Raw genomic sequence first — 115,106 nt, forward strand, 5'->3', positions numbered from 1 at the left:
AAGCCTCGCCCCGACTTGTTAAGCCTCGCAACCCCGAACCATCTTGCCACCCGACAATCCGTTGGGAAGGGGGATGCGAATCCCGCCGGAACCACAGGCATGCCGGCCCGGATGGCCCCGCACCAGGTTGCCAAACCGGAGGGCCGGCCTTACCAACCCGGCTGGTATCCTCGACCCGCCGGAGCCTCGCCGCCGATGCCCAGACTTGTCCTTCACATCGGGATGTCCAAGACCGGCTCGACCTCGATCGAGACGACCTTCGACGCCTCGCGCCCGATCCTGGAACGGCACGGCATCGACTATCTGGATATGGGCCAGAACCATTCGCGCCTGATGACGGTGGTCGCCACCAACAAGGTCGAGCCGCTCAAGGGCGACGTGACGCGCATCCTCGGCATCGAGCGGCGCGACACCAACTACGACGCCGCCACCGTCATCGCGGCGGTGCGCGAACGCCTGCAGAGCCCGCGCGCGCCGACCGTGGTGATCAGCGGCCAGGGCCTGTTCCGCTACGGGCGCGAGAAATGCGCCGCGCTCAGGGATTTCGTCCGCCCGCATTTCGACGAGGTCCGCGTCGTCGCCTATCTGCGCGATCCGACCAGCTGGGCGTCCAGCCGCGCCCAGGAACTGATGAAGCGCGGCATCACCCAGGACCAGCTCGCCCGGGAACTCGAGGAGCGGCCGGCCGACGCGCAGCTGCTGCCGCACTACCGCGCCAGCGCCGAGGCGTATTGCGAGGCCTTCGGCCGGGAGAATGTCGACCTGCGTCTGTTCGACCGAAAGGTCTTCGTCAACGGCGACCTGCTGGCCGACTTCTGTGCCGCGATCGGCGCCGAGCCGGGGCTGGCCGAGGCCCTGCACGGCAGCTTCAGCAATCGCGGCGCGCCGACCGAGGCCCTGCTTCTCCTGCAGGCCCATTACGACATCGTCGAGGACCGCCTGCGCGCCGCCGAGGGCGCCCCGCCACGCGCAGCCGCACCGAGCCTCGATGCGCTGACCGAGGCGGCCGAGCGCTACCGGCATCCCAGCAGCAGTTTTCCGATCCGTCAGGCGATCCGCAACATCCGCGGTACCAGATGGTCCCTGCCGAAGCCGATGCTGGATACCATCTGGCGTCATTCGATGGACGACATCGAATGGCTTCGGCGGCATCTCGGCCAGCCGGATCTGTTCGCCGCGGCCTATCCGCCCGCGGAGGCGCCCGCCCCGGCCTGGTCGACCGAGACCCTGCAGGACCTCGCCCGCGCGCTCGAAGAGGCGCTCGGCGATGTGATGGTGCCGGAAAACCGCCGCACCCGCATCCCCGCCCCGCTGCGCGGCGCCCAGAAATACTGGCACCGCGTGAAGCGGCTGTTCCGCCGTTCGGGGCCCCGCCGCGGCTGACCCGCCGGCCGCCGGCGTGAGGGAATCCAGGCCGGTGCAGCGACGCCTGCGCGGCGGGATCACCCCTGGATTCCCATCGCCGCAGCGCCGGGATCGGCGCCGCCTCCGCCGCTGGATCCCGCCTCCCGCTGCGACGCCTGCGCCTCCGGATCGCCGCCGCCGCGCCTGGCCCGCCACCCCTCAAAACGACCCGGGTAGCCCGATCCGCCCGCATTTCCAGGCGCTTGCAGTTTTCCACCGGGGAAGCCGGATTAGGTGTTGCACAGCCCGAAGGGTGTCGCTATACGGATGCCCACCGCAGACGGGCCGGCCGCCAAGGCCACACCGAAACGGCGGGCGCGTAGCTCAGTTGGTAGAGCAGCTGACTCTTAATCAGCGGGTCACAGGTTCGATCCCTGTCGCGCCCACCACCTCCCTCTCGAAGATTTCTAGTATCTTTCAGGCACCTCCGACCCGTCACCGAACGCGGGTGGCGGCGATCGGGAATTCGGTTGGGCGACTTGCGCGCCGTTGGTTTCGCTTCCGGCTTCAGAATTGCGATCTCGGCGCGGGCCGCCAACTGGTCCAGGGCGCGGACGTGCAGGCTCCCTTTCCACCGTCTTCAGGCGCCGACCCGGAATGACGGCGCTCTCCGCGGCCGTGCATGGGGGCGCGCCAAACCGGTCACCGCAATGGCCGCGAGCTTTGAGACTGCGGATCCCCATTACGATGCCGTTTCCGGCCCGTCGCGTCATGGGTCGATCGCTGCGGTCGCGGGGCGAAGATGGGGTTGCGTGTTCGTGTCCGACACCTCGGGTTTTGTCGTGTCGAGAGCCCGGGTCCATCCACCTCCCAAGGCCTTGGCGAGGGCGATGTGGTCGGTGGCGATGGCGACGCGGCTCTGGATGAGCGCATCTTCGGCCGAGTAAAGCGAGCGCTCCGCGTCGAGCACGCCCAGAAAGCTCGAACTGCCGCTTTGATAGAGAGTTCGCGACAGGGTTGCGGCGCGCCTGTACTGGTTCGCGGCTTCCGCGAGGCTGCGCGAGCGGCTGCGCTCCTTGGCCAGCGAGACAAGCGCATTCTCGACATCTTCGAGCGCCGTGAGGACGCTCTGGCGCCAAGCGATGAAATACTGATCGCGAACCGCAGCGGCTTCGTCGCGTGCGGCGACCAGCCGGCCGCCCTCGAAGATCGGGATCGTTACCGACGGCCCCCACGACCAGGCGATGGTCGAGGCCTTGCCGAGATCGCCGACGCGAGTGGCCGATGTCGAGACCGACCCGGTGAGACCGACGCTGGGATAGAGCGCGGCTTCGGCGGCGCCGACCTTCGCCGTATACTGAGCGAGGCGTCGTTCCGCGGCGCGGATGTCGGGACGGTTGGCGAGCACGTCGGCAGGAATGCCGGAAGGCAGGCCGCGACGGGGCGACGGGATCGGTCCGCCCTTCGCCATGGCCCCGATCAGCGTGCCCGGCTCCCGACCGGTCAGGATCGCCAGGCGATGGACGGCCTGGGACAGCGAGGACTCAAGTCCGGGAATGTTGGCCTCGGTGCTCGCCGCCTGCGCCGTGGCCTTCGAACTGTCGACGGCGGATGCCGACCCGATGTCGAACTTGGTGCGGGTCAGCGCCGCCGTCTCCCGCTGGGATTTGGCGGTGCGGCGCGCGAGGGCGATGCGCGCCTGGTAGCCGCGCGCTTCGACATAGGTCGACGCGACATCGCCGACCAAGGTGAGCAGGGTCGAATCGAGATCGTTTCGGGCCGCTTCGACATTGGCGCTCGCCGCCTCGACGGTACGGGCTTCCGCGCCGAAGAGGTCGATCTCCCAACTGGCGTCGAAACCGGCCTGGAAGAGGTTCGATACGGGGGTGATGGCGCCTACGCTCGATGTGGTCGTCGTCTGCTGGCGGGTCGCCGAAGCGGTTTCCTCGACCGTCGGCAGGAGACCGCCGATCGCCTCCCGACGCAGGGCTCGGGCGGCGCGGATCTTCGCCTTGGCGGAAGCGACATCGAGATTGCCGTCCACCGCCTGCGCCATCAGCCGGTCGAGCAGGGGATCGTGCAGGTCGCGCCACCATTCCGCCAGTGCGGGCGGTGTTGCGGTCGTCTGGTCGGTCGCCCGATGCCAACGGGCGGGCAGGTCCGCCGCCGGAGGGCCGGCATAGTCGGGACCGACGGCACATCCGCCGAGGACCAGTACGGCGACGAGACAGCTGGCGTATGCGATGCCGGTCCACCGGGCCCGGGAACCGCCAGCCCCCGCGGTGAGCGGCCGTTCGCAACCAGGGCTTCGGCGTTGGGCTGCCCCCCGTATGTGCGGTTGGGGCCCAACGGGCAGTGGAACGGTTGCCGCCTGGACCCTGCCCGTCATGCGCGCACGGGATGCCCTTGGGCACTGAGTGCCGCCCGGCGGAACGGGGTCCGCGTGACGGTAGCAGGGCCGCCCGAGCCTGGCAGGATCTCCGTTGATCGTCATGATTTCAATCTCGCGCGAGGGCGGCGACCGGATCGAGCCGCGCCGCGCCATGGGCGGGCAGCCAACCGAAGACGACGCCGATCAGGGTGGAACAGCCGAAGGCGGCCAGGATGGTCGTTGCGGAATAGACGAAGACGAAGGTCGACCCGAGAAGGGCGAAGACGAAGCCGGCCGCCAAGGCGACCGCCACGCCGAGCACGCCGCCGATGAGGCAGACCAGGACCGCCTCGGTCAGAAACTGGCGCAGGATGTCGGAGCGCCGGGCTCCGACCGCCATGCGCACCCCGATCTCCTTCACCCGTTCCGACACCGACACAAGCATGATGTTCATCACCCCGATGCCGCCGACCACCAGCGAGATGACCGCAATGGCGGCGATCAGCAGGGCGAGCGTCGTCGTGGTGGCCGTAATGGTCTGGCGGATGTCGTCGGTATTGAGGACGAAGAAGTCCTTGGTGCCGTGACGGCGGATCAGGAATGCGGTGGCGGCCTGTTCGGCCAGGGTGGTGTCGACGGTGTCGGCGACGCGCAGCAGGATCGAGCGCAAAGAGGTGTCGCCCAGGAAACGCACCTGCACGGTTGTGTAGGCCAGGAAGACGGAGAGATTGCCGCTGGCGCCGAAACCCTGTTGCTTCTGGGTGACGCCGATTATCGTGCACGGCACCTTGCCGACCAGGATCACCTTGCCGATCGGGCTTTCGCTCGGGTCGGGAAACAGCGTCTTGGCGCTGTTCTCGTCGATCACGATTTCCTGCGACATGGCTCGGGCGGCGCCGGCGTCGAAGAAGCGGCCGGTCTTCAGCTTCGTCGCCTTGACCTCGAAATAGTCGGGGCCGACGCCGTTGACCTGCGCGCTGGCCTCGATCGCACCATAGCGCAGGGTGGAGGAGGTCGAGACCGTGGGGGTGACGCCGGCGACCCAGGTCTCGCGGGCGAGCGCCTCCGCGTCGGCGAGGACCAGGGTCTTGATACGGGCCGAACGCACGTCGCCGAAGTCCTTGCCCGGGAAGATCTCCAACGTATTGGTGCCGAGGCTCGAGATGTTGGACAGGACCTTCTGGCGCGAGCCTTCGCCGAGCGCCACCATGGCCACCACCGACGAGATGCCGATGACGATGCCGAGCATGGTGAGAAACGTGCGCATGCGATGGGCCAGCATGGCGAGTATCGCCATGTGGAACGATTCCTCGAAGCGGGCGACGAAGGCGCGCAGGCGCCCGACACTCGGCGGGGTCGGTCCCGGCCCGGTCCCGAGGCTGGCGCCGGCCGGGCCGTCCTCGCCGCTCTCGGCCGGATTTGGTTCGTCGGAGACGATGCGGCCGTCCGAAATCACCACGATGCGGCGCGCGCGCCGGGCCACTTGGGCGTCGTGGGTGACGAGGATCACCGTGTGGCCCTCGGCATTGAGCTCGGCGAGAATCTTCAAGACCTCCTCGCCGGAGCGGCGATCGAGCGCGCCGGTCGGCTCGTCGGCGAGGACCACGTCGGCGCCGTTCATCAGGGCGCGGGCGATCGAGACGCGCTGCTGCTGGCCGCCGGAAAGCTGTCCGGGGCGATGGGCGATACGGTCGGCAAGGCCGAGGCGGGTGAGCAGGGCGGCGGCGCGCTCCTGCCGCACGGCGCCGGGGGTGCCGGCATAGATGGCGGGAATCTCCGTGTTTCCGACCGCGGAAAGTTCCGAGAGCAGGTGATAGCGCTGGAAGATGAAGCCGAAGTGCTCGCGTCTGAGTTCGGCGAGTTCGTCCGGGTCGAGTTCGGCGGTGGAGCGGCCCTTGAAGCGGTATGCGCCGCTCGAGGGGCGGTCGAGGCAGCCGAGGATGTTCATCAGGGTCGACTTGCCGGAACCCGAGGCGCCCATGATGGCCACGAACTCGCCGGCGCGCACGTCGAGATCGATGTCGGCGAGCACAGCGACGGTGCCCTCGCCGGCCGGGTATTCCCGACCGACGCCATGCAGCGAAATCATCGGCTCGTCGCGCATGTCACAGCCCTCCGGGCGGGCCGGGCATCGACGACGCCTTGGCCTCGGCCGAACGGCGGCCGACGACGACCCTTTCGCCGGCCCTGAGCCCGGAGCGGATCTCTGCGCGGACCTTGTCGTCGAGACCGACCTCGACCCTGCGCCGTTCGGTCGTCCCGCCGGCGCCGATCACCTCGACGGTGCGCTCCGATCCCACACGTGCCGAAGAGAGCGCTGCGGTGGGCACCGTGACGACGCCCTTGGCCTCGCCGAGGATCACCTTGACCTGGGCGGTCATGTAGGTGCGCAGCACGCCGTCCGGATTGGGCACGTCGAAGCGGCCGTAATAGTAGATTGCCGATGAACTGGACGACGAGGACGAGGAGGAACTGGACGCGGTCGAGGTGGTCGACGAGGTGATCTGGCTGTCGGAGCGCAGGGTGTCGGGGGCGGGATCGAGCGATTCGAGCTTCGCCTCCCAGCGGCGGTCGAAGTCGCCCAGAATGGAGAAGACCACCGGCTGACCGAGCCGGACCTTGGGCGCGTCGGCCTCGGAAATCTCGGCGCGCACCGTCATGCGATCGATGCGGCCGAGAACCACGATGGTCGGCGCCGACTGCACGGCGTTAACGGTCTGGCCCTCCTGGGTGACCACCAGCAGCACGGTGCCGTCGATCGGGGCCACGATGCGCGTATAGCCGAGATCGACCCGGGCGGTGTCGACCTTGACCTCGGCCTGGGCGATCTGGGCGGTGAGGGAATCGATCTGGGCGCGGGTGGTGGCCACCGTCGCGCGGGCGCTTTCGAGGGCGTCCTTCGAACTCGCCTGCTTGGCATAGGTGGCTGTCTCGCGTTCGAGCACCGCCTCGGCATAGACGAGGCTCGCCTCCTTCTGGCGCTTCTGGGCGCGCACGTCGGCAAGCGCGGCCTCGGCGCTCTTGAGGTCGTTCTCCTGGGTGACGCTGTCGATGGTGGCGACGAGGTCGCCGGCCTTCACGGTGTCGCCGATCGCCACCTTCATCGCCGTGATGCGACCCGACACCTGGGCGCCGACGGCCACCAGACGCACCGGCCGCAGCGTGCCCGTCGCCTGCACGGTCTGCTGCAGATCGGCGACGGTCGCTTCGGCGACAAGGAGGTCGGCGAGCGGATCGCGCGCGCCGACGCCGCGCCACCACCACAGGCCTGCGAGGAGACCGGCGACGCCGAGGCCGGCGATCAGCGTACGGATCGTGGGGGTCATGCGGGAGCTCCTGGACGGACTTGGGGCGAGAGGAACGGGCCTCCCGGCCCCCCATCCTGTCGGGGCCGCCGGCGCAGCTCACGCCACGGCCGGAAGTCGGTTTGCGAACATCGTTTGCACACTCCATCCCCTGAAGGTTTCGGTCGATCGGGGCGAGACCCCCAAACCGAGAGCCAGCAGGACGAAACGAGACTGGCATATTTGGATACGCCATCGTATCTTTATTCCTGGAATTGGCGGCACCGTCAAGCTCGCACGGGCACGGCAGGGGTCGCGGACGAGCCGATGGCGGGCGAAGGCGGGAGAAGCGAGCGCTGTGGTGGAGAAGCGACAACGCGGGCGGCCCAAGGTGTCGCCTGATGCCGAGCAGCGGGACCGTATCGTCGACATCGGGCGCGGCGTCTTCCTCGAACGCGGCTACGGACGGTCCACGATGGACGAGGTGGCTGCCCGCGGGTGCGTCTCGAAAAAGACGCTCTACCGCTTCTTCGCCAACAAGCTGGAGCTTTTCGCTGCCGTGGTCGAGGCCCATCGCCATTCGATGCTGGCCTTTCCGGACGATCTCGACGCGTGCGACGTCGAGGCGGCGCTACGGGTGATCGTTCGCCTCGACATCGACGCCGATCAGGACCGGGAACGCCACGCACTGCTCGAAATGGCCTTCTTCGAGGCCGCGGCCCATCCCGAGCTGCACGAGGTGATCTTTGTCCATGGAGCGGAGCGGTCGCGGCGCGATCTGACAGAACGCCTGCAGCAGTGGGCGGCGGCGGGCAAACTCGTGCTCGACGACGCCGGTCTTGCCGCGGGCATTCTCATGGACATGGTCTTCGGCTCCGGCCGCCGGCCGCCGCGACCCGGCGAACCGGAAGATCCGGAAGCGCGGCGCCGGCGCCTGAAAGCCTGCATTGCCGTGTTCCTGCGCGGCACCATGCCGCGCCAAGGCCTGCCCGCCGCCCCCCTCCAGGACGAACGGCGGCCGGCGCCCCGGTGAACCGTCCCGCCGCGGATCCGACGGGGTCGTCAACGCCCGGGAATGCGCGGCCGTCATCGCCAAGACGGCGGACCGGTTTTCGCCCGGGACGCGGGGACGCGCGATGTGGTCGCATTCTCGCCGATGCGTTCGCAGCCTGGAAGCGGGAGCAACCCGATTCCGTCGCCCGCCGTCGCTAGACTTGGCAATTTCGGAGCCACAACACGACCCGATCGCAACGAGCGAACAACAACCAATGAGCGACAAAGCCGTCAAATCGGATTGATCGTACCCGAAAGCTTTTTGCCTCCGGTACCTGCCGCTCCGGGTCATTTCAGATCGTCATGGACAAATCCTGGGCGCACGCACTGGAGCAAACGAAAGACCGCTCACACTCCGTACAGCAGTATCATCGGTAAGATATCTGTCATATCGACTGATGGGGAAACATCAATAATACTTCAAGATCGGAATGAGCTTCCGTATTGTCACGCCCGAGCCTGGGCTCAAGCTTAAGCATTCGGCCGACGACAATTTGCAGACATTCCCTGCTTTCCCAAGGAACCCACTCCGACCGGCCGCGTTCTTCCGTCTCCAAACCATCAAGACGGGAGATCATCATGGGGCGCGGCATTCTTTTGTGGCTCATCGGGGTTCCGATTCCGATCATCCTGCTCCTGTTCCTGTTCATGCGATAGGGGCCGGACATGCAGGGAACACTGAACACGATCCCGCAGGGCGCGGCGGACTCGCGCACTTCGGGAACCAGTTGGGGTGCCATCATCGCGGGCGCCGTGGCGGCTGCGGCGATATCGGTCGTGCTGACCCTGATCGGCACAGGACTGGGCCTGACCATGGTCTCGCCCTGGTCCGGTGAGGGCGTCGGCCTGACCACCCTGGCGGTCTCGACCGTCATCTGGCTGATCATCGTCCAATGGGCCTCGGCGGGCGTCGGCGGCTATCTGACCGGCCGACTGCGCACCCGATGGGCGGCGCTGCACACCGACGAGGTCTTCTTCCGCGACACCGCGCATGGCTTCATGGCCTGGGCGCTGGCGACGCTGCTGGTCGTCGGCATGCTCGGCTCCGGCCTGGCCGGCGTCCTCTCGGGCGGCGCCAGGGTGGCGGCGGGTCTCGCCTCCGGTGCCGTGGCGGGTGCGTCCGCCGGAGCTGCGGCCAATGTCGGCCCCGGAACCGCGTCCGTCGCCACGTCCTATTTCGTCGACACCCTGTTCCGCCCGAGCGATCCGGCGCGGCTGTCGGGCCCTGAGGCCGATGGCGCCGGGGCGGCCGCCGCACAGGCGACGCGAATCCTCGTCACCGGCGCGACCGGCGACATCCGCCCGGAAGACCGGACCTACCTGGCCCAGTTGGTCGCCGCCCGCACCGGACTGAACGAGGCCGACGCCAAAACCCGCGTCGACGCCGTTCTGGCCCGCGTCGAGGAGGCCAAGGTCAGGGCCCGGCAGGCGGCCGATTCGGCCCGCAAGGCCAGCGCCGCCCTCGCCTTCACCACCGCGCTCGCTCTCATGATCGGCGCCTTCATCGCCAGCGTGGCGGCCGCCCTTGGCGCACGGTTGCGCGACGATGACGACGCCACGCTCGCCACCGTCGGCGGGCACCGGCCGGCGCTGGCCTGACCGAACGGCCCGGCCCCGGCCTGCCGGGTTCGGGCACCCGATCCCGAAACCATCTCCCCCCAGCAAACCGGAGGACACCATCATGGTCTCCAAGACCCTCGACGATCTCTTTTTGGACACCCTCAAGGACATCTACTACGCCGAACGCAAGATCCTGAAGGCACTGCCGAAGATGGCGCGCGGCGCGGTTTCGCCGGAACTCAAGGCGGCCTTCGAGAAGCATCGCGACGAGACCCAGGGCCAGATCGAGCGGCTGCAGCAGATCTTCGAACTGCTCAGCAAACGCGCGGTCGGCAAGACCTGTGCGGCGATCGAAGGCATCCTCGATGAGGGTGAGGACATCCTGGAGGAGTACAAGGGCTCGCCCGCCCTCGACGCTGGCCTGATCTCGTCCGCCCAGGCGGTCGAGCACTACGAGATGACCCGCTATGGCACCCTGCATCGCTGGGCGCAGGACCTCGGCATGTCCGAGGCGGCGAAGCTCCTCGCCGAGACGCTCGAGGAGGAAAAGTCGACCGACAAGGCCCTGACCGGACTGGCGGACGCTTCCGCCAACGCCAAGGCGAAGGCGAAGAAGGCCGCCGCCTGATCTACGGACGGCTGGAGGCGTGACGGTCGGCGGCGAGCCCGTCGGTTCGATCACACGCCTCCGCCGTCGAAGCGGGACCGAATGCCTCCGATCCGGAAGAGGATCGGCGCCGTGGCGACGTCTGCCGACGCCGCCACGGCGTTCGATTGTCCGACGCATATTGGTCGCCGCCAAGCCGGCCGCAGACCCTGCTCGCAACCGAGCGGCGCGTTGCCCCGACGGGTCGGCACGGCAGCTTCGACGCCGCCCGCCGCAGGGCGACCGTCTGCTCGAAAGCCCCGGCGGGACCGGTTCGGATATTCCATTATCCCTCTGAGATATATTGCTTTTTGAATTTCCAGAAACAAATCGGAGTACCGAATTCAGATGCGGCGATTTGCCGCATATCGGGCACCCGACGCCGCGCGACGCGTGCGGCTCGGCGTAATCCCTTCGGCGTACAGGACAATCTTTGATCGTTGGGGCTGCCCCAGTCGCCCGGCCCGCTCGATCCCGGCATGGCCGGCCCAACATGGCGGTAGCGCCGACGCCGGCAAGAGCCCAATCGGTAACCGACCTTCCCTTACGATCCCTCGCAAGACCGACCCGACAGCCGCCCTGTCGAAGAGCGCGCCTCCCGGCGGTCGGCGGCCGCCGATCGCGCCCCGCGCCGGACACCGGGAACACCGTGGGGCGGAAACGACTGGGACGATGTCTTCGAGACCAAGCCCAAGAACAGGACGAACGCACATGACGGCATCCTCGACACAGTTCCCGCAGTCCGGATCTGCTGCCGGACCGACCCGCGGGCGGGTCCCGATCGCGGGGAGCCGGCGCGACCTGCTGAAGGGCGCCTGCGCGGTCGCCGCTGGCCTGTCGTGGGTCGGGGCGGCTCGCGCCGACGGCACCACCAAGGCCAAGGGCCTCATCGACGCCACGGCCCGTGTGACGGCCGCCCGCCTCGACGCCATGGTGGCCGAGGCCTTCCCGCACTTTAATCGGCCCGTCATCCTGCCCGCGTTCGACGCTCGCCGTCACGGCGCCCGCTACGATGTCGACCTGCACCGCCTCGTGACCACGACGACCGTTCCGGAGACCGGCGAGACGGTCAAGATCAGCGGGCTTCTGGCCTTGCCGGTCGGCGTCACCGGGCCATTGCCGGTGGTGTCATGGCAGCACGGCACCATTCTGTCGTTCGATCAGGTTCCGTCCAACATGGTCCTGCTGGCCGATCCGGCGTATCGGATGAGCGACGAGAAGGATTCTCTGGAAACGCTGTTCAACATCCAGCGCTTCGCCGCCCAGGGCTATGCGGTGATCGCCGCCGACTATCTCGGCAAGGGTCCCTTCAGGGCCGGGCGGGGCGAGGCCTATGCGGTCAAGGATGCGACCGTGCGCACCTGCCTGGACATCCTGGAGACCGGCCTCGAAGCGATGAAGTCGCTGAAGGCGGAGCCCGGCCGGCTGTTCCTGAACGGCTGGTCGCAGGGCGCCCTCAATACGCAGTGGCTGCACCAGGACCTGCGCCGTCAGTCGCGCTCCATCACGGCCTCGGCCGTGCAGAGCCCATTCAACGATCTGACCGAATCCTGGCGCTACTGGGCCGGCGCCCAGACCTTTCCGCCGCTCGAGGGCGCCAAGGACTATCCGGCTGCCCCAAACTGGATCTCGCTCTGCATGATAATCGCGCTGGGCAGCTATCAACAGTATTATGGTCTCGATGGACTGATCAAAAGCGCCACAAGGCCCGAATTCCACGATCTCGCGCTCAAATACTGGGCCGACTATGCCTTGGACTTCGATCGATCCAAACCGTTCCCCAGCGGCGAGACCCTGCTCGTACCCGGTTTCTTCGACCGCTTCACGGATGATCGCAACAGCGCCTTCCTGAGGCAGATCGGGCTCAACATCGCCAACGTCCAACGCTACGATGCGCCGATCCGCTTCTACTACGGGCTGGCCGACGAGGCGATCCGGCCGGCCATGTCGCGCCGGGCGCTAGCCGCCGGCGGCCGGTTTGCCAGCGGGGCTGCGGTCGCGGGCGCCAGCCATCGCGGCACATTCCTGGCCTCGCTCTACGGCGACGGGTCGACGCTCGATGGTCAGGAAAATGTCGTCGACTGGTTCACGAGCCTGAACAAATAGCCGCGAAGGCCCCGTCGCTTCTGAATCCGGCCGCGCTCGATCCAAACGGGATCCGAGCGCGGCCGGAATTCGCTTCGCGGACCCCGAACCGCCTGCCACCCCGGTTCCACCGCCCGGATGACGAAGGGCAGCCGAAAGAATGCAGGCCCGGCGACCGAGACGGTCGGGGCCTGCACGGAACGATCATGTGAAGCCGGATGGATCGGTCTACTTGTAGGTAACGGCCCGGTTCGTGTCGTCCGTCCACATCCGCCGCATGCCCGCCAAGGTCGCTTCGTCGGACTCGCCGATCAAACGCGGCTCGAAATGTCCCCCGACCGGAACGAAAGCCTCCGGGTGCAGGAGATAGAGCGATGCGCTCTGGTCCCACAGCAGGGAGAGGCCGCCCGGTCCGCCGGCTTCCTTGGCGACCTTGACCGGATCCCAGGTGTCGCGCTTGCCCAGGAGTGCTGCCTTCAGGGTGCCCGGCAGGCCGGCATCCTTCAAACCCTCGACCATGGCCAGCGAGGGTTCGTAGCGCACCGGCTTGTTGCGCGGCACGTCGACCCAGATGCCCTTGTAGGACTTGATCTGCCGCGTCGCCAATTCACAGGCCGGCATATCGTATTCACAGTTGAACGAGAAGTTTCCAGGTCGTTGCGCCGGGTCCCCGATCGGCTTGCCCATGCTGACGACATGGGAGATCTTGTTCGACAGCGCCGGGCTATACTTGGCGAACGACGAGTAGCTGCCGATCATCACGAAATCGATCGTCTTGCAGGACGCCGTCGCGGCAACCAGAGCCTCCACGAAATCCGGCTTCGTGGCGGCGACCGGCGGGGCGACGGCGAGGAAATTGTTCGCCCGGTTCATGGCATTGCGGAAATACTGCAGCCAGGGCCAGGTCTTGGCGATGTCGGCCGGGTCGCGATCGCTGTTCGCCCCCGCGATCACCGGAATGGCGCGTTGTCCCGGCTCCGCGATGAGGCGCGCCAGGGCCGCCGCGCCCGCCTCCGCCCGCGTATAGCCCTCGGAGGTGATGATCGCCGCTACGTGGCGATTTCCGATCACGATCGGGATCGCCATCATGTCGTCGATATCGAAATCCGTATCGATCACCGTGCATTGCGCCCGCGGCGTCACATCATTGTCGACCTGCTGCGCAATCTGCGACTCCGGCTGGCACGCCGCCAGCAGCGTCGCGACCAGTCCGCCCAGCGCTGCAAGTCCCGCACGTTTCCCCAAATCCATCGACTGCCCCTCCTGACATCGTATTCAAGCTTCAATAGCTACAATCCGGCAGAATATAGCTGTTGTTTCGCCGGATTATGCTTATCCGCGATCGCTTAATTTTGATTTTCGCTGCGGAATATCGAAATAGACAACAGAATTTTCGTTACGTCATCATTACGGATTCATTGCCATGGGGCCGACGGCCTGGATGCAGCCAAACGGCAGGGTTTGGGTTGGAGTATGCGCATCGGTTTCGATGCCGTCCGGGTGCCTCACGATCGGCGGGCGGCCTGTCGCGTTGCGGCCGCGACAGATGGGCGGAAACGCGCGGACAAGGGCTTCGGGCGGCGCTTCCCTCGTCAGCGCATGTCTCCCCGGCTTCGCCGGACGGATTGACGATGCGACGCCGATCCCATACCGCACTGCAAAAGCGTGGACGGGCCGGGACCGTCGAGGCTGCGATCGTCGGGGCTGCCGGAGGTGGCAGCGTCCGCGCGAGGGAGGGATCACATGGCTGAGGTCTTCATCTGCGATTTCGTGCGCACCGCCATCGGCCGCTACGGCGGCTCGCTCGCCCGCGTGCGCACCGACGATCTGGCTGCCGCGCCGATCCGCGAACTGGCGCGCCGGCATCCGATCCTCGCGGAGGCGACCGAGGAGGTCTTCTTCGGCTCGGCCAACCAGGCCGGCGAGGACAACCGCAACGTCGCCCGCATGGCCGCCCTGCTGGCCGGCCTCAACCCGTCGGTTCCCGGCGTCACCCTGAACCGGCTGTGCGCCTCCGGCCTCGACGCGGTCGGCACCGCGGCGCGCGCGATCAAGGCCGGCGAACTCGATCTCGCCATCGCGGGCGGCGTCGAGTCCATGACCCGGGCACCGCTCGTCATGGGTAAGGCGCAGGAGGCGTTCCAGCGCTCGGCCGAGGTGTTCGACACGACGATCGGCTGGCGCTTCATCAACCCGGTGCTGAAAGCGCAGTACGGCGTCGATTCCATGCCGGAGACCGGCGAGAATGTCGCCGAGGAGTTCCAGGTCTCGCGCGATGCGCAGGACGGCTTCGCGCTGCGCTCACAGGCCCGCACCGCGCGCGCCGCGGCGGCCGGCTTCCATGCCGGCGAGATCGTCGCCGTCCAGGTGCCGGGTGGCAAGGCCGGGCCGGTCGCCTTCGAGCGCGACGAGCATCCGCGCGCCGACACCACGCCCGAGACCCTCGCCCGGCTGAAGCCGATCGTGAAGGCCGGCGGCACGGTGACGGCCGGCAACGCCTCCGGCGTCAACGACGGCGCCGCAGCACTCGTGCTCGCCTCGGCGGCGGCGGTCGAGAAATACGGGCTGACCCCGCGCGGCCGCGTGCTCGGCCTCGCCTCGGCGGCGGTCGCACCGCGGATCATGGGCATCGGCCCGGCGCCCTCGACGCAGAAGCTGATGGCGCGGCTCGGCCTGACCATCGGCGCCTTCGACGCGATCGAATTGAACGAGGCCTTCGCCTCGCAGGCGGTGGCGGTGCTGCGCATGCTCGGGCTCGCCGAGGACGCCGAGCACGTCAACCCGAATGGCGGCGCCATCGCGCTCGGCCATCCGCTCGGCATGTCCGGCGCCCGCCTCGCCGGCACGGTGCTGCGTCAGCTGGAAGCGAGCGGCGGTCGGGTCGGCCTCGCCACCATGTGCGTCGGCGTCGGCCAGGGCGTCAGCCTGGCGGTCGAACGGGTGTCCTGAGGCAAGCCTCGGGTACCCTCCCCCGCTTCCCTCGGCTATCTCCCGCGGGCGTCAGCCGATCAGGCGGCCGATCGCCGGGTCGACGCCCGACAGCGCGCGGCCGGTCAGGCCGGCATGGCTGCCTGTGCGCGCTTTGAGCGGACGCATGCGGATCAGGGCCTCCAGCATCGGCAGCCCGGCCCGGATGCCGTCGAGGACCGGGACCGGGACCCTGTCTTCGATCCGGAACGAGGCGCCGGCCATGACGGCGCCGAGCAGGACCACCACCTCGGCGCCCTGCCCTGCCAGACCCACGGCCGCCTCGGCCAGTTCCGCATCGAGCGCGGCGGTGTCGCCGGGCTTGTAGGCGGCGGTGGTTTCGAGATTGGTCCAGGCGGCGATGCGGCCGGACAGCCCGTAGCGGGCGACCAGTTCGCGATAGATCGGCTGCACCCGCGCCCCGAAGGAGACGAGGCCGATCGCGCCGCCGAGCGTGCAGGCGGCGAGCAGCGCCGCCTCGGTCATGCCGATGACCGGCACCGGCAGCATCTCGCGCAGCGCGCCGAGCCCGGTATCGTAGGAGACCGCGATCAGGACCCCGTCGATGCCGTCGGCATGGCGGGCGGCGAGATCGACCGCGGCATGCTCGCCGATCGCGCATTCGGTGCGGCTGGCCATGATGGCGGCCCCGAAGGCACCGGTGGCGGCGACGATCTCGGTGCCGGGCGAGGCCAGCTGACGGGCCGTCTCGGCGGCCCGTTCCGTCACGAAGGCGGTGGTGTTGGCATTCATCACCAGCAGGCGCATCGCGGCCTCACTTGTAGAATTGCTGCGGCAGCCAGAGCGCCAGCCCCGGCCAGGCGATCAGGATGACGACCAGCAGCATCATCATGAAGAGGTAGGGCAGCGTGCCGACGATCACGTCGGTGATCACGCCGCGCCCGCGGATGCCCTGGACGACATAGAGATTCATGCCGACCGGCGGGGTGATCAGCGCCAGCTCGGCCATCAGCACCAGATAGATGCCGAACCAGACCGGATCGATGCCCATCTGCAGCGCGATCGGGAAGACGATCGGGATGGTGCCGATGACCATGGCGAGCGCATCGAGGAAGCAGCCGAGGATCAGGTAGAAGATCGTCATCACGACCAGGAAGACGGTCTGGTTGGCGCCGAGCCCCTTGATCATGGCGGCGAGCGCCTGCGGCACGCCCATCACGCCGAGCACGAAGTTCAGATAGAAGGCGGCCGCCGCGATCAGCATGATCATCGCCGTCACGGAGACGGTCGATATGAAGCATTCGTGCAGCATGCGGAAGTTGAGCCGGCCGACGCTGGCGGCGAGCGCCATCGAGGCGATCACGCCGACGGCGGCGGATTCGGTCGGGGTCGCCCAGCCGAGATAGATCGAGCCCATCACCAGCACGAAGATGATCAGCGGCGGCATCAGGTCCTTGAGCCGCGCGATCTTCTCGGCGAGCGGCGTCGGCGCCGGCTTCTCGCCGGCGAGCGAGGGCCGCAGCCGGCACAGCACGATGGTCACCAGCATGAACAGGCCGGTCAGCACGATGCCGGGGATGACGCCGGCGGCGTAGAGCTGGCCGACCGAGGTGTTGGTCATCGCGCCGTAGATGATCATGTTGATCGAAGGCGGGATCAGGATGCCGAGCGTGGCGCCGGCCGCGACCGTGCCGAGCACCAGCCGGTCGTCGTAGCCGCGATTGCGGAAGGCCGGCAGAGCCACGGTGCCGATCGTGGCGGCGGTCGCCACCGAGGAACCGGACACGGCGGCGAACATGGCCGAGGCGCCGATATTGGTGTGCAGCAGGCCGCCCGGCAGCGGCGACAGCCAGTCGCCGAGCGCCTTGTACATGCGGTCGGTGAAGCCGGCCTTGACCAGGATCTCGCCGAGCAGGACGAAGAGCGGGATGGCGACCAGGACGAAGTTGTTGGTCGCGCCCCAGAACTGGTTGCCGAAGGCGAGCAGGGCCGGCGTGCCGAGATAGAAGATGGCGCCGAGCGCGCCGATGGCGAACATCACAAAGGCGATGTGCAGGCCGATGGCCATCAGGCCGATCATCAGGAAGAAGCCGAGCGTGGCGCCGGTGGCGGTGATCATGACGGGGTCCCTTCACGGGCGCGCCGCGCCTCGAGTTCGGCTTCGACTTCCTCGTCGACGGTGGCAGGGCCGTAGAAGCGGTTGAGACGCTTGCGGTCGCCGGCGAGGAGCATCAGCGCATGGACCGCGAAGGCGAGCGCGAAGATGGCGAGCAGGAACTGGCCGAACACCCAGGCGCCCTGCGGATAGATCAGCGGCGTCTGCAGCGGGCTGTCGGCGACGCTCATGAAGAGCTGGCTCTCGCGCCAGACCGAGACCGCCTGGAAGAAGGCGAACACCGCGAAGACCGCGAAGGTGACCATCGCGGCGACGTTCAGCACGGACTGCCAAAGCGCCGGCATGCGCAGCAGAAACACGTCGATCCGGGTATGGCCGCGATGGGCGAGCGTATAGGAGGCGCCGATCGCGGCCGTGATGGCCAGCGCGAAGCCGCCGAAATCGTCGACGCCCTGGAGCGAGAAGGCGAACCACTTGCGGCCGATCACCTCGACCCCGATCGCGAAGGCGAGGAGCAGGATGCCGTATCCGCACAGGATGGCGGCGAGCCGCGCCACGGGCTGGATGACGCGGGTGATGGGATTGTCCATTGGGCCCTCCAGGGGCGGGGCTCGGAATGGGATGCGGGACGGCGGTGCCGGGCTGCGCCGCGGACCTTGTCGCGGCGGCCGGACCGGACGCGTCCGGTGCCGGGCAGACAGAGCCTGCCCGACGGTGGACCGAACGGGAGGCCGCGCCGGAGCGGGCCGGCGTGGCGGATCGGAGCGCCCTTGTCGAGCGCGGCGCCGACCCGCCGACGGCCCGGGATGGCGCCCGTCAGTCGATCTTGAAGCCGCGGGCGGCGCCGACGGTCTTGTTCCAGGTCTCGGAACAGCCCGGATCGACGCGGTTGCAGGCCTCCTTCCAGATCGGCAGGACGACCTTGGTGACGGCGTCGTCGAGCTTCTTCTGGTCGGCGGCGGAGACATCGACCAGGGTCATGCCCGCCTTGGTGCCTTCCTTGCAGGGCTCCTTGCCGATATTGCAGTTGGCCGCGTCCTCGTTGGCGGTCACCGCCAGGGCCCACATCTGGTCCTCCATGGTCTTGAAGGCGGCGGCGATCTTGGCCTGCTCGGCGGGCGAGAACTTCTTCCAGTAGTCGAGATTCATGAAGTGGCCCTGGACCGAGCCGGAGACAGACAGCGGCAGGAAGTGGCTGGTCACCTCCGGCCACTTGCCGGAATTGCCCGAGGTCGGCGAGGTCACGCCGCAATTGGCGACGCCGCGCTGGAGCGCCGGATAGACCTCGGAGAATTGCAACGTCACCGGCGTGGCGCCCAGCGTCTGGATCAGCGCCGCCATGGACGGGGTGAAGGAGCGGATCTTGAGGCCCTTCATGTCGTCGAGCGACTTGATCGGCGCATTGCAATAGAAGACCTGCGGCCCGAACGGCCACAGCGTCAGCACCTTGGCGTTGAACTTCTCCTGCAGGCGCTTGTCGAATACTTCGCGATAGGACTCCACCGCCTTCTTCAGGTCGACCATGTTGGTCGAGACGCCGATCAGGTCGAGCCCCTCGAAGAAGGGATCGTCGCGCGAGGCCATGCCGATCTGCACCGACATCACGTCGAAGGCGCCCGAGCGCAGCAGGCGCAGCGCGTCCTGCGCCTTCACGCCGACCACGTCCATCGGGTTGTAGTTGACCTCCAGCTTCAGGCCGGTCGTGGTCGGCAAGGCCGTGAAGAAGGGCTTCTCGATATTGTCGACATGCTTGGAATTCGACGAGAAGTTCCCGGCGATGCGGATCGAGGTCGGCGCCTCGGCCGCCGCCGGCAGGGCGGCACCGATCAGCGCGGCGGAAAGGCCGGCGACGAGAAGGGACAGGGACTTCGACATGCGCGGGAACCTCCGGGTGGGACGAGGCGGTTGAAATGCAATGGCGGGGCCACGCAGGTGCGGTGCTGTCGACGGCAAGGACACCGTCGATGCGATACCGCCCGGGCGCCCCTTGCGCCTATTTTTTGGGCAGATGCCACATTCGTGCCCGCCTGCGGATAAGGCAAGGCGGCCGGACCGCAACGGTTCACGGCGCACGGCGCGGATCCTCCTCGATGACGGCAGCGATCTCGGCCGGCGTCGCCAGCCAGACGGCATCGCCGGCGCAGGCGATATGCTCCAGCGCGCGGGTCAGCGCGCGCAGCCGGAACGGTTGCCCGGAAATGAAGGAGTGGATCACGATGCTCATGACCAGCGGCTGCTGCGCGGAAGCCGCACGCATCTCGTCGAAGGCGTCGATGATCATCCACTCGAAATCGGCGGCGCTGGCATGGCGACCGATCACCGTGGAGCTGTCGTTCAGTTCCAACGCATAGGGCAGCGCCAGGATGCGGTCGTCGCCGGCGGCGAGCCAGACCGGGCGATCGTCGAGATGCAGGTCGAGCAGGTAGCGGTAGCCGGCGCCGCGCAGCGAGGCGAGCGTCGTCGGCGTGTGGGCGAGCCACATGCTCGACCAGCCGCCGGGCCGCCGCCCCTCCTCCGCTTCGATCCGGTCCGCGACCGCGCCGACATAGGCCGCCTCCCCGGCCGGACCCATGCCGGCGAGGCTGTGCGAATTGGTCAGCCCGTGGCCGATCATCTCCGCGCCCGCCGCCCGGGCATGGGCGATCAGGTCCGGTGCGGTGTCGTAGACGGCGGTGTTGAGCAGTACGGCGGGCTTGATGCCGAAGCCGGCCAGCCGGTCGATCAGCCGGAAAGCCCCGACCCGGTTGCCGTAGTCGCGCCAGGACCGGTTGACCCAGTCGGGCGCCGGGGTGCCGGCGATCAGCGTCTCGGTCTGGCCGGCATCGGGCGTGTAGTCCTCGATGCCGAGGCAGACGAACAGCGCCAACCGCGCCCCGTTCGGCCAGCGGAAATCCGTGAACCGGGTGATCGGCACATAGCCGTAGCGATCGTTCGGGAATGTTGGCTTCATTGGGCCTCGCCGGTTGCGAACATCCGCCCCCAGGCCGACGCGCCCGGGCGCGTGTCGATGCCGGCGGCGACGAGGCCGGCCCAGACGCCGGCCAGAGTCGTGTCGTAGACCGGCAGCCCGGTCGCAGCTTCCAGTCCGGCGACCTGGAAGGCGGCGGGGAAGTTGGTGCACAGCGTCAGCACCGCCTGCGGCCGCGCCGCGGCCACCTCACCGACCATGGCGGCGATCTCGGCCGGCGGCACGCGCATGAAGGCGAGATTGTCGGCGACGCCGGAATGGGCCTCGGCGACGACCCGGTAGCCCTCCGCTTCCAGGACGGCGCACAGGCGTTCCTGCTCGTCCCGCCGATAGGGCGTCACGACGCCGACATGGGTGATGCCGAGCCGGCGCAATTCCGCGTCGATCGCCAGCATCGATGTGGTCGCTGCGATGCCGGTCTCGCGCGTGATCGCTGCGGCCAGATCGCGGTCATGGGTGAAGCCGATGCTGGCGCCCTTGCTGCCGTTCCAGACGATCGCGTCGAGCGCGGCATCACCGAGCAGCCGGGCCGCGCCGAGCATGCCGGCGAGATCGTAGCCCGCCGGGAACGGATCCTTGGAGCCGCGCACGGGCGAGCGGGAATAGTGCGCGGAGATGTCCGGAAAGCTCTGCAGCACGGCCGCCGTCACCCGCTCGACGACCAGATTGGCCGAAGGCGTGATCACGCCCATCGCCCGCCCGGGCATGGCGAGGGGCGACGCGACCGGATCGGCAGGCGCGGTCGTCATGCCCGCCGCCTTGACGGGCGGTCGCCGGCGCCGTCCGGCCCCGAGAACGCAACCGAAATGCCTTGCCGCCCAGAAGCTGCGAGGCCGACCGGCATCCTGCCCCACCCCCGGAGCGGCACGCCGCAGCAGCGCAAAATCGACTGCACAGGTCTGAGGTCGGCGGACATCTGGTCTTGGCTCACGGGTTCAACGCCGGTGCTTTAGCAGGTGGAGATCGCGGGTGAAGACAGTCCGCAGAGCCCGGTCGCCGGATGGCGCCGCTCCATCGTCGACGACAATGTCTCATAGGATTGTCAACAATCCGAGCCATTAATGTAGGCAATTAAGTCGATGATCTGCACATATGCAGAGCACCTTCGTCGACGGAGGTGGCGCAACCGTTGACAATCCCGGCCTTCGGCGCCACCGCTGGTGAATCTCAGTCAGGATGCCTTCGATGCCCAAGAGCCGGTCCACCGCCGTCGCGCCGGATTCTCCCGAGGAAGCCGGCGACGATCGCGGGCTGCCCGAGGACGCGATCTACGAGCAGATTCATCACGCCATCGCGCGGCAGGAGCTCGCCCCAGGCACACGCCTGCGCGAAGAAGAACTGCGCCGCATCTTCAATGTCAGTCGAACGCGCATCCGCAACGTGCTGACCCGGCTCGCCTATGCGGGCGTCGTCACGCTGGAGCCGAACCGCGGCGCCTCGGTCGCCCGGCCGACGCCGAAGGAGGCGCATGACAATTTCATCGCCCGGCGCGCCGTGGAGGAGGCGATCGTCCGGCTCGCCGCCGACCGCCTGACCCCGGCCGACCTGGCGCGTCTCGAAGCCAATATCGACGCCGAGTGCGCCGCCCGGCAGAAGGGCGATCACGCCGCGATGGTCTGGCTCTCCGGCGAGTTCCACACGCTCCTCGCCGGGGTCGCCGGCAACACCATCCTGGCCCGCATCCTGCGTGACCTGATCACCCGCGAGGCCCTGGTCATCGCCACCTACGAGCGCCAGGGCAAGCCGAGTTGCTCGCACGAGGAACACAGCGCCATCCTGGCCGCTCTGCAGCGCCGGGACGCCGATGCGGCCGTGCGACTGATGCTCGAACATCTCGGCAATGTCGAAGACCGTCTCTATTTCGATCCGCTGGAGCGCGATACCGACCTTTCGCGCATCTTCGGCCGGCCCGAAAGAGGCGACGCCGGCTAAACGCCTTCTCCCGTTGCGATATCCCGGCGACCCCATGTGCGCAAATTGTGGGCAGCACTTGAATTGACCAGACCGGATGCCGGATATGCCATCATGGGCTAAGCCCCGGCATCTCCGTCGATCCCGGTCGGTCCGGTCGGGTCCACCACGCGGGCTGCTGCGCTTCGTCACCGGCGATGATCATTCAAGCGTTGCGCGGGCCACGCGCACGCCTCACGCTCCGTCCGGTTTTTATCGGATGAGAGCTCCATGCCGCTGCCGATCGCCCGCCCGAAGCCGCCGCTTGTTCACCGGTTTGCGCCTTCCAGCCCGCGGATGGTCGTCCGATGAAAAGCCATGCCCGGGCGGTCGTGATCGGCGGCGGCGTGGTCGGTGTCTCCGTCCTCTATCATCTGGCCAAGATCGGCTGGACCGACGTGGTCCTCCTGGAGAAGAACGAGCTGACCTCCGGCTCGACCTGGCATGCGGCGGGCGGCGTCACCACGCTCAATTCCGACGCCAACGTCTCCAAGCTGCAGAAATACACCTTCGATCTCTATCGCGAGCTGGAACAGGTCACCGGCCAGTCCTGCGGCATCCATCACAACGGGGGCATCTATCTGGCCGCCTCCGACGGGCAGATGGATTTCCTCAAGCTGATCCATTCGCGCGCCCGCACGCTCGGCATGGACACGGAGATGATCTCGGTCGCCGACGCCAAGGCGCGCAACGTGCTGATCGACGAGCGCCATTTCACCGGCGCGCTCTGGCGCGAGGACGGCGGCTATGTCGATCCCTGGCTGGTGACGCAGGCCTATGTCACCGCCGCCCGCCAGCTCGGCGCCGAGGTTCACCGCTTCACCAAGGTCGAGGCCCTCGTCCAGCGCCCCGACCGGACCTGGGACGTGGTCACCGACAAGGGCACCATCAATGCCGAGCATGTCGTCAATGCCGGCGGCCTGTGGGCACGCGAGGTCGGCCGTCTGGTCGGGCTCGAACTGCCGGTCCTGGCGATGGAGCACATCTATGTCGTCACCGAGCCGGTGCCGGCGCTGAAGGGCCTGCCGCGCGAGATCATCAACACTTCCGACTTCACCGGCGAGATTTATCTGCGCCAGGAGGGCGAAGGCGTGCTGCTCGGCACCTACGAGCAGGCCTGCAAGGTCTGGGCGCCGAAGGAGACGCCGGACGATTTCCACGGCCGCCTGCTGCCCGACGACATCGAGCGCATCGCGCCGGAACTGGAGCGCGGCTTCCGCCATTTCCCGGCGCTGGCCGAGGTCGGCATCAAGAAGGTGGTCAACGGCCCCTTCACCTTCTCGCCCGACGGCAACCCGCTGGTCGGCCCGGTCGAGGGCCTGCCCGGCTTCTGGTGCGCCTGCGCGGTCATGGCCGGCTTCAGCCAGGGCGGCGGCATCGGGCTGGTGCTGTCGCGCTGGATGGCCGAGGGCGATCCCGGCCAGGACGTGCTGGCCATGGATGTCGCCCGCTACGGCCACTTCGCGACGCCGCGCTACACCGCGATCAAGGTCCAGGAGAACTACCGCCGCCGCTTCCGCCTGACCTATCCGAACGAGGAGATGCCGGCCGCGCGCCCGCTGCGCCGCTCGCCGGTCTATGGCGCGCTCGACGCCGCCGGTGCGGTCTGGGGCAACAATTTCGGCCTGGAATCCCCGCTCTGGTTCGCCCACGAAGGGATCGACCGCACCGAGACGCCGACCTACCGGCGCTCGGAGGCCTTCGGGCCGGTCGGCGACGAATGCCGCGCCGTGCGCAATGCGGTCGGCCTGACCGAGATCACCAATTACGGCAAGTACGAAGTCACCGGCCGCGGCGCGCGCGCCTTCCTGGACCGCGTGTTCGCCTGCCGCATCCCCCGCCCCGGCCGTATGGCGCTCGCCCCGATGCTCAGCCCGCGCGGCCGCATCATCGGCGACCTGACCATCGCGTGCCTCGCCGAGGACCGCTACCTGATCGTCGGCTCCGGCTTCGCAGAACGCTTCCACATGCGCTGGTTCGCCGACCGCAACCCGCCCGACGACGTGTTCGTCCGCGCCGCCTCGTCGAGCTATGCCGGCTTCGCACTGTCCGGTCCGAAGGCGCGCGACGTGCTCGGCGCGCTCGCCGATTTCGACGTGTCGGCGGAGGGGTTCCGCCTGTTCGGCGTGCGCGAGGCACCCGTAGGCCTGTCGCCGGCCATCGTCCAACGCTGCGGCTTCACCGGCGAACTCGGCTACGAGATCTGGGTGACGCCCGACTACCTGCCGCAGCTCTACGACGACCTGACCGCGGCGGGACGGGATTTCGGCCTGCGGCTCTATGGCGGCCGCGCCGTTTCCTCGCTCCGGCTGGAAAAGAACTACGGTTCCTTCAACAAGGACTTCCGTCCCGACTACACTGCCGCCGAGACGGGCCTCGACGCCTTCGTGGATTTCGCCAAGACCGTCGACTTCACCGGCCGCGCCGCCGTGCTGGCCGAGCGCGAGACCGGGCCGAAGCGCCGCTTCGTCACGTTCAAGGTGGATGCCCCGCATGCGGACGTGGTCGGCTACGAGGTGGTGCTCAAGGACGGCAAGCCGGTCGGCCATGTCACGTCCGGCGGCTGGGGCCACGCGGTTGGCGCCAGCCTGGCGATGGGCTACGTGCCGGCGGCGCTCGCCCAGGACGGCGAGACCTTCGCCATCGACATTCTGGGCGTTGAATGTCCGGCCGTGATCACGGCGCGGCCGCTCTACGATCCCGAGGGCGCGAGGCTCCGGTCATGACCGAGACACCGAGCGGCGGGCAGACGGCCCCGATCGAAGCCGCCGCCCCGTCGGGTCGCCGGCGTGAGCGCGGCAGTCGCGGCACCCGCTCGGCCGGAACGCCGGACTTCAGCCCGATCCCGCGCCTGCGCGTGCCGTGGGCGCCGCTCGACATCCTCTCCGCCGAGCAGACCGAGCGCATCCTCGACGGCGCCTACCGGGTGCTCGCGGAGACCGGTCTCGAAATCCGCAGCCCGGAGGCCCGCGCCATCTACGCCAAGGCCGGCGCCCTGGTCGACGACGAGACGCAGATCGTCCGCCTCGGCCGCGACATCGTCGAAGCCGCGCTCGCCCTGGCGCCGGCCGAATTCGTGCTCTATGCCCGCGATCCCGCCCGCCACCTGCATGTCGGCGGCAACACGGTCAATTTCGGCCCGGTCAACGGCGCGCCCAACATCACCGACCGCGAGGGCGGCCGCCGCTACGGCGACATCGCCGCCTTCCGCGACATCCTCAAGATCACCCACCGGCTCGGCATCCTGCACTGGCAGGGCGGCATCGTGGTCGAGCCGACCGACCGGCCGGTGCCGAGCCGTCATCTCGACTGCTACCTCGCCCATATCGAATGCTCGGATATCGTCTGGGCCGCGCGCGGCGTCGGCCGGCCGCAGGCCGAGGATGCGCTCGCCATGTCGGCCATCGAGCATGGCTGCTCGATCGACGACCTCGCCCGCCGCCCGACCCTGATGACGGTGACCAACGTCAACTCGCCGCGCCGGGTCGACGAGGAGATCCTGGCCTCGATCATGACCCTGGCGGCGGCCGGCCAATGCGTCGTGATCACGCCCTTCACGCTGATGGGCGCCATGGCGCCGGTGACGCTGGCCGGCGCGCTGGTGCAGCAGACCGCCGAGCAGCTGGCCATCGTTGCGCTCTGCCAACTGGTCCGCCCCGGCGCCCCGACGGTCCTCGGCGGCTTCACCTCCAATGTCGACATGCGCACCGGCTCGCCGGCCTTCGGCACGCCCGAATATGTCCGTGCCTGCCTCGCCACGGCGCAGATCGGCCGCCGCCTGCGCCTGCCGGTGCGCACCAGCGCCGTCAACGCCTCGCCGACGGTCGACGCACAGTCGACCTACGAGACCTTCTTCTCGCTGCAGGCCGCCATCCTCAGCCACAGCCACCTGATCAACCATGCGGCCGGCTGGCTCGAGGGCGGCCTCGCCGCCTCGATGGAAAAGATCGTGGTCGATGCCGAGATGCTGCGCGGCTGGGCCGAGATCCTGAAGCCGCTCGCCTTCTCGGATGACGAACTGGCCATCGACGCCATCGCGGGCGTGCCGGCCGGCGGCCATTTCTTCGGCGCCGCCCATACGCTCGCCCGCTACGAGACCGCCTTCTACCGGCCGCTCCTGTCGGATTGGTCGAACTACGAGAACTGGCGCGATGTCGGCGCGCGCGATGCGACGGTCCGGGCCACCGACATCTGGAAGCGCGCGCGCGACGAATGGGTCGCCCCGCCGCTCGATCCCGCCATCCGCGAAGCGCTCGGCGCCTTTGTGGCGCGCCGGCGCGAAGAACTCGAAAGGACTGCCGCATGACCGGGATCGGCGACACGCCGCTGACCATCGCCGATGTCGAGCGCCTCGTCGCCGGCTCGGCGCCGATCGCGATTTCCGCCGCCGCGCGCGCCCGGATCGGGGCCGCCCGTCAGGTCGTCGACGTCTATGCGGCCGGCACCGTCCCGGTCTACGGCCTGAACACCGGCCTCGGCGGCAATATCGGCTTCCGCATCGACCGCGACGCCATTCCGGACTTCCAGGCGCAGCTGGTCGTCGGCCGCAATGTCGGCCTCGGGGCCTTCCTGGCCGAGCCGATCTGCCGAGCCGCGCTGCTGGCGCGGATCGCCGGGGCAACCAAGGGCGGGGCCGGCCTGTCACTCGGCGTGATCGAGCAGATGACGGCCCTGTTCAATGCCGGCGTCACGCCCGCCATCCCCGAAATCGGCTCGATCGGCGCCGGCGATCTCGGCATTGCCGCCCATATGGGGGCGGCGCTGATCGGCCGCGGCGAGGCCTACCACCGCGGCGAGCGGCTGCCGGCGGCGGTGGCGCTGGAGCGCGCCGGGCTGAGGCCGATCGCGCTCGAACCGAAGGACGGCATCGCGCTCTGCAATGCCTCGACCCCGATGGTCGGCTTCGGCGTGGTGACGCTCGCCGAGCTCGGCCGCCTGCTCGCCGCCGCGATCGCCGTCTCCGCGCTGGCCTTCGAAGCCTATGGCGCCAATCCGCGGATCTTCGACGCGCGCATCCATGCCGCCCGGCCGGCCGCCGGCCAGACGCATGCCGCCGGTCTCTATCGCGCGCTCATCGACGGCAGCCCGCTGGTCGCCGCGCCGCGCACCGTGCAGGATGCCCTCTCCTACCGCTGCCTCGCCCCGATCGTCGGCTCCGCTCTCGCCGCCTACGCGCAGGCGGTCCGGGAACTGGAAATCGAGCTCAACGGCGAGGTCGACAGCCCCCTTGTCCTGACCGAGGCCGGCGAGATGCTGTCGAGCCCGAATTTCCATACGCCCTCGATCGCATTGGCGATCGACGCGATCACCATCGCCCTGTCGCATCTGGCGGCCGCCGGGGCGATGCGGGTCGTCAAGCTGATGAACCCGACCCTGTCGGGGCTGCCCAAATATCTCTCGCCGGTCGGCGGTCCCTCGGCCGGCTTCGTGCCGATGCAGAAGACGACCGCGGCGCTGGAAGCCGAAATCCGCCTCGGCGCGGCGCCGGCCAGCCTCGGCGCCATGCCGGTCTCCGACACGGTCGAAGACGTGGCGCCGATGACGCTGCTCGCCTTCCGCAAGCTCGCCCGCCAGATGGAGGCCTTCCGGCTGCTGGTCGCCGTGGAGGCGACAGTCGCCGCCCAGGCGGCGGATCTGCGCACCGACTACGGCCTGTCGCCCGCGGCGGCCGCCCTGCATGGCATCGTCCGCTCGGCGGTGCCGCGGCTCGAACAGGATCGCGAGACCGGTCCGGACGTGATGACGGTCTGCCGCCGCCTCGCCGAGCCGGCCATCGCCACCGCCATCGCCGAACGCGTCGGACACCTGATGCCGCCAGGCGCCTGAGAACCCGCGCGCGGTTCGCACCGCGCCGGCGGAATCTGCACACCGGCCGTCGTCCTTCGGGCGCCGGCCCCTATCTCAACCGTCGCCGGCCCCGTGCCTGCCAGGCCCCCGCATCCCGGGGGCGGAAGCGGCCGGAGACCCGGCCCCGAACTTACGACGCCACCCGCCCTTCGGCGGCACGACACAGGAGACAGCGCGATGTCCATCTCGATCGATCGACGCACGTTCCTCGCCGGGACCGCCACCGCCGCCCTGACGGCGGCCTGGGGCGGCCCGGCGCTCGCCCAGCAGGGCCCGCGCGACAAGATCACGGTCCGCATCGACCGCGATCTGGCCAATCTCGACCCGGCCTACCGGACCGGCCCCTGGGACGCCAATGTCTGCCGCGTCGTCTACCAGCGGCTGATGAAGCAGAAGGTCAATTCGGCCGAGCTCGAACTCGACGCCGCCGAGAAGATCGACCAGATCTCGCCGACCGAGATCGGCTTCACGTTGAAGCCCGGCCTGATGTTCACGGACGGCTACGGCGAGATGACCGCCGAGGACGTGAAGTTCTCCTTCGAACGCATCGGCCTGCCGCCCAAGGGCGGCCAGAAGGAGAGCGCCTACAAGGCCGACTGGGGCGGCCTCAAGGGCGTCGAGGTGACCGGCAAATATACCGGCAAGATCGTGCTGGAGAAGCCGCGCGCCAACATCTTCACCACGGTGATCGGCGACGTGTCCGGCTGCATCGTCTCCAAGGCCGCGGTCGAGAAGCTCGGCGCCGACTATCCGTCCAAGCCGGTCGGCACCGGCCCCTACAAGCTGACCGCGATCGAGCGCCAGCGCGGCGCCACGCTGACCCGCAATCCCGACTACAAGGGTCCGGCCCCGGCGCTGCAGGAGATCGCGATCCGCTTCATCTCCGATCCGCGCACCACCGACCTGGCGCTGCGCTCCGGCGAGATCGACTTCGCCATCCTGGCCCCGGCCGTCGCCGAGCCGCTGAAATCGGTCGCCGGTCTGACCGTCTCCGAACAGCCCTCGATCGCCTATGTCTGGCTCGGCATGAATGTCGAGAAGGGTCCGTTGGCCGATCTGAAGGTCCGTCAGGCGATCCGCCTCGGGCTCGATGTCGATCAGATGCTGGCGGCCGGCTACAACGGCAAGGCGCCGCGGCTCAACACGCTGCTGCCGCCGCAGATCTTCGGCCACTGGAAGGAGGCGCCGGTCTACAAGCGCAACGTCGCCGAGGCCAAGAAGCTGCTCGCCGAGGCCGGCGTCTCCGGGCTGAAGCTGAAGCTGACCATCCTCAACCAGCCGGCCTATCAGAACATGGCCCTGGTCGCCCGCGCGCTGCTCGCCGAGATCGGCGTGACCATCGAGGTCGACGCCCAGGAAGGCGGCACCTACTGGAATGCCGGCAACGGCGACAGCGGCAAGAATCTCGACCTGTTCCTGCTGCGCTTCAACGGCAAGCACGATCCGAACTTCATCATGCAGTGGTTCGTGTCCGGCCAGACCGGCACCTGGAACTGGCAGCGCTGGCAGAACAAGGACTACGACGCGCTGTTCGCGGCCGCCGCGGTCGAGCTCGATCCGGCCAAGCGCGGCGAGATGGTCGTCAAGGCGCAGCAGCTGATGGACCAGTCGGCGGCCTTCGTCTGGCTGACCAACGAAGTCAACGTGCTGGTGCATCGCAGCTGGCTGAAGCCGGCCGGCGTGCCGGGCTGGCTCGACTGGCAATATGACAGCTGGGGTCTCGGCGCCTGACGGCCCCGGCTGTGCCCCGGCTCATCAAGGACGAGCGGCTCGCCTATGTGACGAGCCGCCTCTTGACCACCGTCCTGATCGTGTTCGGGGCGATGGTGCTCCTGTTCGCCCTGACCGCGCTCGTGCCGGGCGATCCTGCCAAGACGCTGCTCGGGCCGCAGGCCTCGCCCGAGCTGGCCAAGCGCTTCATCACCGAGATGGGGCTCGACCAGCCCCTGCATATCCGGCTCTGGCGCTTCTTCGGCGCGGTGCTGACCGGCAATCTCGGCGTCGACGTGATCTCCGGCAAGCCGGTGGTCCAGCTCGTCGCCTCCGTCCTGCCCTATACCGTCATCCTGACCTTCTCGGCGATCGGGCTTTCCGTCCTGATCGGCGTGCCGCTCGGCATCCATGCCGCCACCCATCGCGGCTCGGCGAGCGACACCATCCTGGCCTTCATTTCGGTCGCCTTCATCGCGGTGCCGAGCTTCGTCATCGCCATCTTCCTGCTCCTGATCTTCGCCATCTGGCTCGACTGGCTGCCGGTGCTCGGCACCAGCCGGTCGGGCGAATTCCTCGACGAGGCGCGGCGCATGATCCTACCGACGCTGGCGCTCGCCGCCGGCTGGATCGGCTTCATCGCCCGGCTGGTCCGCTCCTCGATGCTCGAAGTGCTGGGCGAGCCCTATATCCGCACCGCCCGCGCCTACGGCCTGCCGGAGCGGATGATCACCTACAAATACGCACTCAAGAACGCCTGCATCCCGACCATCGCCATCCTCGGCCTCGGCATCGGCCGGCTGCTCGGCGGCGCCGTGCTGGTCGAGATCGTGTTCGCCCGGCCGGGACTCGGCCGGCTGGTCTATGAGGCGGTGTCGGAGCGCAATTTCCCGGTCGTCCAGGGTGCGGTGCTGGTCGTCGTGGTGCTGTTCGTAGTCGTCAACCTGATCGTCGATCTGTCCTATTCGGCGATCGATCCGCGCATCCGGCGCAGTCCCGGCCAGGGGGCGGGCGCATGACCACACTCTTCGCCATCCTGGCCACCCTCAGGCGCGCGACCGGCTCGGTCACCGGCGCGGTCGGGTTCGCGATCTTCGTCCTGGTCATCCTCGCCGCGCTGTTCGCCCCGGTGATCGCGACCCACGATCCCGACGCGCTCGACGTGATGAACCGCTTCGCGCCGCCCTCGGCCGCCCATTGGCTCGGCACCGACCATCTCGGCCGCGATCTCTTCTCCCGGCTGATCCACGGCGCGACCATCGCGATGAGCGTCGCCCTGTCGGCGATCGCCCTGGCGCTTGCCGCCGGCACCGTGCTCGGCATCCTGGCCGCCTATCTGTCGGACCGCGGCGAGCGGGTGATCCTGATCCTGTTCGACGTGATCGCCGCCTTCCCGAGCCTCGTGCTGGCGCTCGCCATCGTCGCCGTGTTCGGCCCCTCCACCGGTGTCGTCGTCGCCATTGTCGCCCTGACCATGACGCCGCATTTCGGCCGGGTCGCCCGCGCGCAGGTGCTGACGCTGAAGAACGCGCCCTTTCTCGAGGCCGAGCGCATCCTCGGCGCGTCCGGCACGCGCATCGTCTTCGTCCATCTCCTGCCCAACATCATGGGGCCGCTGGTCGTGCTCGCCTCGATGGACATCCCCGTGGTCATCACCATCGAGGCCGGACTGTCCTTCCTCGGCCTCGGCGTGCGCCCGCCACTCGCCAGCTGGGGCACCCTGATCCAGGACGGCTACCAGTTCCTGTCGGACAGCTGGATCCCTGTCGTCGTCTCGAGTTTGGCGCTGGCGCTGGCGACGCTCGGCTTCACCCTGTTCGGCGAGGCGCTGCGCGACGCCGTCGATCCGCGCATCGGCCGGGAGCGCTGACATGGCCGAACCGCTCGTCGCCATCCGCAACCTGAAGCTCGAAGCCGGCACCGCCCGCGGCCGCGCCGCGATCCTGCGCGGCATCGACCTGGAGATCGGCCGCGGCCGCATCCTCGGCCTGGTCGGGGAATCCGGCTCCGGCAAGTCGAGCCTCGCCGCCTGCCTGATCGGCCTGACCCCGGCCAATACCAGCGCCATCTCCGGGGAGATCCGCTTCGACGGCCAGAACCTGGTCGGCCTCGACCCGACCGCCTTCGCGCACCTGCGCGGACGCCGCATCGCGATGATCTTCCAGGATCCGATGACGGCGCTGAACCCGCTCTTCACCATCGGCACCCATCTGGTCGACGTGCTTCGGCACCGCGATCCCGGCCTGACCCGGGCCGCGGCGCTGGCCGAGGCGACCGCCATGCTGGTCAAGGTCGGCATCGCCGACCCTCAGACCCGGATCGCCGCCTATCCGCACCAGCTTTCCGGAGGCATGCGCCAGCGCGTCATGATCGCCATGGCGCTCCTGATGCGGCCCGACCTGCTGCTGGCCGACGAGCCGACCACCGCGCTCGACGCCACCGTGGAGGCGCAGATCGTCGAACTGCTCGCCGCGCTGCGCCGCGAGGTGTCCGGCTCGATCGTGTTCATCTCGCACCATCTCGGCCTCGTCGCGCAGCTCTGCGACGACGTGGCGGTGATGTATGGCGGCACGGTCGTGGAGACCGGCCCGGTCGATGCGGTGCTGACCGATCCGCGCCATCCCTACACCCGCGCGCTGATCGCCTGCGAGATCGACGAGGACGACGCACCCGGCGGCCGGCTCAAGTCGATCCCCGGCGAGGTGCCCGATCCGGTCACGCCGATGACCGGCTGCATCTTCGCGCCGCGCTGCGCGCATGCGCTGGAGGCCTGCCGGGCCGGGGTGCCGGAACTGCGCGCCGCCGGCGACGGCCGGCGGGCGGCCTGCATCCGCTTCGAGGAGCTGCCATGACCGATCCGGCCGCACCCCCGCTGGTCAGTTTCGAGGATGTCTCGGTCGTGTTCGGCGGCCGGGTCCATGCGCTCGACCATGTCGACCTGACCATCGCCCGCGGCGAGGTGCTCGGCCTCGTCGGCGAATCCGGCTCCGGCAAAACCACCCTGTGCCGGACCCTGATCGGGCTGACGCCGCTGACCGCCGGCTGGATCCGCATCGGCGGGGCGCCGCTGATCGAGACCATGGCGGCCGATCCGCTCGGCTTCCGCCGACGGGTGCAGATGCTGCTGCAGGACGCCGTCGCCTCGCTGTCGCCACGCCTGACCATCGGGCGGACGCTGGAGGAGCCGATCGCCATCCACAGCCTGCCGCGCGAGGCCGCCCGCCGGCGGCTCGACGGGCTCCTCGCCCGGCTCGGCCTGCCGCGCGACATCGTCGCCAAATTCCCGCACCAGATCTCCGGCGGCCAGGCGCGCCGCGTCGGCGTCGCCCGCGCCTTGATGGTCGAGCCCGACCTGATCGTCGCCGACGAACCAACCGCCGGCCTCGACGTCTCGGTCCAGGGCGAGCTCCTCAATCTCCTGATGGATCTGCGCCGCGACCTCGGCCTCACCTATCTGCTGGTCAGCCACAATCTCAACGTCATCCGCCGCGTCACCGACCGCACCGCGGTGATGTATCTCGGCCAGATCGTCGAGACGGCGCCGACCCGCGCACTGTTCGATCGCCCGGCGCACCCCTACGCGGCCGCGCTGGTCTCGACCAATCCGGCCATCGATCCGCAGCGCCGGCGGCGCCCGATCGTGCTCGGCGGCGAGATCCCGAGCGTGGTCGACCTGCCCTCGGGCTGCCGCTTCCACACCCGCTGCCCGGTGGCACAGGCCCGCTGCGCTGTCGACGTGCCGGCCGAACGCGAGGTCGGCCCGGGCCGGCGCGTGCGCTGCCATTTCCCCTTCTCTCTCGCCCCGACGGCGGCCGCGGACGCCCTCCCGGTGACGGCAGACGCCACAGCGGCGCCTTCCGCCGTCCCGTCCGCCGCCTCTCTCTGACAGTCCTGGAGTTTTCGCGATGTCCACCCCGGACGCCATGCCGCCGATCTATATCAGCTACCTGAACCGTCTCGACGTGGCCGCGCTGGCCATGACGGATGCCGAGATTCTCGCCGCGATCGAGACCGCGCTCGGCGCCCAGGGCCGCGGCGAGGCCGTGATCGAGCCGCGGGTCCATCTCGAACCCGGCGTCGCGAACGGCCATTTCAACGTGCTGCGCGGCTCGCTCGGCGGGTCGATCGATGCCGCCGGCGTCAAGGTGGTCGGCGACTTCGTCGACAACTACAAAAAGTCCCTGCCTTCCGAACTGGCCGTGCTGACCCTGTTCGACCGCTTCGACGGCCGCCCCAAGGCGATCCTCGACGCGTCGGGCATCACCGACATGCGCACCGGCGCGGTGACGGCAATCGGGGCGAAATATCTCGCCCGCAAGGGCTCCAAGGTGCTCGGCCATGTCGGCGCGCGCGGCACCGCCTATTGGAACGTGCGCCTGCTCGACAGCCTGTTCGACTTCGACGAGATCCGCGTCCACTCGCGCCGCCCAGAGAGCCGCGACGGCTTCGCCGCCAAACTGGCGGCCGATCTCGGCAAGCCGGTCGTGGCGACCGAGGACTGGCGCTCCTGCGTCGAAGGTGCCGACATCGTCGTCGAAGCTTCGCGCCTGGACGCGCCGCAGCCGCTCCTGAAGACCGAATGGATCAAGCCCGGCGCCTTCGTGGTCCCCTACGGCACGATGAGCGCGGTCGAACTGTCGCTAACCGACATCATGTCCAAGCTTGTCGTCGACGATTGGGGTCAATGCAAGGGCGGCAAGTTCGGGTCGCTGCGTGCCCATGTCGAGACTGGCCGGCTGTCGGAGACGACGCTGCATGCCGAACTCGGCCAGATCGTCGCAGGCCTGAAGCCCGGCCGCGAGCGCGACGATGAGACCATCCTGTTCTGGCATCGCGGCCTGTCGCTGTCCGACATCGCGCTCGGCCATGCCATGCTGGCCAAGGGCGAGCGCCTCGGCATCGGCCAGCGGCTGCGCTTCGCATGAAGCGCTTCATCGCCAATGCGCGCATGTATGCGGTGACGCCAGAGGCCGAGGCGGCCTGGCGCATGCTGGTCGAGGCGATCGTCGCGGACGCCGAGCTCGACTTCGACTATCTCGCCTACCCGGCGCCGCAGCCGCTCGAGGTGCTCTGGCGGCGCGACGATCTCGGCGCGGTGCAGATGTGCGGCTATCCGATCGCGCTCGGCCTCGCCGACGTGGTGCCGATCGCCGCCCCGATTCCGGCCGCGCCCTGGGCCGGCGGCCGGCCGGTCTACCGTTCGGACCTGATCGTGCGCCGTGACGCGCCCTACAGGTCAATCGAGGATACCTTCGGCGGCCGCGCCGGCTGGACGGTCGAGCATTCCCATTCCGGCTTCAACGCCTTCCGCCATCACCTGCTCGGCTACCGCAGTCCGGACCGGCCGGCGCTCTATGGCAGCATGGCCGGCAACCTGATCACCGCCCGGCGCATCCTCGACAGCGTGCTCGACGGCTCCATCGATATCGGCCCGCTCGATGCCTATTGGCACGACCTGATCGCGCACCATCGCCCGGACCTGACCGCCGGCATCCGCGTGCTGGCCTCGACCGACCTCGCCCCGATCCCGGCCTTCGTCGCCGCCCCGTCCCTGCCCGCAGAGGCCGTCGACCGCCTGAAACGCGCCTTCGCGGCCGCCGCCACCCGCCCCTGGTTCGCCGCCCCGGCCGAGACCTTGCGCCTGACCGGCTTCGCCCCCGTCACCCACGCCGATTTCGCCACCACTTTGGCCTGGGACCGCGCCGCCAAGGCCGCCGGCTACCCCGTCCCGGCCTGACCCCCACGATCGCCGACCCGCCCCGGCCACTTTTCCCGATCCCCGAGGCCGCATCCCCGGACAAGGCCCGGAGGGCCGCCGATCCGGGGCCTACTCGCAGGCGAGCGGCGTCAAGATCATGTGAAAACACAAAGGCTTGCGGCTTGCGTCCAGCAGAGTGGGTCCCGGCTCTGCGCTGCGCTGCGGCCGGGAATGCGATGCGAGATGGTGCATCCATTCCCAGCTCTGAGGGCCCCCTCCGGTCTCGCGGCCGCATCCCCGGACAAGGCCCGATGGGCCGCCGATCCGGGGCCCACTCGCCCGCCCGCGGCGTCAAGACCATGTGAAAACACAAAGGCTTGCAACGCGCTCGCAGCAGAGTGGGTCCCGGCTCTCCGCTGCGCTGCGGCCGGGAATGCGATGCGAGATGGTGCATCCATTCCCAGCTCTGAGGGCTCCCCCTCCGGTCTCGCGGCCGCATCCCCGGACAAGGCCAGATGGGCCGCCGATCCGGGGCCTACTCGCAGGCGAGCGGCGTCAAGATCATGTGAAAACACAAAGGCTTGCGGCTTGTGTCCAGCAGAGTGGGTCCCGGCTCTCCGCTGCGCTGCGGCCGGGAATGCGATGCGAGATGGTGCATCCATTCCCAGCTCTGAGGGCTCCCCCTCCGGTCTCGCGGCCGCATCCCCGGACAAGGCCCGGAGGGCCGCCGATCCGGGGCCTACTCGCCCGCCCGCGGCGTCAAGACCATGTGAAAACACAAAGACTTGCGGCTTGCGTCCAGCAGAGTGGGACCCGGCTCTCCGCTGCGCTGCGGCCGGGAATGCGATGCGAGATGGTGCATCCATTCCCAGCTCTGAGGGCTCCCCCTCCGGTCTCGCGGCCGCATCCCCGGACAAGGCCAGATGGGCCGCCGATCCGGGGCCTACTCGCAGGCAAGCGGCGTCAAGATCACGAGTTAACACAAAGACTTGCGGCTTGCGTCCAGCAGAGTGGGACCCGGCTCTCCGCTGCGCTGCGGCCGGGAATGCGATGCGAGATGGTGCATCCATTCCCAGCTCTGAGGGCTCCCCCTCCGGTCTCGCGGCCGCATCCCCGGACAAGGCCAGATGGGCCGCCGATCCGGGGGCCTACTCGCAGGCGAGCGGCGTCAAGATCATGTGAAAACACAAAGGCTTGCAACGCGCTCGCAGCAGAGTGGGTCGCGGCTCTCCGCTGCGCTCCGGCCGGGAATGCGGTGCGAGATGGTGCAGGATTCGGCGAGCATCTCCCCGGGGCGGACCCGATCTTGATCGCCCGGGCGGTGAGACGGCAGGACCTCAGGGATGGACCGGGTCGAGCCCTTCGGCAGCGCTGGGAATAGGGGCGTGTCCGCCGTCCGCACCGGGCTCGGCGACCACGATGCGACCCGGGGCGCGGCCATGGGGGTGGATCGGGGCGTCGTGCGGGGCGAACAGGAAGCGGCGGAAAACGTCGCCGTAGCCGCGATAGAGGAGCCCCCCATTGGCCTCGAGCAGAGCGGCGCGATGGGCGCGGTAGACCGCCGGCAGGCGATACCACGGCAGGCTCGGCCAGCGGTGATGGGCGACATGCAGGTTGTTGTGCAGGAACAACAGGCCGAAGACCGGGCTCGCTTCGACGATCGCGGTGCGCTCGGCGACGTCGTCCTTCGCCTTGTGTTCGGCGAAGGAGCGCACCAGCGCCAGAGCCGTGCCGAGATAGACGAAGCCGAGCAGATATTGCCAGAGCGGCATGCCGCAGACGCCGAGCGCCCAGCCGAGCACCAGCGCCACGAAAACCGCATGCCAGGCCCAGACCTGCGCTGCGGCCCGGTCGCCGGCGATCACGCGGCGCGCCTCCTCGGCGAGGAAGCGGGCGATCGACCAGAGCGGGCCGATCGCCAGCCGCCCGGCCAAGGTCGCCTGCAGGGCGACCAGCCGGCGACCGACGGGGCCGAGTTCGCAATAGCCCTCCGGGGTCCAGTAGCGGCTCTCGGGATCGTCGAGCGGGTCGGTCAGCCGCTCGTCGCGGTGATGCACCAGATGGGAGTGCCGGTAGCATTCGAACGGCAGCCAGAGCCAGAAGGGCGGCGTGCCGAGAATGGTGTTGATCCGTCGCGACCGGGTCGGATGCCCGTGCAGGATCTCGTGCTGGATCGAGCCCCACCAGGCCGCAGTCCAGGCGGCCAGCGGCAGCCACAGCCAGAGCGGTACGGCGGCGTGGAACCAGGTCAGGCCGAACCAGCCCGCATAGACGAGAAGGATCAGCGCCAGGGTCGGAACCTCGACCATCGGCAGTCTTTCACGGATGGCGGGCGCGTCGGACATGGGACCCATCTTCGGAACTCTGGGAAAGCCAGCTCAGATTAGAAGCCGCGCGATTCGCCGCAACGCGGATGTTGTCGCGAGCAATCGCGACTGGTCACCGCGCGGCCGGACTTGGTGACGATCGTCACCAAAGCATGACGGCTGCGAGGTCCAGGCCCCTTCGGACGGGCATCGTCCCGGCCTGCCGGGTTCGCACTTTCCCGCAACCCGGCCTTGTGGCGCGATCATCGGACGGCCGCCCGGTGCCACGCAGGGCGCCGATTTGGTGATGATCATCACCAATGATGCATATCGTCACCGACGATTGCGAACGGTCGACACAGGCTCTAGCCTTGCGGACCATGAAACCGCGCGTCTCGCACGATCTCTTCCGGGAACGGGTGCGCCAGGTGCTGACCCGCAGCGGTCTCACCTATGCCGGCTTCGCGCGCCGCGCCGGTCTCGACCGCTCGACCCTGTCCCAACTTCTGACCGGGCCGATGCCGCGCCTGCCGCGCGCCGAGACGCTGGTCCAGATCGCCCGAACCGCGCGCGTCTCGGTCGACTGGCTGCTCGGCCTCAGTCAGCGCTCGGAGATGGAGACGGAGATCATCGAAGCCGTGATGCGCTTCGAGCCCTACGGCCAGAGCCCGGCCGAGGATCCGTATCTGGGTTGGGTCAAGGCCGCGCAGGGTCTGCGCATCTGCACTGTGCCGGCGAGCTTCCCCGATCTCCTGAAGAACGAGACGGTGCTACGCACCGAATTCCCCGAGGCCTTTGCGGTTCCGCGCGGCAATGCGGTCGAGGCGGTCGCCCAGCGGCTCGACATCCTGCGACAGCCCTACCAGCAGCATGAGGTCGCCAATTCGCGCGAGGCCTTCATCGGCTTCGCCGCCGGCGCGGGACGCTGGTCGGTGCTCGATGCCGCCACCCGGCGAACCGCGCTCGAACACATGACGGCCATCACCGAAGAGCTCTACCCGTCCTTCCGGGTCTACCTTTATGATTCCGGCACCACCTTCTCGGCCCCTTTCACGGTGTTCGGCGCGCAGCGCGTCGCCGTCTTCCTGGGACCGAGCTACCTGCTGCTGAACGCGGCCAGCCATGTGGAGATGTTCGCCCGGCGGTTCGACGACCTGATCCGCGGGGCCGTGGTGCAGCCGCACGAATTCGCCGGCTTCTTGAAGGACTTGACCGGCCGGGTCGGATGATCCGGGCCGGATATGCGCGGGGGGGCGCATCAGGCATGGACGGTTCGGAAGCCCAAAGGCGCCTCTCGATGGAGGCGTCTCTCGACAGCATGGAAGGCGTCTTCTGGCAGGCACCGCCACCCAAGGGCTGGCTGGCCCGGCTCCCCAAGGCGGCGCTGCTGGTTGCCGTCTATCCGGGCGTGCTCACCGCCGGCACCATCGCGCTGGCCGCGACCTGGCTGTCGGTCCACTACAACGCCCCGGTCATGCTGTTCGCACTGCTGATCGGCATGGCGTTCCATTTCCTGCATGAGGAAGGCCGCTGCCGGTCGGGCATCGAATTCTCCTCGCGCACCATTCTGCGCCTGGGCGTCGCGCTGCTCGGCGTGCGCGTGACCTTCGGCCAGATCTCGGGGCTCGGTCTGCAGCCGGTGTTGACCGTCATGCTCGGCGTCGCCAGCACGATCGGCATCGGCGTGCTGATCGCCCGGCTGCTCGGCCTGAAGCCCTGGTTCGGGCTCTTGTCGGGCGGATCGGTCGCCATCTGCGGCGCCTCCGCGGCGCTTGCGGTCGCCTCCGTGCTGCCCGACCGGGTGCGCGACGACCGCGACACGATCCTGACCGTGGTCACCGTGACGGCACTCTCGACCATCGCCATGGTGGTCTACCCGGCCATCGTCGCCGCCGTCGGCTTCAACAATACCGAGGCCGGCGTGTTTCTCGGCGGCACCATCCACGATGTCGCCCAGGTGGTCGGCGCCGGCTACATGGTCTCGCCGGAGACCGGCGACGTGGCGACCTATGTCAAGCTGCTGCGCGTCGCCATGCTGCTGCCGGTGGTCGCCGCGATCGGGCTCGTCGTGGCGCGGATCGGCGCGGTCGGCGGCAAGCCGGGCCGGGCGGTGCCCGGCTTCCTGCTCGGCTTCGCCGCGCTGATGGCGGCGAACAGCTTCGGACTGGTGCCGCCCTTCGTCGCCGCGCTGCTGACGGAGATCTCGCGCTGGTGCCTGGTCGTCGCGATCGCGGCGCTCGGCATGAAAACCTCGTTCAAGACCCTGTTCGCGGTCGGCTGGCGGCCGATCGCCCTGATGGTCGCCGAGACCGTGTGGATCGCCTTGCTGGTCTTCGTCTCGGTCGCCTTCTTCTCATGACGACCGGACGCCGGCGCCCCCTGCGAAATTAGCATGCCGGCGACCTGGAGCTTGGGACGCGGATCGGTCAAGATGCATCGCCGCATTGCAGCATGACGCTGCCGGGCCGGCGGAGGCATCATGACGGGCAAGATCGTCGCCGTATCCCAACAGAAGGGCGGATCCGGCAAGACCACGCTCTCCGCCCATCTGGCCGTGGCCCTGCAGCCGCTCGGCCGCATCGCCATCCTGGATGTCGACCCGCAGGGCAGCCTCGGCGAGTGGTTCGAGAAGCGCGAGGCGCGGCTCGGCGAGGAGGCGACCGGCCTGACCTTCCGCACCGCCAGCGGTTGGGGCGCCAAGCGCGAGGCACGCACCCTGGCGCGCGACCACGACCTCGTCGTGATCGACACCCCGCCGAAATCCGATCTCGACGCCCGCTATGCGGTCGAGGCCGCCGATCTGGTCATCATCCCGATCCAGCCGAGCCCGGTCGACCTGTGGGCGAGCGAGGCGACGCTGACCATGGTCGAGCGCGAGAATGTGCCGGCGCTGTTCGTCCTGAACCGGGTCTCGGCCCGCTCGAGTTCGGCCAAGGCGGTGATCGAGGCGATCGAGAAGCTGGGCCGGCCGATCTCTGAGGCCCGCCTCGGCGACCGGGTCGCCTTCGCGGCCAGCATGGGGATCGGCTCGACCGCGATGGAGAGCGAGCCCGGCAGCAAGGCGGCGCTGGAGGCGTTGGCCATCGCCATGGACGTGAAGCGGCGGCTCGACGTCTGAGCGGGCGACGGGTCGGCGTTGCGTGGCGGCGCTTCACGCGGCGGCCGGCGGGCGCTATGGACGGGCTCCCATCCTCGCCGGAGGCCAGCATGGCACTGGAACAGACCGCGTTCGACAAACCCCTCGATGCCGATCCCGAGCTCGCCGCCGCGATCCGGGGCGAGTTGAAGCGCCAGCGCGAGGGGATCGAACTGATCGCCTCCGAGAATATCGTCTCGCCGCTGGTGCTCGCCGCGCAGGGCTCGGCGATGACCAACAAGACGGTCGAGGGCCTGCCCTATCACCGCTATTACGGCGGCGCCGAATATGCCGATGCGGTCGAGCAGATGGCCGTCGACCGCGCCTGCCGCCTGTTCGGCTGCCGCTTCGCCAATGTCCAGCCGCATTCGGGATCGAACGCCAATGCCGGCGTCTTCCTCGGCCTGCTGGCGCTCGGCGACACCATCCTGGCCATGGATACCGCGGCCGGCGGCCATATCAGCCACGGCCATCCGGCGACCCTGACCGGGCGCGACTACAAAATCGTCCGCTACGGCGTGTCGCGCGAGACCGAGCGGATCGACATCGAGGCGGTCGCCACGCTGGCGCGGGCGTCCCAGCCGAAGCTGATCATCGCCGGCGGCTCGGCCTATCCGCGCAGCATCGATTTCCCGGCCCTGGCGGCCGTGGCGCGCGAGGTCGGCGCGCTGTTCATGGTCGACATGGCGCATTTCGCCGGCCTGGTCGCGACCGGACAGCATCCCTCGCCCTTCCCGCATGCCGACATCGTCACCACCACGACCTACAAGTCGCTGCGCGGCGCGCGCGGCGGCATCGTGATGTGGAACGACCCCGCCCTGTCCGACCGGATCAATCTCGGCATCTTCCCCGGCGTGCAGGGCTCGGTGCTGCTGCACGCGGTCGCCGGCAAGGCGGCCTGCCTCGGCGAGGCGCTGAAGCCCGAATTCCGCACCTATAATGAGGCGGTCGTCGCCAATGCCCGGGCACTCGCCGAGACGCTAGCGGCATCCAGTTACCGGCTCGTCTCCGGCGGCACCGATACCGGCATGATCCTGGTCGATCTCTCCGCGCGCGGCACCACCGGCGACATCGCCGCCAAGGCGCTCGAAAAGGCCGGGCTCGCGGTCAACAAGAACCTGATCCCGTTCGACTCCCGCACGGCGGAAGCGCCCTCGGGGCTGCGGCTCTCCTCCAATGCCGGCACGACGCGCGGCTTCGGCACCGAGGAGTTCCGCCGGATCGGCGCGATGATCGATCGCGTCGTCTCCGCCCCGTCCGACGCCGCTGTGCTGGCCGACGTCAAGGCCGAGGTCGCCAACCTCTGCGCGGCCTTCCCGATCTACTGATCCGGGTCGAGCCCGCTCTGGGATCGCGCGCCGGACGCGCGATCCCGGTGTCCCCCGGTCCCTGCGAGATCACGTCCCCGGAAAGGCCATGGCCTTGTCGGGGAACGGCAGGTCGGGTCCGAGCGGCACGATGCCGTTCGGATTGAGCGTGGCGATCGAATGATAGCCGCGCTTGATGTGGTCGATCGACACGGTCCCGGCCAGGTCCGGGATCGCCATCAGCCGGCCGAGATAGGCGGAGAGGTGCGGATAGTCGGCGAGCCGGCGCCGGTTGCACTTGAAGAGGCCGTGATAGGCCGCATCGAAGCGGATCAGCGTGACGAACAGCCGGATGTCGGTTTCGGTCAGGGCCTCGCCGAAGAGATAGGGGCCGGTTCCGGCCAGCCGGGCCTCCAGGTCGTCGAGCATCGCGAACACGTCGCGATAGGCCGCCTCGTAGGCGCCCTGGGTCGAGGCGAAGCCGGCGCGATAGACGCCGTTGTTGAGCGCCGGATAGATGCGCTCGGACAGGGCGTCGATGTCGGCGCGCAGCGGCTCGGGATAAAGATCGACCGGATGGGTGGCGAGGCCGCGGAAGCCGTCGCCGAGCATGCGCAGGATGTCGGCCGATTCGTTGTTGACGATCGTGCGCCGCTGGCGGTCCCACAGCACCGGCACCGTGGCGCGGCCGTTCACTGCCGGGTCGGCGGCGGTATAGATCTCGTGCATCCAGGTCGCGCCGATCTCCTCGTCGCGCATCGGCGCCGCGGGACCGAAGCGCCAGCCCTGCGCGCCGAGCGCCGGATCGACCACCGTGACCGGGATGGCGTCTTCGAGGCCCATCAGCGCACGGGCGGCGAGCGTGCGCGAGGCCCAGGGGCAGATCAGCGCGACATAGAGCCGATAGCGCCCGGCCTCGGCCGCAAAGCCGCCCTCCCCGGTCGGTCCGGGCCGGCCATCGACCGTCACCCAGTTGCGGAAGGTCGAGGTCTGGCGGACGAAGCCGCCGGCCGCGTCCTTGGCCTGGATCGGCTGCCAGTCCGCCATCCATTTCCCGTTCACCAGCATCGCTCTCTCCCGGCCGCCGTCCGGGCGACCCTCACTGTGTATCACCGTGAGATCGGACGCGCCGGGCGCAGGGTCAATGCCGCCGGGATTGAACGCTGCGTTCGCCCCGACCCCATCAGTGGCCCCGCCGAACGGGCCCCTACGCCCCGCCCGGGCGCCTCCCGTCGAACAGTGCGTATCCGGGACCATGCCGGGGCGGGCATGGCGGCGGCCGGAAAGACGCGCTACATGCAGCGGCATGGAAACGGCGCGCCTGCACGCGCCTGGAGCATCCAGCGATCGGCCGGAACCACCCGATCGAAGATAAGATGCTCTAGATTCAATAAGATGGAGCGCCTTGTCCGCGTCCTTTCGGACGCGGGCCGCTCTGGGGTCGAGAGGACGGCGCAGCGATGGAACTCGGCATCTACACCTTCGTCGAGGCGACGCCCGATCCGGCGACCGGTCGCGTGCTGGCGCCGGCCCAGCGCATCGCCAACCTGATGGAAGAGATCCGGCTGGCCGACGAGGTCGGGCTCGATGTCTTCGGCATCGGCGAGCACCATCGCGCCGACTATGTCGTCTCCGCCCCCGCGGTGGTGCTCGGGGCGGCGGCGGCCGTGACGAAGCGCATCCGGCTGACCAGCGCCGTGACGGTGCTCTCCTCCGACGATCCGGTGCGCGTCTTCCAGGCCTTCTCGACCGTCGACCTCCTGTCCGGCGGCCGGGCCGAGATCATGGCCGGGCGCGGCTCCTTCATCGAATCCTTCCCGCTGTTCGGCTACGAACTGTCCGACTACGACAGCCTGTTTTCCGAGAAACTCGAACTCCTGCTGACGCTGCGCGACACCGAGCGGGTCACCTGGCAGGGCGAGCACCGGGCGGCGCTGCAGAACCAGCCGGTCTATCCGCGCCCCGTGCAGAGCCCGCTGCCGGTCTGGATCGCGGTCGGCGGCACGCCGCAATCGGTGGTGCGCGCCGCCATGCTCGGCCTGCCGCTCGCCATCGCGATCATCGGTGGCACACCCGACCGCTTCCGCCCGCTGGTTGAGCTTTACCGCGAGGCGCTGCGCCGGGCCGGCCGCGACCCGAAGGACTATCCGGTCGGCATCAATTCGCACGGCTTCATCGCCGAGGACGCCAAGCGTGCGGCCGACCTCTGGTATCCGGCCTATGCCGACACGATGAACCGGCTCGGCCGCGAGCGCGGCTGGCCGCCGACCAGCCGCGCCCAGTACGAGGCCCAGATCGGCCCGCGCGGCGCCCTGCTGGTCGGCTCGCCCAATGCGGTGATCGACAAGATCCTCTACGAGCACGAACTCTTCCGGCACGACCGCTTCCTGATGCAGTTCTCGGTCGGAACCCTGCCCCATGCCGACCTGATGAAGGCGATCGAACTCTACGGCACCGTGGTCGCGCCCGCCGTCCGCAAGGCGCTCGGCACGGAGGCCCGGCAGGCCGGCTGAATACCGTCCCTCTTGCGGGCCTGCCGGCGCCGATGGCGGGCCTGAATGGCGCCGACGGCGGGCCGAACGGACGCCGATCGCAGTCCGGCGGGGCTGTGGCGTCTCCGCTGGCGGGCAGTCGTCGCAGGCCTGCAGGCGCCGGCGGACGGGCCGAATCCCGCGGGCGGGACCAGCGTCCCACCGGATGCGCGGACGGGGTGCAGACAACCCTGCGGCCCATTTCCGATCGCTTGAAATGAACATTGTTCACGAAGAAACATGTTTCCGCCACGAAGCAATCCGGCGGCAAAGGGAGTCCGTCATATCGGGGCGAACACAACGACCGTCATGGCGCCGAACCGGGAGATCCCGGCTGCCCGCGCGATGTCGCCCCAACCGGGAGCCTGCCCGATGTATACCGACGACGATCTGAAAGCGGCACTCGATGCCGGCGCCATCGACCGGATCAATTATCTGAGCCTAGCCGAATTCCTCGCCGCCCGGCTGGCCCTGCGCGGCACCACGGCGCCCTCGGCGGCAGCCACGGTGCCGGCGCGGCGCTTCGACCTGACACATCTGCTCTGGTATGCAGGCGCGCTGATCGTCATGGCGGCGATGACCATCTTCACCACCACGGCCTTCAACGCCTTGGGCGGCGGTGCCCTGATCATCACCGGCCTCTTCTACGCATTCGCCTTCGGGGCGGTCGGCAATGCGCTGTGGCGCTCGCCGGAGACGCGCACGCCCGGCGGCCTGGCCCTGACGGTCGCCGTCGCCATGGTCCCGATGATCATCTACGGCATCCAGGACGCGCTCGACCTGTGGCGCTTCGCCTACGGCAAGCCGGGCGAATACAAGAGCTTCTTCCCCTATATCCACGGCAGCTGGATCTACATGGAACTGGCCACCGTCGCGGCGGCGGCGCTGGTCATGCGCTTCCGGCCCTTCCCGTTCCTGCTGATGCCGGCCGGCATCGCGCTGTGGTTCTTCTCGATGGATATCGTGGTCTGGCTGGCCCGGCTCGATACCGTGGCGACCCGCGCCAACGTCTCCGTCCTGTTCGGCCTCATCACCATCGCGGCGGCCTGGGCGGTCGATCTGAAGGCGCGCGACAAGGGCGACTATGCCTTCTGGCTGCACATCTTCGGCATCATGACCTTCTGGGGCGGTCTGACCGCGCAGGACAGCAAGGGCGAGATCGGTCCCCTGCTCTACTGCCTGATCAATGTCGGCCTGCTGCTGTTCGCCGTCTACATGAACCGCCGCGTCTACGCCGTCTTCGGCACCATCGGCGTCGCCACCTATCTCGGCCATCTCGCCGCGCAGGTCTTCCGCGACTTCCTGGCCTTCTCCTTCGTCCTCACCCTGATCGGCGTCGGCGTGATCGCGCTCGGCATCTGGTACAACAAGCGCCGCGACCGCTTCGCCCTCTGGATGGACGCCAGCCTGCCGGCCGGCCTGCGCCGGCTCCGGCCACACTGAAGCTCCGACAGGTTCTCAATGCCCTGGCGCGCCGGCGAATTCCCGCCGGCGCGCCCGCATTTTTTACTGACGGGCGCGCCCCGCCTCGCATGGTCGCCTGCCCGACCGATCGAAAGTCATCGGGTGCCGTCTTGGATATGCGGCGGCCGCCGTAGTCCGCACGCAACGGCGATCGCCAAGCACGACATGCAGCGTCGTGCCGGCCGGACGTCCGCGATCAGCCGGCCTTGACCTTCTGATAGTCCTTCACGTCGGTGAATTTCAGCATCGGCCAGCGCTCTTCCTCGTAGCGCAGCGAATAGGGCGAGGTGGCCATGTAGACCGGATCGCCGTCGAGATCGCGCGCCATGGCGGACGAGTCGCGGCGTGAGAACTCGTCCAGCTTGGCGGGTTCCGCGGTCGAGACCCAGCGGCAGACGGCGAAGCGGGTCGTCTCGAAGCTGATCTCCAGGCCGTATTCGTTCTTCAGCCGCTCGGCGAGCACGTCGAGCTGCAGCGAGCCGACCACGCCGACGATGGCCTGCGAGCCGTCGAAGGGCAGGAACACCTGCACGACGCCCTCCTCGGCCATCTGCTGCAGGGCCTCCTTCAGCTTCTTGGCCTTCATGGCGTCGGCCGCGCGGACGCGGCGCAGGATTTCCGGCGCGAAGCTCGGCACGCCCCGGAAGACCAGGTCCTCGCCCTCGGTCAGCGTGTCGCCGATGCGGAGCGTGCCGTGGTTCGGGATGCCGACGATATCGCCCGCGAAAGCCTCGTCGGCGATGGAGCGGTCCTGGGCGAAAAAGAATTGCGGCGTGTGCAGGCTCATCGGCTTGCCGGTGCGCACAAGCTTGGCCTTCATGCCGCGCTGCAGCTTGCCCGAGCAGACCCGCATGAAGGCGATGCGGTCGCGATGGTTCGGGTCCATGTTCGCCTGGATCTTGAAGACGAAGCCGGTCATCCGCTCCTCGGTCGCCGTCACCATGCGGCCGTCGGCCTTCTGCTCGCGCGGGCTCGGCGCGAAGGTGCCGAGCGCCTCGATCAGATCCTTGACGCCCATGTCGCGCAGCGCCGAGCCCCAATAGACCGGCGTGTGATGGCCCTCCAGGAAGCTCTGGCGCACGAAGGGCTTGGCCGCGCCGGCGGCGAGTTCGACCTCGCCGACGAACTGCTGGAAGTCCGCCTCCGGCAAGAGCGCCTCGATGCGGCTGTCCTGCGGCCCGTTGACCGCCACCGCCTCCTCGGCGTCCTTCAGGCGGATGGCCGAACGGGTCAGGTCGTAGGTGCCGGCGAAGGCCCGGCCGCGGCCGATCGGCCAGGTCATCGGCGTGGTGTCCATGGCCAGCGTCTTCTCGATGTCGTCGAGAAGATCGAACGGGTCCATGGTCTCCCGGTCCATCTTGTTGATGAAGGTGACGATCGGGATGTCGCGCAGGCGGCAGACTTCGACCAGCTTGAGCGTGCGCGCCTCGATGCCCTTGGCGGCGTCGAGCACCATGACGGCGGCATCGACGGCGGTCAGCGTACGATAGGTGTCCTCCGAGAAGTCCTCGTGGCCGGGCGTGTCGAGCAGGTTGAAGACCCAGCCGCCATATTCGAAGGTCATCACCGAGGTGACCACCGAGATGCCGCGTTCGCGCTCGATGCCCATCCAGTCGGACCGGGTCTGGCGCTGGTTGCGCTTGGCCTTGACCTCGCCGGCGAGCTGGATCGCGCCGCCGAACAGCAGCAGCTTCTCGGTCAGCGTCGTCTTGCCCGCGTCCGGATGCGAGATGATGGCGAAGGTCCGCCGGCGGGACACGGGATCGGCAAGGCCGGAAGCGGGCGCGTTCATACGATTTCGCTCGTTCGGGGGAGGACGAGCGCTAGATCCGGGGTTTGCCCACGGATGTCAACGGCAAGCGGACGAGGCGACCGCACCAAAATGCGGCCGCCTCGATGCCTCAGTTCGCCGAAAAATCGATCTCGAAGCGGAGTCGAAACCGAAAATTGGCCATTTTCTTCAAGAGCTTGAGCATCTCGATCACCTCAGATTGAAGGGATCGCACGTCGATCTGGAAGTACGCGTCTTCGGGCTTGGGAAATGGTGTCACGGACAACTTGGCACCGCAACGCCGATATAGCGAAGATCGACTGCGTCTTCGCTTGTTGCCGCTATCTGCCCACCAATGCGTCAAGGAATGCCGGGTTCACGAAGACCTTCTCCCGCCCCGCCTTGCGTTCCTCCAGGACGCCGAAATCGGCCAGTGCCTTCAGATAGCGAGAGGCGGACTGGCGTTGCGCGATGCCGGCGGCGACCAGGGTTTCGATCCGGCAGTAGGGCTGTAGGAAGATCGTCTCGATCAGTTCGCGAGAATAAATCTTCGGCGCCTCGGTCCGGACCCGGTCTGCCGTCGCTTCGATCAGGCGCCGGATCACGCCGATCCGCTCGACGGTCCAGCGCGCGGTCTCCTCCACGATCGACAGCATGAACAGGATCCACGCCTCCCATGCGGCATCCACGGTGACGGCGAGAAGAAGACGGTAATAATCCGCCTTGCGCCGGATGATCGCCCCCGACAGGTACAGGATCGGCTGGTCGATCAACCCCTGCTCGACAAGATAGAGAATGTTGAGGATGCGCCCGGTGCGGCCATTGCCGTCGGTGAAGGGGTGGATCGCCTCGAACTGATAGTGCATCAGCGCCATGCGGACGAGCGGATCGGTCTCCTCCGCCTCGTGGATGTAGCGCTCCCACAATGTGAGCATGTCACGGATGCGGTCAGCTCCAACCGGAGGCGTGTAGATGACTTGCCCGGTGGCGTCGTTCAGCAGCATGGTCCCCGGCGTAGACCGGATGTCCAGGGCCACGCCCTTGATGCGCCGGCACACCTGGACGGCGGTTGACGTCGTCAGCGGCCGCGTGGACAGCGACGTGAAGCCCTCGCGGAGAGCGGTCCGGTAGCGCAGCGCCTCCTTGGTGGCTGCATCTGCGCCGGTTTCGTCGGCGGCAAAGCGAAACAGACGATCGGTCGTCGTGACGATGTTCTCGATCTCGGAACTCGCCTGCGCCTCGAGAAGCGGAATGGCGTTGATCAGCACCGATGGCTCGGGAATCAGGCACGCTGTCGCCTTCAGTTCGGCCAATGCCGACCGCGCGCCAACGAGCGCCTTCAGGACCGCGCGCGTTTCCAACTCCGCCGCGGGCGGCAGCGGCGGGAGATCGTTGAAGGGCTGGTCGGGCGAGAAGGGCATGAACGATCCGCAGGGCGCGACATGTCGACGGCATCGACATATTCGCACGACATGTCGATGAAATCCAAAAACATCGACATGTCGAACCGCATATGTCGATGGCAGCGACATATCGGCGTTCGCGCGGGCTCACCAACGCAGGCATGTCGAGCCGATCGACATATCCGCGTTGCGCATGTCGACGGCGTCGATCCCTATGGAAATTGGAGAGCGCCTACTTGCAAACGTTTGCAGCCGTCACCCCCTCACGCCCGGAAGCCGGAGGCGGCGGGGCGGCGGGCGGGGATCGGGGCGACGGCCTGGCCGTCGGCGAGGAACAGGCGCCAGCGGCTGGGCTTGAGGCCGATGCGGTCGCCGGTGCGCACGGCGTGGTCGTCGGACACGTCGACCGTCACCGAGACGCCGGCGCCGAGTTCGACCTCTGCGCGCCGGCCGGGTCCGTGGCGCAGCACCGAGCGGACCACGCCGGCAAGCCCGTTTGCCGGCGCGCCGACCTCCCAGTGCTGCGGACGGACGAACAGCCGGGCCGGGCCGTGGCCGACCACGTCGAGGCCGAGCGGCACGGCGCGGTCGTAGAGCCAGACGCGACCCTGGTCGACGGTCACGGGCAATTCGCTGGAATCGCCGATGAAAGCGAACACAAATGGCGTCGCCGGTGCGTCATAGACCTCGTCGGGCGTGCCGACCTGCTCGATCCGGCCCTTGTCGAGCACCACGACGCGGTCGGCGAGTTCGAGCGCCTCCTCCTGATCGTGGGTCACGAAGACGGTGGTGTAGTGGGTCTCCTCGTGGATCTCGCGCAGCCACTTGCGCAATTCCTTGCGCACCTTGGCGTCGAGCGCGCCGAAGGGTTCGTCGAGCAGCAGCACCTTCGGGTCGACCGCGAGCGCGCGGGCGAGCGCGACGCGCTGGCGCTGGCCGCCGGAGAGCTGGGCCGGATAGCGGTCTTCCAGCCCCTGCAGGCGGACGAGTTCGAGCAGCGACAGGACGCGTTCGCGGATCGCCGCCTTGGGCGGACGCTTGGCGCGCGGGCGCACCGACAGGCCGAAGCCGATATTCTCGGCCACGGTCATATGCTTGAAGAGGGCATAGTGCTGGAACACGAAGCCGACGCCGCGCTCGCGCACCGGCGTGGCGGAGGCCTCCTCCTCACCGAAGAAGATCTGGCCGCGCGACGCCTGTTCCAGGCCGGCGATCGAGCGCAGCAGCGTCGTCTTGCCCGAGCCCGAGGGCCCGAGCAGGGCGAGCAGTTCGCCGGACTTCACGTCGAGATCGACGCTGTGCAGCGCCGGCACCGTGCCGTAATCCTTGGCGAGGTCGCGGATCTGGATTTCCATCGGAGCCTCCGGGGTGATCGTCGGACGGCGGCGCGGGATCGACCCGGCGCGCCGGTTCGGGTCAGTGGCCGCGGCCGCCGGCGAGATGCCAGCCATAGCGCCATTCGAGGAAGGTCTTGAGGACGAGCGTGACGAGGGCGAGCGCCGCCAAGAGCGAGGCCATCGCGAAGGCCGCCACGAACTCGTACTCGTTGTAGAGGATCTCGACATGCAGCGGCATGGTGTTGGTCAGGCCGCGGATATGGCCGGACACGACCGAGACCGCGCCGAACTCGCCCATCGCACGCGCATTGCAGAGCAGCACGCCATAGAGCAGGCCCCATTTGATGTTGGGCAGCGTGACGCGCAGAAAGGTGGTGAGGCCACTGGCGCCGAGCGTCATGGCGGCCTCCTCGTCGGCGGTGCCCTGCTCTTCCATCAGCGGGATCAGTTCGCGCGCCACGAACGGGAAGGTCACGAAGATCGTGGCCAGCACCAGCCCGGGCACCGCGAAGATGATCTGCAGCCCGTTCGCCTTGAGGAACGGGCCGAGCAGCCCCTGCGCGCCGAACAGCAGCACCCAAACGAGCCCCGAGACCACCGGCGAGACCGAGAAGGGCAGATCGATCAGCGTGATCAGCAGGCTCTTGCCGGGAAAGCGGAACTTGGTGATCGCCCAGGCGGCGGCGACACCGAAGACGAGGTTGGCCGGCACCGCGATGGCGGTGACGATCAGGGTCAGGCGGATCGCGGCCAGGCCGTCCGGGTCCTGGAATGCGGCCCACCAGGCCCCGAACCCGTGGCGGAAAGCCTCGACGAAGACCGCGACCAGCGGCAGCACCAGGAACAGGGCGAGGAAGCCGAGCGCCAGCGCGATCAGCACCGCGCGCGCCGTGAACCCCTCTCCGGTCGCGCCGGCCGTGGCGGCGGCGGCACGCCAGTCGGTTGCGTCAGACATGGCCATAGCGCTTGCGACTCCAGGCCTGGATCAGGTTGATGACGAGCAGCATCGCGAAGGAGACGAGCAGCATGATCAGCGCGATGCCGGTCGCCCCGCGATAGTCGAACTCCTCGAGCTTGATCACGATGAGGAGCGGCGCGATCTCCGACACGTAGGGCATGTTGCCGGCGATGAAGATGACCGAGCCGTATTCGCCGACGCCGCGCGCGAAGGCGAGCGCGAAGCCGGTCAGCACGGCCGGCAGCAGCGGCGGCAGCAGGACGCGGACGACGGTTTGCAGCCGGCTTGCCCCGAGCGTGGCCGAGGCCTCCTCGATCTCCCGGTCGAGTTCCTGCATCAGAGGCTGGACGGTACGAACCACGAAGGGCAGCCCGACGAAGACCAGCGCGACCATGATGCCGAGCGGCGTATAGGCGACCTTGATGCCGTGGGGTTCGAGCAGGGCGCCGACCCAGCCGTTGCCGGCATAGAGCGCGGCGAGCGCGATGCCGGCGACCGCGGTCGGCAGCGCGAAGGGCAGATCGACCGCGGCGTCGACCAGAGCACGGCCGGGAAATTCGTAGCGGACCAGCACCCAGGCGACCAGGACGCCGAAGATCGCGTTGATCAGGGCCGCCGCGAAGGCGACTCCGAAGGAGATCTTCAGTGCCGCCAGCACGCGCGCGTCGAACGCGATCTTCAGGAGCCCGTCGACGCCGAGGCCGGCGGCCTTCAGCGCCAGCGCGCCGAGCGGGATCAGCACGATCAGGCTCAGATAGACGAGCGTGAAGCCGATCGACAGGCCGAAACCCGGCAGGACGCCGGGTCCGGAGGTCCTGCGGCCAAGGACGAGAGCCTGTGCCATGGCGGGCTCAGGACTTCGGCTTGTAGAGCTGGTCGAAGGTGCCGCCGTCACCGAAATGCTCGGGCTGCGCCTTGGCCCATCCGCCGAAATCCCGGTCGATGGTGACGAGCTTCAGCTTGGGGAAGGCGTCGACGAGTTCCTTGGCGACCACTTCAGGACGGCTCGGCCGGTAATGGTGCTTGGCGGCGATCTGCTGGCCCTTGTCGGAATAGAGGAACTGGAGATAGGCCTCGGCCGCCTTGCGGGTGCCCTTGCGGTCGACATTGGCGTCGACGACGGCGACCGGCGGCTCGGCCAGGATCGAGATCGACGGGACCACGATCTCGAACTTGTCGGCGCCGAACTCGTCGAACACCAGGAAGGCCTCGTTCTCCCAGGCGAGCAGCACGTCGCCGAGATTGCGCTGCGCGAAAGAGGTCGTCGCGCCGCGCGCACCGGTATCGAGGACGGGCACATTCTTGAAGAGCGCGGTGATGTAGTCGCGCACCTTGGCCTCGTCGCCATATTTCTGCTGGGCATAGGCCCAGGCGGCCAGATAGTTCCAGCGCGCGCCGCCCGAGGTCTTCGGGTTCGGCGTGATGACGCCGATGCCGGGCTTGACCAGATCGTCCCAGTCCTTGATCGCCTTCGGGTTGCCCTTGCGGACCAGGAACACGATGGTCGACGCATAGGGGGCGGAATTGTTCGGCAGGCGCTTCTGCCATTCGGCCGGCAGCAGCTTGGCCTCGCGGGCGATGGCGTCGATGTCGGCCGACAGGGCCAGCGTCACCACGTCGGCGTCGAGGCCGTCGATGACCGAGCGGGCCTGCTTGCCGGAACCGCCATGGGAGGCGCGGATCGTCAGGGTCTCGCCGGTCTTGCCCTTCCACTCCGCCGCGAAGGCCGCGTTCACGTCCTTGTAGAGTTCGCGGGTCGGATCGTAGGAAACGTTGAGCAGCGTCGTCGACTGCGCCCGGGCCTGCACGGCGACCCCGGCCACGACCGCGAAGGCCGCGCCGATCAGCGCCCAGTCGACGACCCGGCGCCACAGCCGGGTGCGGCCGGTGCCGCGGCCCTGACGGGGATCACGGTAGGCGGCGGAAAGGCCCGCCGACGCGGTGTCGAGGTTCGAAGAAGCGGCGCTCATGGGGACCTCCCGGTTCGTTCATGGCGTGTTAATCTCGACTTATCTGGTCGGCTTTGTCAATTCCGTTGATTGACCTCAAAAAGGAATGCAGTTCTCCGAAACTGGCCTCCGGATGGGCCTTCATTCCGCATCCTGGCGCGAGCCCACCCTCCCGAAGCCGGCTTTTCGGCGCCAAACCGCCATTTTTCACGTCGGGCCGACGCCATTGCGGCCAGCCCCGGCGGCGCTATCGCTGCCCCAGCACCCGACGACGATTTTCTATTGTCTGACAAGTCGTTCGGTGTTCAGAATGCCCACCGACGGTTCGACGCGGCGACAGGGTCGCGAACGGGTCGCGCGATGACAAAATGGCCAACGAGCCCCATTGTTTCGGGAGGAATTCATGTTCGGACAGGGACTGACGCGGCGCGATCTTCTGATCGGCACCGCAGCCGCCGGCACGCTCGGATTCGGCGCCATCGCGCCGGCGCGTGCGGACGTGAACTGGAAGAAATTCGCCGGCACCGAGATCGGCGTGAACCTGATCAAGAGCCCGCGCGGCGATCTCCTGACCAAATACGAGAAGGAATTCACGGACCTGACCGGCATCAAGGTCTCGTCCGAGATGGCGCCGGAGCAGCAGCAACGCCAGAAGCTGGTGATCGAGCTGTCGTCCGGCAAGCCGAGCTTCGACGTCTGCCACATCAGCTATCACGTGCAGAAGCGTCAGTTCGAGCGGGCCGGCTGGCTCGCCGACCTGTCCAAGTTCATGAAAGACCCGACGCTGACCGGCGCCGACCTGGTCGAGAGCGACTTCTCGGCCGCCGGCCTGCTCTACTCGAAGAACGACAAGGGCGAGATGCACTCGCTGCCCTGGTCGGTCGACTATTTCATCATCTATTGGAACAAGGATCTCTTCGCCAAGAAGAACCTGACCTTCCCGAGCACGCTCGACGAGCTGGTCAAGACCGCCGAGGCTCTGACCGATCCCAAGGAAGGCACCTTCGGCTTCGTCTGCCGCGGCCTGCGCAACGCCAACCTGCCGCCCTACATGAACCTGCTGCTCGCCCATGGCGGCGATGCTTTGGATGCCAAGGGCAACCTGGCGACCGACAGCGCCGAGGCGATCGCTGCGGCGAAAATGTACCAGACGCTGCTGACCAAATACGCCCCTCCCGGCGTCGCCGGCTTCAACTGGATGGAATGCCAGGCGGCCTTCATGCAGGGCAAGGTCGGCATGTGGCTCGACGGCGTCGGCTTCGCCCCGCCGCTCGAAGACCCGACCAAGTCGCGCATCGTCGGCAAGGTCGGCTATGCGGTCGTCCCGGTCGGACCGAAGGCGCAGGCCTCCTGCACCTATGGCGACGGCATCGCCGTGACCGAAAGCTCGACCAAGAAGGAAGCCGCCTATCTCTATTGCCAATGGGCCGTGTCCAAGCTGATGGGCGCGCGTCTGTTGCAGACCGGCGGCGGCGTGCCCTTCCGCAACTCGATCCTGAACGATCCGAACGTGCGGGAGGGCGTCAAGTTCCCGCCCGCCTGGCTCGATTCGGTGATCGGATCGTCCAAGGTCTCGAAGCTCGGCTTGCCGGTCATCGTGCCGGTGGCGGAATTCCGCGACACGATCGGCACCGGCCTGACGGCCCTGCTGTCCGGCGGCGACCCGGCGACCGAACTGAAGAAGGCGACCGACGCCTTCCGGCCGATCCTCGAGCGCAGCGAGAAGGGCTGAGCCCGATACCATGAACGAGGCAAGCCTCGGGCAAGCCGCCGCAGCGCAAGCTGCGGCGGCCTCCTCGACCATGGGGAAGGCCGGACGCCCACCGGCCTGGACGGGTGGCTACTGGCCGTTCGTGCTTCCGGCCGTGGTCGTCGTTCTGGCCGTGATCCTGTTCCCCTGGGTCTTCACCATCTGGATGAGCGGCCAGGAGTGGAAGCTCGGCCAGGGATCCAGCTTCGTCGGTCTGGCCAACTACTGGCGCATGACCGGCGACGACCGCTTCATCGAATCCTTCTGGCACACGCTGTCCTACACGGCGCTGTCGGTGATCCTGCCGATCCTGGTCGGCACCGCCGCCGCGGTGGTGTTCAACGAGCGCTTCATGGGCCGCGGCGTGCTGCGCGCGCTGTTCGTCCTGCCCATGATGGCGACCCCGGTCGCGATCGCGCTGGTCTGGACGATGATGTTCCACCCCCAGCTCGGCGTGCTCAACTATCTCCTCTCGCTGGTCGGCATCCCGCCCCAGCTCTGGGTGTTCCATCCCGGCTCGGTGATCCCCTCGCTGGTCCTGGTCGAGACCTGGCAATGGTCGCCGCTGGTCATGCTGATCGTGCTCGGCGGGCTGTCGTCAATCCCGACCGAGCCCTACGAGAGTGCGGTGATCGACGGCGCCTCGCGCTGGCAGCTTCTGCGCCACATCACCCTGCCGATGGTCGCGCCCTTCATCATGGTGGCGGCGCTGATCCGCACCATCGACGCGGTCAAGAGCTTCGACATCATCTTCGCCATCACGCAGGGCGGCCCAGGCACGGCGTCTGAGACCATCAACCTCTACCTCTACAGCGTGGCCTTCGCCTATTACGACATCGGCTACGGCTCGGCGATCGCGGTTATCTTCTTCGGCCTCGTCGTCGCCCTGTCGGTGCTGATGGTCTGGCTGCGCCAGCGCACGCAATGGTCGGAAGCGGGAGCGGCGGCATGAGCCTGAAGGCGATCCTCGACCGCACCCTGCTCTGGGTCTGCGTCTTCCTGCTGGTCTCTCCGGCCGTGCTGTTCTTCGTCTGGATGATCTCGCTGTCGCTCAAGTATGAGATCGACAACGGCGCCTATCCACCGATCCTCATTCCGGAAACCGTCGCCTGGCGGAACTATGGCGAGGTCCTGGAGTCCAACCGCTTCGGCACCTATTTCATCAATTCGATCCTGGTCACCGGTGCGGCGACCCTGATCGGGCTGATCGTCGGCGTGCCGGCCGGCTACGGCCTCGCCCGCATGAAGGCGCGGCGCACCGCCATGCTGATCCTGATCGCGCGCATGACGCCGGGTCTCTCCTACCTGATCCCGCTCTTCCTGTTGTTCCGCTGGATGGGGATCATGGGCACACTCTGGCCGCAGATCATCATCCATCTGGTGCTGACCGTGCCGATCGTGATCTGGATCATGATCAGCTACTTCGAGACCACCCCGATGGAGCTCGAGGAGGCCGCGCTGATCGACGGGGCGACGCGCTGGGAGGTGTTCCGCCACGTCGCGCTGCCGATCGCAAAGCCGGGCGTGGTCGTCGCCATGATCCTGGCGGTGATCTTCTCCTGGAACAATTTCGTCTTCGGCATCGTGCTCGCCGGCCGCGAGACCCGGACGCTGCCGGTCGCGGTCTACAACATGATCTCCTACGACCAGGTCAGCTGGGGCCCGCTCGCCGCCGCCGCCCTGATCGTGACGCTGCCGGTGCTGGTGGTGACCCTGATCGCCCAGCGCCAGATTGTCGCCGGCCTGACAGCGGGTGCCGTCAAGGGCGGCTGAAGCCCGCCGCGCCCGCGCCCGCTCATCACGGCCGCGCGCCCCGCCGGCCGTTCGTCGGGTTGCGTTGCACCGGCCCCCCGTGTGTGCGACCAAACCAACGGACGGATCGATCAGGACGGGTCGATCCGGACGGATCGATGAGGAGGATCGACATGCGTATCGCCATCATGGGAACCGGCGGGGTCGGCGGCTTTTTCGGCGCGAAGCTGGCAGCCTCGGGAGCTGACGTGACCTTCATCGCGCGCGGCGCGCATGGCGCGGCCATCGCCGAGCGCGGCCTGACCATCGACAGCCCGGCCCATCCGGTCGCGGGCCTCGCCGTCAGGGTCACCGACGACCCGGCCAGGGTCGGCCCGGTCGATGTCGTGATGGTCGCCGTCAAGCTCTGGGATACTGCCGCCGCAGCCGAACAACTGCGCCCCATGGTAGGGCCGGATACGGTGGTGATCTCCTTCCAGAACGGCATCGAGGCCGGCCCGCTCCTGCAGGCGGCGCTCGGGCCAGCGCATGTCGCTGGCGGCGTCGCCCATATCAGCGCCACGATCGCGGCACCGGGCGTGATCCGTCAGGTCGGCAGCCTCGCGCGGATCATCTTCGGCGCCTTCGGCGGCGGCACAGACCCGCGGCTCGCAGCCTTTTCGGAAGCGTGCCGGGCGGCCGGGATCGAGCACACGCTGTCGCCCGACATCGACCGCGCCATCTGGGAGAAGTTCGTCTTCCTGTCGGCCTTCAGCGCCATCACGGCGCTGACCCGCAAGCCGATCGGCGACATCCGTACCGACGCGGATCTGCGCGCCTTCCTTCGCGATGCCGCGTCGGAGACCGCCGCCGTCGCCCGGGCGGGCGGCGTGGCGATCGCGCCCGAGCAGGTCGACAAGGTGCTGGCGGCGGCCGACAACCTGCCGGCGGCCACGCGCGCTTCGATGGCGCACGACCTGGAACGCGGCGCCCGGCTGGAACTGCCCTGGCTGTCCGGCACGGTGGTCAAGCTCGGCGCCGAACTCGGCGTACCGACCCCCGTCCACCGCGCCGTCTGGTGTGCCCTGAAGCTCCACGCGGGCGGCCGCTAAGGCGGCGAGTCGAGGCGATTGGGCCTGACGGCAGGCGATGCACCCGGTGCCGGGGTCGACGCACTTGCGGGGCGCCGGCTTGCCGTCGGCCCAGCAGGCCCTCGCCCGTCAGGCGCCCTCGACTGCGGCGCTGTATTCGGTCCGGAACCAGTCGACGAAATGGTGGGCGCCCTCGGCGACCGGGGTCGACGGGAGATAGCCGGTCAGCCGCTCGAGAAGATCGGGCGCGCAATAGGTGCGCGGCACGTCGCCGGGCTGCATCGGCAGGAGGCGCGTCTCGGCCTTCCGACCGATCGCCGCCTCGATCGCGGCGACGAAGTCCATCAACCCGATCGGCCGGCCGCTGCCGATATTGACCACCCGGAACGGCGCGATCGGCGACAGACCGGCCTCGGCGGCCGCAGACAGATCCGCCGGCAAGGCTGGCGCGAGCGGGATGAGGCGGACGATCGCCTCGATCAGGTCGTCTATATAGGTGAAGTCGCGCTGCATGCGGCCTTCGCCGTAGAGGTCGATCGGCTCGCCCTTCAGGATCGCGTCGGTGAAGCGGAACATCGCCATGTCGGGCCGGCCCCAGGGGCCGTAGACGGTGAAGAAGCGGAAGGCGGTCGTCGGCACGCCGTGGATATGGGCCTGCGAATGGGCCATCGCCTCCATGGATTTTTTGGTCGCCGCATAGAGCGACATCGGCTCGTCGGCGCGGTCGGTTTCCGAGAACGGCACCTTGGCGTTGGCGCCATAGACCGAACTGGTCGAGGCGAGCAGCAGGTGACCCGGCCGCGCCTGCCGGCAGATGTCGAGCAGGTTCCAGCTGCCGACCAGATTGGAGGCGATATAGGCACCCGGATTGTCGATGCTGTGGCGCACGCCGGCCTGGGCGGCGAGATGGATCACGACCTCGGGGTCCGACGCCTCGACGGCCCGCTCCAGGGCCTCGCGATCCTCCAGCATGCCGGTGACGCCGATGAAGCCCGGCGCCCGCGCCAGGATCGCCGACCGGGCGCGCTTCAGGCGCAGGTCGTAATAGGCGGTCATCCCGTCATAGCCGGTCACCACATGGCCCTCGCCGAGCAGGCGACGGGCCAGATGGAAGCCGATGAAGCCGGCCGTTCCGGTAATGAAGACCCTCATTCGGCCGCCTGGACCAAGGAGCCCTCTTCGAGACTGACCGACGAGCGGCCGATGCTGACATAGGTGAAGCCGTGGCCGACCACGTCGGCGCGGCGGTAGATGTTGCGCAGGTCGACCAGGATCGGCGCGCGCATGATCCGGGCGAGTTCCTTGAAGTCGAGCGCCCGGAAGGCGTCCCATTCGGTGATGATCACCAGGGCGTCGGCGTCGCGCGCCACGTCGTAGGGTCCGCTGCCGTAGTCGATCGACGGCATCATCTCGCGGGCCGCGGCCATGCCCTGCGGATCGTAGGCGCGCACCACCGCGCCGGCATCCTGCAGCGCCTGCACGATCGCCAGCGACGGCGCCTCGCGCATGTCGTCGGTGTTCGGCTTGAAGGTCAGTCCAAGCAGCGCCACGGTCTTGTCGCGCACCGAGCCGCCGCAGGCGGCGATCACCTTGCGGGCCATGGCGCGCTTGCGCTGGTCGTTGACCGCGTGGGTGGTCTCGATCAGCCGTAGCGGCGCCTCGTGATCCTGCGCGGTCTTGATCAGCGCCAGCGTGTCCTTCGGGAAGCAGGAGCCGCCGAAGCCCGGACCGGCATGCAGGAATTTCGAGCCGATGCGGTTGTCGAGGCCGATGCCGCGGGCGACCTGCTGCACGTCGGCGCCGACCTTCTCGCAGAGATCGGCCATCTCGTTGATGAAGGTGATCTTCATCGCCAGGAAGCCGTTGGCCGCATATTTGATCAGTTCGGAGGTCCGCCGGTCGGTGAACAGCAGCGGCGCAGCGTTGAGGTAGAGCGGCCGGTAGACTTCCGACATGACGGGACGGGCGCGTTCGTCGTCGAGGCCGACGACGATCCGGTCCGGCCGCTTGAAGTCGGAGATCGCCGCCCCCTCACGCAGGAACTCGGGATTGGAGGCGACGGCAAAGTCGGCCGCGGGATTCTCTGCGCGCAGGATGCGCTCGACCTCGTCGCCGGTGCCGACCGGCACGGTCGATTTGGTCACCACCACGGTGAAGCCGCGCATCGCCCGGGCGATCTCGCGGGAGGCGCCGTAGACATAGGACAGATCGGCATGGCCGTCGCCCCGCCGCGCCGGCGTGCCGACGGCGATGAACACCACCGCGGCCTCGGCCACGGCAGCCGCAAGGTCGGTCGAGAAGGCGAGCCGGCCCGCGCGCATGTTGCTGGCGACCAGCTCCTCGAGGCCCGGCTCGTAGATCGGGATGCGGCCGGCGCGCAGCGCAACGATCTTCTCCGGGTCCTTGTCGACGCAGATCACGTCGTGACCGAAATCGGCCAGACAGGCGCCCGAGACCAGGCCGACATAGCCGGAACCGATCATCGCGATCTTCATATGCAAAAACTCCTCTGCAATCCCATGCTCTTAGGCCGAAAATCCCACCGACGGCGCGGTGCACCATCGCTTGCCGATCCGGCGACAGCAACCCCGTATTTTCCCCCGGCAGAGGGCGGGGCCGTCATTGATCCTGATGGAACTTGACGATGAGGATGTGAACGTCTTGACGGGGTACGAAGTTCTGATAGGCGACCTCGAAACGGGTCGGGCCGGTCTTGCGCACGCCGGTGGCGCAGTAGCTGACCAGGGCGTCCGGATGGCCCTTGTCGACGATCATCCGGAACTGACCGATCGGCCCCTTCCAGTTGGCGCCCGAAGTCAGGACATAGGATATCCAGGTTTCGCCGTGGTAGCTCCCAGTCTTCGCAGCGGCCGCGCGCTTGCGATCGAAGCCCTGGATGAAAGCGTCGTCGATACAATATTTTGTTCGCGCCTCGGCGAATTCCCTCGTCTTACGATTGCCCGGATCGAGCCGGCCGCCGACCGAGCCTCCGGTGAACGGCTTGTAGGAGTGACTGACCGATACGCTCCGGCCGGCCGGAAAGACCTGGCGCCGGGTGACGCTGGTCGCGGTCGTCCAGTGCGCGGCCCAGAGCGGCTGTTTGCCGTCGCTACCATATTCCTCGATCAGCCCTTCGGCGATCATCGCCTGGCGCGTCGCCGGATCGAGGGCGTTGATGGCGGCATCGAAGGTCCCGACCGGCATCGGCGGCACGCCCAGGCTCAGCAGCCGGGCGGTGATGTCGCGTCCCCCGAAACGGGCGATCTGCACCAGTTCGAGGGCCGCTGGCTGGCCGTCGATCACGGTGCGGAAGTCGAGCTCGTTGACGTAGTCGGGCGTGAACACCTCGATCCCGTTGTCCACATCCGGCAACGGAAAGGCGACCAGCGTATCGACATCGCGCGACGAGGCGTTGGTGAAGACATAGTCGACGGTGATCCGTTCTTCGGAGATGGACAGCACCTCGATGTCCATGCGGATGTCGGCGGAGCGGACCAGCGTCAGACCGCCGAGGCCGAAGGCCGCCTGGCTGTCATTGGCGGCGGCCGGACCGCCCGCCATGCCGAGTAGCCCGGCAAGACACCCGATCCTGAAGCCCCACGCGAACATCACCGACTCCGTCTAACCGGCCGCGGCGCGATCCTAGCCGGATTTCGGGTATCCGGCCAATCGACCCGCGGCCGACCGCCCCAGGTCATGGACAAGTCCGCGCGCCGGTCGATAGAGAAGGACGCAACGACGAGGCTGCGGCGGCGGAGAGCCGGCCCGCCCGCCGACCTGCAGCGGGAGAGCAAGCCTTGAAGACCAAGTCGGACACGGCCGCAGACGGGGCGACCACGACGGACGCGGCGCCGACCGGCGCCAGCCTGGAGGAAGCCCACGCCTTCCTGGAGCGCCATCCGGACGTCCAGGGTATCGACGTGGTCATGCCCGACTTCCACGGCATCGGTCGCGGCAAGATCATCCGCCGGCACGAACTGGAATCGCTCTACCGCAACGGCCGCGGCATGCCGGGCTCGCTGTTCGGCCAGGACGTCGCCGGCGACGATGTCGAGGAGAGCGGGCTGATCCTGGTCGACGGCGGCGCCGACATGCGCGTCTGGCCCGTGCCCGGAACGCTCGGTTATCTGCCCAAGGTCGGGCGCGGCCAGGTGCTGGTGGAAATGTACGAGGCCGACGGCAGCCCGTTCGAGGTCGCCCCGCGCACCGCCCTTCTCAACCAGATCGCGCGCGCCCGCGCCGCCGGCTACGAGCCGATGGGCGCCTTCGAGCTGGAATTCTATCTGGTCGATCGGCAGCCCGGTGCGAACGGCCGGCGCATGCCCGCCACCTACGCGCTGACCGGCCGGCGCTCGATGCAGCGCAACACCATGTCGGTCGACGAACTGGACGAGATGTCGCCGCTGTTCGAGGCCATCTACGAGGCCGCCGCGGCGTCCGGACTGACCTTCGAATCGCTGATCTCCGAATACGGCCCCGGCCAGTACGAACTGACCATCCGCTACCGCGATCTGATCCGGGCCGCCGACGATGTGATCCTGGCCAAGCGGCTGGTGCGCACGATCGCGCGCCGCTTCGGCGTCGAGGCGACCTTCATGGCCAAGCCCTTCGGCCAGGAAGCCGGCTCCGGCATGCACCTGCATCTGTCGCTCGGCGGCGAGGACGGCCGCAACCTGTTTGCCGACCAGCCGGACGGCTCGCTCAGTCCGTTGATGCTCCATGCCATCGGCGGCATCCGCAAGACGATCGGCGACACGATGCTGATCCTCGCCCCCTACCGCAATTCCTGGCGCCGCTTCGCCTCCGCGGTCTATTCGCCGGCCTCCGATTCCTGGGGCGTGGAGAACCGCACCGTCGCCCTGCGCGTGCCGGGCCTGCCGGGCGCGACCCGCCACTTCGAGCATCGCGTCGCCGGTGTCGATGCCAACCCGTATCTGGTCGGCGCGATCACGCTGGCCGGTGCGCTCGACGGCATCCGCGACCAGAGCTATCCGGGCCCCGCCGCCGAGGGCAACAACTACGAGGCCGCGCGCCCGGCCGGCCTGCCGCGCAGTTGGATCGATGCGATCGACCGGATGGACGGTTCGGACTTCGTCAAGCGCACGCTCGGCGAACGCATGCACCGCGCCTTCGTCGCCGTGAAGCGGGCAGAGTGGCAGCGCCTGGAACTCGATGTCTCGGACGCGGAGTGGGAGCTGTACGGCTTCGTCGTCTGAGCGGCGGAAAGGCCGGGCGATAGCCGCCCGGCCGGTGTCAGGGCGCGACGCCCCGGTAGCCGCCGCGCCAGTAGACCAGCGCGCCGTCGCCGCCGCTCGTTGCCAGGGCCTCGATCCGGCCGATCACGACGGCGTGGCTGTGCCAGTCCAGGATCGCCTCGACGCGGCAGTCGAAGGCGGCCAGCGCATCGGCCAGCACCGGCATGCCGGTCGCCAGTTCGGTCCAGTCGGCATCGCCGTAGCGCGCCGCCCCATAGGCACCCGACCGGCCGGCGAAGCGGTCGGCAACATCCTCATGGCCGGCCTTGAGAATGTTGACCGCGAAGGCCTGCTGCTCGCGTAGCACCGGCAGCACCGAGGACGAGCGGTTGATGCAGACGAGCAGCGTCGGCGGTTCGGCGGACAGCGACGTGACCGAGGTCGCGGTCAGCCCGGTGCGCAGCGCGCCGCGCCCGGTGGTGACCACGCTGACCCCGCCGGCCAGTTCGCGCATGGCGAGGCGGAAGGCGGCCGGGTCGATGTCCGGCACGCCCGGACCGGCTTCGGGCAGGCATTCGGCGACGCTCATCGCGCCACCGCGGCGGCACCATCGCGCCCGGCCTCGCCGCCGACGGCCGTGAAGACGCCGTCGAGCCAGTTACGGAACAGGAAGGCGGCCGTCGCGCGCGTCGCCTCGGCGAGCCCCGATCGCGGCACCAGGCGCGGCAGATCGGCGAAGGCGACCGCGCCGCGGTCGTGCTCGGCCCGCGCGCGATAGTCGGCCAGCACCGCGTTCGTATTCGCATCGAAATAGCCGACGGGCAGATTGGGATAGCGGTCCCGCTCGCCGGTCAGGAAGCGGCCGACATCACGGCGGTATTCGCCCGCGAGCGCGCCGGCATCATATTCCGGGTGCCCGTGGAAGAAGACGAACTCGCTGCCAACGCGCTTGGCGAAGACGTCGACCCCGGCGGCGCCGACTGTCGCCAGGATTCGGTATCCCTTTGCCGTCAGATCGGTCGCATCGAGACCGTTCCAGCGCGAATGGGCGACCGAGAGCGACGGCGCGCCGAGCCGGGCGACCAGAGGATCGGCGGCCGCGGGCTGGCTGCCGAAGACGCCGAAGCACTTGTCGGCCAGCGGCCGGCGCTCGACCCGGTCGAGATGCAGCACCGCCGCATGCGCCGCGAGGCAGGACCAGAGCGTCGAAACGGTGTGGCGCGCGGCATGGTCGATGAGCCGGGCCATGTCGGGCCAATAGGGCTCCTGGTCGAGACGCGGCGCGCGCGGCTCGGTCCCGGTCACGATCAGGGCGTCGACCGGCGTGCCGGCGAGGTCGGCGGCGTCACGGTATTGGCCCGCCATGCGGGCACGTGCCGGCTCGGAGCGGGCGACTGAAGCGAAGGAGAACAGGAGCAGCCGGACCGGCCGGCCGGCCGCGGCCTCCGCGATCAGACCGGAGAACTGCCGTTCGGTCGCCGTCAGCGCCGTGTCGGGCATGTTGTTGACGAGCCCGATGGTGACCGGCCGGCCGAAGCCGCGCCCGCCCGCGCCCCCGCCCCGGGCCGCGCGCCGGCGCGGCGGCGCGGCGGGACCGGGATCGTGACGGCCTTTGGTCTGGGCGATCACCATGGCGGGCCTCCCGGCGTCACTCGGCGGCTTCGGCGAAGCGCTCGGCGGCCACGGCGGCGGCCAGCGCCTGGTCGAGATCGGCGATGATGTCGTCGACATGCTCGATGCCGATCGACAGGCGGATGGTCTCGGGCCGGATGCCGGCCTTGAGCTGCTCGTCGGGATTCATCTGGCGATGGGTCGTGGAGGCCGGATGGCAGGCGAGCGACTTTGCGTCACCGATATTGACCAGCCGCGTGACCAGCTTGAGCGCATCGTAGAAGGCCTTGCCGGTCTCCATCGAGCCGCGGATGCCGAAGGTGAACAGCGAGGAGGCGCGGCCGTCGAGATAGCGCTCGACCAGCGCCTTGTAGGGGCTGTCGTCGAAGCCGGCATAGTTGACCCAGGCGACGCGCGGATCGGCCTTCAGCCAATGCGCCACCTTGCGGGCATTCTCGACATGGCGCTCGACGCGCAGAGCGACCGTTTCGATCCCCTGCAGGATCAGGAAGGCGTTGAAGGGCGACAGCACGGCGCCCATGGTGCGCTGGTAGACGCTGCGCGCGCGCTCGATATAGGCCATCGGCCCGAAGCGCTCGGCATAGATCAGGCCGTGATAGGAGCGGTCCGGCACCACATAGGCCGGGAAGCGCGCGCCGACCTCCTTCCAGGGGAAGCGGCCGCTGTCGACGATCGCGCCGCCGAGCGTGGTGCCGTGCCCGCCAAGGAACTTGGTCAGCGAATGCACGACGATGTCGGCGCCGTGCTCGAAGGGGCGCAGCAGGATCGGCGTCGCCACCGTGTTGTCGACCACCAGCGGCACGCCGGCCGCATGCGCCACCGCCGCGATGCCTGCGATGTCGCAGACATTGCCGGCCGGGTTGCCGATGCTTTCGCAGAAGACCGCGCGGGTCTCGTCGTCGATCAGCGCGGCGATATCTTCCGGGCGGTCGCTCGCCGCAAAGCGGGTCGTGATGCCCTGGCGCGGCAGGATGTGCGAGAGCAGCGTGTGGGTCGTGCCGTAGAGCTGCGGCACTGTGACAATGTTGCCGCCATGGTCGGCGAGATTGACCAGCGCGATATGCAGCGCCGCCTGCCCCGAGGCCGCGCACAGGGCACCGACGCCGCCTTCGAGCTCCGCCAGCCGCTTCTCGAGCACCGCCGTGGTCGGATTGTTGATCCGGCTGTAGCGGAAGCCCTCCTCTTCCAGATTGAACAGCGCGGCGGCATGATCGGCGCTATCGAAGGCATAGGACGCGGTCTGGTAGATCGGCACAGCGACCGACTTGACGGCAGAATCCGGCTCGTAGCCGGCATGGATCGCGATGGTCTCTCTGCGCATGATGATCCTCGTCGGCCGTGGGCGCCGCATTTGCCCACCGCCTGTCCGAACCAAACCTACGCGCGAGCCCTTAAACCGGAAATGAAGCCGCAAAACCAAACGATTTTTAACCCTAACGATGAACCAAGACTTCGGATTCTCTTTCCCGCCTTGATGCGGCGTTCACCATGATCGTTCAGCGCGCTGCAACCGCTCCTGCGCTATGCCGAAGCGGGCGCCTCCGCCGCCCTGCCTGCGACCCGGGACGGCCTCCGCATGAACCAGACCGCGTTTCCGATCCTCGCCGCCCCGGAGCCTCCCGCTGCGCCGTGCTCCGCCCTGCCCTCGCCCTCCAAGCGCTGGCTGATGGCGATCGAGCGGGTGGCGGCGATCGATGCGGCGCCGGAGCGTCTGCTCGCCGACGTGATCGCAGACCGCGCCGCCACCGATGGCGCCCGGCCGGCCCTGATCTCGCAGACCGAGACCTTCACCTATGCGGAGCTCGCCGCACGGATCGCCCGCTATGCCCGCTGGGCGCTTGAAACCGGCATCGCGCCGGGAGACCGGGTCGCGCTGGTCATGTCGACCCGGCCGGACTATCTCGCCGCCTGGATCGGGATCACCACGGTCGGCGGCCTGGTGGCGCTGGTCAACACGCACCTGACCGGCGGCTCGCTGGTCCATGCGCTCAAAGTGGCGGCGCCGGCCCATGTGATCGCCGAGGCCCAATTCGCCGCGCCCGTCGCCGACGCGATCGCCGGGTTCGAGCCGGCGCCGCGGCTCTGGACCCATGGCGGTGCGCAGGACGACCTCGCCGGCATACTCGACCGACTGCCGGGCGACCCGCTGGCGCCGCACGAGCGCCGGCCGGTCGGCGTGCATGACCGGGCGCTTCTGATCTACACCTCCGGCACGACCGGCCTGCCCAAGGCGGCGCATGTCTCGCACCATCGCATCCTGAGCTGGGGCCATTGGTTCGCGGGGCTCTCCGCCGCGACCCTGGACGACCGGCTCTACGACTGCCTGCCGATCCATCACAGCGTCGGCGGCGTGGTCGCGACCGCCAGCATGCTGGTCTCCGGCGGATCGGTGGTGCTGGCCGAGAAATTCTCGGCGAGCCGCTTCTGGGCCGACGTGGTGCGCCACGACTGCACGCTGTTTCAGTATATCGGCGAGCTCTGCCGCTATCTCCTGAAGGCCCCGCCGCATCCCGACGAGCGGCGCCACCGGCTGCGGCTCGCCTGCGGCAACGGCCTGCGCGGCGATGTCTGGGAGCCGTTCCAGGCCCGGTTCGGCATTCCCGACATCCTGGAATTCTACGCCGCCACCGAGGGCAACTTCTCGCTCTTCAACGTCGAGGGCCGGCCGGGCGCGATCGGGCGCATCCCGCCCTTCCTCAGCCACCGCTTCCCGGCCGCAATCGTGCGCTTCGATCCCGAGGCCGGCCTGCCGCTGCGCGGTCCGGACGGGCTGTGCCTCAAGGCAGCGCGCGGCGAGGCCGGCGAGGCGATCGGGCGCATCGCGGCGACGGCGGGTGGCGGGCGTTTCGAGGGCTATACCAGCCCGGAGGAGACCGAACGCAAGGTGCTGCGCGACGTGTTCGCGCCGGGCGACGCCTGGTTCCGCACCGGCGATCTGATGCGCATTGACGAGAAGGGCTTCTGGTATTTCGTCGACCGGATCGGCGACACCTTCCGCTGGAAGGGCGAGAATGTCGCGACCGCCGAGGTCGCCGCGGCCATCGCGGCCGTGCCGGGCGTCGTCGACGCGACCGTCTACGGCGTCGCGGTGCCGGGCGCGGACGGCCGGGCCGGCATGGCCGCGCTGGTCACAGAGCCGGGCTTCGACCTCGCCGCCCTGCGCCGGCACCTGACGGCGGTCCTGCCGGCCTATGCCCGCCCGCTGTTCCTGCGCCTTGCGTCCGGCCTCGCCCTGACCGAAACCTTCAAGCAGAAGAAGCAGGACCTGGTGCGCGACGGCTTCGACCCGACCGCGATCCGCGACCCCCTGTTCGTCGACGACGCGGCCGCCGGCGCCTACCGCCCCCTCGATGCCGACCACCACCGCGCCATCGTCGAGGGCCGCATCCGGCTCTGAGGCCAACCCGGGTCGGGTGCCGGCTTGGCCCCCCGTGCCGCCAGGACCGCACGGACCGCCCGACGCATGCACGGGAGAAATCCCGGCGGTTCGCTATCCCCTGAGCGCCGCCCCGAACGCCACCCCCATGGCGTCGAGCGCGGCGCGGCCCTGCGGCAGCACCGCCCCGAGCGCGTGGAAATTATGCACCATGCCGGCATGGCGCTGCAGGGTCACCGGCACGCCGGCTGCGGCCAGCCGGACCGCGAAGGCCTCGCCCTCGTCGCGCAGCGGATCGCATTCGGCGGTGTGGACGATCGCCGGCGGCAGACCGGCCAGATCGGCGAGCCGGAGCGGCGACAGGCGCGGATCGGCCGGATCGAAGTCCGGCGGCAGGAGATCGGCGAGATCGGCCTTGAGCGTCGCCCGGTCGATCAGGTAGCCCTCGGCGAATTCGAGCCGCGAGGCGCTTTCGCCGCCGCAATCGAGTACCGGACAGATCAGCCCCATCAGGGCGACGCGCGGCCCCGCCGACCGCGCCGCCGCCGCGGCCCCGACGGCGAGCGCCGCGCCGCCGGATTCGCCGACCAGCCCGATCCGGTCGGGATCGATCGCCAGGTCCCCCGCCGTCACATGGACCGCCCGGAGGGCCGCCTCGGCATCCTCGGCCGCGGCCGGATAGCGGTGTTCCGGTGCGAGCCGGTAGCCGACCGAGACCAGCCGGCAGCCACTCGCTTCCGCGAGTGCCCGGGCGACCACGTCATGGGTCTCGATGCTGCCGGCGACCAGGCCGCCGCCGTGAAGAAAGACCAGCCCGGGCAGGACCGCCTCCGCCGGCGCCGCGCCGGGGCCGTAGAGACGGGCGGGAATCGGCCCGGCGGGGCCCGGCAGGGCGAGATCGCGGCCGGTCGGGCTCATGCGGTCGGCGCGCGCGAAGGCCATCAGCTTGGCGAGCCCGGCCCGGCGTTCGGCGATCGTGCGCTCGCGCGGCTCGGCACGGCCGGCGGCGGCCATGTCGAGGAAGCGGGCGGCGCGGGGATCGAGCGGCATCGGCAGGGCTCCGGGAGGCGTGCCGGCGCGACGGCGGCCCCGGCCATGGCAACCGAGCACGGCCGCCGTTAAGGCGAGGTTCCCGCGCGCCCGTCCCGCGGCCGGCAACACCGAAGCGGAAACGGAATCCTCAACTGTCTCAGGCAGGATCGGCAGCCGAACGACCCGAGACAGGACCCCCGCCATGGGCAACAAGACCATCGCCTATTCCCGCACCTGGACCTTCTTCGAGGATGCCTGGCACGAAGGCAACGTGCGCATCATGGGGCCGCGCACCCATGGCGCCTGGCTCGGCTCGACCGTGTTCGACGGCGCCCGCGCCTTCGAGGGCGTGACCCCGGATCTCGACCGTCATTTCGAGCGGGTCAACCGTTCGGCCAGCAATTTCCGCCTGAAGCCGGTGGTCTCGGTCGAGGCCTGGATGACGCTCGCCCGCGAAGGCATTGCCAAGTTCGGACCGAAGCCGGAGCTCTATATCCGGCCGATGTACTGGGCCGAGAACGGCTATGGCGGCGGCGTGCGCTTCGACCCCGAGACGACCGACTGGGCGCTCTCGATCTACGAAAGCCCGATGCCGGCACCGGCCGGCGCCTCGGTCACCCTGTCGCCCTATCGCCGCCCGACCGCCGAATGCGCGCCCGTCGACGCCAAGGCCGGCTGCCTCTATCCGAACAATGCCCGCGCGCTGATGGAAGCCGACGCCCGCGGCTTCACCAACTGCCTGCTGCGCGACATGCTCGGCAACATCGCCGAGACGGCCAATTCCAACGTCTTCATGGCCCGTGACGGCGTCGTCTACACGCCGGCGCCGAATGGCACCTTCCTGTCCGGCATCACCCGCGACCGCGTCATCGGGCTCCTGCGCGCCGCCGGCGTGACGGTCGTGGAAACCTCGCTTTCCTACGCCGATTTCCAGACCGCCGACGAGATCTTCACCTCCGGCAACTTCGCCAAGGTCTCCCCGATCGTGCGCATCGACGAGCGCGAATTGCAGCCCGGCCCCTTCTGCCGGAAGGCCCGCCAGCTCTACTGGGATTTCGCCCATTCCTGACGGCGCGTCCGGGCACAGCCGGCGGCGGGACGGCGCACCCGGCGCCCCGCCGCTTCTGGCATCCCATACCGGGTGACGCCAAAGCGATCGGCGCCCCTACCGGTTCGGCTCCAGGTCGACCCGGATCGCCCAGCCTTCGAGGCCGGGGCCGGCGGCGGGGTAGCGGTCGAACACCGCCGGATCGTGGCCGGGCACGACATGCTTCATGCTCGGGGCCAGCTTGCGGATGGTGCGGTAGCCCTCGAGCAGTTCGGAGAGATCGACCAGGACCGAGAAGGCGCGGTCGTTCTCGATATGCTCGTAGTAGTGCGAGGCATCCGAGGCGAGCACGACCGGGCCGCGCTCGGTCTCGACGCGGACGATCTGCAGCCCGCGCGAGTGGCCGCCGACCTTGTGGACGGTGACGCCCGGCGCGACCGTGCCGGTGCCGTCGTGGAACTCGACCCGGCCCTGATAGACCTTGCGCACCATGGCGACCACGTCCTCCTCCTCGAAGGGGTGGCGCAGCAGGTGGTGGCACATGCAGCGGCCCGTGACATAGGCCATTTCGCAATCCTGCACGTGGTAGCGTGCGCCCGGCAGGAGGTCGTGATTGCCGGCGTGGTCGTAATGCATATGCGTCACGATCACGTCGGAGACCGTGCCGGGATCGAGCCCGATCGCCCGGAACCCCTCCCCGACCGGATGGATCGTCTCCCGCTGCCGGCGCCGCCCGACCGCCTCGTCGAAGCCGGTATCGACCACGATCGTGCGGGCGCCGTTGGACAGCACCCAGACGAAGTAGTCGATCGGCATCGGCGTGTTGTGCGGGTCGCCGCCGAAGAAGTTGGCCGGCCGGTTTCGCTCCGAGCGGGCATAGCGGATCATGTGGATCCGGTACTGGTCGTCGCGCATCGCCCGCTCAGCCCTTCTTCGGCACGGGGCCGACCTCGACGCCCGCCCAGGCTTCCGGCACCTTGACGATCTCGGTGAAGTCGGAGCCTGCGCCATGCAGGTTGTTGCAGAGCTGGTACATCTGCTTGACCGCCATGCCGACCCACATCTGCGCGCCGAGCGCCTCCGCCTCCTCCATGCAGAGCTTGAGGTCCTTGTAGAGAAGCCCGGTCGCAAAGCCGAAATCGAAGGTGCGCGGCAGGATCGAGCGCGGGAACTTGTCTTGCGAGGCGGAATTGCGGCCCGAGCCGGTGTTGATCACGTCGATCATCACGGCCGGGTCGATGCCGGCCTTGACGCCCATCACGACCGCCTCCGAGGTCGCCGCCAGGGCGGTCGCGGACAGGAGGTTGTTGGCGAGCTTCATGGTCTGCGCGATGCCGGTCTTCTCGCCGATGAAGAACAGCTTGCCGATCTGTCCGAGCGCGTCCTGGATCAGGTCGTAGTCGGCGCGCGGGCCGGACACCATCACGGCGAGCGTGCCGTTGACGGCCCCGGCGATGCCGCCCGAGACCGGGCTGTCGAGATGGACGATGCCCTTCGTCGCCAGCATCGCCGCCACGCGCTGCGAGGTGATCGAGCCGGTCGTCGACAGGTCGACAAAGCGGCGCACGCGGGAGCCCTCTGCCACCGCCGCGGCGACCTCCTCGACCACCTTTGGGAAGGGCAGCGAGACCATCACGGTCTCGGCCGCGTCGGCGACCTCCCGGGCCGAGCCGACGGCGCGCGCGCCCTCGGCCTCCAGCGCCCGGGCCGTCTCCGGCCGGACGTCGGTGACGATCAGACGGTGACCGGCGGCGATGAGACGCCGGACCATCGGCGTCCCCATATTGCCGAGGCCGATGAAGCCGATCTCGTGCGCCATGATGCTGTTCCCTCCCCGCGTCCGCTCACTTCTTGCCGTCGATCTCGGCGAAGACCTTGCGCGCGATGCGGAAGGAATCGACCGCCGCCGGCACGCCGCAATAGATCGCGACCTGCAGGAAGACTTCGCAGATCTCCGCGCGCGACAGCCCGTTGTTGAGCGCGCCCTTGACGTGGACCTCGATCTCGTGCGGCCGGTTGAGTGCCGACAGCATCGCCAGGTTCAGGAAGCTGCGCGTCTTGCGGTCGAGTCCGTCGCGGCCCCAGACCGCGCCCCAGCAATATTCGGTGACCAGTTCCTGCAGCGGCCGATTGAAATCGTCGGCGGTCTTGATGGCATTCTCGACATAGTCCTTGCCGAGCACCGCGGTGCGGATGGCGAGACCCTTCTCGTAGGTGGCCTGATCCATGACTGTTCCTCCCTGATTTCTGGTGTCTTCAACGCATGATGAAGGGATTGGCGACGCTCGACGAGGCGGCGAACCAGACCGACTTGACGTGCAGCCATTCCCGGATCGACTCCATGCCGCTCTCGCGGCCGATGCCGGAGCGCTTCACGCCGCCGAAGGGCGAGGTGTAGCTGACCATCCGGTAGGTATTGACCCAGACCATGCCGACCTCGAGCCGCTCGGACAGCCGCACGGCGCGGCCGAGATCGCGGGTCCAGACGCCGGCGGCGAGGCCGAACTTCACGTCGTTGGCAATGCGGATCGCATCGGCCTCGTCGTCGAACGGAATGACGGCGAGGACCGGCCCGAACACCTCCTCCTGGGCGATGCGCATGTCGTTGCGCACCTCGGTGAAGATGGTCGGCTCGACGAACTGCCCGCCCGTCCGCCCCCCGACCCAGGCGCCCTCGCCCCCATAGGGGTTGCCGCCGAGCACGCAGCGCGCGCCCTCCGCCTTGGCGATCTCAATATAGTCAAGCACCTTGCGGTATTGCGGCGGCGTGGTGACCGGGCCGACATGGGTCTCCGGGCTCATCGGGTCGCCGATCCGGGCCGAGCGGGCGACCTCGATCAGGCGCTCCATGAAGCGGTCGTGGATCGAGCGCTGCAACAGCAGGCGCGAGCCGGCGATGCAGGTCTGGCCGGTGGCGGCGAAGATGCCCGAGATCGCGCCCATCACGGCGGCCTCCAGGTCGGCATCCTCGAACACGATGTTGGGCGACTTGCCGCCGAGTTCGAGCGAGACCTGCTTCATGCCGCGCGCGGCCATCTCGTAGATCTTCTGCCCCGTCGCATCCGAGCCCGTGAAGGCGACCTTGGCAACCTTGTCGTGGGAGACCAGCGCCGCGCCGGTATCCGCCCCGAAGCCCGTCACCGTGTTGACGACGCCCGGCGGGAAGCCGGCCTGCTCGAACAGCGGCATGAATTCCAAGGTCGAGGCCGACGTGAACTCGGACGGCTTGATCACCGCCGTGCAGCCGGCCGCCAGCGCGGCGGCGAGCTTCCAGGTCAGGAGCATCAGGGGCGAGTTCCAGGCCGTGATCATGGCGACGACGCCGACCGGCTCCAGCCGGGTGAAGTTGAGCACGTCGGCCTTGTCCGACGGGATCACGGCGCCCTCGATCTTGTCCGCCAGTCCGCCGAAATAGCGATACCATTCCGCGATGTAGCGGGTCTGGCCGGACATCTCGGCATAAAGCTTGCCGTTGTCGCGCACCTCGATCTCGGCAAGGCGCGGCGCCTCGGCCTCAATCAGGTCGGCGAGCCGCATCAGGAGCCGGCCGCGCTTCGACGCCGACATGCGGCCCCATTCGCCGCGCCGCGCCGCATCGGCGGCCTGGACGGCCCGGTCGACATCGGCCGCGCCCGCATGGGCGACATGGGCCCAGACTTCGCCGCGATAGGGATCGACGGTCTCGAAGGTCCGCCCGCCCTCGGCATCCACGAAGCGGCCGTCGATATAGAGCTGATAGGTCTTCATCGGCCTCACCCCAGCGCCGCGGCAGCGGCGAATTCGGCGCGGATCGCGGCGCCATGCTCGTCGAGATCGGGCACCCGCCCGAGATGCGCGCCCGTCCCGACCGGCAGGGCGGCGAGATCGATTTCGACCGGGCCGGCCGAGACCGTCCGCGCGCGCAGCTGCGGATGGTCGGCGAGATCGGCGACCGTGTTCAGCCGTGCGCAGGCGATCCCGGCCTCCGTCAGGAGGGCGATGAGCGCGTCGCGGCGGTGCCGGCCGAAGACCGCTTCGATCTCGATCGCAAGCGCGGTCCGGTTGGCGACCCGGGCGGAATTGTCGGAGAAGCGCGGATCGGTCGCCAGATCCGGCCGGCCGAGCACGCGGGTCGCCAGCGCTACCCATTCGCGCTCGTTCTGGACCGCGATCAGGATGTCCTCGCCGTCCGCCGCGGCATAGAGCCCGTAGGGTGCCAGCGTGGCATGGGCGACGCCGACGCGCGCCGGCGGCCGGCCCTGGTGGCGCTGCACCAGAAGCGGCACGTTCATCCAATCGGCCAGCACGTCGAACATGGCGATCGACAGGTCGCTGCCCTGCCCGGTCCGTCCGCGCAGGAGGAGCGCGCGCAGGATCGCCGAGAAGGCCGTCTGGCCGGTGGCGATGTCGCAGATCGAGACCCCGACCCGCGCCGGCGCCTCGCCCGTGCCGGTCACCGCGCAGAGCCCGGTCTCGGCCTGGACCAGGAGATCGTAGGCCTTCATCGCCGCATAGGGACCGTCGCGGCCATAGCCAGTGATCTCGCAGGTGACCAGGCCCGGATTGGTCCGGCGCAGGCGTTCGCCGGTCAGCCCGCGCCGCTCCAGCGCGCCGGGAGCGAGATTGTGCAGGAAGATGTCGGCCCGGACGAGCATCGCGTCGAGCAGGGCGAAGTCGTCCGGCCGGTCGAGATCGAGTACGACCGACTGCTTGCCGCCGTTCAGCCAGACGAAATAGGCGCTCTGCCCGGCCGCCAGCCGGTCGTAGCCGCGCGCGAAATCGCCGCCCGGCCGTTCGACCTTGATCACCCGCGCACCGGCATCGGCGAGCAGCAGCCCGCAATAGGGCGCCGCGACCGCCTGCTCGATCGAAACCACCAGCATGCCGTCGAGCTCCCGCCCGAGACCCGAAGCGGCATCGGCGCATCGGCGGGGAGCGACGGGTTCGGACATCGACACCTCGGATCGGCGGGGACGGGACAGCCGGCGGGCGTCCGTCGGGACGGGGGAAGTCTCCGCCAGCCGCCGGGCCAGCGGCCATCCCCGCCGGTGCGAAACCTGTTATGCCGGCCGACCGGATTTCCTCGACCGGTCCGCATCACCGAGACTGTCCGCCGGGCGGAGACCGGTCGGAAGAGCCGGATCCCCCCTCGCGAAGCCTCCCGCCGGGCGGGGTCCGCCGTCGCCGGCCGGACCCCGCGCGTGCGGCTTTCGCGCCGGTCCGGCGGCGAGCCTCGCCCGCTCCGGGCTCCGTCACCCTCAGGGAGATCCGCCATGGCAGCCTTGCCGGACCGCGCCGCCGCCCCTGTCGCGCCCTCTGCATTCGCGTCCCCCGAAATCGCCCGGCCCGTCGCCGAGCGGCTCGCTGCCTTCGCGCGGGCCGTCGATTTCGGATCGCTCCCCGCCGCCGTCGTCGACAAGGCGACCGGCTGCCTGACGGATTTCTTCGGCTGCGTTCTGGAGGCGAGGCCGCTGCCCTGGGGCCGGCAGGTCGCCGCCTATGCGGGCATGCAGCCGGCCGGCCCGGCGCGCGTGATCGGCACGGATCTCTCGCTCGGCGCCGGCGAGGCGGCCTTTGCCAACGGCACGCTCGGCCACGGCCTGATCCGCGAGGACATGCATGTCCCGGCCTGCTCGCATCTCGGCGTGGTGGTCTGGCCGACCCTGCTGGCGCTGGCGGCCGGACGCCGCGTCGCCGGGCCGGACCTGATCGCCGCCGCCGTCGCCGGCTACGAGATCGGCGCCCGGGTCGGCCGCGCCCTGTTCGATGCCGATCTCGCCGCCCGCCTGCGACCGACCGGCACCGTCGGGGCGATCGGCGCGGCCGCGGCCGGCTGCCGGCTCCTCGGCCTGTCGCAGGCCGAGACGGTCTCGGCGATCGGCTATGCGGCCAATTGCGCGGCCGGCGTCAACGAATGGCCCTGGGCCGGCGGCACCGAGGTCTTCTTCCATGCCGGCTTCGCGGCCCGCTCGGCGGTCACTGCGGTGCAACTCGCCACGACCGGCGCCTTCGCGTCGCCGACCGCCATCGACGGCCGCGCCGGCCTGTTCGCCGCCCATGGCCGGCGCGAACGCGCCGCCGGCATCGAGCCGCTCGGCGACGGGAACTACGAGATCCTGTCGGTCTACTGGAAGCCGGCGCCGGCCTGCAACTATGTGCAGACGCCCTGTCAGGTGGCGCTCGATCTGGTCCACCAGGGCGTCACCGCGGACCGTGTCGTACGCATCGAGGTGGCGAGCTTCACGCCCGCCTTGCGCTACCCCGGCTGCGACCGGTCCGGCCCCTTCCCGGGCATCCTGGAGGCCAAGATGAGTATCCAGTACGCGATCGCGGCGACGCTGGTTCGCGGCGCGGTCGAGGAGGCGAACTATGTCCGGCTCGACGATCCCGCCGTGCTGCGCCTCGCCGGGCTCACCGAACTCGCCGTCGACCCGGTCTTCGAGGTCGCCTATCCGGAGCGCCAGGGCGCCGGCATCACGGTGACGCTCAACGACGGCCGCCGCGTCTCCGCCCGGCGCGACGACGTGACCGCGGTCGACCGTTCCGGCGTGCGCGAGCGGCTGAGGGCCGCCGCCACGACCCGGCTCGGCGCCGCGCGGGCCGACACCCTGGTCGACGCCATCGACGGTCTCGCCCAGGGGGGCGATGCCGCGACGCTGGTCGATCTGGCGGTGGCTTCGTGAGTTCGCCACGCCCCGGCGCGCTCGCCGGCATCCGCGTGATCGAACTCGCCCGCCTGCTGCCCGGCAACCTCGCCGCCCAGATGCTCGGCGATCTCGGCGCCGACGTGATCAAGGTCGAGCAGCCCGGGGCCGGCGACCCGATGCGCGACTTTCCGCCCATGGGGGCAAGAGATTCCGGCGTTTTCCTGATCTCCAACCGCAACAAGCGCTCGATCACGGTCGACCTGAAGAAGCCCGAGGGCCGTGCGATTGTCGAGAAGCTGGCGGCCGGCGCCGACGTCGTCCTGGAGGGTTTCCGGCCGGGCGTTGCCGACCGGCTCGGCGTCGGCGACGCGGCGCTCCGGGCGATCAACCCGCGGCTCGTCTATTGCGCGCTGTCCGGCTACGGCCAGACCGGCCCCTACCGGTTGGTGCCCGGCCACGACATGAACTATCTCGGCATCGTCGGCATGCTGCAGTTGATGTCGCGGCGCGAAACCGGCCCCTTCGTGCCCGGCCCGCTGATCGCCGACATCGCCGGCGGCAGCCTGATGGCGGTCTACGGCATCCTGGCGGCGCTGCTCGCTCGCACCACGACCGGCGAGGGCCAGTTCGTCGACGTTTCGATGACCGACGGCGCCATGGCGCTGATGGTCTCGCACATGGCCGAATGGCTCTATGCCGGACACGAGCCGCGCGGCGGCGAATACCGCAATGCCGGCGGCTCGGCGCCCTACGAGATCTACCGCTGCGCCGACGGCAAATACCTGACCCTCGGCATCATCGAGGATCATTTCTGGTCGCGCCTGCGCCAGCTGCTCGGCCGCGACGACCTGCCGGCCGAGCCTTTCCCGGGTCCGGAGGACGCCGCCCGCGCGCATGCCATCCTGACCGAGGCCTTCGCCACCGCGACCCGCGACGAATGGGTCGCCCGCCTCTGGCAGGCCGACATCTCCGCCGGCCCGGTCAACAGCTTCGCCGAGGCCGCCGCCGATCCGCAGATGCGCGCGCGAGAGATGGTGTTCGAGATCGACCACCCGGTCGAGGGCCGCATTCCGCAGCTCGGCTTCCCGGTCAAGTTCTCCGGCACGCCCGGCACCGTCACCAGGCCGCCGCCGAGCCTTGGCGAGCACAATGCCGAGGTGCTGGCCGAACTCGGCTATTCGGCCGCGGCGATCGCCGGGCTGGCCCGCGACGGGACGATCGGATGACGCCCGCACTCGCCGCCGCGCTCGACCGCATCCGTTCCGGCACGACCGTCCTGATCCCGGGGGCGGCGGGCGAGCCGACCGCCGTGATCGATGCGCTCGCCGCCGATCCGGGCCGCGCCGAGGGGGCGCGCTTCGTCTCCTGCGCGATCCCCGGCGTCAACCGGGCCGACATCCCCGCCCGCGTGCCCGGAGCCGCGGTCGAGGGCTTCTTCGTGCCCGACAGTGCCCGGGCTGCTTACGAGGCCGGCCGCTACCGCCACGTCCCGATCGACTATTCGGCCATCCCGGCGCATCTCGCCGCCCATGTCGACCTCGCCTTCGCGACCGTGGCGCCGCCCGAGGCCGGCATGGTCTCGCCCGGCGTCGCACAGGACCTGATCCCGGACCTCGCCGCCGGCCGGGCCCGACTGATCGGCCTCGTCAATCCGGCCATGCCGCCGGCGCGCGACGGCATCCTCCTGCCGGTCGACCGCTTCGACGCGCTGGTCGCGGTCGGCGATCCGCTGGTCGAACCCGAACCCGCCCCGCCGGGCACCGTCGCCGCGGCGATCGCCGGCCATGTCGCCGGCCTGGTCGCCGACGGCGCGGTTGTCGAGGTCGGCATCGGCCGGCTCGGCCAGGCGGTGCTGGCCGAACTCGCCGACCGGCGCGGCCTGTCGATCCATGCCGGCCTGATCGGCGAACGGGTGCTGGATCTGGTCGAGGCCGGCGCGGTCGACACCGTCACCACCGGCGTCGCGGTCGGCCCGCTCGCCTTCATGCGGCGCGCGGCCGCCGATCCGCGCATCCGCTTCCGCCCGATCGGCCACACCCACGACGCGACCGTGCTCGCCGCCCTGCCGCGCTTCCACGCCATCAACTTCGCCATCGAGGTGGATCTGTTCGGTCAGGTCAATGCCGAGCGGATCGGCCCGCGCATGGCCGGCGGCCGCGGCGGTCTCGGCGATTTCGCCCGCGGCGCACGCCGCTCGGCCGGCGGCCGAGCGATCGTCGCGCTGGTCTCGACCGCCGCCGGCGGCACTGTCTCGCGCATCGTGCCGACCCTCTCGCCGGGGCCGGTCTCGCTCGCCTATGGCGAGGTCGACTGCGTCGTCACCGAGCATGGCGCCGCCGTGATCGCCGGCCTCCCGGTCGACCGCGTCGCCGAAGCCCTCATCGCCATCGCCGACCCGGCCGCCCGCCCAACCCTCGCCGAAGCCTGGCAGACCCTCCGCCGCCGGATGTGAACCGTCACCAGTGGTCAAAATCTGCCATTTGCGTCCCGCAAATGCCAGATTGAATTGACCACGCAATCAAAGAGTTAGTGGCTCGGATTCACGAGACGGATGGGATCCATCCGTCTCGATCGAACCACTAGAGCAAGGTCCGATCAGAGCGGTTCGCTCTGATCGGAAAAAGCTTGCGTAAACAAAAACATGCAGAGCATCATCCGATCCACTCAGATCGGATGATGCTCCAGGTGGCGCTCCGGCCGCCGCGCCGGGACGCGGGTCGGCCAAGGAGGATCACCCCCGCGGGGCGCGGGCGGCGTAGCCGTTGGTCAGATCGATCGCATTCTGCCACGGGCCGAAGGCGGCGGGGTCGAAGATCGCGAGCGGCGGCAGGGTGCCGGCGATGACGGCATAAAGGGTTCCGGCCGCCTCGGTATCGGCGAAGAGGCGGACCTGGCGGATGCCGGGCATCCCGCCGAAGGAGCGGGCGAGCCCGGCCGCGACCTCCGGACGGGCGGTCTCCGGCACGCCGGCGAAGCGCAGGACCGCGACGCGCGGGGCCGCAGTGACCGCCTCCGAACCCGGGCCGATCTGCTCGCAGACGATGCGCCGGGCGTCGACACGCGACAGCACGCGCCGCGTCCAGGGGCTGTTGTTGGCCCCGGAGACGCGCGCATAGGCCGAACTGTCCAGGACCGCGACGGAATCGAGATCGTAGAGCGCGAGATATTTCGGCCAACCACTCTCGGCCTCGAAACGATGCGCCGTGGTGATGCCCGGAACGGCCAGACGCTCTGGGACGTGCTGGGTATCGTACCAGGCGTTGAACTCGTCCTCGAAATCCGGCGAGGCCTGCATCATCACCAGGAGAAGGCCCTTGTTCGGCATGGGACACCTTGGGTTGGAGCGGTCATGCCGGCGGCCGCGGACGCAGATCGAGCGGGCCGCCGCGGCGAAGCGAAGGTCTCGTGGTCCGAAGGCGGAAGACCGACGCGCGGCGTTGTCCGGCGGCCGTTCTCCGCAGCCGCCGAAATCAGAACGTCACGGGATCAGAACCGTGGCCCCGATGGTGCGGCGGGATTCGAGCGCCCGGTGGGCCTCCGCGGCCTCCGCCAGCGGCACCTGGCTGTGGACATGGACCTTGACGACCCCGGACAGGACCGCGTCGATCACGTCGGCGGCGCGGGCGCGCAGCTCCTCGCGGCTCTGCACGAACCAGGCGAAGGCGGCACTGGTCACCGACAGCGAGCCCTTGCGGTTGAGCGTGAAGAGATCCAGTGGCGGCACCTTGCCGGAGGCGGTGCCGAACGAGACCATCAGCCCGCGCGGCTTCAGGCAGTCGAGCGAGACCTCGAAGGTGTCGCGGCCGACGCTGTCATAGACGACCGGCACGCCCTCGCCGGCGGTCAGCGAGCGGACCCGGCCGGGAATGTCGGGGTCGCCGGCGAGAATGACGTGCCGGCAGCCGTTGGCGCGTGCGACCTCGGCCTTTTCGGGCGTCGAGACCACGCCGATCACCCGGGCGCCGAGATGGGCGGCCCATTGGCAGAGCAGCAGGCCGACGCCGCCGGCCGCAGCATGAACCAGGATGGTCTGGCCGGGGCCGACAGGAAAGACGCTGCGGATCAGATACTGCGCGGTCAGACCCTTGGTGAAGAGCGCGGCGGCGGTCACGTCGTCGATCTCGTCGGGCAGCGGGATCAGCCGATCGGCCGGGAAGAGCCGCGCCTCGGCATAGGAGCCCGGCGCGAATTTCGGACCGCCGGCCGCATAGGCGACGCGGTCGCCGACGCGCAGGCCCTCGGTGCCGGGGCCGAGCGCCTCGACCACGCCGGCCGCCTCGCCGCCGAGCACGTGCGGCAGCGAGGGGACCGGATAGCGGCCCTCGCGATTGTGCAGGTCGGCGAAGTTGACCCCGATCGCGCGGTGCCGGACGAGCGCCTCGCCGGGACCCGGCGGGGCGAGGTCGATATCCTCGTAGCGGAGTTGTTCCGGCCCGCCATAGGCGTGGATTCGGACGGCTTTCATGGGTGGGGTTCCGATCAGCGCATGGATTGGGGCAGATAGAGGGCCATCTCCGGGAACAGCACCAGGAGCAGCAGCATCAGCGCGCAGGTGCCGATGAACGGCCACAGGCCGCGGAAGATCTCCTCGAGCGAGACCAGGTTGCCGGCCGCGCCCTTGACGACGAAGCAGTTCATTCCGACCGGTGGCGTGATCGCACCGATCTCGGCCAGCACGATGACGTAGACGCCGAACCAGAGCGGATCGAAGCCGAGCCCCATCATGACCGGGTGGGTGATCGGCAGCGAGATGGCGAGCAGCGAGGGCGCATCCATCAGCATGCCGAAGATCAGGTAGATGATGGTGACCAGGAACAGCACGGTCCAGACCGACAGGCCGGAATTGCTCAGGATGTCCTTGATCTCGTCGGAGACGCCGGAGAGTGCCAGAAACCGGGCGAACAGCAGGCCGCCGATGATGATGGCGAAGATCATCGCGGTCAGCGTCACGGTGTCGAGCAGGGTCTTGGAGAGCGCCTTCACGTCGATGCCGCGGTTGCGCACCACCGCCATCAGGAAGGTGACAAGAGCGCCGATGCCGCCGCCTTCGGTCGGCGTGAAATAGCCGCCATAGAGGCCGCCGATCATCACCACGATGACGGTAAAGAGCGGCGCGATCAGGCGCAGCGACCAGAGCATCTCGCGAAGGGTGAAGCGCTCGCGGAAGCGCGGTGCGTAGGCCGGCTTGACCACCGAGACGACCAGAATGGTCAGGCCGATCAGGGTCGCGAAGACGATGCCGGGGATGATGCCGGCGATCAGCAGTTCGCCGATCGAGGAGTTGGTCAGAATGCCGTAGACGACCATCAGGGCGCTCGGCGGGATCAGCACCGCAAGCGTGCCGGCGATGGCGATGCAGGCAGACGCGAAGCCCTTGTTGTAGCCGCGCGAGGCCATCTCCGGCAGGGCCAGCTTGGTGAACAGCATGGCCGAGCCGACGCTGGAGCCGGACGCGGCCCCGAAGGCCGCCGCCGCCCCGGTGGTCGCGACCGCCAGGCCGCCGGGCAGCCGGCCGAGCCATTTGGTGCAGGCATCGAACAGGTCGTTGCCGATGCCGGCCTGCATGGCGAAGAAGCCCATCAGCAGGAACATCGGGATGACGCTGAAGTGGAAGCTGTTGACAGTTTCGAAGTAAAGCGTGCCGAGCACGGTGAGCGCCGGCGCAAAACCGGTCAATACGGTCAAGCCCAGAAAACCGACGGTGGTCAGAGCGACCATGATCGGCGCGCCGAGGAAGATCGAGGCCAGCATGGCGGCCGCGCCGATGAAGCCGATCGTCACGTCAGACATGCAGATGGTCCTTCTCGTGATCGGGCGCGGCCGCGGACAGGTCGCCGTCGCTATGGGCGAACAGGGCGACCAGGGCTTCGAGCGCGAACTGCACCGCGATCAGGACGGCGCCGACCGTCACGGCGAATTTGGCGGGATAGAGCGGGAAGCGCACCGTGGCGCCCCAGACCTGCTCGTTCATAGCATAGGAGCGCAGGGCGAAGTTGAACGAGCCGTAGGCGACCGCGCAGAACAGAAGAAAGCCGACCGTCATCCAGAACAGGTACAGGAACCGGTTCGCCGCCTTCGAGAAGCGCGAGGTCAGGAACACGGTGTTCACATGCTCGCCGCGGAACAGCACATAGCCGAAGGGCAGCATGATCGAGGCGGTCAGCAGCGACTGGGTCAGTTCGACGCCGCCCGGAACGGGGGCATTGAAGATCTTGCGCGACAGCGCATTGGCGTCGATCAGCCACATCATCACGAAGCAGATCACGCCGGACAGCAGCGTTGCGCCGAGGAGAATGCGGCCGAAGGCGCGCCGCAATCGAAGGATGGTCCGCTTCAAGAGGACGCTCCGCAAAACGAGGGACGGACGGCACGATCGCCGCGCCGGCCCACAGCCTGCAGCCTTGTACCGGAGCCGCCCATTCGATCGGATGAGGCCATCCGATCCGGTCGGGCTCCGGCGGGCCGCAGGCCACGGGCCGGCGCGGCAGGGATCACTTGGTCAGTTCGTCGACCACCTTCTTGGCGGTGGTCTCCGGCATGCCGGCCTTGGTGGCGCGGGTGATCCAGCTGGCGCGCACCGCCTGGACCTTGGCGTTTTCGAGCGTCGCCTTGAGGAAGTCGTCCTTCGGGAAGGCGATCACCTCGACTTTGCCGTTGGCCTTCCAGGCCGCGCGGGTATCCTCGATCGACTTGGCGTAGACGCGGAGGAACTCGTTCAGATAGTCCTCCTTCATGTCGTCGATGATCTTCTTCAGGTCTTCAGGGAGAGCGTTGTACTTGTCAATGTTCATGACCAGGATGTGGCCCCAGGAGGCGCCCATCGGAACGTCGATGTAGTATTTGGCGACATCGGCCCATTTCCAGCCGACGGTCAGCGGCGGGTCGCCGGGCGAGCAGTCCAGGATGCCGTTGGAGAGGGCCTCGTAGCCGTCGACATCGGCCATCGAGACCGGCACGGCGCCGAGCGCTTCCAGCATGGCCGGCAACGCGATGCCGTAGGACCGGATGCGCAGGCCCTTGAAGTCGGCCAGCGTACGCACCGGCTTGGTGCAGATGATGCCGTAGCTCGGCAGCGGGCGGACGCTGACCAGCTTGAGCTTGTACTTGGCCAGTTCGGCGGCGAATTCCGGATGCTCGCCGTGCCACTTGAGCATCAGCTTGCCGAGTTCGGCCTGCGACTTGGGCTGCGGCCAGAAGAACGGGATGGCGTTGTTGATCGGGAATTGGTCGGGGAAGTAGGGCGTGACCAGCGGGCCGATGTCGATGATCTTGTTCTCGACCGCCGTCGGCACCTCGCCGACTTTCACCACCGTGCCGCCCCACAGCATGGTGACGGAATGCTTGCCGCCGGCGCGCTTGTTGATCTCGTTGCCCATCCATTCGGCGGTGCGCGAATACTCGTTTGCGCCTTGGGGCATGTAGTCGCCGTATTTCAGGCGCTCGGCGGTCGCCGTGCCCGCACAAAGCAGCGAGACCGCAAGTGTTCCGATCAGCGTCTTCAGGCTCTTCATCATGTCCTCCCGGGTGCTTTTTCTTGACGAACCGGACGGCCTCTCGCGGACCGCCGCCGATCGGCGCGAACCGCCGCGCCGGTGGGTCTGACGGGACCGGCGAGCCAGCCCGGTTCGGATGACGGGAAGTGTTTCATCCTTTCGTCGGATCGTCAACGAGTGTCGACACTATGCATCGCACGGGGTTGACCAGGCCGTGACCGAAAAGCGCTGCAATCCCGCATCCAAAAGGCCGTCCTCCGCCCGGCGGCAAACAGTTATGCGTCCGCCGGATGGCACGAAGCCGGCTGTTTTCGAGGCGATCCCAGCGGTACCAGGCGCCCGGCATCGACGCCTGGCCGGGGCTCGATGCGGCCCCGCCGGTATAGCCATGATCGCGGTCCAAGCGGATCATGTGTCGAAACTAGAGGGTGAACCATGGCCCGAGGCTGCCGCGGCAGGCCCCTGGGCGCCGGCGGAGGGGGTTGGCGGCGCAGCCGCAGGGCGGGCAGTGCCGGACCGGAACGGTGACGCCTGATCGCCTGACACCGGCCGCGACGGCGCACGGTGCCGAAGCGGAAGGGGGCCGCGCGATCGCTCGCGCGGCCCCCGGGATTGCGGATGGATCGGCTTCGATCAGCGCTTCGGCCAGATCGGATCGGCGGTGGCGGAAGCCGGCGGATAGATCGGCACCGGCACGCCCTTCTGCCACTGCACGATGATCAGCTTGGCGTCGATGCGCTTGCCGGTCTCGTCGAAGCGGATGCGGTTGCCGGGATAGAACAAGGCCGGACCGTCGGTCACGTCCATCTTGCGCAGCGCTTCGGCGACGGCCTTGCGGTCGGCCTTCTTGGCCTCCTCGACGGCGCGGATGATGGTCATCACGTCGCCATACGCGCAGATCGAATCCTGCGTCATCCAGGGCTCGCCGGTCGCCTTCTTGAAGCGGTCGATGATGCCGTCCTGGCCCTTGGCGCCCCAGTTGCCGACGACCGTCATGACGCCTTCGAGCAGGTCGGGGCCGATATTCTTGAGGAGTTCCGGCGTGCCCATATGGGCGCCGGATCCGATGATCGGCATCCGGCCCTTGCCGAGATTGAACTCGTTGACCTTCTCCAGCAGGAGCTTGTCGTCCGGCACGCTGGTGCCGAGCATGAGCAGGAATTCCGGCCGCTTGGAGCGCGCCTGTTGGATCAACGCGGTGGCGTCGGCGAGCGGCGGCGTGAAGGTCTCGTCGAACAGGACCTTGATGCCGGACTTCTCGAAGGCGCCATCGCGCATCGGCTTGGCGAAGGATACGGAGGCGGCCGTGTTGTCGGCGATGATGCCGGTGGTGGCCGGCCGCTTGCCGGTCGCCTTCTCGGCCACGTCCATCAGCGCCGGCAGGGCGTCCTGGGCCTGGCGGCCGCCGGTCGGCGACATCTGGAAGATATACTTGTAGCCGCGCGACGTGATCGAGTCCGCATAGGACAAGGTCAGCATCGGCAGTTCGGCGCGCTCGGTGACCTCGCTCACGGCGAGCGTGAAGGACGACAGCCAGGCGCCTGTCACGCCGACCAGATCGGGTTCCTGCGCGACCATGCGCTGGGCCGCGTTCTTGGCCTTCTCGGTGGAATCGCCAGCGTCGAACAGCACCAGCGTGACCTTCGCCCCGCCCAGCGCCTTGACGCCGCCCGCCGCGTTGATGTCGGCGACCGCCAGTTCGGCGCCCTTCTTCATCAGTTCGCCCTGGCGGGCCCAGGGGCCGGACAGCGGCGCGATCAGCGCCACCTTGACCTCGGCCGGGGCCTGGGCGAAGGCCATCCGGCTGGTCGAGGAGAGGAGCGCGGCACCGGATGCCGCCAGTATCCCGTTCAGAACCGTGCGTCTCGTGGTCATGGATCCTCCCAATGGTGCTGTTTTCGCAGTTGTTCCCGGGTCACATGCCCAGGTAGGCCTTGCGGATGCGGTCGTCGGACAGAAGTTCGTTCTGACCGCCCGACAGGACGACGCGGCCGGTCTCCAGGACGTAGCCGCGATCACAGGATTCCAGGGCTTCCACGGCGCGCTGCTCGACCAGCACGACGGTGAGGTTGCGGGCCCGGCGGATTTCGACGACCGCGTCGAAGATCTGGTCGGCGACCGTCGGGGCGAGGCCCATCGAGGGTTCGTCGAGCAGGAGCAGCTTCGGCGAGGAGGCGAGGCCGCGCGCGATGGCGACCATCTGCTGCTGTCCGCCGGAGAGCGTGCCGGCCAGCTGGCGCCGACGCTCCAGGAGAATCGGGAACAGCCGGTAGATGTAGTCGATATTGGCGGCCCAATCGCGCCGGCCCGCCTCCGTGAAGGCGCCCATCTGCAGGTTCTCCTCGACCGAGAGCGAGGGGAACACCTGCCGGCCCTCCGGCACATGGGCGATGCCGAGATGCGGCCGATGGTGCGCCGGCACGGCGAGCAGGTCCTGCCCCTCGAACCGGATCGAGCCGGCCCGTGCCGCCACGGTGCCCGAGACGGTCTTGAACAGTGTGGTCTTGCCGGCCCCGTTCGGGCCGACGACCGAGACGAATTCGCCCGCCGCCACCGATAGGGTCACGCCCGCCAGGGCCATCACGCCGCCGTAGCCGGCCTCCAGATCACGGATCTCAAGCACGGTCGCGCCACCTCTTGCCCAGATAGGCTTCGATCACCGCCGGATCGCGCGTCACCTCGTGCGGTCGGCCCTCGGCGAGCAGAGCGCCGTGGTCGAGCACGATGAAGCGGTCGGCGAGCCGGACCATGGCCTGCATGGTGTGTTCGATGATCACGATGGTCAGGCCGGTCCGGCTCAGGCGCCGGATCACGTTGACCATGTCCTCGACTTCCGCCGCACCGAGCCCGGCCAGCGTCTCGTCGAGGAGCAGGAGCTTCGGCTTGCCGGCCAGCGCCCGGGCCAGTTCCATCAGCCGCTGTTCCTTATTGGCGAGACCGCCGGCGATGCGGTCGGCGCTGCCGCCGAGCCCGACCAGCGTCAGGGCCTCGCGGGCGTTGCGCTCGGCGGTGGCGTCGTCGGGCGCGCCCGCGAAGGCGCCGACGAGCACATTCTCCAGCACCGTCAGCCGGGTGAAGGGTCGGGCGACCTGGAAGGTGCGCCCGATGCCCTTGCGGCAGACCGCGCTCGGCGGAAGGCCGACCAGGTTCTGGCCCTCGAACAGCACGTCGCCGGCCGAGGGGGTCTGGAAGCCGTTGAGGCAGTTGAAGAGCGTCGTCTTGCCGGCGCCGTTCGGCCCGATGATGCCGATCACCGCGCCTTCCGGCACCGTGAACGACACCTCGCGCACCGCCCGGAGGCCGCCGAAATTCTTCGACACGCCGCGCACTTCGAGCATGATGCGACCGCCCGTCCCGGCGCCGCCCGAGGCGCCGTCGCGACCGGTGGCCGGGATCGGCACGACATTGTCGGGCATGGACCGGTCCGCCGGCGCAGGTTCGGCCGGGGCCTCGCGGGCCTGCAGCATGTCGCGGATGCGCCAGAAGATGCCCTCCGGGGCCAGCAGGATCACGCCGACGATGGCGACGCCGAAGACCACGCCCTGGATGCCCGGCAGCACGTTGCCGAGTTCGGCATGCAGCGTCTCGGACAGCGGGATCAGGAAGGCGGCGCCGATGACCGGGCCCCAGACGGTCCCGATGCCGCCGAACAGGGCGACGATCAGCGCCTGCGCCGAGGTCAGCATGCCGAACACGCTCGGCGGGGTCACGACGATCAGCACGACCGCGTAGAAACCGCCGACCATACCGGCGATGCCACCCGAGATGGCGATCGCGCGCAGCTTCCACTTGCGCGTCTCGATGCCGGCGCCTTCGGCGGCCAGTTCGTTCTGCTTGATGGCGATCAGCGCCATGCCGAAGCGCGAGGTCTCGATCAGGAGCGAGGCGACGATGGCGGCGACCAGCAGGCCCCCGGCGATCATCGACAGCACGCGCGCATCCGCGAACTGCATGTAGAGGGCCGGCGCCTCGCGGCGCATCGGCATGGCGACCTCCTGATAGCCGAGCCATTCGAAGACGTAGAGCAGCGCCAGCGGATAGGCGAGCATCGCAAGCGCGAAGTAGTGGCCGCGCAGGCGGAAGGTCGGCAGGCCGACCAGGATGCCGGCGGCCGCGCCGACGAGGCCGGCAACCGGAATGGTCAGCCAGGGCGACAGCGCGAAATGCACCGAGCCGAGCGCCACCGTATAGGCACCGAGCCCGAAGAAGGCGGCATGGCCGAAGGAGACGAGGCCGGAATAGCCCGACAGCACGTTCCAGGAGATGCCCATGATCGCCCAGACGGCGACCAGGGTCAGCATGAGCTGGTAGTACTGGTCGCTGACCAGAACCACCGCCGCCCCGTAGACGGCGGCGAGCAGGGCGAGGACGACGAGCGAGCGGCCGAGGGTCTTGCGGCGGTTCATGGTTCAGACCCTCTCCACGTTGCGGCCGAACAGGCCTTGCGGGCGCAGGAAGATCACCCCCAGGAAGACCACGAAGATGGCCGTGTTCTGCAGCTGGACCGGCAGGATCAGCGTCGAGAGCTGCTGGACGAGCCCGATCAGCATGCCGCCCCAGAAGGCGCCGGTGATCGAACCGAGCCCGCCCAGCACCACGCCGGCATACATGACGATGACGAATTCGAGCCCGACATAGGGCTGGAATGGGTAGTAGATCGCCACGAGGCCGCCCGCGATGGCGGTCACCCCGGTGCCGATCGCGAAGGCGACGCGATGCGCGCGATCGACATCGATGCCCATATAGACGGCTGCTTCCGGATTGTCGGCAGCCGCCCGGAGCGCCTTGCCGAGACGGCTGCGCGAGACGAACAGGAAGAGCGCGACCGTCACGGCGATCGATACCACCGCCCCGACGGCCCGGCCCTGGTTCAGGAACACGCTGACGAAGTCGTTGTCGATCAGGGGCCCGATCTCCCACGCACTCGACGAGAGCGGGGTGCGCACCGAGCGCGGCTCCGAGCCGAACAGGATCAGCCCGCCATTCTGCAGGATCAGAGCGACCCCGAGCGTCAGGATCAGCTGGGCATAGTGCCCCGCACCCTCGGTGCTGGCGACCTTGACCCCGGTGACGCGGGAGACCAGGAAGCGGTGGATGAACCAGCCGGCCACGAAAAGGATCGGTCCGGCCATGATCGCCCCGACGATCGGCCCGGCATAGGGCCCGAGCACCGCCAGCAGGCCGAACCCGGTGAACAGATACCAGGCCGCATACATGCCGAGCATCATCAGATCGCCCTGGGCGAAGTTGATGACACGCATGACGCCGAAGATCATGCCGAGGCCGGTGCACATCAGGCCGTAGAGGCAACCGACCATCAGACCGGCAGCGAGCGCCTGAAGGAAATTCTCGAGAAGGATCAGGCCAGGGCTCACGCGGCTCGCCCTCCCGATCGCGAAGGACCGGCGGCACGCCGATCCGGTCCGGTACAGGCGGCATTGCGCGGCCGGCCAGGACCGCGCCCCGCGCGGCCGGAGTCACCCAGCATCTCCGACATCATTCCTCCCAGCAGGTCATTGTTCCGGCTGCCCTCTTGGCGAGAACTGCTCCGGTAGACCCCTACCGCCGGCTTCTATTGTCTGGTCCGGCTCTTTTACTGGGAGTGTTCTGGCCGGCGTCTCCAGTGTCAATTTGGGTGGGGGGTATATCTGATATGTAGGGCTCCTCTGCGCCCCCCGGACTAACCTCCGTCGCCGCTCCCGACCGGGCGCCGCGGCTCCGCCGCCGCACCCGGGATCGGGCACCAAGCCACGGAAAGCGAACGGACAAGTCGGCCGGCCGGCGCGCGCCGCCGACGGCCGGGCCAGGGGAGAGACGGGATGTCGGTTGCGATCGGGGACATGCGGGTGGTGGCCGATACGGCCGACGTGCTCGGCGAGGTGCCGCTCTGGGATGCGGCCGCCGGCACGCTGACCTGGATCGACATCATGAAGCCCGGCTGCCACCGGCTTGATGCAGCCACCGGGGCGGTGACCAGCTGGACGCCACCGGAAAAGCTCGGCTCCTGGGCGCTGCGCGCGTCGGGCGGCCTGTTCACCGCCGGGCGCGGCGGGCTCGGTCTGTGGGACCCCGAAGCCGGGACTTTCGAGCGGCTGGCCTCGCCGGAGGCCGACCGGCCCGGCAACATGCTCAATGACGGACGCACCGACCCGCGCGGCCGCTTCGTCGTCGGCAGCATGGACAAGATGCTGACCGGCCCGAACGGCCGGCTCTGGCGCGTCGACCCGGACCGCTCCGTGACGCTGCTGCAGGATGCCGACATCTGGCTGCCGAATTCGATCGCCTGGAGCCCGGACGGGCGCACCTTCTATCTCGGCGACAGCCGCACCAAGCTGATCTTCGCCTATGACTGGGATCTCGACACCGGCACCCCGTCGAACCGGCGTGTCTTCGCCGACACCGCCGCCATCCCGGGCGAGCCGGACGGCTCAAGCGTCGACGCCGAGGGCTTCCTCTGGAATGCCCGCTTCGACGGCAGCTGCCTCGCCCGCTTCGCGCCCGACGGCCAGCTCGACCGGATCGTGCCGACGCCGGTCTCGCGGCCGAGCCACTGCACCTTCGGCGGGGCGGACCTGAAGACCCTCTACGTCACCACCGCCCGCTTCCGCCTGTCCGCCGAGCGCCTCGCCGCCGAACCGATGGCCGGCGCGCTGCTGGCGGCGGAGGTCTCCGTCGCCGGCCTGCCGGAGCCGGTCTGGGGCGGATGCTGATCCGAAGAGGCCGCGGGGTCAGCGCGCGGCGGTCAGTCCGTCCATGCGCATGACGACGCGGCCGCCGGAGACTGCGGCGACCGAAAAGCGGTCGCCGTCGGCGCGGCCGAGGAAGGTCACATCGGCGGGAGCGAAGACCGGGGCCAATGCCCGGAACGTGAAGGCCTGCACGAAACGGCCGGGCTGGTTGGCTTCGACCAGGTCGGCAAGGCCGGTCGCGATCAACGGGCCGTGCACGACGAGGCCCGGATAGCCCTCGATCTGGCGGCAATAGGGCTCGTCATAGTGGATGCGGTGGGTGTTGAAGGTCACCGCCGAATACTGGAACAGCAGCACCGGCCCGGCGGAGAGGTGTCGCCGCCAGAGCGGTGCGAAGCCGGGATCGACCGCCGCATCCGCGTCCTCGGGCGCCGGTTCGGGGGTCGGGGTCGGGGTCGGGGTGATCTCCCGATAGACAATGGTATGCCGATCGCTCAGGTCTGCGCCCTCGTCGCCGGTGATGCGGTGTTCCACCGTGACGAAGACCAGCGGGCCGGAGCGGCCGGTCTTGTCGGCGACATCGAGAATTTCCGATCGCCGCGTCAGCCGTTCGCCGACCCGGATCGGCCGGCGCACTTCGACCGTCGAACCCGCCCACATCCGCCGCGGCAGCGGCACCGGCGGCAGGAAGCCGCCGCGCCGACGATGGCCGTCCGGGCCGATCTCGCCCGCGCGCAGCGCCGGCGGAAAGAGCGCCCAGACCCAGGCGACCGGCCAGGCCGCGCCGGCCTGCGGCGCGCGCTCATGATCGAGCAGGGCGGCGATGCGCTCGGCGAGCAGCGCGCTCGCGGTCTCCTCGCGGGTCTCCGTCCGCCCGATCCAGTCGGCGAGAGTGACGATGGCCTGGCTCATGACGGCTCCGATGGGCAACGAATGACGCCCGGGTGCCGGAAGCGCCCGGGCAAGGCGCCTGAGCGCCGGCCTTCCGCGAGCCTAGGATGGCCGGCCCGGCGCCCGGAAGGCCGAGGGCCGGGAATAACTGCTATTCGACCTGCCGGCCCGGGCTTTGGTTCGAGGTCGATCGTCCTGAAAAACCAAAAGGTTAAACGAGAGTTTCGGTCCGCAACCAACCCGCTCGTCGCCCTTTCGCCGTCCCGTCCTCCCGGCGCAGTCTGCCGAACCGAAACGACGCCGGGGCCGATGGAGCTCCGGCCCTGGGAGGAATGGCGGCATGGCGCAGGCGCGCGCGGCGGTGGTCGGAGTGGGGACGACGGCCTATGGCCGATTGCCCGAATACGACGCCTACGATCTCGGCATGTGGGCCCTGACCGAGGCCCTGAAGGATGCCGGGCTCGGCTTCGCCGATCTCGACGGCATCATCGTCAATCGCATCCCGGACTATCAGCGCTTCTGCGAGATCGCCGGGATCGATCCGAGTTTCGTCACGATCACGCCGGGCCACGGCCGCTTCGCGGCGATTTGCATCGAGATGGCGCTGCAGGCGGTGCTGTCGGGCCGCTGCCGGACGGTCGCGCTGGTCTACGGCAACAACGGCCGCTCGGCCGGGGCGGCCTATGGCGGGGAGAGCGACAGCTACGGCTCCGGCGGCGGCGCCATCTGGTGGCCCTACGGCATGACCTCGCCGGGCGCCTTCCACGCCATGATGATGCGCCGCCACATGGCGCAATACGGCACAAAGCCGGAGCATCTGGCCGAATTGGCGATGACCTTCCGCGACCATGCCTGCCGCAATCCGCAGGCGGTCATGCGCAAGCCGTTCACGCTCGACGACTACATGAACGCGCGCATGATCGCCGAGCCGCTGCGCCTGCTCGACTATTGCCTGATCAACGACGGTGGCGTCGCGTTGATCATCACCACGGCCGAACACGCCAAGGATTGCGCGCGTCCGCCGGTGCATATCCGCGGCGCGGCGCTGCAAACCGTGTTCGCCAATTCGATGTTCCCGCCCGAGGACTACTGGTACGGCGCGGTCGCCTCTGTGACCGAGCGCAGCTTCCGCGAGGCCGGGCTCGGCCGCGACGACATGCAGGCACTGATGATCTACGACAACTTCACCCCGACGGTGATGTTCAGCCTGGAAGGCGCCGGCTATTGCGGGCGCGGCGAAAGCGGCCCGTTCGTCGCCGAGGGCCATCTCCGGCTCGGCCGGCGCTACCCGACCAACACCTCCGGCGGGCATCTGTCCGAGAGCTACATGCAGGGCTGGGCGCTCAACGCCGAGGCGGTGCGCCAGCTGCGTGCCGATTGCGGCGACCGCCAGGTCGCGGGCGCGGCCAATGTTCACTACATCGCCGCCGCCCCGGTCTGCTCCTCCATCGTCTATTCGCGGGACCCGTCATGAGCCAGCCAACCGGACTGCCCCCGAAGCCCCGCCCGCGTCTCGATGGACCCGAACGCCCCTTCTGGCTCGGCCTGCGCGAGCGCGAGATCCGCGTGCAGCGCTGCACCGGCTGCGGCCACCGCCGCTTCCCGGCAAGCCGCTATTGCCCCGAGTGTCATTCCGACGCCTTCGCCTGGGAGGCCGTCGGCACCACCGGCACGGTCGAGACCTTCTGCGTCTTCCACAAGGCCTATTTCCCCGGCTTTCTGGGCGAGATGCCCTATGCCGTGGTGCAGGTGCGGCTCGACGACGGCCCGCGCTTCTTCTCCAACCTGGTCGGCACCAAGCCGGCCGACATCCGCCCCGGCCAGCGCGTGACGGCCGTGTTCGAGGACATCGACGCCGAGGCGACGGTCCTGAAATTCAAGCTCATCGAAGGGGACGCGGCATGAAGGCGATGGTGGTCGACGGCCCCGGCGGGGTCGATGTGCTGCAGTACCGGGACGTGCCGGATCCGGTCGCGGCCGCCAAGGACGTGGTCATCCGGGTCGACAGCTGCGGGGTCTGCTACCACGACATCGTCACCCGCAACGGCACCCTCAAGGCCGGCGTGAAGATGCCGGTCATCCTCGGCCACGAGATCGCCGGCACGGTGGTCGATGTCGGCACGGGCGTGCGCGGCTTCAAGCCGGGCGACCGGGTCGCGACGGTGCAGCGCTACCATATCTGCGGCTCCTGCGCGCATTGCCGGACCGGCCACGAGCCGCTCTGCGACGACCGCAAGTTTCTCGGCGACTGGGGCCTCGTCGGCGGCTACGCCCAGTTCGTCGCGGTCGAGGACGACAATGTCGCGCTCGTGCCCGACGCGGTCCCGCTCGATCAGGCGGCGATCACGGCCTGCACGCTCGGCACGGTGTGGAACGCCATGCGCGATGTCGGCAACATCAAGATCGGCGAGACCGTGCTGGTCACCGGCTCTGGCGGCGGTCTCGGCATGGCGTCGATCCAGCTCGCCCGCCTGCAGGGCGCGCGGGTGATTGCGCAGACGACCTCCAAGGCCAAGGCCGAGCGGCTTTACGAACTCGGCGCCCATGAGGTCGTGGTGCATGAGCGCGGCGAGGATTTCTCGCGTCAGGTCAAGGCGTTGACCAAGGGGCGCGGCGTCGATGTGGTGGTCGACAATGTCGGCAACCTCTTGTTCGACCCGATCCGCAAGTCGCTCGCCATCCGCGGCCGCTGGATCCTGATCGGCCAGCTCACCGGCGATTTCGTGCCGTTCAATCCCGCGCAGCTGTTCCTGAAGGGCATCTCGATGCTGTCGGCGACCTCGACGACGCGCGACCAGCTGGTCCATTGCCTCGATCTCGTCGCCGCCGGCGGCGTCGTTCCCGTGGTCGCCGACCGCCTGCCGCTGACCGAGGCGCGCGAGGCGCATCGGCGGGTCGAAGCCGGCACCGTCGCCGGGCGCGTCGTGCTGCAACCGATCCATTGAGGAGGCCCGCGCCATGAAGATCGATGCTGCCATCGTCGGGATCGGCGCCTCGCCGTTTGGCCGCTTCCTGCCCGAAAGCCAGCTCGGTCTGATGGCCAAGGCCTTCAAGGCGGCGCTGGCCGATGCGGGCCTCGAGCGCTCCGACATCGACGGGCTTTCGACCCATATGGGTTCGCCGCTTGGGGTCGATTACGACCGCGTCGCCGAGGCCTTCGGGCTCGACATCCGATACGTCAACCAATCCTGGCTGCACGGCCGCTTCGTCACCAACGCGCTGCAGCATGCGGCGCTGGCCGTCTCCGCCGGGCTCGCCGACGTGGTCGCCTGCGTCACCGGGATCAGCTTCACCCGCGAGCGGGATCTTCTCGGCGGCCCGGGCGACATGGAGGGCATGCGCGAGGAGGGCGGCACCCATGGCGAGGCGCCGACCTACGGGCTGACCGCCCCGGCCGGCGGCGCGGCCCTGTCGATGCAGCGCTACATGCATCTCTATGGCGGGACGAGCGAGAAGCTCGCCGCCGTGCCGATGCAGATCCGGCAGCATGCGCTGCTCAATCCGGACGCCTTCATGAAGGAGCCGCTGACGCTGGAGAAGCATCAGGCGGCCCGCATGGTGGTCGACCCGCTGCGCCTCTACGACTGCTGCCTGATGACCGACGGCGCCGTCGTCCTTCTGGTGACCACCACCGAGCGGGCGCGCGACCTGAAGCAGAAGCCCGTGCGCATCGCCAGCATGCAGGGCATCCGCTCGGGCCGGAACGAATTCATCTTCGCCCCGCCCGGTCTCGGCATCAACCAGCAGCCGGTCTCCGACATCCGCGCCCGGCCGGTCGACCAGGAGATCTATGCCCGTTCGGGCATCGACCGCGGCGCCGTCAAGGGCCTCTACACCTACGACGCCTTCGCGCCGCTGCCGCTCTTCGTGCTCGAGCGCTTCGGCTTCTGCGGCGCCGGCGAAGCCCTCGATTTCGTCCAGGGCGGCACGATCGGGCCTGGCGGCAAGTTGCCGCTCAACACCCATGGCGGGCTTCTGTCGGAAGCCCATGTCGCCGGCTGGAACCATCTGCGCGAGATGGTCCGTCAGCTGCGCGGCGAGGCCGGCCCGCGCCAGATCCCCGGCGCGGATGTCCTGCAATGGGCGACCTGCTGGGGCGATTCCGTCCTTCTGGCGGCGTAACGACCGCGCGGCGCCGCACCGGCGCCCCTCGGGCTCCCGCTTCGCCGGGAGCCCTTCTCGATCGATCCGTCCGGGTCCGGCCGACCCGCACGAGGCCCTGGAGGCACCCCATGACGGCCCCATTGAATCCATCCGCGCCGCCCGCCCATGCCAAGCCGCGGCCGCGCATGAGCCCGGACAGCAAGCCCTTCTGGGACGGCTGCCGGCGCCACGAATTGCTGCTGCCGACCTGTGAGGACTGCGGCCGCGCCCATCTGCCGCCGGGACCGGTCTGCCCCTTCTGCTTCTCCGACCGCCTCGCCTGGAAGAAGGCCTCCGGCCGCGGCCGCATCTCCACCTTCGTGGTTGTCCACAAGGAATGGTTCCCGGCCTTCAAGCCGGACCTGCCCTACAATGTCGTCCAGGTGGAACTGGAGGAAGGCCCGCGGCTGACCGCCAATCTGGTCGGCCATGGCGGTCGCAAGCCGGTCATCGGCGAGGCGGTCCGCGTGGTCTTCGACACCGTCGACGACAGCCTGACCATGCCGCGCTTCGAGCCGGCCTGACCTGCCCGGCGTCCGCCCGGTCCCACCGCCCCCCTCGCCCGCTTCCCGACACCGCATCCGCTCTGCGCGGCGAACGGGACGCCGGCGGCGGCTCGGCCGGCGGGCGACCCGGTCGGGCCGCCCGCCCCTCACGAAAGGACGGACTGCGCCCAGAACGACGAACCGCCGCCGAGACCGTCGACGCCGGCTTCAACCGCGGCCGATATAGGGCATCTTGGTCGCCATGATGGTCATGAACTGGACGTTGGCGCTGAGCGGCAGGCCGGCCATGTGCAGGACGGCGTCGGCGACCAGCTGGGCGTCCATGGTCGGCTCGGGAGCGAGCGTGCCGTTGGCCTGGGGCACGCCCTTCGAGATGGCGGTCGTCATGTCGGACGCGGCGTTGCCGATGTCGATCTGGCCGCAGGCGATATCGTAGGGCCGGCCGTCGAGCGAGATGGAGCGGGTCAGGCCGGTGACGGCGTGCTTGGAGGCCGTGTAGGCGACCGAACCGGGGCGCGGCACATGGGCCGAGATAGAGCCGTTGTTGATGATCCGGCCGCCCTGCGGCACCTGCCGGCGCATCAGGTTGAAGGCGCTGCGCGCGACCAGGAAGACGCCGTGGACGTTTACGTCGATGACGCGCTTCCAGTCCTCCCAGGCCGTGTCGCCGACCGGGGTCGAGATCAGGCCGACGCCGGCATTGTTGAAGACCACGTCGAGGCGGCCGAACCGGGCTTCGATGGCGGCGAACAGGCCGTCGACCGCTGCCGGGTCGGAGACATCGCAAGGCGCGACCAGGACGCGCTCGGCCGGCGCCCCGGATTCGTCGGCGGCCGCCTGCAGTTCGGCGGCGCGACGGCCGACCAGAACCACCGCATAGCCGGCCGCCAGGAACGTGATCGCGGTCTTCCGGCCGATCCCGGAACTGGCGCCGGTGATCAGCGCGACGCGAATATCGGACATTTTTTCCTCCCAAACCTCGGACAATTAGGGGCGCGACCATGTCATGTTTTCGCCGCCCCGTCAGCCTCCCGAATGCCGGCCCGCCATGCCGTCGGAGACGGCCCGACCCGCGCCGCAATGGCCTGGCCCGGCAGGATTTCGGGGAATGGCACCCGATGTCGGCTGACCTTCACCATCTACATGCTATAGTTGCGCCCTGGCCCGAACCTGTACGGAGTTGCCGGCGTGACCCCTCGAAATCCCGTCGCCGCCGATCCGGCCGGAGCGGCCCCTCGCCGCGCGCCATGTGGCTGGAGCGCCCTGCCCGATCTTGCCCTTCGGCGGGTTCGAATCATCGCGCTTTTCGCGGGCCTGCTGCTCGGCCTGGACAGCGCGCCGGTTCGCGCCGACCCCTGGCAGGATTGCCTCAACGGCAAAACCGACATGGTCGAGGCGAGTTGCACCGCGGCGATCCGGCTCGGGCGCCATCCCAAGAGCCAATTGGCGGCCGCCTACGAGACGAGAGGCCTTTCGAGGATGGTCTCCGGCCGGAACGACGATGCGATCGCGGACTTCACGAAGGCGCTCGCACTCGACCCGCGAAGGGGCTCCGCCCTTCACAATCGAGCCTTCGCCCATGCTGCCGCGGGTCGAAACGACCTGGCCGAAAAAGACGCCTCGGCGCTGATTGCGCTCGATCCGGGCGAGGCGTCCTCATACACATTGCGCGGCGTCCTATACAATCAGAACGGCGATCAAATCCGCAGCCTTGAAGATCTGAATTATGCCATCAAACTTGATCCCAAGGAATGGTTTGCCTATTCGTATCGAAGCCAGGTCTACGCCTTGCAAAAAGAATTCAGGAAGGCGCTAGAGGACATCACCAAGTCCATAGAACTTGAACCCGACTACCCATGGAGTTACTGGGATCGCGCCGTCGTTTTGAACAGCAGACCGATGAATTTCTTCGACGGAATCGTATACCTATCCGACGTCGAGAAGTTCATCGGCTTCGTGCCGGACTTTGCGCCAGCCCGTGTCCTGCTCGGGCTGCATTTTGCGAGATCGAATCGTCCCGAGCGTGCCATTGAGACGCTCTCCAAAGCTCTTGAAATCTATAATCAAACAGCCGACGAGAAATACCATAAACCGATCATCCAAACCTACAAGGGCACTCTGATCAGTCGGATCTTCAATGCCCATGAAAACAACAAGACAATCGCAGCAGCCTACAAATTGCGCGGCCTGTTGTTTCAGAAGCAGAAAAAGCTCAATGAATCCGTTCAGGATTTCAACGCCGCGGCCGCGATCGCTCCCGCCGATACCGGCATCTTCCTGAATCGAGCAAGAAGTCTCTCTGAACTCAAGAACTTCCCGGCGGCACTTGCGGACCTGAACATCGCGATCGCCAACGGCCCGCCGTCGGCAGAGGCCTACTTCCTGCGCGGCATGGCGCTGCGGGCCGTCGGTTCGACCACCGAATCCATCGCTGACTTCTCGAAAGCCATCGAACTGAAACCCAACGACGCCTTGGCGTTCAACAATCGGGCGATCTCACGCATGAACCTCGGCGATCGCGACGCGGCACTGGCGGACTTCCAGCGCGCGATCGATATCGACCCGGCCTTCGCGGCTCCGCGGCGGAACAAGGGCAAACTCCTCTTCGACCGCGGCGACAACGAACAGGCGCTGGCCGAATATTCCGAGTTCATCCGGCTGCAGCCGAAATATGCCCCCGCCTACGCCACGCGGGCGAACCTCTACGATAGGCTAGGACAGGCGGATCGGGCCCTCGACGATTATCGGACGATGGTCCGGCTGCGGTCGGCGGAGCTGATCCTCAAGTCCGACGATGCGTCCGCCCTGAACGATCGCAGTTGGGCCAATTCCCATCTCGGCCGGCCCGACCTCGCCCTGGAGGATATCGAACGCGCCCTGACCATCCGGCCGCGCGATGGGTCGCTGCTCGACACGCGCGGCTACGCGCTCTTGAAACTCGGTCGCATCGAGGAGGCGATCGCGGATTTCAAGGCCGCGATCGAGATCAAGCCGGCGGACCCAGAACTGAAAGCCCATCTCGCCGAGGCGGAAGCCGCGCTGCGCGCCGCCAAGCCGTAGCACCAGAGCGCCGTCCGAGGCTCGATTCCGGCAGACGGCCACCGCGATCCCGGCCCAAGTCCGATGGCGACCGGCCGGGCCGACCCTACTGGGCGGCGATCAGGATGAACTCGACCAGGATGTTCGGGTCGGCCATCTCGACCACGCCGGCGGCGCGGGCCGGGCAGGCGTTGCGGTCGATCCACTGGTCCCAGACGGCGTTGACGGCGTCGTAGTCCTGCATGCTCTTCAGCCAGATGGTGGCCGAGAGGACCTTGGACCGGTCGCTGCCGAGCTCGGCGAGGATCCGGTCGACCCGGGCAAGCGCCTGGGCGGCCTGCTCGGCGGCGCCGCAGGTCCAGTCGTCGCCGACCTGGCCGGCGAAGTAGATCGTGCCCTGGTGGACGACGGCGCGGCTGCGCCGCCCGTTCTGGTCGATCCGCGTGATGGTCATGGTGGGGGCGAATCCCGTTTTGGGCGCGGCATGCAGGGTGTCGGGCATCCCGCAGGCGGCGCGGTGGCCGTGAGGCCGGAGAGCGGAGCCGACGCGCAGCGCTGCGGCCGGCACCGGCAACGCGTCAGGCATCGTCTGTGTCGGAGCGCGATCGGAACCGGGCCGCCTGCGCGGACTGCTCGGCACGAACCCAGGCGGCGTCCAGATGATCGATCAGAAGCCGCTTCAGAAGTTGTCCGTCGCGCGCCTCCAGGGCGTCGATGATCGCCGCGTGCTGGGCGCTGACCGAGGACCAGTCGCTCTGCCGCATGATGCCGAGGAAGCGGATGCGGTGCAGGCGCAGGTTCAGCGTCTTGTGCAGTTCGATCAGGGTATCGTTGCGGGTCGCCCGCGCGATGCGCAGGTGGAAGGCCTGATTCTCACGGAAATAACCGATCCGGTCGCCCTCCGCGCGCGCCGCAATCATGCGCTCCTGATACCCGCGCAGCGCCAGCACGTCCGCGTCGTCGCGGTTTTCGCAGGCCATCTCGCCGGCAAGGCCTTCGAGCGTGGCGTAGACCCGCAGCATGTTCTTGATCTCGGCCGGCGACGGGTCGGCGACCAGGGTCCGCTTGTTCGGATAGACCCGGACGAGCCCCTCCAACGCGAGAATCTTCAGCGCCTCGCGCAGGGGCGTGCGCGAGACGCCGAGTTCGTCCGACAGCGTCTGCTCGACGATCCGCTCACCCGGCTTGATCATGTCGTGGATGATCAGGTCGCGAAGCTGGCTGGCGATGCGCCGGGGCAGCGGCTGGGGATCGAGCGCGGCGGCCACGGGGGCCGCACGATCCGGGCGCGGCTCGGACGCTGCGCCAGCGGCAACCGGGACGGCAGCAGCCGGGATGGCGGCGGGTGCCGCCTCGATGACGGCCTTTGGCATGTCGGGACTGCGGGTCACGCGTCGATCCACCTTCATCGACCCGGCATGTGCCGGGCAATCGACATGTAACCGGGTTTCGCATTGTATTCAACTGGGTAATTCCTCGATCGAGTCGGGCACCCGCCCACGGCGTGCCAATCGGCGGGCACTGCCGGAAACGCCGTGCCAATGACCGCTCGACGATTGGCATTTTATATCTTTATCAAATGGATAGAGGCCCACGACCGAGGCGCCGGCGCGCCGTCCGGGGTGGTTCGACTGCCGATCTTTCGGGCAACCGTCCCCGCGGTCCATATTGCCAAGCCTCCATGATTGTGCACTGTATCCAATTCATGGCCGGCGCACGGGGCCGAAAGGCGGAGCCAGGGCCTTCGCACGGTCGCCGGTGATGAGGGGGTCGGTATGAGAAGTCGTGTCGCCGGCATTCCGGGCAAGCTGCTCGGCGCCTGGGTCCTGTTTGCGGTCTTTCTGCATCTCTACTGGGCCGGGACCGGCTATCCGGAGCCGCTCGCCCTCGCCGCGATGCACTTGGCGTTGTTCGTGCCGCCGGTCTTCCTGCTGTTCCCGGCCACCGAGCGTTCGCCGAAGACCAAGCCGAGCCTCTTCGACTACGCGCTCGCGGTCGCGGCGCTGGTCCCCAACATCTACATCTACCTGAATCAGGCCGAGCTCTACGAACGGACGATGTTCATCGATCCCGTGTCGCCGCTGCAGCTCGCGCTCGGCACCGCCATGACGGTCACGGTGGTCGAGGCGACCCGCCGCTCGATCTCGGTGACGCTGGCCGGCCTGGTGGTGGTGGTGATCGCCTACATGCTGCTCGGTCATCTTCTGCCGGGCGCCTGGAACTATCGGCAGCTGTCCTTCGCGCACGTGACCGAGATCACCTATCTGTCGATCGGCAGCGGGCTCTACGGGCCGCTCACGGTGATGAGCGCGACCATCGTCGCGGTGTTCCTGATCTTTGGGTCCCTGATGCAGGGCAGCGGCATGAGCCGGCTGTTCGGCAATTTCGGCGCGATCACCGGCGGCCGCTTCACCGGCGGGCCGGCCAAGGTGGCGGTGATCAGTTCGGGCCTGTTCGGCATGATGAGCGGCTCGTCGGTCGCCAATGTCGTGGTGACCGGCTCGATCACCATCCCGATGATGAAGCGGCTCGGCTTCCGCCCGGTCTTCGCCGCCGGCCTGGAGGCCGCGGCCAGCGTCGGAGGACCGCTGGTGCCGCCGGTCATGGGCGCAGCAGCCTTCATCATGTCGGAGATGATTGCAGTCCCCTATTCGGAGATCATCAAGGCGGCAGCGCTCGGGGCGGTGCTTTACTACGTCAACCTGCTCGCCGTGGTCCATTTCGAAGCCAAGAAGCTCGGCATCGGCGCGATCCCGAAGGCGCACCTGCCGAGCTTGCGCGACATCGGCCGCGACCTGCACCTGCTGGTCCCGCTGGCGACGCTGGTCACGCTGATGATGCTGCGCTTCTCGCCCTATCTGGCCGCCTATTGGGCGACCATCACGACCGTCGTCATCGCCGCGTTGCGTCCGCATACCCGCATGGGCGTGCTGCGCGTGCTGCAGCACCTGCGCGACGGCGGCTACCTGATCGCAATGATCGTGGTCGCCGTCACCTCGGCCGGCATCATCACGGCCGCATTGTCGAGCACGGGCGTGCTGCTCGCCTTCACGGGCATGATCAAGAGCCTCGGCGGGCAGTCCCTGCTCTTGCTCTCGATCCTGATCGCCAGCACCTGCCTGTTGATCGGCGTCGGCATTCCGACCACGCCGGCCTATATCATCACGGCCGCGATCGGCGCGCCGATCGTCGCCGAACTCGGCGTGCCCCTGCTCGCCGCCCATCTCTTCATCTTCTATTTCGCGGTTCTGGCCGATGCCTCGCCGCCGGTCGCCCCGGTCGCCGATGCGGCAGCGACGATCGCCGGCGCCCCGGCCGTCACGACCGGCTTCTATGCCTGCCGCTTCGCCCTCGGCGGCTTCGTCGGCGGGCTCGCCTATGTGTTCGAGCCGGGCCTGATCCTGCGCGGCAGCTGGCTCGACATCGCCGCCACCCTGACGGCGCTCGGGTGCGGGCTCGTGCTGATCGCCGCCGGCCTCGCCGGCTACGCCTGGGCACGGCTGTCGATCCTGAGCCGGCTCGCGCTGGTCTCGGCCGGCTGCGTCTGCTGCCTCGCCTACCGGTGGCCGGTCATCGAGCGGGCCGCCCTGGGGCTCCTCGCGATCGCCATCCTGATCCTGCTCGGCCGTCTGATGGAGGCGCGCGGGCTGACCACACCCCTGCGGCCGGCCGAGCCCGTCGTCCTCGAAGGAGAAAGACCATGACCATGACGCGCCAGAAGACCTATTACGGCGTCAGCGTCGGCATCCTGATGGTGCGCTCCTACTTTCAGCGCTTTGTCGGCGATATCGGCAACGCGCTGACCTGGGACTTCCCCGTCCAGTACAAGATCGTCCACGACGCCACACCGGCCCGGATGACCGACTTGCACAATGTCGATCTGCTCGACGCCTTCAAGAAGGCGGCGCAGGAGTTGATCGACAGTGGTGTCGACGGCATCACGACGACCTGCGGTTTTCTGTCGATTTACCAGAAGGAACTGGCCGAGTTCTGCACCGTACCGGTCGCCACAAGCAGCCTCCTGCAGGTGCCGATGGTCCAGCGCCTGATCCCGGCGCGCAAGAAGGTCGGCATTCTGACCTATTCGGCCGCCTCGCTGAACGGACGCTATTTCGAGGGCGTCGGCGTCGATCCCGCGACCCCGGTTGCCGGCATGCCGGCCGACAGCGAATTCGTCCGCTCGATCCGCGACGGCGACGACACCGTGCCGTTCGAGGTGCTGAAGGAGGAAGTGCTAGCCGCCACCGGCCGCCTCCTCGAGCGCGAGCCCGAGATCGGTGCGATCGTATCGGAATGCACCAATCTGACGCCCTACAGCGCCGACATCGTCGCCCGCTTCGGTGTGCCGGTCTATGACGCCGTCACGTTGGTCAACTGGTTCCACGGCGGCCTGCGCCCGCGCCGGTTCGTGCAGTCATGAGCCATGCCGCCTTCGCCATCGTCGGTGGTGGGCTGGTCGGTGCCGGGATCGGCTACGGCTTGGCGAAGGCCGGCCACGACGTGCTGCTGCTCGACGAGGGCGACGTGGCCTTCCGCGCCGCGCGGGGCAATTTCGGCAATGTCTGGGTCCAGGGCAAGGGCTTGAACAGCCCCGCCTATGCGGATCTGAGCCGCGGCGCCGCGCTCGGCTGGCGCGCCTTCGCAGACGAACTCGAAGACCTCTCGGGGGTGCCGCTGCATTTCTCGCAGAACGGCGCCTTCTATGTCTGCCTGGGCGCGGACGAGCTTGAGCGTCGCGCCGACGCGCTCATGGCGGCCGAGGCGGCCAGCCGGATCCCGAGCGGCATCGAGCGGGTCGATCGCGCCGGCGTCGCCGCGGTCATTCCCGAGATTGGCGAAGCGGTCGCCGGCGCCACCTTCTGCCCGCTCGACGGGATGGTCGACCCGCTGCGCCTGCTGCGCGCGCTGCTGTCCGGCTACCAGCGCCTGGGCGGCCGGGTGCAGGCGGGCGGGCGCATCGCGCGGATCGATGGCGAGGGCCGCGGCTTCGTGCTGCGCGACGCCAGCGGCATTGTGGCCACGGCCGACCGGGTCGTGCTGGCGGCCGGGCTCGGCAATGCCGGGCTCGCCCCGCAACTCGGCCTGACGGCGCCGGTCCGTCCGGTGCGCGGCCAGGTGTTCATCACCGAGAAGCTGCGCCCCTTCATGCCCTGCGGGATCCATTTCATCCGCCAGACGGCGGATGGCGGCGTCATCTGCGGCGAATCTTCCGAGGAGGCCGGCTTCGACGAGGCGACCACCCGCCCGGTTCTGCGCAACTCTGCGGCGAAGATCACGGCCGTTCTGCCGCTCCTGCGCCATGTCCGCGTCGTCCGCGCCTGGGGCGCGCTGCGCGTGATGAGTCCGGACGGCCTGCCGGTCTACCAGCGCTCCACCAGCCATCCCGGCGCCTATCTGGCCTCGGTGCACAGCGGCGTGACGCTGCTGCCCTTCCATGCCGGCCCGTTCGCGGCCGCGCTTGCCGGCGACTGGCTCGCACCCGATCTCGCCGTCCCGTTCTCGCCGGAGCGCTTTCATGTTTAGGAGCCTGACCGAACCGACCGGCCGGCTGGTCACGGTCTCCCTCGACGGGCGGAGCGTAGAGCTGCCCGAGGGCGACAATCTCGCCGTGGCGCTGCTGCGCGCCGGGCACGGACCGTTCCGCACCACGCCCGCCAAGGCCGCGCCCCGCCAGCCCTACTGCATGATGGGTGTGTGTTTCGAATGCCTTGCCGAGATCGACGGCGTGCCCAACCGGCAGACCTGCCAGGAGCGGGTGGTCCCGGGCCAGAGTATCCGCCGCCAGGATGGCGCGCGGTCGACCGGGTCGGCGGCCGCGCCCGCTCCCGCCGCGCGAGGGACGCCATGACGGCCGGCACCGCACCGCAGGTCGCCGCCGACGGCGAGACCGTCGATCTGGCCATCGTCGGCGCGGGGCCGGCCGGCATGGCCGCCGCCATCCGGGCCGCCGAACTCGGTCTGGCGGTGGTCGTGTTCGACGACCAGCCGGCGCCCGGCGGCCAGATCTACCGCAATGTCGCCCATCCCCCGCCCCTGCCGCGGCATGTTCTCGGGCCGGACTATCACGCCGGGGCCGCCCTGGTCGCCCGGTTCCTCGCATCCGGCGCCGAATATCGGCCGTCGAGCGTGGTCTGGCACGTTGCGGAGGGCAGCCTTTCCCATACCGGGCCGGACGGCGGCGGGACGCTCGCCGCCCGCCGCATCCTGATCGCCACCGGTGCCATGGAACGTCCCTTCCCCGTCCCGGGCTGGACTCTTCCCGGCGTGATGACCGCGGGCGCCGCTCAGATCATGTTGAAGGCTTCGGCGACGGTGGTCGACGACGCCGTCTTCGCCGGCAGCGGTCCGCTGCTCTATCTCGTCGTCGCGCAGTATCTGAGAGCCGGCATTCGCATCCGCGCCCTGCTCGATACCACGCCGAGGGGCGCTCGGCGGCGCGCTTTGGCCCGGCTCGGTTCGGCCTGGTCCGGCCGCACGACCCTCGCCAAGGGGCTCGGCCTTTTGGCCGAAATCCGGCGGGCGGGCGTGACGGTCCATCGTCATGTCGCCGATCTGGCGGCCGTCGGCACCGATCGGCTCGACGCCGTGACCTGGCGATCGGGCTCGGTCCGCCATCGCCTCGACTGCGCGACGCTGTTCCTGCACCAGGGCATCGTGCCGAACGTCAACACAGCCATGGCGGTCGGCTGCAGCCATCGCTGGGACGAGGGCCAGTTGTGCTGGCGTCCGACGCTCGATGCGGCCGGCCGCAGCAGCGTCCCCGGCGTGATGGTCGCCGGCGACGGCGGCGGCATTGCGGGCGCCGTGGCAGCTGCATTGTCCGGCGAGATCGCCGCCATCGCGGCCGCATCCGATCTCGGCCGGATCGACGGCGCCACCCGCGACCGGCTGCTCGGCCCTCTGGAAAGCCGGCGGCGGCGCGACATGGCCGTCCGGCCGTTCCTCGAGACGCTCTATCGGCCGGCCGACGCCGACCGCATCCCGTCGCGGGACGAGACCCTGGTCTGCCGCTGCGAGGAGGTCGACCGCGGCACCCTCGCCGACATCGTGCGTCGCGGCTGTCCGGGCCCGAACCAGATCAAGGCCTTCAGCCGCTGCGGCATGGGGCCGTGCCAAGGCCGGCTGTGCGGCCACACCGTGACGGAACTGTTCGCCGACCTGACCGGGCGGTCCCCCGACGAGGTCGGCCACTACCGCATCCGCATGCCGATCAAGCCGGTCACGCTCGGCGATATCGCCGGTCCGTGACCCCCAGGAGGAGACCTGCCCTGTGAAACCCGAACCGCTTTCCTACGACACAGCACCGCCGGCATCGCAGGCCGTGTTCGACGACATCAAGCGGACCCGCAAGGTCGATGATGTCAACGACTTCTGGAAATACCTCGCCAACGACCCGGTCACGATGAAGCGAACCTGGGAGAGCGTGAAGGAGGTCATGCAGCCGGGTGCGCTCGACGTGCTGACCAAGGAGATGCTCTATCTCGCCGTTTCGATCACCAACAGCTGCACCTATTGCATCGCGAGCCATTCGGCCGCGGCCGCCAAGGCCGGCATGTCGCAGGAGATGTTCGGAGAACTGGTTGCCGTGGTCGGGATGGCGAACGAGACCAACCGCCTGGTCACCGCCTACCGGGTACCGGTCGACAAGGCCTTCGGGGGCTGACGCACCGATGAGCGCGACCGAAGACTCCGAAGCCATGAGCGCACTCTGCGCGCGGCTCGCCCGCATCCCGACCGCAACGCTGTCGAGCCAGCTCGTCAAGCGCGGCCTCAGGGCGACCTATATCGGCGGCGCCCGGCATCTGGTCGGCAGCGGCGCGATCTGCGGCCCGGCCTTCACGGTCCGCTTCATTCCGGGCCGGGAAGACCGCACGGTGCCGGAGAGCTACGCCTGGCCGGGCGCCCTGCCGGCCGCCATGGATGCCGCCCCGCCCGGCAGCGTCGTCGTGATCGATGCCAACGGCCATCGCGGCGCCGGCACCTTCGGCGACATCTTCGCCGGGCGCCTCAAGGTCCGCCAGGTCCGGGGCATCGTCTGCGACGGCGCGGCACGCGACCTGCCGGGACTTGAACGGGTCGGTCTGCCGGTCTGGGCCGACGGCACCTGTGCTCCACCGTCGATCGGCGGCCTGACTTTCGCCGGCTGGGGCGATCCGATCGGCTGCGGCGGCGCCGCGGTCTATCCCGGCGACATCATCGTTGCCGACCGCGACGGCGCCCTGGTCGTGCCCGTCGCCGTCGCCGGCGAGATCGCCGCCCCTGCCGAAGAGCAGGATCGCTTCGAAACCTGGGTCCAGGCCCGTGTCGAGGAGGGTCGCCCGCTGGTCGGCCTTTATCCGGCCGATGCCGGGACCCTCGCGGAATACCGAAACCACCAGGAGGGCCGGTAGCACGGTGACACCGTGCGCACCGGCAAGAGAGGAGTCCGCTATGCGCTTCGCATCGACTTGGAAGTCCGTCCGCCTCGCCCTCGCAGCCGCCAGCCTTGCCTTGGGCACCGTGGCTTCGGCCTCCGCCCAGACCATCGAATGGTCCTCGGGATCGCCGGGCGGCGCGTGGTTCACCCAGACCACCGGGGTCTCGGCCATCGTGATGGAGAGCATCCCGGGCCTGAACATCCGCGTCGTGCCTGGCGGCGGCAAGGACAACCCGAGCCGCATCCAGGCCGGCATCAGTCAGATCGCCATGGGCATCGATTTCCTGTCCAAGGCCGCCCGCGACGGCAGCGATCCCTACAAGCAGCCGATGGACAAGGTCCGCACCCTCGGGTCGACAGGCGTCGCGGTCTACTTCATGGTCTATGTGCAGGCCGACGAGACCCGCTCGCTCGACAAGATCCTGGCCGATCCGACCCTGAAGATCGGCGTCACGCCGCAATCGACATCTGAATATCTGACGCTCCAGCGCGCGCTCGCCTTCTACGGCAACTCGGCCGAGAAGATCCGCGCCGGCGGCGGCAAGATGATCGTGTCCGCCTACAGCGAACTGATCCAGGGCTTCAACGACGGCCAGTTCGATGTGCTGTGGACGGCCGGGGAAATCCCGTCGGGCATCGCCAGCCAGGTTCAGGATGGCCGGCGGAAGACCAAGCTGCTGCCCTTCCCGGCCGAGCTCAGCAAGGATTTTGCGGCCCGCTTCGGCTATGCCGAGGCGACCATCAAGAACGGTTCCTTCCCGGCCCTGCAGAGCGCCGACCTGCCGGTGACGGCGATGGGCAACCTGTATCTGGTCTCCGCCGACCTGCCGGACGACCTCGTCTACAAGATCACCAAGGCGATCATCGACAACCGTGCCCGCCTGCCGAACATCTACCAGGCGATGAAGGGCTACGATCCGGCCGATGCCTGGACGATGCGGCCGGTGCCTCTGCATCCGGGTGCTGAGAAGGCGTATCGCGACGCCGGCTTCCTGAAGTGATCCGGCGCGCGCCGGCGGCAGCCGATCCCGGCCGCCGCCGGCCGCGTTTTTCCCACGAAGCCCTCGCGCGGGCCGGCGCCGCAGCGCATCGCGGGATCGCGGCGGCGCCGCATTGACGTCTTGCGCCCGGGATGATGGCTGGGGAGATCGGATGGAGCCCCGCCGCCATCACGGGTTCCGCCTTCCCGCGATACGATTCTCATCGCCTCAGGGCCTCGGCACTGGCGGGTGCGGCGTGTATCCGTCAGATTGCGATCCCCCGACGCAACCGTCCGCCATTCCGACCAGGTGCATTCATGAACGGCCCCAAAGGACCCAATACCCGCCTCGCCCATCTCGGCAACCGGCCGCACGATTTTCACGGCTTCGTCAACCCGCCGGTCGTCAGGGCCTCGACCGTACTCTTCCCCGATGCCGAGACGCTGACCTCAAGGCGTCAGAAATACACCTACGGCACCCAAGGCACCCCGACCACCGACGCGCTCGCCGATGCGGTCAACGAACTGGAAGGCTCCGCCGGAACCATCTTCGTGCCCTCGGGCCTGGCCGCCGTGACGGTGCCGCTGCTCGCCTTCCTGTCGGCCGGCGACCATCTGCTGATCGTCGATTCCGTCTACGGCCCGACGCGGCGCTTCGCCAATGCGATGCTGGCCCGCTTCGGCGTGGAGGTCGATTATTACGACGCCGCGCTCGGCGCCGGCATCGCCGGCCTGCTGAAGCCCAATACCAAGGTCGTGTTCACCGAATCGCCCGGCTCGAACACCTTCGAGCTGCAGGACATCGATGCGGTCGCAGCCGCCGCGCACGAGGCCGGCGCCATCGTGATGATGGACAACACCTGGGCGACGCCGCTCTACTTCCGGCCGCTCGACCACGGCGTCGACATCTCGATCCATGCGGCGACCAAGTATCCGGCCGGCCATTCCGACATCCTGTTCGGCATGGTCTCCGCCAATGCCGCCTGCTGGCCGCGGCTCAAGGATGCCCAGACCAATCTCGGCACCTGCGTCAGTTCCGACGAGGCCTATCAGGTCCTGCGCGGCCTCAGGACCATGGGGGTGCGGCTCGACCGGCACCGCGACAGCGCGCTGGCCATCGCGTCCTGGCTGGAGAGCCTGCCGCAGGTCGATTGCGTGCTGCATCCGGGCCTGCCGAGCCATCCCCAGCATGCCCTGTTCCGGCGCGATTTCGCGGGCGCCAGCGGCATCTTCTCCTTCGTGCTGAAGAGCGGCGGCGCCGCCGAAGCAGCCGCCTTCCTGAACGCCCTGGAGATCTTCGGCCTCGGCTTCTCATGGGGCGGCTATGAGAGCCTTGCCGTGCCGGTCAACCTCGACGACCGCACCATCCGTCGGCCCTATGCCGGACCGGTCATCCGCCTCCAGATCGGCCTCGAGGATGTCGCCGACCTGCGCGCCGACCTCGAAAAGGGCTTCCGCGCCCTCAGCTGAACCTTTCGGCAGAAGTGACGATACGGCAGCAGGCTCCTCGGCGGGCCTGCCTGCCGCGACACCGCGGCCATCGCCGATCCTGCGCGACGCGGCGGCCCTCTGCAGCCAGGGCCGGGTGGACGCAGTCCGGCCGCCGGCGTTGCGGACCCTGAAATCTTGCGTGTGTTGGGTGGGGAAAATGGTCGGAGTGGCCAGATTCGAACTGACGACCCCCTGACCCCCAGTCAGGTGCGCTACCAGGCTGCGCTACACTCCGATGGGGGTGGGATTAGACGGTTTCGGCGCTGGGCGCAACCGAATTTCGGGGTTTCCCACGACAGTGCGTCTCGTCATCCGGCGGTGCCCGAAGGGACGGATTGCGGGATCGGGAGACGGTTCGGCCGGTACGGATCGCCGGCGCGACACCGGGCGGCCGGCACCGATCGAGCGAAAGCCGAGCGGCGGCGGCGTCCGCCTTCACAAGTCCTGCACCGTCACGGTCGTCCGCCTTCGCGGTCGTCCTCCGTCACGGTCGTCTGACGTCCCCCTGTCCTGCCGCCGGCCGGTCGGAACGCCGTCCGGCAGCGCGGCGAGAGCCCACCCGGTCGCCGGATCGGTCCTGGCCCTCAGCGCGCCTGATCGAGCAGGCGCTTGCATTCCAGCAGTTCGAACAGGGTCGCCTGCAGCTGGCGCAGTTCCTCGCGGCTGAGGCGCGGATTGAGCACCGGGCCGGTCTCGCCCTCCGGCCGGCCGGAGGGATTGCCGCGGAAGCGATCGATGATCGCCCCGAAGCCGGAGCGGGTCGGCCCTTCATCGGGGCTCTCGCGGGTCGTCTGGACGGCGCGTGGTGCGCGCGGCGCATCCCCGGTCGGCGCCTGGGCACCGGATACCCGCAGGGCCGGCCCGCGGGTCGGCGGGGTCGCCATCGGATCGCGCGCATGGCCGACGACCCGATCGATCGAATCGCTGCCTGCCGGGGCGAAGCGCTGCGCCATCGCGGCCGCCGAGGCGTCGCGTCGGGCCTCCGCGTGATCCGGAACACCCGCACTGTGCCGCGGGTCGCCTGGCCGCTCGGAACCATAGCGCTCGGGTTCGTAGCCTCCGGGCATGGCGGCCTCGGCCGCGTCGTCTTCCGCCGGATAGGCGTCCTCCGGATAGCCGTCATCCGCATAGCCGCCGGCCTCGTCGGACATGCCGTAGCCGTCGTCGTCCTGAACCGGGCGCCCGCCGGGCCGCGCAGCGCCGACGGCGCTCGGCTGCGGCGCGCCGTCACGCCAGACATTCATGACGAAACGGACGCCCTGCGCCTTCAGGATGCGCTGGACGCCGCGGATCGTATAGCCTTCGCCGTAGAGGAGATGCCGGATGCCGCGCAACAGTTCGACATCGTCGGGACGGTAGTAGCGCCGCCCGCCGCCCCGCTTCAGGGGACGGATCTGCGGGAATTTGGTTTCCCAGAAGCGCAGGACATGCTGCGGGAGACCGAGATCGGCAGCGACTTCGCTGATCGTCCGGAAAGCGTCTGGGCTCTTGTCCACGTTACGCAACCGCTGAGTGGCACTGGCGGCCTGTCCGATCGACGGGCCGCCGCGACCCGCATCACTCGGCTTCCGCCAACGCCTGGTTGATCTTCTGTTTGAGAACGTTGGATGGCTTGAACACCATCACACGACGGGGAGAAATCGGCACTTCCTCGCCGGTCTTTGGGTTTCGTCCGATCCGCTCGCCTTTCTGGCGGACCAGGAAAGAACCGAAGGACGAGAGTTTCACCGACTCGCCCCGGACAAGGCAATCGGAAATCTCGTCCAGAACCATCTCGACCAGATCGGCGGACTCGGTCCGTGACAGACCGACTTTCTGATAGACCGCCTCGCAGAGGTCGGCCCGGGTAACCGTCTTGCCCCCCATCTCCCAACCCTCTCGCGTTGGTCCGATCCCGCCCGACCGGACACCTTGCAGGCGAACTCGCATTTCGGCTCGCACTTGGGCAGGCTATTGTAAGTTCCCCTTCTCGGTCAATGGCCTGCACCGCTGCGGTGCACCCACATACCGCATTGAGGGTCCCGATAGGCGATGTTCCGGACCGTACCGAAGTCTAACGGGGTCGCCACACCGAGGGCAAAGCCGCGCAAAACGGGGATCCGGGCGATTGCCGATAAAATTCGAATCGCCCGGTTAAGGCGGCGCTCACCAGCGGATCAGACAGGCTCCCCAGGTGAAGCCGCCGCCCATCGCCTCCAGAAGGACCAGTTGTCCGGCCTTCAGCCGGCCGTCGCGCACCGCCTGATCGAGCGCCAGCGGGATCGACGCCGCCGAGGTGTTGCCGTGGCGATCGACCGTGACCACGACCTTCTCGGGGGCGATGCCGAGCTTCTTCGCACTTGCATCAATGATGCGGCGATTTGCCTGATGGGGAACGAACCAATCGATCGTGTCGGCGCTGTCGCCGGTCGCCGCGAAGCTGTCGCGGATCACGTCGGTAATCATGCCGACCGCGTGCTTGAACACCTCGCGGCCTTCCATGCGCAGATGGCCGGCGGTCTGGGTGGTCGACGGACCGCCGTCGACATAGAGCTTCTCCCGGTGACGGCCGTCAGAGCGCAGATGCGCCGTCAGCAGGCCGCGATCGGCCATGGTGCCGGGCTGCTCGGAGGCCTCGACCACCACCGCGCCGGCACCGTCGCCGAACAGCACGCAGGTCGTCCGGTCGGTCCAGTCCAGGATGCGCGAGAAGGTCTCCGCGCCGATGACCAGCGCGCGGGTCGCAAGGCCCGCCTTGATCTGCGCGTCGACGGTCGCCAGCGCATAGACGAAGCCCGAGCAGACCGCCTGGATGTCGTAGGCAAAGCCGCGGGTGATGCCGAGCGCGGCCTGCACCTGGGTGGCGGTCGCCGGGAAGGTGTAGTCCGGCGTCGCCGTGGCGACCACGACGAGATCGATGTCGGCAGGGACGAGACCCGCCTGGGCGAGCGCGGCTTCCGCCGCACGGGTCGCCAGCACCGAAGTGGTCTCCTCCGGCGCGGCGCGACGGCGTTCCCGGATGCCGGTCCGCTCGACGATCCAGTCGTCGCTGGTCTCGACGATGCGGGTCAGGTCGTCATTGGTCAGGATCTCGGCGGGCAGATAGGCGCCGACGCCGCGGATCACGGTGCGAATCACGGTCAATCCTCACCTGCCTCCGCAACCGCGAGGTCGAGCGAGCCCCCGGCACGGTGATAATTCGAAATGCCCTGGGCGATCTTGGCCATCAGGTCGTTCACGACCATGTCGTAGCCGAGCTCGACGGCGCTCGCGAAGCCTTCGGCATCGGTGCCGCCATGGCTCTTGATGACGATGCCGTTGAGCCCGAGGAACACGCCGCCATTGACCTTGCGCGGGTCCATCTTCTCCCGCAGCCGGTCGAAGGCGCTGCGCGCCAGGATATAGCCGAGCTTGGCGAGCAGGCTGCGGGTCATCGCCTGGCGCAGATACTGGGCGATCTGCTTGGCGGTCCCTTCCGCGGTCTTCAGGGCGATATTGCCGGCGAAGCCCTCGGTGACCACCACGTCGACGGTGCCGCGGCCGATATCGTCGCCTTCGACGAAGCCGGCATAATCGAGACCGGGCAGATTGGCCGCGCGCAGCATCTTGGCCGCGTCCTTGACCTGCTCGACGCCCTTGATCTCCTCGACGCCGACATTGAGCAGGCCGACCTTCGGGCGCTCAAGATCGAACACCGCGCTCGCCATGGCGGCACCCATGACGGCGAAATCGACCAGCTGCCGGGCATCGGCGCCGACCGTCGCGCCCACGTCGAGCACGATCGATTCGCCGCGCGTCGTCGGCCAGATGGCCGCGATGGCCGGCCGCTGCACGTCGCCGAGGCCGCGCAGGCAGAAGCGCGACATGGCCATCAGCGCGCCGGTATTGCCGGCCGAGACGCAGGCCATCGCCTGGCCGGTCTTCACCGCCTCGATCGCCTTCCACATGCTCGACTTCCACCGGCCGGCGCGCAGCGCCTGGCTCGGCTTGTCGTCCATGCGGACGACCACGTCGGTATGGATCAGCTCGCAGGCTGCTTCCAGGCGCGGATGCGCCTTGATCAGCGGGGCGATGACGCTGGTGTCGCCATAGATCAGGAAACGCAGGTCAGGCCGGCGCTCCACCGCCAGGGCGGCACCGGGAATCACCATGTCGGGACCGGCGTCGCCGCCCATGGCGTCGATCGATAGAATGATGGGCTTGGCCATCGGGCGGAAAATCTCGCGAAACGTGCCCCTTCCGGAGCGGACGGGCCGATCGGAGGCGGGACAATAGCG

Annotated in this window: 94 protein-coding genes, 2 tRNA genes and 2 pseudogenes; 50 read left to right on the plus strand and 48 right to left on the minus strand. The window is 68.8% G+C overall.

Features of this window, described 5'->3' with window-relative positions; translation table 11 throughout:
- The first annotated feature begins 195 nt into the window (after nt 1–195).
- Entirely contained in the window at nt 196–1,383 is a 1,188-nt protein-coding gene (locus KL771_RS10700) for a hypothetical protein (protein ID WP_261968555.1), read from the plus strand.
- 334 nt (nt 1,384–1,717) lie between these two features.
- A tRNA-Lys gene (locus KL771_RS10705) sits at nt 1,718–1,793 on the plus strand.
- A 320-nt stretch (nt 1,794–2,113) separates the two neighbouring features.
- Here the strand turns inward: KL771_RS10705 and KL771_RS10710 are convergent.
- Genes KL771_RS10710 through KL771_RS10720 form a run of 3 tightly spaced genes read right to left on the minus strand, consistent with a single transcriptional unit; the run spans nt 2,114 to nt 7,041 of the window.
- On the minus strand, nt 2,114–3,889 hold the full coding sequence (locus tag KL771_RS10710; RefSeq protein WP_261968556.1) for an efflux transporter outer membrane subunit: 1,776 nt from the start codon (nt 3,887–3,889) through the stop codon (nt 2,114–2,116).
- Nucleotides 3,843–5,819, minus strand: a complete 1,977-nt coding sequence (locus KL771_RS10715) for a MacB family efflux pump subunit (RefSeq protein ID WP_261968557.1) — start codon at nt 5,817–5,819, stop codon at nt 3,843–3,845. Before KL771_RS10715 ends, KL771_RS10710 begins: the two co-directional genes overlap by 47 nt.
- A gap of 1 nt (nt 5,820) precedes the next feature.
- A complete protein-coding gene (locus tag KL771_RS10720) occupies nt 5,821–7,041 on the minus strand; it encodes an efflux RND transporter periplasmic adaptor subunit (RefSeq protein WP_261968558.1) in 1,221 nt (406 codons plus the stop codon).
- 316 nt (nt 7,042–7,357) lie between these two features.
- Between KL771_RS10720 and KL771_RS10725 the strand changes: the two genes are divergently transcribed.
- From KL771_RS10725 to KL771_RS10740, 4 genes are all read left to right on the plus strand, one after another.
- Nucleotides 7,358–8,032, plus strand: coding sequence for a TetR/AcrR family transcriptional regulator (locus tag KL771_RS10725; RefSeq protein ID WP_261968559.1), 675 nt, complete (start codon nt 7,358–7,360; stop codon nt 8,030–8,032).
- A 686-nt stretch (nt 8,033–8,718) separates the two neighbouring features.
- On the plus strand, nt 8,719–9,651 hold the full coding sequence (locus tag KL771_RS10730; protein WP_261968560.1) for a hypothetical protein: 933 nt from the start codon (nt 8,719–8,721) through the stop codon (nt 9,649–9,651).
- An 82-nt stretch (nt 9,652–9,733) separates the two neighbouring features.
- A complete protein-coding gene (locus tag KL771_RS10735; RefSeq protein ID WP_261968561.1) occupies nt 9,734–10,240 on the plus strand; it encodes a YciE/YciF ferroxidase family protein in 507 nt (168 codons plus the stop codon).
- Between the two features lie 729 nt (nt 10,241–10,969).
- Nucleotides 10,970–12,364, plus strand: a complete 1,395-nt coding sequence (locus tag KL771_RS10740) for an alpha/beta hydrolase family protein (RefSeq protein ID WP_261968562.1) — start codon at nt 10,970–10,972, stop codon at nt 12,362–12,364.
- A 207-nt stretch (nt 12,365–12,571) separates the two neighbouring features.
- Here KL771_RS10740 and KL771_RS10745 read toward each other — a convergent pair whose 3' ends face one another.
- Nucleotides 12,572–13,594: a nucleoside hydrolase gene (locus tag KL771_RS10745; RefSeq protein WP_261968563.1), complete on the minus strand. Its 1,023-nt coding sequence runs from the start codon at nt 13,592–13,594 to the stop codon at nt 12,572–12,574.
- A gap of 492 nt (nt 13,595–14,086) precedes the next feature.
- Between KL771_RS10745 and pcaF the strand changes: the two genes are divergently transcribed.
- Nucleotides 14,087–15,292 carry a 3-oxoadipyl-CoA thiolase gene (gene pcaF / locus KL771_RS10750; RefSeq protein ID WP_261968564.1) on the plus strand — a complete coding sequence of 402 codons (1,206 nt, stop codon included), beginning with the start codon at nt 14,087–14,089 and terminating at the stop codon, nt 15,290–15,292.
- 51 nt (nt 15,293–15,343) lie between these two features.
- Here the strand turns inward: pcaF and KL771_RS10755 are convergent, their stop codons facing one another.
- From KL771_RS10755 to KL771_RS10780, 6 genes are all read right to left on the minus strand, one after another.
- Nucleotides 15,344–16,078 (minus strand): aspartate/glutamate racemase family protein, encoded by a 735-nt coding sequence (locus tag KL771_RS10755; RefSeq protein ID WP_261968565.1) that lies wholly within the window; start codon nt 16,076–16,078, stop codon nt 15,344–15,346.
- Nucleotides 16,079–16,085: 7 nt separating this feature from the next.
- Nucleotides 16,086–17,390, minus strand: coding sequence for a TRAP transporter large permease (locus KL771_RS10760; RefSeq protein ID WP_261968566.1), 1,305 nt, complete (start codon nt 17,388–17,390; stop codon nt 16,086–16,088).
- On the minus strand, nt 17,387–17,977 hold the full coding sequence (locus KL771_RS10765; protein ID WP_261968567.1) for a TRAP transporter small permease subunit: 591 nt from the start codon (nt 17,975–17,977) through the stop codon (nt 17,387–17,389). Before KL771_RS10765 ends, KL771_RS10760 begins: the two co-directional genes overlap by 4 nt.
- Nucleotides 17,978–18,203: 226 nt before the next feature.
- Nucleotides 18,204–19,262, minus strand: a complete 1,059-nt coding sequence (locus KL771_RS10770; RefSeq protein ID WP_261968568.1) for a TRAP transporter substrate-binding protein — start codon at nt 19,260–19,262, stop codon at nt 18,204–18,206.
- Between the two features lie 187 nt (nt 19,263–19,449).
- Nucleotides 19,450–20,337: a polysaccharide deacetylase gene (locus KL771_RS10775; RefSeq protein ID WP_261968569.1), complete on the minus strand. Its 888-nt coding sequence runs from the start codon at nt 20,335–20,337 to the stop codon at nt 19,450–19,452.
- On the minus strand, nt 20,334–21,104 hold the full coding sequence (locus KL771_RS10780) for a maleate cis-trans isomerase family protein (RefSeq protein WP_261968570.1): 771 nt from the start codon (nt 21,102–21,104) through the stop codon (nt 20,334–20,336). The genes KL771_RS10775 and KL771_RS10780 overlap by 4 nt, the downstream gene beginning before the upstream one ends.
- Nucleotides 21,105–21,540: 436 nt before the next feature.
- On the opposite strand from KL771_RS10780, the gene KL771_RS10785 reads away from it, so the two are divergent.
- From KL771_RS10785 to KL771_RS10835, 11 genes are all read left to right on the plus strand, one after another.
- On the plus strand, nt 21,541–22,287 hold the full coding sequence (locus tag KL771_RS10785; protein WP_261968571.1) for a GntR family transcriptional regulator: 747 nt from the start codon (nt 21,541–21,543) through the stop codon (nt 22,285–22,287).
- Nucleotides 22,288–22,613: 326 nt separating this feature from the next.
- Complete coding sequence (locus KL771_RS10790; protein WP_261968572.1) at nt 22,614–25,031, plus strand: GcvT family protein; 2,418 nt, start codon at nt 22,614–22,616, stop codon at nt 25,029–25,031.
- The gene (locus tag KL771_RS10795; protein ID WP_261968573.1) at nt 25,028–26,611 is read left to right on the plus strand and encodes a trimethylamine methyltransferase family protein; all 1,584 of its coding nucleotides are present in this window, start codon (nt 25,028–25,030) and stop codon (nt 26,609–26,611) included. The genes KL771_RS10790 and KL771_RS10795 overlap by 4 nt, the downstream gene beginning before the upstream one ends.
- Complete coding sequence (locus tag KL771_RS10800) at nt 26,608–28,131, plus strand: HAL/PAL/TAL family ammonia-lyase (RefSeq protein WP_261968574.1); 1,524 nt, start codon at nt 26,608–26,610, stop codon at nt 28,129–28,131. The genes KL771_RS10795 and KL771_RS10800 overlap by 4 nt, the downstream gene beginning before the upstream one ends.
- Nucleotides 28,132–28,329: 198 nt before the next feature.
- On the plus strand, nt 28,330–29,883 hold the full coding sequence (locus tag KL771_RS10805) for an ABC transporter substrate-binding protein (protein WP_261968575.1): 1,554 nt from the start codon (nt 28,330–28,332) through the stop codon (nt 29,881–29,883).
- A gap of 11 nt (nt 29,884–29,894) precedes the next feature.
- Nucleotides 29,895–30,881, plus strand: coding sequence for an ABC transporter permease (locus tag KL771_RS10810; protein WP_261968576.1), 987 nt, complete (start codon nt 29,895–29,897; stop codon nt 30,879–30,881).
- Nucleotides 30,878–31,732, plus strand: coding sequence for an ABC transporter permease (locus tag KL771_RS10815; protein WP_261968577.1), 855 nt, complete (start codon nt 30,878–30,880; stop codon nt 31,730–31,732). The genes KL771_RS10810 and KL771_RS10815 overlap by 4 nt, the downstream gene beginning before the upstream one ends.
- 1 nt (nt 31,733) lies before the next feature.
- Nucleotides 31,734–32,714 (plus strand): ABC transporter ATP-binding protein, encoded by a 981-nt coding sequence (locus tag KL771_RS10820; RefSeq protein WP_261968578.1) that lies wholly within the window; start codon nt 31,734–31,736, stop codon nt 32,712–32,714.
- Nucleotides 32,711–33,748 (plus strand): oligopeptide/dipeptide ABC transporter ATP-binding protein, encoded by a 1,038-nt coding sequence (locus tag KL771_RS10825; RefSeq protein ID WP_261968579.1) that lies wholly within the window; start codon nt 32,711–32,713, stop codon nt 33,746–33,748. The genes KL771_RS10820 and KL771_RS10825 overlap by 4 nt, the downstream gene beginning before the upstream one ends.
- 37 nt (nt 33,749–33,785) lie before the next feature.
- The gene (locus KL771_RS10830; protein WP_261968920.1) at nt 33,786–34,787 is read left to right on the plus strand and encodes an ornithine cyclodeaminase family protein; all 1,002 of its coding nucleotides are present in this window, start codon (nt 33,786–33,788) and stop codon (nt 34,785–34,787) included.
- Nucleotides 34,784–35,599, plus strand: coding sequence for a phosphate/phosphite/phosphonate ABC transporter substrate-binding protein (locus KL771_RS10835; protein ID WP_261968580.1), 816 nt, complete (start codon nt 34,784–34,786; stop codon nt 35,597–35,599). The genes KL771_RS10830 and KL771_RS10835 overlap by 4 nt, the downstream gene beginning before the upstream one ends.
- Before the next feature lie 1,298 nt (nt 35,600–36,897).
- Here KL771_RS10835 and KL771_RS10840 read toward each other — a convergent pair.
- Complete coding sequence (locus KL771_RS10840; protein ID WP_261968581.1) at nt 36,898–37,905, minus strand: fatty acid desaturase; 1,008 nt, start codon at nt 37,903–37,905, stop codon at nt 36,898–36,900.
- A gap of 281 nt (nt 37,906–38,186) precedes the next feature.
- On the opposite strand from KL771_RS10840, the gene KL771_RS10845 reads away from it, so the two are divergent.
- The 4 genes from KL771_RS10845 (at nt 38,187) to KL771_RS10860 (ending at nt 42,330) form a co-directional block, all read left to right on the plus strand.
- Nucleotides 38,187–39,095, plus strand: a complete 909-nt coding sequence (locus KL771_RS10845) for a helix-turn-helix domain-containing protein (protein ID WP_261968582.1) — start codon at nt 38,187–38,189, stop codon at nt 39,093–39,095.
- A 68-nt stretch (nt 39,096–39,163) separates the two neighbouring features.
- On the plus strand, nt 39,164–40,225 hold the full coding sequence (locus tag KL771_RS10850) for a YeiH family protein (protein ID WP_261968583.1): 1,062 nt from the start codon (nt 39,164–39,166) through the stop codon (nt 40,223–40,225).
- A 120-nt stretch (nt 40,226–40,345) separates the two neighbouring features.
- Nucleotides 40,346–40,984, plus strand: a complete 639-nt coding sequence (gene parA / locus KL771_RS10855; RefSeq protein WP_261968584.1) for a ParA family partition ATPase — start codon at nt 40,346–40,348, stop codon at nt 40,982–40,984.
- A gap of 89 nt (nt 40,985–41,073) precedes the next feature.
- Entirely contained in the window at nt 41,074–42,330 is a 1,257-nt protein-coding gene (locus KL771_RS10860; RefSeq protein WP_261968585.1) for a serine hydroxymethyltransferase, read from the plus strand.
- A gap of 69 nt (nt 42,331–42,399) precedes the next feature.
- Here KL771_RS10860 and KL771_RS10865 read toward each other — a convergent pair whose 3' ends face one another.
- Nucleotides 42,400–43,377 carry a glutathione S-transferase family protein gene (locus KL771_RS10865; RefSeq protein ID WP_261968586.1) on the minus strand — a complete coding sequence of 326 codons (978 nt, stop codon included), beginning with the start codon at nt 43,375–43,377 and terminating at the stop codon, nt 42,400–42,402.
- A gap of 392 nt (nt 43,378–43,769) precedes the next feature.
- Between KL771_RS10865 and KL771_RS10870 the strand changes: the two genes are divergently transcribed.
- Both KL771_RS10870 and KL771_RS10875 read left to right on the plus strand, forming a co-directional pair.
- Complete coding sequence (locus KL771_RS10870) at nt 43,770–44,822, plus strand: LLM class flavin-dependent oxidoreductase (RefSeq protein ID WP_261968587.1); 1,053 nt, start codon at nt 43,770–43,772, stop codon at nt 44,820–44,822.
- A 390-nt stretch (nt 44,823–45,212) separates the two neighbouring features.
- The gene (locus KL771_RS10875; RefSeq protein ID WP_261968588.1) at nt 45,213–46,283 is read left to right on the plus strand and encodes a hypothetical protein; all 1,071 of its coding nucleotides are present in this window, start codon (nt 45,213–45,215) and stop codon (nt 46,281–46,283) included.
- Between the two features lie 217 nt (nt 46,284–46,500).
- On the opposite strand, the gene KL771_RS10880 is transcribed toward KL771_RS10875, so the two are convergent.
- From KL771_RS10880 to KL771_RS10905, 6 genes are all read right to left on the minus strand, one after another.
- A complete protein-coding gene (locus tag KL771_RS10880) occupies nt 46,501–48,096 on the minus strand; it encodes a peptide chain release factor 3 (RefSeq protein ID WP_261968589.1) in 1,596 nt (531 codons plus the stop codon).
- Between the two features lie 320 nt (nt 48,097–48,416).
- Complete coding sequence (gene fic, locus KL771_RS10885; RefSeq protein WP_261968590.1) at nt 48,417–49,496, minus strand: protein adenylyltransferase Fic; 1,080 nt, start codon at nt 49,494–49,496, stop codon at nt 48,417–48,419.
- A 245-nt stretch (nt 49,497–49,741) separates the two neighbouring features.
- On the minus strand, nt 49,742–50,833 hold the full coding sequence (locus KL771_RS10890; protein ID WP_261968591.1) for a sulfate/molybdate ABC transporter ATP-binding protein: 1,092 nt from the start codon (nt 50,831–50,833) through the stop codon (nt 49,742–49,744).
- 61 nt (nt 50,834–50,894) lie between these two features.
- A complete protein-coding gene (gene cysW, locus KL771_RS10895) occupies nt 50,895–51,776 on the minus strand; it encodes a sulfate ABC transporter permease subunit CysW (RefSeq protein ID WP_390866590.1) in 882 nt (293 codons plus the stop codon).
- Nucleotides 51,763–52,617, minus strand: a complete 855-nt coding sequence (cysT, locus tag KL771_RS10900; protein WP_261968593.1) for a sulfate ABC transporter permease subunit CysT — start codon at nt 52,615–52,617, stop codon at nt 51,763–51,765. Before cysT ends, cysW begins: the two co-directional genes overlap by 14 nt.
- A 7-nt stretch (nt 52,618–52,624) precedes the next feature.
- Nucleotides 52,625–53,743 (minus strand): sulfate ABC transporter substrate-binding protein, encoded by a 1,119-nt coding sequence (locus KL771_RS10905; protein WP_261968594.1) that lies wholly within the window; start codon nt 53,741–53,743, stop codon nt 52,625–52,627.
- A 382-nt stretch (nt 53,744–54,125) separates the two neighbouring features.
- On the opposite strand from KL771_RS10905, the gene KL771_RS10910 reads away from it, so the two are divergent.
- The 4 genes from KL771_RS10910 to KL771_RS10925 all read left to right on the plus strand — a co-directional run bounded on the left by KL771_RS10910 (nt 54,126) and on the right by KL771_RS10925 (nt 58,315).
- The gene (locus tag KL771_RS10910; protein WP_261968595.1) at nt 54,126–55,454 is read left to right on the plus strand and encodes an ABC transporter substrate-binding protein; all 1,329 of its coding nucleotides are present in this window, start codon (nt 54,126–54,128) and stop codon (nt 55,452–55,454) included.
- A 10-nt stretch (nt 55,455–55,464) separates the two neighbouring features.
- Nucleotides 55,465–56,424 carry a carbohydrate ABC transporter permease gene (locus tag KL771_RS10915; RefSeq protein ID WP_390866591.1) on the plus strand — a complete coding sequence of 320 codons (960 nt, stop codon included), beginning with the start codon at nt 55,465–55,467 and terminating at the stop codon, nt 56,422–56,424.
- A complete protein-coding gene (locus tag KL771_RS10920) occupies nt 56,421–57,245 on the plus strand; it encodes a carbohydrate ABC transporter permease (protein WP_261968596.1) in 825 nt (274 codons plus the stop codon). Before KL771_RS10915 ends, KL771_RS10920 begins: the two co-directional genes overlap by 4 nt.
- Nucleotides 57,246–57,397: 152 nt before the next feature.
- A complete protein-coding gene (locus KL771_RS10925; protein ID WP_261968597.1) occupies nt 57,398–58,315 on the plus strand; it encodes a ketopantoate reductase family protein in 918 nt (305 codons plus the stop codon).
- Between the two features lie 108 nt (nt 58,316–58,423).
- Here KL771_RS10925 and KL771_RS10930 read toward each other — a convergent pair whose 3' ends face one another.
- The 3 genes from KL771_RS10930 to KL771_RS10940 all read right to left on the minus strand — a co-directional run bounded on the left by KL771_RS10930 (nt 58,424) and on the right by KL771_RS10940 (nt 61,903).
- On the minus strand, nt 58,424–59,446 hold the full coding sequence (locus KL771_RS10930; protein ID WP_261968598.1) for an NAD-dependent epimerase/dehydratase family protein: 1,023 nt from the start codon (nt 59,444–59,446) through the stop codon (nt 58,424–58,426).
- On the minus strand, nt 59,443–60,789 hold the full coding sequence (locus KL771_RS10935) for a UDP-glucose dehydrogenase family protein (protein WP_261968599.1): 1,347 nt from the start codon (nt 60,787–60,789) through the stop codon (nt 59,443–59,445). Before KL771_RS10935 ends, KL771_RS10930 begins: the two co-directional genes overlap by 4 nt.
- A gap of 124 nt (nt 60,790–60,913) precedes the next feature.
- Nucleotides 60,914–61,903, minus strand: a complete 990-nt coding sequence (locus KL771_RS10940; RefSeq protein ID WP_261968600.1) for a DUF4424 domain-containing protein — start codon at nt 61,901–61,903, stop codon at nt 60,914–60,916.
- Nucleotides 61,904–62,091: 188 nt separating this feature from the next.
- Here KL771_RS10940 and KL771_RS10945 point away from each other — a divergent pair, with 188 nt between their 5' ends.
- On the plus strand, nt 62,092–63,510 hold the full coding sequence (locus tag KL771_RS10945; RefSeq protein WP_261968601.1) for a glutamine synthetase family protein: 1,419 nt from the start codon (nt 62,092–62,094) through the stop codon (nt 63,508–63,510).
- A 37-nt stretch (nt 63,511–63,547) separates the two neighbouring features.
- Here KL771_RS10945 and KL771_RS10950 read toward each other — a convergent pair whose 3' ends face one another.
- From KL771_RS10950 to KL771_RS10960, 3 genes are read right to left on the minus strand one after another with little or no spacing between them, the layout of a single operon-like run.
- A complete protein-coding gene (locus tag KL771_RS10950; RefSeq protein WP_261968602.1) occupies nt 63,548–64,078 on the minus strand; it encodes a flavin reductase family protein in 531 nt (176 codons plus the stop codon).
- On the minus strand, nt 64,075–65,121 hold the full coding sequence (metA, locus tag KL771_RS10955; protein ID WP_261968603.1) for a homoserine O-succinyltransferase MetA: 1,047 nt from the start codon (nt 65,119–65,121) through the stop codon (nt 64,075–64,077). The genes KL771_RS10950 and metA overlap by 4 nt, the downstream gene beginning before the upstream one ends.
- 16 nt (nt 65,122–65,137) lie before the next feature.
- Nucleotides 65,138–66,442: an O-acetylhomoserine aminocarboxypropyltransferase/cysteine synthase family protein gene (locus KL771_RS10960; protein ID WP_261968604.1), complete on the minus strand. Its 1,305-nt coding sequence runs from the start codon at nt 66,440–66,442 to the stop codon at nt 65,138–65,140.
- Nucleotides 66,443–66,697: 255 nt separating this feature from the next.
- Here KL771_RS10960 and KL771_RS10965 point away from each other — a divergent pair, with 255 nt between their 5' ends.
- Nucleotides 66,698–68,518 (plus strand): long-chain-acyl-CoA synthetase, encoded by a 1,821-nt coding sequence (locus tag KL771_RS10965; protein ID WP_261968605.1) that lies wholly within the window; start codon nt 66,698–66,700, stop codon nt 68,516–68,518.
- A 93-nt stretch (nt 68,519–68,611) separates the two neighbouring features.
- Here the strand turns inward: KL771_RS10965 and KL771_RS10970 are convergent, their stop codons facing one another.
- On the minus strand, nt 68,612–69,547 hold the full coding sequence (locus KL771_RS10970; RefSeq protein WP_261968606.1) for an alpha/beta hydrolase: 936 nt from the start codon (nt 69,545–69,547) through the stop codon (nt 68,612–68,614).
- Nucleotides 69,548–69,731: 184 nt separating this feature from the next.
- Here KL771_RS10970 and KL771_RS10975 point away from each other — a divergent pair, with 184 nt between their 5' ends.
- Nucleotides 69,732–70,598 carry a branched-chain amino acid aminotransferase gene (locus tag KL771_RS10975; protein ID WP_261968607.1) on the plus strand — a complete coding sequence of 289 codons (867 nt, stop codon included), beginning with the start codon at nt 69,732–69,734 and terminating at the stop codon, nt 70,596–70,598.
- A gap of 96 nt (nt 70,599–70,694) precedes the next feature.
- On the opposite strand, the gene KL771_RS10980 is transcribed toward KL771_RS10975, so the two are convergent.
- From KL771_RS10980 to KL771_RS11000, 5 genes are read right to left on the minus strand one after another with little or no spacing between them, the layout of a single operon-like run.
- On the minus strand, nt 70,695–71,492 hold the full coding sequence (locus KL771_RS10980; RefSeq protein WP_261968608.1) for an N-acyl homoserine lactonase family protein: 798 nt from the start codon (nt 71,490–71,492) through the stop codon (nt 70,695–70,697).
- A 7-nt stretch (nt 71,493–71,499) separates the two neighbouring features.
- Nucleotides 71,500–72,396: an NAD(P)-dependent oxidoreductase gene (locus KL771_RS10985; RefSeq protein ID WP_261968609.1), complete on the minus strand. Its 897-nt coding sequence runs from the start codon at nt 72,394–72,396 to the stop codon at nt 71,500–71,502.
- 25 nt (nt 72,397–72,421) lie between these two features.
- Nucleotides 72,422–72,805: a carboxymuconolactone decarboxylase family protein gene (locus KL771_RS10990; RefSeq protein WP_054361160.1), complete on the minus strand. Its 384-nt coding sequence runs from the start codon at nt 72,803–72,805 to the stop codon at nt 72,422–72,424.
- 28 nt (nt 72,806–72,833) lie between these two features.
- Nucleotides 72,834–74,324 (minus strand): aldehyde dehydrogenase, encoded by a 1,491-nt coding sequence (locus KL771_RS10995; protein WP_261968610.1) that lies wholly within the window; start codon nt 74,322–74,324, stop codon nt 72,834–72,836.
- A 5-nt stretch (nt 74,325–74,329) separates the two neighbouring features.
- Nucleotides 74,330–75,508: a CaiB/BaiF CoA transferase family protein gene (locus tag KL771_RS11000; protein WP_261968611.1), complete on the minus strand. Its 1,179-nt coding sequence runs from the start codon at nt 75,506–75,508 to the stop codon at nt 74,330–74,332.
- 321 nt (nt 75,509–75,829) lie between these two features.
- Between KL771_RS11000 and KL771_RS11005 the strand changes: the two genes are divergently transcribed.
- The 3 genes from KL771_RS11005 to KL771_RS11015 are packed head-to-tail and all read left to right on the plus strand — an operon-like array spanning nt 75,830 to nt 79,655.
- Nucleotides 75,830–77,239, plus strand: a complete 1,410-nt coding sequence (locus KL771_RS11005) for an MmgE/PrpD family protein (RefSeq protein ID WP_261968612.1) — start codon at nt 75,830–75,832, stop codon at nt 77,237–77,239.
- Entirely contained in the window at nt 77,236–78,429 is a 1,194-nt protein-coding gene (locus KL771_RS11010) for a CaiB/BaiF CoA transferase family protein (protein WP_261968613.1), read from the plus strand. Before KL771_RS11005 ends, KL771_RS11010 begins: the two co-directional genes overlap by 4 nt.
- Complete coding sequence (locus KL771_RS11015; protein WP_261968614.1) at nt 78,426–79,655, plus strand: acetyl-CoA hydrolase/transferase family protein; 1,230 nt, start codon at nt 78,426–78,428, stop codon at nt 79,653–79,655. The genes KL771_RS11010 and KL771_RS11015 overlap by 4 nt, the downstream gene beginning before the upstream one ends.
- 279 nt (nt 79,656–79,934) lie before the next feature.
- Here KL771_RS11015 and KL771_RS11020 read toward each other — a convergent pair whose 3' ends face one another.
- The 9 genes and pseudogenes from KL771_RS11020 to KL771_RS11060 form a co-directional block, all read right to left on the minus strand.
- Nucleotides 79,935–80,528 carry a DUF4286 family protein gene (locus KL771_RS11020; RefSeq protein WP_261968615.1) on the minus strand — a complete coding sequence of 198 codons (594 nt, stop codon included), beginning with the start codon at nt 80,526–80,528 and terminating at the stop codon, nt 79,935–79,937.
- Between the two features lie 153 nt (nt 80,529–80,681).
- On the minus strand, nt 80,682–81,668 hold the full coding sequence (locus KL771_RS11025; protein WP_261968616.1) for a quinone oxidoreductase family protein: 987 nt from the start codon (nt 81,666–81,668) through the stop codon (nt 80,682–80,684).
- 14 nt (nt 81,669–81,682) lie between these two features.
- Complete coding sequence (locus tag KL771_RS11030; protein WP_261968617.1) at nt 81,683–82,993, minus strand: TRAP transporter large permease; 1,311 nt, start codon at nt 82,991–82,993, stop codon at nt 81,683–81,685.
- Entirely contained in the window at nt 82,986–83,540 is a 555-nt protein-coding gene (locus KL771_RS11035) for a TRAP transporter small permease subunit (protein WP_261968618.1), read from the minus strand. Before KL771_RS11035 ends, KL771_RS11030 begins: the two co-directional genes overlap by 8 nt.
- A 154-nt stretch (nt 83,541–83,694) precedes the next feature.
- Nucleotides 83,695–84,714, minus strand: a complete 1,020-nt coding sequence (dctP, locus tag KL771_RS11040; protein ID WP_261968619.1) for a TRAP transporter substrate-binding protein DctP — start codon at nt 84,712–84,714, stop codon at nt 83,695–83,697.
- Between the two features lie 615 nt (nt 84,715–85,329).
- The gene (locus tag KL771_RS11045) at nt 85,330–86,571 is read right to left on the minus strand and encodes an ABC transporter substrate-binding protein (protein ID WP_261968620.1); all 1,242 of its coding nucleotides are present in this window, start codon (nt 86,569–86,571) and stop codon (nt 85,330–85,332) included.
- Between the two features lie 253 nt (nt 86,572–86,824).
- Nucleotides 86,825–87,277: pseudogene (locus tag KL771_RS28415) on the minus strand (ABC transporter ATP-binding protein); the annotation flags it as partial.
- 34 nt (nt 87,278–87,311) lie between these two features.
- A complete protein-coding gene (locus KL771_RS11055) occupies nt 87,312–89,102 on the minus strand; it encodes a branched-chain amino acid ABC transporter ATP-binding protein/permease (protein ID WP_261968622.1) in 1,791 nt (596 codons plus the stop codon).
- Nucleotides 89,103–89,105: 3 nt separating this feature from the next.
- The gene (locus KL771_RS11060) at nt 89,106–90,071 is read right to left on the minus strand and encodes a branched-chain amino acid ABC transporter permease (protein ID WP_261968623.1); all 966 of its coding nucleotides are present in this window, start codon (nt 90,069–90,071) and stop codon (nt 89,106–89,108) included.
- A gap of 444 nt (nt 90,072–90,515) precedes the next feature.
- Here KL771_RS11060 and KL771_RS11065 point away from each other — a divergent pair, with 444 nt between their 5' ends.
- On the plus strand, nt 90,516–91,406 hold the full coding sequence (locus KL771_RS11065; RefSeq protein WP_261968624.1) for an SMP-30/gluconolactonase/LRE family protein: 891 nt from the start codon (nt 90,516–90,518) through the stop codon (nt 91,404–91,406).
- Between the two features lie 18 nt (nt 91,407–91,424).
- Here KL771_RS11065 and KL771_RS11070 read toward each other — a convergent pair whose 3' ends face one another.
- Entirely contained in the window at nt 91,425–92,297 is an 873-nt protein-coding gene (locus KL771_RS11070) for an FAS1-like dehydratase domain-containing protein (RefSeq protein ID WP_261968625.1), read from the minus strand.
- Nucleotides 92,298–92,616: 319 nt separating this feature from the next.
- Between KL771_RS11070 and KL771_RS11075 the strand changes: the two genes are divergently transcribed.
- The 5 genes from KL771_RS11075 (at nt 92,617) to KL771_RS11095 (ending at nt 96,943) form a co-directional block, all read left to right on the plus strand.
- Complete coding sequence (locus KL771_RS11075; RefSeq protein WP_261968626.1) at nt 92,617–93,750, plus strand: thiolase family protein; 1,134 nt, start codon at nt 92,617–92,619, stop codon at nt 93,748–93,750.
- The gene (locus tag KL771_RS11080; protein WP_261968627.1) at nt 93,747–94,181 is read left to right on the plus strand and encodes a Zn-ribbon domain-containing OB-fold protein; all 435 of its coding nucleotides are present in this window, start codon (nt 93,747–93,749) and stop codon (nt 94,179–94,181) included. The genes KL771_RS11075 and KL771_RS11080 overlap by 4 nt, the downstream gene beginning before the upstream one ends.
- Nucleotides 94,178–95,221, plus strand: coding sequence for an alcohol dehydrogenase catalytic domain-containing protein (locus KL771_RS11085; protein WP_261968628.1), 1,044 nt, complete (start codon nt 94,178–94,180; stop codon nt 95,219–95,221). The genes KL771_RS11080 and KL771_RS11085 overlap by 4 nt, the downstream gene beginning before the upstream one ends.
- Nucleotides 95,222–95,234: 13 nt before the next feature.
- Complete coding sequence (locus KL771_RS11090; RefSeq protein ID WP_261968629.1) at nt 95,235–96,398, plus strand: thiolase C-terminal domain-containing protein; 1,164 nt, start codon at nt 95,235–95,237, stop codon at nt 96,396–96,398.
- A gap of 110 nt (nt 96,399–96,508) precedes the next feature.
- Complete coding sequence (locus KL771_RS11095; protein WP_261968630.1) at nt 96,509–96,943, plus strand: Zn-ribbon domain-containing OB-fold protein; 435 nt, start codon at nt 96,509–96,511, stop codon at nt 96,941–96,943.
- A 189-nt stretch (nt 96,944–97,132) separates the two neighbouring features.
- On the opposite strand, the gene KL771_RS11100 is transcribed toward KL771_RS11095, so the two are convergent.
- Complete coding sequence (locus tag KL771_RS11100) at nt 97,133–97,888, minus strand: SDR family oxidoreductase (RefSeq protein ID WP_261968631.1); 756 nt, start codon at nt 97,886–97,888, stop codon at nt 97,133–97,135.
- Nucleotides 97,889–98,113: 225 nt separating this feature from the next.
- On the opposite strand from KL771_RS11100, the gene KL771_RS11105 reads away from it, so the two are divergent.
- Nucleotides 98,114–99,985: a tetratricopeptide repeat protein gene (locus tag KL771_RS11105; protein WP_261968632.1), complete on the plus strand. Its 1,872-nt coding sequence runs from the start codon at nt 98,114–98,116 to the stop codon at nt 99,983–99,985.
- Nucleotides 99,986–100,070: 85 nt separating this feature from the next.
- Here KL771_RS11105 and KL771_RS11110 read toward each other — a convergent pair whose 3' ends face one another.
- Complete coding sequence (locus tag KL771_RS11110; protein ID WP_054361138.1) at nt 100,071–100,418, minus strand: RidA family protein; 348 nt, start codon at nt 100,416–100,418, stop codon at nt 100,071–100,073.
- 124 nt (nt 100,419–100,542) lie between these two features.
- Nucleotides 100,543–101,355 (minus strand): GntR family transcriptional regulator, encoded by an 813-nt coding sequence (locus KL771_RS11115; protein ID WP_261968633.1) that lies wholly within the window; start codon nt 101,353–101,355, stop codon nt 100,543–100,545.
- A 384-nt stretch (nt 101,356–101,739) separates the two neighbouring features.
- Between KL771_RS11115 and KL771_RS11120 the strand changes: the two genes are divergently transcribed.
- The 9 genes from KL771_RS11120 (at nt 101,740) to KL771_RS11160 (ending at nt 110,829) form a co-directional block, all read left to right on the plus strand.
- On the plus strand, nt 101,740–103,668 hold the full coding sequence (locus KL771_RS11120; protein WP_261968634.1) for a TRAP transporter permease: 1,929 nt from the start codon (nt 101,740–101,742) through the stop codon (nt 103,666–103,668).
- The gene (locus tag KL771_RS11125; protein ID WP_261968635.1) at nt 103,665–104,384 is read left to right on the plus strand and encodes an aspartate/glutamate racemase family protein; all 720 of its coding nucleotides are present in this window, start codon (nt 103,665–103,667) and stop codon (nt 104,382–104,384) included. The genes KL771_RS11120 and KL771_RS11125 overlap by 4 nt, the downstream gene beginning before the upstream one ends.
- The gene (locus tag KL771_RS11130; protein WP_261968636.1) at nt 104,381–105,487 is read left to right on the plus strand and encodes an NAD(P)/FAD-dependent oxidoreductase; all 1,107 of its coding nucleotides are present in this window, start codon (nt 104,381–104,383) and stop codon (nt 105,485–105,487) included. The genes KL771_RS11125 and KL771_RS11130 overlap by 4 nt, the downstream gene beginning before the upstream one ends.
- Entirely contained in the window at nt 105,480–105,812 is a 333-nt protein-coding gene (locus KL771_RS11135) for a (2Fe-2S)-binding protein (RefSeq protein ID WP_261968637.1), read from the plus strand. The genes KL771_RS11130 and KL771_RS11135 overlap by 8 nt, the downstream gene beginning before the upstream one ends.
- Nucleotides 105,809–107,212, plus strand: coding sequence for an FAD/NAD(P)-dependent oxidoreductase (locus tag KL771_RS11140; protein ID WP_261968638.1), 1,404 nt, complete (start codon nt 105,809–105,811; stop codon nt 107,210–107,212). Before KL771_RS11135 ends, KL771_RS11140 begins: the two co-directional genes overlap by 4 nt.
- A 22-nt stretch (nt 107,213–107,234) precedes the next feature.
- A complete protein-coding gene (locus KL771_RS11145; RefSeq protein ID WP_261968639.1) occupies nt 107,235–107,627 on the plus strand; it encodes a carboxymuconolactone decarboxylase family protein in 393 nt (130 codons plus the stop codon).
- A 7-nt stretch (nt 107,628–107,634) separates the two neighbouring features.
- Nucleotides 107,635–108,354: an RraA family protein gene (locus KL771_RS11150; RefSeq protein ID WP_261968640.1), complete on the plus strand. Its 720-nt coding sequence runs from the start codon at nt 107,635–107,637 to the stop codon at nt 108,352–108,354.
- Nucleotides 108,355–108,394: 40 nt separating this feature from the next.
- On the plus strand, nt 108,395–109,381 hold the full coding sequence (locus tag KL771_RS11155) for a TAXI family TRAP transporter solute-binding subunit (protein ID WP_261968641.1): 987 nt from the start codon (nt 108,395–108,397) through the stop codon (nt 109,379–109,381).
- Nucleotides 109,382–109,677: 296 nt separating this feature from the next.
- Complete coding sequence (locus tag KL771_RS11160) at nt 109,678–110,829, plus strand: cystathionine beta-lyase (protein ID WP_261968642.1); 1,152 nt, start codon at nt 109,678–109,680, stop codon at nt 110,827–110,829.
- A 179-nt stretch (nt 110,830–111,008) separates the two neighbouring features.
- Here KL771_RS11160 and KL771_RS11165 read toward each other — a convergent pair.
- From KL771_RS11165 to plsX, 5 genes and pseudogenes are all read right to left on the minus strand, one after another.
- Nucleotides 111,009–111,085: transfer RNA gene (locus KL771_RS11165), tRNA-Pro, on the minus strand.
- Nucleotides 111,086–112,102: 1,017 nt separating this feature from the next.
- Nucleotides 112,103–112,346 (minus strand): annotated as a pseudogene (locus tag KL771_RS11170) (MerR family transcriptional regulator); the annotation flags it as partial.
- A gap of 61 nt (nt 112,347–112,407) precedes the next feature.
- Nucleotides 112,408–112,716 carry an integration host factor subunit alpha gene (locus KL771_RS11175; RefSeq protein WP_054361128.1) on the minus strand — a complete coding sequence of 103 codons (309 nt, stop codon included), beginning with the start codon at nt 112,714–112,716 and terminating at the stop codon, nt 112,408–112,410.
- A gap of 279 nt (nt 112,717–112,995) precedes the next feature.
- A complete protein-coding gene (locus KL771_RS11180; RefSeq protein ID WP_261968922.1) occupies nt 112,996–113,967 on the minus strand; it encodes a beta-ketoacyl-ACP synthase III in 972 nt (323 codons plus the stop codon).
- Between the two features lie 2 nt (nt 113,968–113,969).
- Nucleotides 113,970–115,037, minus strand: coding sequence for a phosphate acyltransferase PlsX (gene plsX / locus KL771_RS11185; protein WP_261968643.1), 1,068 nt, complete (start codon nt 115,035–115,037; stop codon nt 113,970–113,972).
- Nucleotides 115,038–115,106 lie beyond the last annotated feature (69 nt).

The organism is Prosthecodimorpha staleyi (genome assembly GCF_018729455.1).
Classification (GTDB): Bacteria; Pseudomonadota; Alphaproteobacteria; order Rhizobiales; family Ancalomicrobiaceae; genus Prosthecodimorpha; species Prosthecodimorpha staleyi.

What these genes read in the sequence shown, in the direction of transcription:
- KL771_RS10700 (WP_261968555.1), top strand. Translation starts at nt 196, where the DNA reads ATGCCCAGACTTGTCCTTCACATCGGGATGTCCAAGACCGGCTCGACC.
- KL771_RS10710 (WP_261968556.1), bottom strand. Translation starts at nt 3,889, where the DNA reads ATGGCGCGGCGCGGCTCGATCCGGTCGCCGCCCTCGCGCGAGATTGAA.
- KL771_RS10715 (WP_261968557.1), bottom strand. Translation starts at nt 5,819, where the DNA reads ATGCGCGACGAGCCGATGATTTCGCTGCATGGCGTCGGTCGGGAATAC.
- KL771_RS10720 (WP_261968558.1), bottom strand. Translation starts at nt 7,041, where the DNA reads ATGACCCCCACGATCCGTACGCTGATCGCCGGCCTCGGCGTCGCCGGT.
- KL771_RS10730 (WP_261968560.1), top strand. Translation starts at nt 8,719, where the DNA reads ATGCAGGGAACACTGAACACGATCCCGCAGGGCGCGGCGGACTCGCGC.
- KL771_RS10735 (WP_261968561.1), top strand. Translation starts at nt 9,734, where the DNA reads ATGGTCTCCAAGACCCTCGACGATCTCTTTTTGGACACCCTCAAGGAC.
- KL771_RS10740 (WP_261968562.1), top strand. Translation starts at nt 10,970, where the DNA reads ATGACGGCATCCTCGACACAGTTCCCGCAGTCCGGATCTGCTGCCGGA.
- KL771_RS10745 (WP_261968563.1), bottom strand. Translation starts at nt 13,594, where the DNA reads ATGGATTTGGGGAAACGTGCGGGACTTGCAGCGCTGGGCGGACTGGTC.
- pcaF (WP_261968564.1), top strand. Translation starts at nt 14,087, where the DNA reads ATGGCTGAGGTCTTCATCTGCGATTTCGTGCGCACCGCCATCGGCCGC.
- KL771_RS10755 (WP_261968565.1), bottom strand. Translation starts at nt 16,078, where the DNA reads ATGCGCCTGCTGGTGATGAATGCCAACACCACCGCCTTCGTGACGGAA.
- KL771_RS10760 (WP_261968566.1), bottom strand. Translation starts at nt 17,390, where the DNA reads ATGATCACCGCCACCGGCGCCACGCTCGGCTTCTTCCTGATGATCGGC.
- KL771_RS10765 (WP_261968567.1), bottom strand. Translation starts at nt 17,977, where the DNA reads ATGGACAATCCCATCACCCGCGTCATCCAGCCCGTGGCGCGGCTCGCC.
- KL771_RS10770 (WP_261968568.1), bottom strand. Translation starts at nt 19,262, where the DNA reads ATGTCGAAGTCCCTGTCCCTTCTCGTCGCCGGCCTTTCCGCCGCGCTG.
- KL771_RS10775 (WP_261968569.1), bottom strand. Translation starts at nt 20,337, where the DNA reads ATGAAGCCAACATTCCCGAACGATCGCTACGGCTATGTGCCGATCACC.
- KL771_RS10780 (WP_261968570.1), bottom strand. Translation starts at nt 21,104, where the DNA reads ATGACGACCGCGCCTGCCGATCCGGTCGCGTCGCCCCTCGCCATGCCC.
- KL771_RS10785 (WP_261968571.1), top strand. Translation starts at nt 21,541, where the DNA reads ATGCCCAAGAGCCGGTCCACCGCCGTCGCGCCGGATTCTCCCGAGGAA.
- KL771_RS10790 (WP_261968572.1), top strand. Translation starts at nt 22,614, where the DNA reads ATGAAAAGCCATGCCCGGGCGGTCGTGATCGGCGGCGGCGTGGTCGGT.
- KL771_RS10795 (WP_261968573.1), top strand. Translation starts at nt 25,028, where the DNA reads ATGACCGAGACACCGAGCGGCGGGCAGACGGCCCCGATCGAAGCCGCC.
- KL771_RS10800 (WP_261968574.1), top strand. Translation starts at nt 26,608, where the DNA reads ATGACCGGGATCGGCGACACGCCGCTGACCATCGCCGATGTCGAGCGC.
- KL771_RS10805 (WP_261968575.1), top strand. Translation starts at nt 28,330, where the DNA reads ATGTCCATCTCGATCGATCGACGCACGTTCCTCGCCGGGACCGCCACC.
- KL771_RS10815 (WP_261968577.1), top strand. Translation starts at nt 30,878, where the DNA reads ATGACCACACTCTTCGCCATCCTGGCCACCCTCAGGCGCGCGACCGGC.
- KL771_RS10820 (WP_261968578.1), top strand. Translation starts at nt 31,734, where the DNA reads ATGGCCGAACCGCTCGTCGCCATCCGCAACCTGAAGCTCGAAGCCGGC.
- KL771_RS10825 (WP_261968579.1), top strand. Translation starts at nt 32,711, where the DNA reads ATGACCGATCCGGCCGCACCCCCGCTGGTCAGTTTCGAGGATGTCTCG.
- KL771_RS10830 (WP_261968920.1), top strand. Translation starts at nt 33,786, where the DNA reads ATGCCGCCGATCTATATCAGCTACCTGAACCGTCTCGACGTGGCCGCG.
- KL771_RS10835 (WP_261968580.1), top strand. Translation starts at nt 34,784, where the DNA reads ATGAAGCGCTTCATCGCCAATGCGCGCATGTATGCGGTGACGCCAGAG.
- KL771_RS10840 (WP_261968581.1), bottom strand. Translation starts at nt 37,905, where the DNA reads ATGTCCGACGCGCCCGCCATCCGTGAAAGACTGCCGATGGTCGAGGTT.
- KL771_RS10845 (WP_261968582.1), top strand. Translation starts at nt 38,187, where the DNA reads ATGATGCATATCGTCACCGACGATTGCGAACGGTCGACACAGGCTCTA.
- KL771_RS10850 (WP_261968583.1), top strand. Translation starts at nt 39,164, where the DNA reads ATGGAGGCGTCTCTCGACAGCATGGAAGGCGTCTTCTGGCAGGCACCG.
- parA (WP_261968584.1), top strand. Translation starts at nt 40,346, where the DNA reads ATGACGGGCAAGATCGTCGCCGTATCCCAACAGAAGGGCGGATCCGGC.
- KL771_RS10860 (WP_261968585.1), top strand. Translation starts at nt 41,074, where the DNA reads ATGGCACTGGAACAGACCGCGTTCGACAAACCCCTCGATGCCGATCCC.
- KL771_RS10865 (WP_261968586.1), bottom strand. Translation starts at nt 43,377, where the DNA reads ATGCTGGTGAACGGGAAATGGATGGCGGACTGGCAGCCGATCCAGGCC.
- KL771_RS10870 (WP_261968587.1), top strand. Translation starts at nt 43,770, where the DNA reads ATGGAACTCGGCATCTACACCTTCGTCGAGGCGACGCCCGATCCGGCG.
- KL771_RS10875 (WP_261968588.1), top strand. Translation starts at nt 45,213, where the DNA reads ATGTATACCGACGACGATCTGAAAGCGGCACTCGATGCCGGCGCCATC.
- KL771_RS10880 (WP_261968589.1), bottom strand. Translation starts at nt 48,096, where the DNA reads ATGAACGCGCCCGCTTCCGGCCTTGCCGATCCCGTGTCCCGCCGGCGG.
- fic (WP_261968590.1), bottom strand. Translation starts at nt 49,496, where the DNA reads ATGCCCTTCTCGCCCGACCAGCCCTTCAACGATCTCCCGCCGCTGCCG.
- KL771_RS10890 (WP_261968591.1), bottom strand. Translation starts at nt 50,833, where the DNA reads ATGGAAATCCAGATCCGCGACCTCGCCAAGGATTACGGCACGGTGCCG.
- cysW (WP_390866590.1), bottom strand. Translation starts at nt 51,776, where the DNA reads ATGGCCATGTCTGACGCAACCGACTGGCGTGCCGCCGCCGCCACGGCC.
- cysT (WP_261968593.1), bottom strand. Translation starts at nt 52,617, where the DNA reads ATGGCACAGGCTCTCGTCCTTGGCCGCAGGACCTCCGGACCCGGCGTC.
- KL771_RS10905 (WP_261968594.1), bottom strand. Translation starts at nt 53,743, where the DNA reads ATGAGCGCCGCTTCTTCGAACCTCGACACCGCGTCGGCGGGCCTTTCC.
- KL771_RS10910 (WP_261968595.1), top strand. Translation starts at nt 54,126, where the DNA reads ATGTTCGGACAGGGACTGACGCGGCGCGATCTTCTGATCGGCACCGCA.
- KL771_RS10915 (WP_390866591.1), top strand. Translation starts at nt 55,465, where the DNA reads ATGAACGAGGCAAGCCTCGGGCAAGCCGCCGCAGCGCAAGCTGCGGCG.
- KL771_RS10920 (WP_261968596.1), top strand. Translation starts at nt 56,421, where the DNA reads ATGAGCCTGAAGGCGATCCTCGACCGCACCCTGCTCTGGGTCTGCGTC.
- KL771_RS10925 (WP_261968597.1), top strand. Translation starts at nt 57,398, where the DNA reads ATGCGTATCGCCATCATGGGAACCGGCGGGGTCGGCGGCTTTTTCGGC.
- KL771_RS10930 (WP_261968598.1), bottom strand. Translation starts at nt 59,446, where the DNA reads ATGAGGGTCTTCATTACCGGAACGGCCGGCTTCATCGGCTTCCATCTG.
- KL771_RS10935 (WP_261968599.1), bottom strand. Translation starts at nt 60,789, where the DNA reads ATGAAGATCGCGATGATCGGTTCCGGCTATGTCGGCCTGGTCTCGGGC.
- KL771_RS10940 (WP_261968600.1), bottom strand. Translation starts at nt 61,903, where the DNA reads ATGTTCGCGTGGGGCTTCAGGATCGGGTGTCTTGCCGGGCTACTCGGC.
- KL771_RS10950 (WP_261968602.1), bottom strand. Translation starts at nt 64,078, where the DNA reads ATGAGCGTCGCCGAATGCCTGCCCGAAGCCGGTCCGGGCGTGCCGGAC.
- metA (WP_261968603.1), bottom strand. Translation starts at nt 65,121, where the DNA reads ATGGTGATCGCCCAGACCAAAGGCCGTCACGATCCCGGTCCCGCCGCG.
- KL771_RS10960 (WP_261968604.1), bottom strand. Translation starts at nt 66,442, where the DNA reads ATGCGCAGAGAGACCATCGCGATCCATGCCGGCTACGAGCCGGATTCT.
- KL771_RS10965 (WP_261968605.1), top strand. Translation starts at nt 66,698, where the DNA reads ATGAACCAGACCGCGTTTCCGATCCTCGCCGCCCCGGAGCCTCCCGCT.
- KL771_RS10970 (WP_261968606.1), bottom strand. Translation starts at nt 69,547, where the DNA reads ATGCCGCTCGATCCCCGCGCCGCCCGCTTCCTCGACATGGCCGCCGCC.
- KL771_RS10975 (WP_261968607.1), top strand. Translation starts at nt 69,732, where the DNA reads ATGGGCAACAAGACCATCGCCTATTCCCGCACCTGGACCTTCTTCGAG.
- KL771_RS10980 (WP_261968608.1), bottom strand. Translation starts at nt 71,492, where the DNA reads ATGCGCGACGACCAGTACCGGATCCACATGATCCGCTATGCCCGCTCG.
- KL771_RS10985 (WP_261968609.1), bottom strand. Translation starts at nt 72,396, where the DNA reads ATGGCGCACGAGATCGGCTTCATCGGCCTCGGCAATATGGGGACGCCG.
- KL771_RS10990 (WP_054361160.1), bottom strand. Translation starts at nt 72,805, where the DNA reads ATGGATCAGGCCACCTACGAGAAGGGTCTCGCCATCCGCACCGCGGTG.
- KL771_RS10995 (WP_261968610.1), bottom strand. Translation starts at nt 74,324, where the DNA reads ATGAAGACCTATCAGCTCTATATCGACGGCCGCTTCGTGGATGCCGAG.
- KL771_RS11000 (WP_261968611.1), bottom strand. Translation starts at nt 75,508, where the DNA reads ATGTCCGAACCCGTCGCTCCCCGCCGATGCGCCGATGCCGCTTCGGGT.
- KL771_RS11005 (WP_261968612.1), top strand. Translation starts at nt 75,830, where the DNA reads ATGGCAGCCTTGCCGGACCGCGCCGCCGCCCCTGTCGCGCCCTCTGCA.
- KL771_RS11015 (WP_261968614.1), top strand. Translation starts at nt 78,426, where the DNA reads ATGACGCCCGCACTCGCCGCCGCGCTCGACCGCATCCGTTCCGGCACG.
- KL771_RS11020 (WP_261968615.1), bottom strand. Translation starts at nt 80,528, where the DNA reads ATGCCGAACAAGGGCCTTCTCCTGGTGATGATGCAGGCCTCGCCGGAT.
- KL771_RS11025 (WP_261968616.1), bottom strand. Translation starts at nt 81,668, where the DNA reads ATGAAAGCCGTCCGAATCCACGCCTATGGCGGGCCGGAACAACTCCGC.
- KL771_RS11030 (WP_261968617.1), bottom strand. Translation starts at nt 82,993, where the DNA reads ATGTCTGACGTGACGATCGGCTTCATCGGCGCGGCCGCCATGCTGGCC.
- dctP (WP_261968619.1), bottom strand. Translation starts at nt 84,714, where the DNA reads ATGAAGAGCCTGAAGACGCTGATCGGAACACTTGCGGTCTCGCTGCTT.
- KL771_RS11045 (WP_261968620.1), bottom strand. Translation starts at nt 86,571, where the DNA reads ATGACCACGAGACGCACGGTTCTGAACGGGATACTGGCGGCATCCGGT.
- KL771_RS11055 (WP_261968622.1), bottom strand. Translation starts at nt 89,102, where the DNA reads ATGAACCGCCGCAAGACCCTCGGCCGCTCGCTCGTCGTCCTCGCCCTG.
- KL771_RS11065 (WP_261968624.1), top strand. Translation starts at nt 90,516, where the DNA reads ATGTCGGTTGCGATCGGGGACATGCGGGTGGTGGCCGATACGGCCGAC.
- KL771_RS11070 (WP_261968625.1), bottom strand. Translation starts at nt 92,297, where the DNA reads ATGAGCCAGGCCATCGTCACTCTCGCCGACTGGATCGGGCGGACGGAG.
- KL771_RS11075 (WP_261968626.1), top strand. Translation starts at nt 92,617, where the DNA reads ATGGCGCAGGCGCGCGCGGCGGTGGTCGGAGTGGGGACGACGGCCTAT.
- KL771_RS11080 (WP_261968627.1), top strand. Translation starts at nt 93,747, where the DNA reads ATGAGCCAGCCAACCGGACTGCCCCCGAAGCCCCGCCCGCGTCTCGAT.
- KL771_RS11085 (WP_261968628.1), top strand. Translation starts at nt 94,178, where the DNA reads ATGAAGGCGATGGTGGTCGACGGCCCCGGCGGGGTCGATGTGCTGCAG.
- KL771_RS11090 (WP_261968629.1), top strand. Translation starts at nt 95,235, where the DNA reads ATGAAGATCGATGCTGCCATCGTCGGGATCGGCGCCTCGCCGTTTGGC.
- KL771_RS11095 (WP_261968630.1), top strand. Translation starts at nt 96,509, where the DNA reads ATGACGGCCCCATTGAATCCATCCGCGCCGCCCGCCCATGCCAAGCCG.
- KL771_RS11100 (WP_261968631.1), bottom strand. Translation starts at nt 97,888, where the DNA reads ATGTCCGATATTCGCGTCGCGCTGATCACCGGCGCCAGTTCCGGGATC.
- KL771_RS11110 (WP_054361138.1), bottom strand. Translation starts at nt 100,418, where the DNA reads ATGACCATCACGCGGATCGACCAGAACGGGCGGCGCAGCCGCGCCGTC.
- KL771_RS11120 (WP_261968634.1), top strand. Translation starts at nt 101,740, where the DNA reads ATGAGAAGTCGTGTCGCCGGCATTCCGGGCAAGCTGCTCGGCGCCTGG.
- KL771_RS11125 (WP_261968635.1), top strand. Translation starts at nt 103,665, where the DNA reads ATGACCATGACGCGCCAGAAGACCTATTACGGCGTCAGCGTCGGCATC.
- KL771_RS11130 (WP_261968636.1), top strand. Translation starts at nt 104,381, where the DNA reads ATGAGCCATGCCGCCTTCGCCATCGTCGGTGGTGGGCTGGTCGGTGCC.
- KL771_RS11135 (WP_261968637.1), top strand. Translation starts at nt 105,480, where the DNA reads ATGTTTAGGAGCCTGACCGAACCGACCGGCCGGCTGGTCACGGTCTCC.
- KL771_RS11140 (WP_261968638.1), top strand. Translation starts at nt 105,809, where the DNA reads ATGACGGCCGGCACCGCACCGCAGGTCGCCGCCGACGGCGAGACCGTC.
- KL771_RS11150 (WP_261968640.1), top strand. Translation starts at nt 107,635, where the DNA reads ATGAGCGCGACCGAAGACTCCGAAGCCATGAGCGCACTCTGCGCGCGG.
- KL771_RS11155 (WP_261968641.1), top strand. Translation starts at nt 108,395, where the DNA reads ATGCGCTTCGCATCGACTTGGAAGTCCGTCCGCCTCGCCCTCGCAGCC.
- KL771_RS11160 (WP_261968642.1), top strand. Translation starts at nt 109,678, where the DNA reads ATGAACGGCCCCAAAGGACCCAATACCCGCCTCGCCCATCTCGGCAAC.
- KL771_RS11175 (WP_054361128.1), bottom strand. Translation starts at nt 112,716, where the DNA reads ATGGGGGGCAAGACGGTTACCCGGGCCGACCTCTGCGAGGCGGTCTAT.
- plsX (WP_261968643.1), bottom strand. Translation starts at nt 115,037, where the DNA reads ATGGCCAAGCCCATCATTCTATCGATCGACGCCATGGGCGGCGACGCC.